Raw genomic sequence first — 115,343 nt, 5'->3', positions numbered from 1 at the left:
GTTATCCGGAAACGTGTAGACATAACGGGGCATATTCCATTAGTTACTGGAGTAAAGGCAGTTACGTTTACATTTGATGGCATGACTATAACTGCTCATGTGACAATGTTAAATGATTCCGTTAAAGTAAGGGGTTTTGCAGTTGGATTATATCCGAAATGAACATGGCGCCATGCTTGCGGCCGCAATTATTTTATTATTTTTCGTTAGTCTCTTTCTTTTCTCCCTCGTTTCATGGCATGATAGTATTCAACGGACTTACGATTCGCTTGAAACGTATTATGAAAACGAAACGGTGAGAACAATGAAACGGAACGGATAAAGCTATTCGTTCTGCCAAGTGGGTGATGACATGAAAAAAGTGTATTTGATTGGTTATATGGGGTGCGGTAAAAGTGCAATCGGAAAACGGCTCAGTTTTGCGACGAAAATGCCATATTATGATATGGATACTGAAATCGTGAGGATGACTGGTTTGACGATACCTCAAATATTTGAAATGTATGGTGAAGAACGTTTCCGTGAAATGGAAACAGAGTTCCTTCGCACGTTCCGTGATGAATTTTGTATAATTGCGACAGGTGGTGGTGTTGCGATGCGTAAAGAAAATAGGGAGATTATGCGAAAGACAGGTCTTGTCTTTTTTCTAAATGCCCCGTTTCGCGACATATGGCGACGGATTTCCACGGATCGAAATCGTCCGATTGTACAAAGGTCGACACATTCCGATCTTGAACAATTGTTTAATAATCGGAAACCTCACTATCTACATGGTGCTCATTTTAAAGTCGAAACGGAAAATCGATCTTTGCGTGACATTGTAGATTACATTGCATTCCAAATCGGGAGGCTTAAGGGGGAATATAAATGAAAAAAATTCAACCATCGATTGTCGTTTTCTCGTTCCGTTAATTAGATGAAAATTTAATTAATAGCCAAAAAGGCGAATGATTTTATGCTAATGACTGTTTACGTTCGTATAAACGACTATGAATTAAAAAGTATTGCGCTTACAGAGATGAAATGTTAAGATATAAGGCGAAAGGGCATTAGTTGTCTGAATCTTAATCATCTTCATTTCAATTGAATAACGCGAATGATTGTATGGGGAGAGCACGCAATGGCGTCGCCGAAGGAGCAAGTAACTTATGTTATGAATCTCTCAGGTAACAAGACTCATACATGACGCATCTCTGGAGAGCGCCGGTTAGGCTGGCCACCAACGAGGAAAGCCGTAAGGTCAAACTTTCAGGTACAAGGACAGAGGTTTCCTAATTAGGGGACCTCTGTCCTTTTTTATCAAACTTTTAAGGGGGAATAGAACTTGTCAGATTCTTTGAAACGCACTGTCCTTTTTGACAGCTACGCTGAATACGGTGGTAAAACGATTGATTTTGGTGGTTGGGAATTACCTGTTCAGTTTTCGAGCATTAAAGCTGAACACGAAGCTGTAAGGACAAAAGCAGGCCTTTTTGATGTTTCGCATATGGGCGAAGTGCTTGTCACTGGAGAAGGCGCATTATCTTATTTGCAAAAGATGGTTACGAACGATGTGTCGAAACTTAAAGACGGACAAGCTCAATACACGGCTATGTGTTATGAAAACGGCGGCACTGTGGATGATCTTTTAATCTACAAACGTGGGGATAATAACTATCTTTTGGTTGTCAATGCGTCAAATATCGACAAAGATCTTGAATGGATGAAGAGTCATGCTACAGTCGATGTCAAAATTGAAGACGCATCATCTTCTTATGCACTACTTGCTTTGCAAGGGCCCATTGCACAAGAAGTACTTCAAACATTGACGAACGAGCCTCTAGCAGATATTAAATTTTTCCGCTTTAAAGAAAATGTTGACATTTCGGGACACCAAGTACTAGTCTCGCGTACTGGATACACAGGAGAAGATGGATTCGAAATTTACGGTTCACCTGAAGCAATTGTCGCATTATGGTCTGTTATTCTGAAAGCAGGCGCAAGTGTAGGGGTTGTACCGGCAGGTCTTGGTGCACGTGATACGCTTCGTTTTGAGGCTGGTTTACCACTTTACGGACAAGAACTATCAAAAGATATTTCACCACTTGAAACGGGTCTTGGTTTCGTTGTGAAGGTGAATAAAGAAGAGGATTTCTTCGGTAAAGAAGTTCTGGCTTCCCAAAAAGAAAAGGGTGCACCGCGTAAACTTGTCGGAGTGGAAATGATTGACAAGGGAATTCCGCGTACAGGTTATAAAGTATTCCTTGGTGAAGAACAAATCGGTGAAGTCACAACGGGTACACAATCACCGACACTTAAAAAGAACATCGGTTTTGCGCTTTTGAACAGCGAACATACTTCTGAAGGAACTGAAATTGAAGTCGAAATTCGTGCTAAGCGTTTGAAAGCAGTGATTATTGCTACACCATTTTATAAACGCTAATCATATACCATTATGAAAAGGGGTTAAGTAGACATGCAGCATCGTTATATTCCAATGACTGAAACTGATCGCGATGAAATGATGAAAACAATCGGGATTACTTCCGTAGATGAACTTTTTGAAGATATTCCTGAAAAGGTTAGATTTAAAGGCGAATACAATATTAAAAAAGCGAAATCCGAGACTTCATTGACAAAAGAACTTTCAAAACTTGCAGCGAAAAATGCGGATGCGCGTACATATGCATCATTCCTTGGCGCGGGCGTCTATGATCATTACAAGCCGATCATCGTCGACCATGTCATTTCACGGTCAGAATTTTATACGGCTTATACGCCTTACCAACCGGAAATCTCCCAAGGTGAATTGCAAGCAATCTTTGAATTCCAGACAATGATCTGTGAACTGACTGGTATGGACCTTGCAAACTCATCTATGTACGACGGCGGGACGGCACTTGCTGAAGCTGGGACACTTGCATCAGGCCATACACGCCGTAAGAAACTTCTTGTTTCTGAAACCGTTAACCCTGAATCCCGTGATGTAGTCCTTTCCTATGCGACTGGACAGTATATCGAAGTTGTCACAATTCCACAAAAAGATGGCGTTACTGATATGGCTAAGTTGGAAGAAATGATGGACGAGGATACAGCTGCAGTTCTTGTGCAATATCCAAACTTCTTCGGTCAGATTGAAGACATTCAAACAATCGGAGAAATTGCACACGCGAAAGGTGGACTATTCGTTGTTTCATCAAATCCTCTTGCACTTGGCATATTAACACCTCCAGGTAAGCTTGGCGCTGACATTACAGTTGGTGATGCACAACCGTTCGGTATTCCTGAATCATTTGGCGGACCGCATTGCGGTTATTTCGCGGTAACGAAAAAGTTGATGCGTAAAGTTCCAGGTCGACTTGTCGGTGAAACTACAGACGATGAAGGCCGTCGCGGATACGTTTTGACACTTCAAGCACGTGAACAGCATATCCGTCGTGATAAAGCGACGTCCAACATCTGTTCGAACCAAGCTTTAAATGCACTTGCTGCTTCAGTAGCAATGACTGCACTTGGTAAAGTGGGCGCACAAGAAATCGCCTACCAGAATATTGTCAAAACGCGCTATGCGAAAGAAACCTTTGAAAAAGCTGGTTTCAACGTTAAATTTAGTGGATCACATTTCAACGAAATCGTCGTTGATTGCAAACAGTCTGTAAAAGAAGTAAATACAAGGTTATTTGCAAAAGGGATAATAGGTGGTTATGACCTAGGTCTGACGTATCCTGAATTTGCTAACCATGCACTAATCGCTGTTACAGAACAGCGTACGAAAGAAGAAATCGATGCACTAGTGCAGGAAATGGAGGCCCTTCATGCATAAAGATAACCAGGCGTTAATTTTTGAAATTACGAGAGAAGGACGGATAGGCTACAGTCTCCCTGAGTTGGATGTACCTGAACTTGACCTTTCTGATCTATTGCCAAAGGGGTTTGTACGCGAGGAAGTTGCTGAACTTCCGGAAGTTTCTGAACTTGATATTATGCGTCATTACACTGCACTTTCAAATCGTAACCATGGTATCGATTCAGGATTTTATCCACTTGGATCATGTACGATGAAATATAATCCTAAAATCAACGAATCTGTTGCACGTTATCCTGGGTTTGCGAATATTCACCCATTACAAGATGAGTCGACTGTTCAAGGTGCATTGGAAGTTTTGTATGACCTACAAGAGCATCTTGTAGAAATTACAGGAATGGACGAAGTAACACTTCAGCCGGCGGCAGGAGCGCACGGCGAGTGGACAGCTTTGATGATGATTCGGGCTTTCCATGAAGCAAACGGTGACTTCAAACGTACGAAAGTACTTGTTCCCGATTCTGCACATGGTACAAACCCGGCTTCAGCTACAGTTGCTGGTTTCGATACGATTACAGTCAAATCAGGTGAAGACGGTCTTGTTGATCTTGAGGATTTGAAACGACATGTAGGGGATGACACGGCGGCGCTTATGCTGACGAATCCGAACACACTTGGCCTTTTCGAAGAAGAAATTCTCGAAATGGCCGAAATCGTTCACGCTGCTGGCGGAAAGCTTTATTATGACGGCGCAAACTTGAACGCTGTTATGTCTAAAGCACGTCCTGGCGATATGGGCTTCGATGCAGTTCACTTGAACTTGCATAAAACATTCACAGGACCACACGGCGGCGGCGGACCTGGTTCGGGCCCTGTAGGCGTGAAGAAGGACCTTATTCCATTCCTTCCGAAACCAGTCCTTGTGAAAAAAGATGAAGTTTACACCTTTGAATACAATCTGCCACAGTCGATTGGCCGTGTTAAACCGTTCTACGGTAACTTCGGCATCTATCTGCGTGCATACACGTATATTCGTTCAATGGGTCCAGACGGCTTGAAAGCTGTTACGGAATATGCTGTATTGAATGCGAACTACATGATGCGCAGATTGGAGCCACATTTCGATTTGCCATATAACCGTCATTGTAAACATGAATTCGTTCTGTCTGGTCGCCGTCAGAAGAAACTTGGCGTGCGTACGCTGGATATGGCGAAGCGACTGCTTGACTTTGGCTATCACCCGCCTACAATTTACTTCCCGCTTAACGTGGAGGAGGGCATGATGATTGAGCCTACAGAAACAGAATCCAAAGAAACACTCGATGCATTCTGTGACGCGCTTATCCAAATTGCAAAAGAAGTAGAAGAAAACCCAGAAATCGTACAAAATGCACCGCATACAACCGTCATTAATCGTCTTGATGAAACGAAGGCGGCACGTTTCCCTGTACTTCGTTATACAAAAGCATAAGAAAAATGCCGTAATAATCATAAAGAGCCTACACTCCACTGGATGTAGGCTCTTTGTGTTTGTCTTTTTTGAGAAGTTAAAGTGATTTTGCCCTCCTTGACTACATATGATTAATAGAAGGGAGCGGAAAATGTGAAACGTTCAAGAAGTTCTTTATTCATACTGTGCATAGTCGGTATTTTTCTTACAGTCTATGGAGCAGCCGTTATCTTGCGTCTTATATTTGGGGGTCTTTTATTAGATGGTGGCCTAACTAATCCGAATTATTCATTGCTTGCTTTATTATGCGTAGTGCCGTTTCTGTTCTATTTACTAGTTAGTAGAAATGATGTTAAAAAAATAAATGAAGTGATTTTGACAAGCGGGCTCTTTTTTATACTCCTTTTTCTTTATACTAACTTTATCCTTGTACTTGCTTTGACTGAAAACTCAACGGAAATAGCTAACAGATTATTGATTATCTTTCCGATTGTTGCTTTGTTACTAGTAATCGTTATCCATTTTTTTCAAAGCAAAAATAGTCGGTGGAAAGAGATGAAGTGAACATGCTGTGCGGAATGAAAATATAAATTGAAATAGAAAAGGAGAAGCCGCCTGGGCTTCTCCTTTTACAATCTGAATTTCTACGTTATTGGTATTAATAATGTTATTTCAAAGTGGTAATTTATTTACTTTTCACTTTACCTGTCCATTGACGGAAACCGCCCTGCAGGTGAAACAGTTGCTGATAGTCTTTTTTCTTTAAGAATAATGCTCCACGAGCACTTTTTCCGCCGTTTTGATCGTACAAATAAACGGGTTTGTCCGAACGGATTTCTTTAAACCGCTGACGGAACTGAGAATAAGGGATATTACGCGCTCCTAAAATATGGCCGGCATCAAAATCTTTTGCCTCACGTACGTCGATTAGCTGCGCTTTCCGATAGCCTTCGATAAATTGCTCCTGCGTCAAGTTTGTAACGGCTTTACGAAGGCGTAGCATCGTCACAACGAAATAAATGATTACGGCGAGAGCAACGGCTCCTAAAAAATAATAATTCAAAACAACTTTCCCCTTTCTCTCTACCTTTTCATTATAAAGATTGAGCGGCACATGTTCAATGGGCAAGCATCTTTTTGATGCTTATTAAAAAGATGTCATGATTTAGGGCTTAACCTTTCGCTGGTTAATCATCCCTTTTATAAGTTGGTTTCTGGCGATATGATGTAACCAATATGCCCCGCTATCCAGAACATATCATTGCATCTACTATAGAATAAATGTCATCTTTGTTTCTGGTTTTGATCTGTTGCTTCAAGAGAAAATTGCACTTTATGCTAATTATAAACGTATTTATACACGTTTAGTTGGCTATTGTGACAAGGTATATAACATGACGGACGGTATACTGATCTTATAAGATGAAAATAGATAGCTAAATTGTTGATGGGAATGCTAAAATGATAGTCGTTGTGAAGGGGGAATACGGATGGGGAAAAAGGTCTGGCATTTCATTAATTCAGGAAAATGTCGCGCTTCGTTCAACATGGCGCTTGATGAGGCATTACTGGAATGGCATAGCGTAGGGGAAATCGGTCCAGTGCTTCGGTTTTATGAATGGGAGCCGGCGACACTGTCGATTGGTTATTTTCAAAGTGTCGAAAAAGAAATTAATTTAGATGAAGTGAAAAAAAATGGACTTGGTTTCGTCAGACGGCCAACTGGAGGAAGAGGCGTTCTCCATGAGCACGAACTTACATACAGCGTAATTGTTAGTGAAAAATATCCGGATATGCCTGAAACGGTTACCGAAGCGTACCGCGTCATTTCGGGCGGACTGCTCGAAGGGTTCCGTAACCTAGGGCTTGATGCAACTTTTTCAGTACCTCAAACGGTGCAACAGAGCAATGATTTAAGAAAACCAAAAAGCGCGGTATGTTTTGACACGCCGAGTTGGTATGAGCTCGTCGTTGAAGGGAAGAAAGTGGCTGGCAGTGCACAGACGAGACAAAAAGGTGTCATTTTACAGCACGGTGCGATACTTTTAAGTCTTGATGTGGACAAGCTCGTTTCTCTTTTTACATTTAAATCGGAAGTGCAGCGTGAACAAATGCGGAAAAGCTTGCCTGAAAAAGCGGTAGCAATTGATAAATTGGTTGACCGTCCAGTGACGGTTAGCGAATGTGTCGACGCGTTTTCAAAAGGATTTGCATTAGCGCTCGATATGGAACTGGAACCTATGGAATTAACCGAGCAACAGCTCAACTATGTCTTGGAAATAGAACGTAAGAAATATGCAAATGACGACTGGACATTTAAAAAATAACGCCTATAATTTTGGTACTATTTTTTAAAAGAGGACGTTTAAAAGTGCGATAATAGTGCACTTTGATTTTTGTGTAAAACAATTTAATTGAAGCTCGTTTCAATATGTAGTATATTATATAGCATCAGGAACACAACATGTTGTGTTGTGTTAAAAATATCCCATAAGGAGGGATGCGTTAATGGTCATAGTTTCAAAGCGCCAGGAACCAATTCTGGACAAAGCACAACTGAATGCAGATATAGCAAAATTCCCGCAAGTGCATCCGATTACAAAAGACATGCATATCGAGCACAAAGGGGTATCCCGACTTGTCATGATTGACAGATATTCGTTTAAGGATACTGAAAAGAAAACACTTAAAGTTGGTGATTTCGTCGTCCTAACAGTGAAGGAAGATCCGAAGTTCCCGGCACGCGGACTCGGATTTGTTACCGCTCTTGATACTGAAAATGGAAAAGCAGATATTTGGATTGAAAAAGATTACCGTTCTGCGATTGATAATCCTGCAGAGCAGGAGAGAGGCATCGTTACAAGACCGATTGAAGTCCTCGAAAAGCCGCTTGAAGTGTTTTATGAGCAGATTGCAAGACGTAATGCGACTGGACTTGCTTCGGTTGAAACGACAGAAGCAAAACGTCAGGAATCGTTCGATCAGTTCTACGATCAGTTGTCAAAACTGAATTTCATCCCAGCAGGCCGTGTTTTGTACGGAGCGGGTTCGGATACTGAAGTGACATTCTTCAATTGTTACGTCATGCCTTTTGTAGCTGACTCCCGTGAAGGCATTTCTGATCACCGCAAACAAGTGATGGAAATCATGAGCCGAGGCGGCGGTGTCGGGACAAACGGTTCTACACTACGACCACGTAATACGCTCGCACGCGGCGTTAACGGTAAATCATCGGGGTCGGTATCATGGCTTGATGATATAGCTAAATTGACACATCTTGTTGAACAGGGTGGAAGTCGAAGAGGCGCGCAAATGATCATGTTGGCGGATTGAATAAAATTGATAATTGCTTTAACTTTCCAAAAGTTTAAGCACCTTCTATTATGAGAGCGAATGTTCTTGTGGAGGTAGACATGGAACCTATAAAAGAGTATCTCTACCAGCGTTATATTATCGACGGTTTATCAGTGAAACAAATTTCACAGGAGACACAACTTACAGAAAATCAGATTAAAGGAAGACTAAGAAGACTCGGTATACGTAGGAAAGTCATTAAATTGTCTAATCAGATTTATGATGATAAGGACTGGCTTTACCACCAATATGTTGAACTTGAAAATGGATACACGGTTATTGCAAATGAATTAGGGGTAAGTTACACCACTATTCTAGACCGCATTCTATTTTTTGGGTGGCAAGTTAGAGGGCACAACGATATTGATAAAGGCTTCCCACGTAGAGGGAAAAAGCATAAAGAAAGCTCTTTGGTAAAAATTAAAGAAACACGTCAAAGGAAAAGAGTAATTACCGAGTGTACTTATTGTCTTAAGAAAATTGAATTGGTTTTATCCTCGTTCGAAAGAAGCAAAACCAATTTGTGTGACCAAATTTTTTTAGAAAATTTCTGATTGAAAATAGGGTTACTCCTAATGATATTACTGATCCCGCTGAGTATAAAGCTTGTAGGTTAAAAGTTTACAAACGAGATGGGTATAGATGTAAGATGCCGAAATGTCATTCTCAGTCCAGAGATATAGCAGCTCATCATATTTTCACGAAGAAAATGTACCCAGATATTCAATTTGTAACTACCAATGGAATTACTCTGTGCAGGCCATGTCATGAAAAAACTTATGGAAGAGAAGAGCAGTTTATAACAATGCTAGTCCGCGTCGTTCAGACAATGGACGACTAGAAAATCGGGTGAATTGCGAAGAACTCCTTAGAGGCCATTAAGCTACAACGCGACTGGAAACGGTGAACGTGAATGCTTAAAAATTGATGGCATTGGACAATCCGCAGCCAAGCACCGTGTAAGGTGAAGGTTCAACGACTATCGAAAACATTCGAAATGAATGGAAGTAGAGTAGGGAAGATACAGTTCTTTCCGAAGCGCCCGGCCCCTAACAGATAATGCTGAGGGTGATGATATAGTCTACTCCGTCTGCTACTATTTGCAGAGAAATATCCTGAAAAGGACGGTATTTAGGTGGCATCCTGATATTTATGAATTCATCATCTCGAAAATGCAGAATCCAAGAATTCTACGTTATCTTATGGAACATACCGAAGATGAGATGATCAAAAAGCTCGCAAATGAAAAACTGAAATTCAAACCGCTGACAGCCCAGGAAGAAGCGATGTACCAAGGAATTATCAACTACCGAACGATTCCTGGTTTGGGTGGATTCAATGAGGCAATCATGAAAGAAGCTGACACGAAATTGCGAGATGGCGGGACATATTCCGTACATAATGCGGAATTCCTCACAGGCGCAAATATTTCCGTCACATTGACGGATGATTTCATGAAAGCTGTCGAACAAAATGCGGACTATGACCTTCGTTTCCCAGCTGTCGAAAAGTATTCGCCAGAAGAAATGGTGACATACAATGAACAATGGCATAAAGTAGGCGATGTCCGTGAATGGGAACGTCAAGGATTTGCAGTCCGTATTTACCGGACAATCAAAGCACGCGCACTTTGGGATCTTATCAATATTTGCGCAACATACGCTGCAGAACCGGGCATTTTCTTTATCGATAACGCCAATAATGAAACGAACGCCAAAGCTTACGGCCAGCAAGTCGTAGCGACAAACCCGTGTGGGGAACAACCACTTGCTCCTTACTCGGTTTGTAATTTAGCTGCTGTAAACCTAGCTGAAGTAGCGGATAAAGAAACAAAAACTGTAGACCATGAAAAATTACAGGAAATCGTTCGTATCGGTGTCCGTATGCAAGACAACGTTATCGATGCAACGCCATATTTCCTTGCAGAAAATAAAGTACAAGCTCTCGGCGAACGTCGTGTTGGACTCGGTGTCATGGGTCTTGCTGATCTCTTGATTTATTGTGAAAAAGAATACGGTTCTCCTGCAGGCAACGACCTTGTCGAAAAAGTATTTGAAACGATAGCTACGTCAGCTTACCGTGAATCAATTGAGCTTGCGAAAGAAAAAGGGAGCTTCCCGTTCCTCATTGGTAAGACAGATGAAGACACGAAAGCCCTGCGCAATGCATTCATCAATACAGGTTTCATGAAAAAGATGCCGGAAGATATCCGTGAGTCTATTTTGGAACATGGCATCAGAAATTCCCATTTATTAACGGTTGCTCCGACGGGATCCACTGGAACAATGGTTGGTGTTAGTACTGGTTTAGAACCATATTTCTCCTTTTCTTATTACCGCAGTGGACGCCTCGGTAAGTTCATCGAAGTGAAAGCTGAGATTGTAGAAGAATATTTAGATCGCAATCCTGACGCAGATTCGGAAAACTTGCCGCAATGGTTTATTTCATCGATGGCGCTGGCACCTGAAGCGCATGCGGATGTACAATGTATTATTCAACGCTGGATTGACAGTTCGATTTCGAAAACGGTCAATGCGCCGAAAGGCTATACGGTCAAGCAAGTAGAAAGCGTCTATGAGCGTCTTTATAAAGGCGGAGCAAAAGGTGGTACAGTCTATGTAGACGGAAGCCGTGATTCGCAAGTGCTGACGCTAAAAGCTGAAGAAAACGAGATGGATTCAGGTTATGTTGAAGAAGTCGTCGAAAACCGTAAAGTTGTTCTTGTCAATACGATTCAGGATTTACGCTCGACAAATGTCACAATCGGATCCGAAGTTGGGGATACATGCCCAGTGTGTAGAACAGGTACCGTCGAAGAAATGGGTGGCTGTAACACATGTACGAACTGCAATGCTCAATTGAAATGCGGTTTATAATCAAAACGAAAAAGCGGAAGCAGCCATAATTGGCAGCTTCCGCTTTTTTGTTGTCTAGCTTCAGGCGCAAACTCCTCGGGTCATAAGTCGTTTTACTGCGAGGGCTGAAGAACGCCCTCTTCGTAAACCGTCTTATGCCTGTCGGAGCTGAGCGGCGCCTTCCGCTTTTCTTAAGTTACAGGAACTGTTTCCGTTTCAGAACCACTCTTCATTACAACTTCCATAGCTACAGCGCCATGCTCTTCAATCTCAAGCAACCTCTCGAATGAAGCAATCGCAACTTCGACTTGCTTATCATCCGGATCTTTTGTCGTCAACAATTGAAGCCACAGTCCAGGATAACCTAGATATTTCAATACTGGCACGTTACGGAGTGAGTTTGTTAATTGTAAAACCTCGAAAGAAATACCAAGCACGACCGGAATTAGAAGTATCCGGTTCACAATGCGGAACCAAAATGGATCGGTCGGCACGAGGAAGTAGACAAACATCCCAACAATTACAGTAAATAGCATGAAACTACTGCCGCAACGGAAATGAAGTCTCGATTGCGCTTGAACATTTTCGACTGTCATCGGTAAGTTATTCTCATATGCATTGATTACTTTATGCTCAGCCCCGTGATATTGGAATACACGTTTTATAAGGGGAGTCATCGAAATGAGCGAGACATATGTTAGTAACAAAATAAGTTTGAACAAACTTTCAAGTAAAATTTGGGCGGTTTTCCCTGGTGCAACAAACTGCAATGCTTGTGCTAGAAAAACAGGGATAAGCGTGAAAACAAATTTCCCGAAAAGTAAAGATAATACTCCGACCGCAGCGACACCAAGAACCATCGCCAATTTTGAAGTCTCTTCTTCCTTTTCTACTTCTTCTCCAGGCATCACATCGTACCGTTCGCTCGAAAATGTTAAATGACGTGATCCGACGCCAGCTGATTCGATTAACGCAACTATGCCCCGAACGAATGGGATCTTTTTCAGTTTCATTCGGACACTATTCTTTTCTTTTGGAAGATGGAAGTAATCGATTGTATCGTCCTTCCGTCTAATTGCCGCCACAGTATGATTTTTACCGCCGAACATTACCCCTTCGACAAGTGCTTGACCCCCGTAAGCAGGAGGTTGTTGTTCTTTTCCCATACATTTACCCACGCTTTCTATTATATCAACTAAATCCTATAATTCATTATACTAAAAAACGGCGATACACTCCACAATGATGTTTAAAATGTTCTGAACCTCCCGACACTTTGTACAGGAGGGATTTTTATGATTAATAAAACATTACTATGGACCGCGCTAGTTGGTGCTTTTTTCACGACAATAGCGCTTAAGTTTCTGCAGTTATTTAATTTCATAAACTGGTCGCCTGTCGGCTGGGCAAAAAAGTGGCATTTGTTTCCGTCCGCACATGTCACAATCAAATGGGCTGTACTTTTTGTGGCGCTGGTATTGTTATATGCTATTGTTTATTTTGCGGTTTCATTCACAACATCAATTCCGCCATCCATTACAGCCTTAATCATTGGAATTATCGTTGTTTTTGCGGTGGAATGGACGATTGGCTCACCGAAAACGCCCTTAGCCGCTATAAAATCCATATCACTCCCATATTTCGCTTTAATGGCCGTGGTTTTCAGGTTTATTACCGGAACGGCCGTTTTTATGAAGAAACTTTCGGATGAAAGTGTAAAATGAGTTGCTACAAAAGAACGATATGATAAAATGGGATAGACAACGGTGAGGGGAATGGTGTGGCGATGAAGTTACTAATTCTGAACGGACCCAATCTTAACAGGCTCGGAAAGAGAGAGCCGGGTATTTATGGTGCAGAAACATTGCAAGACGTTGAACGTAAACTAGACAAAGTCGCTCTGTTACATGGTGTTGAATTATCATTCTTCCAATCTAATTGGGAGGGTGCCTTGATCGACAAGATCCATGAAGCAGAAGACGTTGGCCTGGATGGTATTGTCTTCAATCCAGGCGCGTTTACGCATTATAGTATCGCATTGCGTGATGCTGTTGCGTCTGTAAATGTGCCTGTCATCGAAATCCATATTTCGAACATACATAGCCGTGAACCGTTCAGAGAGACATCCGTTATTGCGCCAGTCTGTATCGGTCAGTTAACTGGATTCGGCACGGACGGATATGAACTCGCCTTCCACGCTTTCCTTCTCCGGGGAAAAGGGGTATGAAACTGTGAAATTGACCAAACTACGTGATCTGTTAACAGAACATGGCATCGACGCACTACTCGTTACGAACTCGTACAACCGTCGTTATATGACTGGCTTCACGGGGACAGCAGGGCTTGCTCTTATCTCGTCTGACGATGCAGTGTTCATTACAGATTTCCGTTATACTGAACAGGCGGAAAGAGAAATTAATGGCTTCCGTATCGTTCAGCATACGACAACCATCATCGAAGAAGTGGCCGAGCAAGCGAAAAACATGAAGCTTCGGACAGTCGGTTTCGAAAAAGATGATATGTCATTCGGTCTTTATGAACTATATAATGGAAAAGTCGAAGCGGAGCTAAAACCTGTATCGGGCCTCGTTGAAAAATTACGCATGGTGAAAACGGAAGATGAGCTAGCTATTTTGAAAAAAGCGGCTAAAATTGCAGATGATGCATTCACGCATATTTGTACATTCATCAAACCGGGTGTGACGGAACTAGAAGTATCGAATGAACTCGAGTTTGCAATGCGCAAACAAGGGGCAACCTCATCTTCCTTCTCAATTATCGTGGCGTCTGGCTTACGCGGTGCACTTCCGCACGGAGTTGCATCGGACAAAGTAATCGAATCGGGGGATCTTGTTACGCTCGATTTCGGTGCATTGTATGAAGGATATATTTCAGATATCACGCGCACGGTCGCTGTTGGTGAACCTTCTGATAAACTCAAAGAAATTTACTCAGTGACCCTTGCGGCACAAGAACTTGCTTTAAAAGAGATTAAACCGGGTATGACTGGAATAGAAGCGGATGCAATTGCACGCGACTATATTAAGTCTAAAGGATACGGTGAAGCATTTGGTCATTCAACGGGGCACGGCATAGGTCTTGAAGTGCATGAAGGACCTGGATTATCTTTCCGTTCTACGACGGTACTTGAGCCGAATATGGTTGTCACAGTTGAGCCAGGTATTTATCTGCCTGGAATTGGCGGCGTCCGTATAGAGGACGATATCGTAATGACGCCAAATGGTAACGAGCGTTTGACACATTCAACAAAAGAACTACTTATCTTATAATCTATTATTAATTGGAGGAATCATCTTGATTTCAGTAAACGAGTTTAAAACAGGATTAACAATCGAATTTGACGGGGATATTTGGCGCGTAATGGATTTCCAACACGTTAAACCAGGTAAAGGTGCGGCGTTCGTTCGCTCGAAATTACGTAACCTTCGTTCAGGTAACGTCAATGAAAAAACGTTCCGTGCTGGTGAAAAAGTAGCAAAAGCACAAATTGATAACCGCCGTATGCAATACTTGTATGCAAACGGAGACGAGCATGTCTTCATGGATAACGAATCGTACGAGCAGATTGAACTTCCTGAGAAGCAGATTGAAGACGAATTGAAGTTCCTAAAAGAGAATATGGAAGTTCATGTTATCATGTTTAAAGAAGAAGTACTTGGCGTTGAACTGCCTGTAACAGTAGTTCTTGAAGTTGCTGAAACTGAACCAGGTATTAAAGGCGATACAGCAAGCGGTGGCTCTAAGCCCGCTAAGATGGAAACAGGCGTTGTTGTACAAGTACCATTCTTCGTCAACATTGGAGATAAACTTATCATTAACACCGTGGAATCCGAATACGTTTCACGCGCATAAGGAAGAGTAATACGCTATGTTGCATAGCTTTTATGAGTTTAAGTATTGAATCCGGTGAATAAATTGAGCGTTGGTGCCTTACAATGGGTAGTCGAAGCGGATTTGAAGGGAATCTTTATTTCAACTTGTATAGTATAAATCCAAAAACACCTTGCGTCCCAAATTGGGACGCAAGGTGTTTTTTCATATGAGCGGACCCTAGCACATAGGATAGTGCAATGGGGGGAATACCGGATGGAACTAAATGATTTGCTACGCGTTGCCGGTATCGGATTAGTCATCGGTTTTCTGCATATCTTTTTTGAGCAGACGGATAGGAAAGAGTTTTCCTTTTTTCTTTTTTTCATCGCCTATATTTATATCACTGCTGAAATGCTCCGCTTTCTGAAGATTTTCTTCACTGAAATCATGGAGTTTTTCCAGTGGTTGTCGATGTCAGTCTGATGTTAACCTTAATACAGTTAATTGTTGTCTTCCTTATTCTCCTCCTCATTTCATTTGCTGTGCCTAAATTGCAACCACTTTTGTATGCATCTATTTTTTTCTATTTTGTATTTCACCTGCTCAATACAATTGTCTTTCCGTTCGGGAAATATTTTGTCGCCTTGTTTGAACCATTACCGGATCCATTTGCAAAATTGTTGATAGGCAGTGCTATTCTATTTTATGTCTCTGAGCTCATCGCAAAACATATCGAAGAGGCAGGATACGGTTCGCTTGCAGCAGTAGCTCATTTCGCTGTAAAAATTTCCATACTAACTTTGTGGATGCAGCAGACGTCCGCATTAATCGAAATCCTTTCAAAACTCATTATAAAATGAACAGGCGGGGCATCCATGATTTCTTTTATAGAATCGATACTCGGAACCGTATTGTCAAGCTTTGTCATCATTATTATTGCAACGTTCATGGCATTGTTGGTGGATTTTTTATTCCCTTCGTTTGTAAAATGGACGAGGATGATTTTGATTTTTATTGTTGTAACGGTCGTATTGCAACCTGCATTTGAACATCTAACTCTCATCCGTGATATTGCAAACTCGATATCGATGATGTTTATTTCTATTTATCCGATATTGACCGCCAGCATGGTTACTGCGGGCGGGGCATTCAGTATGCTGAACTTTCAGCCGGCTATGTTGTTATTTGCAAATGGCGCAATTGTTCTCACGGAAAAAGTACTTATACCACTTTTAACTGCTGCACTTATCTTAGATCTTGTATCTAGGATACTTCCAGCCGTACCGTTTACAAAAATGGCGGATTTAATTCGGACGACCCTTCTGGGAACGGTTTCAGCCGTCGTAGCGGCTTATTCCATTTTTATAACTGTGGGAGGCACGATGTCTTGGGCGCTAACTGGGCTAGCGAGCGAACCCATTAAAGAGCTAATACGTCAAAATGTCCCTCTTATTGGTTCATTTATGACTGAAAGCATGGGAACGATTGGCCGCTATTCGTCGGGGGCGAGTGTTTTCGCGGGAGGTTGGCTTATATCGGCAATTTGGACTGTCGCACTTATTCCGTCTTTCAAAACGCTGCTCACCGCGTTTTTCTACAGATGGACTGCGGCTCTCATTGAACCATTTGCGAATGAAGATATCACTGGGATTTTGGATGATATTGGAAGAACGTTATTTGTGTTATGTGCGGTTTCTTTTTTAATAGCTTTTGCGTTTATCTATACTGCGCTTTTTTCAATAATCCTTGTGAAGTTGATTACTACAATGAAATGAGGCGGGGAATGGAGTCTTTTTAACAGGTGTCCTGCTTATCACCCTTTTTGCTTCAACAATTATGTTGTTATTTCCAAATGAAACAGAAGAAAACTTCCTGCCAATTATTAAACTCGCGATGGGCATTTGGATGATTCAATCATTCTTCAAGATTTTTGGTCATAGCCTTCTATGAAACTGCATAAAATGATTCATTGATGACAGGTCGTACAAGCGGCACAATGAGTGGAAATGGTGATAATATGCACAAACCAACAAGGAAAACCCACACGATCCTCCTCGGGGCGATTGTTGTCCTGGTCATCATTTTCATCAATTCTAGTCTTGGTGTCATCGGGGGGGAGAAGGGAAAGAGGGAGGAGAGCGGGGAATTTGCAGCACTACAAGAGGCGCTGATGAAAATTGAAGGGATCGGGGAAATTTCGTTATATTTCCATTATGAAAATAGGGAGTCCACTAATCCGTTATCCAATTACTTTTCAACGTCCACTGCATCGACTAACAAGGGAAGTGAGCTACAAGGCGTACTTGTCGTTGCGGAAGGCGCGGAAGACTTGAAAATTCAAAGCAAATTATCGAAGATCTTGTCAACCGTCCTCCAGCTGCCCGAACATCGTATTGTCATCGCAAAAATGAATAATAGGGGGAACACTAATGAGAACGAATAAAAGAACAGTATGGTTTTTAACATTGCTCAGCCTAGTTGCAGTTATCTCCATCTATTACATCAAGGAAAAATCACCAATGCCGTTCGATGGAATTAACATTTTTAAAGACTCAGATAGTGCTGTACAACTGGTAGAAAAAACGAGTGATACAGAAAAAACAGCACCCGTCTTCGCTGAGGCCGTTGTATTCGAAGAAATGCGGATGACGGTACGTGATGAACGAAGCAAAGAAGGGGAACAATTGTTGTCTAAAATATTATCTACTGATCTTACAGCCGAACAAAAAAACGAGGTGTACGAAGAGATGGGTCAGCTGAATAAACGTGCATCAGCTGAGGCACTGATGGAATTACAAATAAAAGCAATGGGATATCCTGAAGCATTTGTCTACAATGAAGACGGTGAAGTGAAAATCACTGTCCTCTCCAATGAAGGTCATTCAGCTAAAATGGCGGATGAAATTAGTCATTACGTCAAGACAAGCTGGAAGGACGCAAAAGTAGTGAATATTACTTTTACTGGCGATGCGGAATGAATACGGAAAATGAAGGCCCTAAATAGGGCCTTTTTTTTTACTCATAAAATTATCGGACTTCGGACAAACCTAGGAAAGGACCCGTTTTATGTCTAGACTTCAGGCAACAAATGCCCGAAGGTTGTGGGTATATATATGATTGGATGGCATGTTGTTATTGGTTGGTCATGCGTATGCATTTTGTTCTTTTACAGCAAACTTTAATGTAAATAACCATTATCTATTTCAATATGGGACGAAAACAGCTAAAATAGTTAAAGAACCTAATTATAATGGAGTCAGGAGAATCGATCATGCTAAAAATTCAAGAAATCCGTGAAATTATTAAACTAATTGATCAATCTTCAATTGAAAAATTTACTTATGAATCTGATGGTGCAAAGCTCGTATTAAAAAAAGGTAGCGGTGCACAAGCGGCAGTAGCTACAACAGTTGTCGAACAAGAACAACTTGTTCAACAAGGGATTTCTGCTGTACAAGTTCAAAGAACAGAAGATGTAATTGCACCTCAACAGGTAACACCAGTTGCACCTGTTGCTGTAACACAAGTGGAAGATCCATCACTGCATAAAATTACATCACCGATGGTTGGAACGTTCTATTCAGCATCTTCACCTGATATTCCAGCTTATGTGCAAAAAGGCGATAGTGTAAAACCTGAAGCCATCGTGTGCATCGTAGAAGCAATGAAGCTATTCAATGAAATTGAAGCGGAAGTTTCAGGGGAAATCGTCGAAGTTCTCGTAAAAGACGGACAGCTCGTTGAGTACGGACAGCCTCTCTTCCTTGTAAGAGCTAATTAAGGAGGAATGAAAAATGAAAAAAGTTTTAATAGCTAACCGTGGTGAAATTGCCGTACGTATCATCAGGGCTTGTAAAGAACTGGGCATGAAGACGGTTGCGGTTTATTCAGAAGCTGATCAGGATGCTCTTCACGTGGAATTAGCAGATGAAGCTTATTGCGTCGGTCCAAAACTATCTAAAGACAGCTACCTAAACTTTTCCAATATCATCAGTGTTGCAAAACTAACTGGTTGCGATGGAATTCATCCGGGATATGGTTTTCTAGCCGAAAATGCGAGTTTCGCCGAACTGTGTGAAGAGGTCAACATCGAATTTATCGGACCTACTGCGGACAATATTTCACGGATGGGAACGAAAGACGTCGCACGTGAAACAATGCGATTAGCAGGTGTGCCAATTGTTCCAGGTTCTACTGGAATCGTTGCAGATGAACAAGATGGCCTTCGAATCGCTGAAGAAATTGGTTTTCCAGTTATCATCAAAGCAACTGCAGGTGGTGGCGGAAAAGGGATTCGTGTTGCAAGGGATGCTGAAGAGTTAATCAATGGCATCAAAATCACTCAAAAAGAGGCTGCTGCTGCTTTTGGTAATCCTGGTGTCTATCTAGAGAAGTTTATTGAAGTGTTCCGTCATATCGAGGTTCAAATACTTGCCGACAAATACGGTAATACAATCCATCTAGGCGAACGTGACTGTTCAATTCAGCGTAGAATGCAAAAGCTTGTTGAAGAAGGGCCGTCACCTGCGCTTACACCTAAACTGAGATTGGAAGTAGGCGAAGCAGCGGTCAAAGCGGCAGAAGCCGTCAATTACGAAGGTGCTGGAACAGTTGAATTCATATTCGATCATATCAATCAAAAATTCTACTTTATGGAAATGAATACGCGAATCCAAGTAGAACATACGATTACAGAAATGATTACCGGAATTGATTTGGTCCAACAGCAACTGAAAATCGCATCGGGTGAAAAATTGGCTTATCGCCAAGAAGATATCAAAATCAATGGCTGGTCAATCGAATGTCGCATCAATGCAGAAAATCCATCGAAAAACTTTATGCCTTCACCGGGGAAAGTAACCATGTATATGCCTCCAGGCGGCTTTGGTGTTCGGGTAGATTCGGCCATGTATACGGGCTATACAATCCCACCGTTTTACGATTCAATGGTTGCGAAACTAATTGTACATGCAGATACAAGGGAAGAAGCGGTAGCTAGGATGAAACGTGCGCTCGATGAATTTATCATCGAGGGTGTCGAAACAACTATCCCGTTCCACTTGAAGCTTATGGACAATGAAGTCTTCAAATCAGGAGATTTCGATACGAAGTTTCTTGAAAGATACACGATTATGAACTGAAAGGGAGGGGACTTGGAATGACTGACAAAACAATTCCAACATACGTCGGGATGGCTCCGGCGGGGGATGGTGAGCTCGGACGTGTCCAGCTTGCTCCCGAGGTTCTTGAAGTGATTATCGGAATTGCGACGACGGAAATAAAAGGCGTCGCGAATACTAGAGGAAACTTTGCCACAGGAGTTGCGGAAAAGTTCGGTAAAGTGAACCATGGTAAAGGGGTCAAAACGGAATGGTCTGAAGAGGGCTTGACGATTGACGTATATTGCGTTGTCGAATACGGCTATTCTGTACCTGCCATTGCCGTGGATATCCAAAAGCAAATTCGTCATGCAATTTTCCACATGACTTCCCTTGAAACGAAAGAAGTCAATGTCCATATTACAGGGATCCAGTTCGAGGCTGGAACGGAAACGGTATGATCTGAAAAGCATCGTCCAGCCGGATGATGCTTTTCAACTTGTCTTACTGTATCCGGCAACCTGTTTATGCTATGATAATGCCCTAGAGATACGGTAGTGGAGGAGAATAAGAAGATGAAGCGAAGAGAAGCACGTGAAAAAGCAGTACAAACCCTTTTTCAACTTGATAATACAGAATTGAGTGTAGATGAAGCAATTAACTACATTGTTGAAGAACCAGCGAACCGCTTCTACGAACAGCTCGTACGGGGAACTGTGCAAAATAAAGAAGCAATCGATGAGGTCCTCACAGGAAAGCTGGAACACTGGTCATTAGATCGTCTTCCGAAAATTGAACGGACCGTTTTGAGAATTGCAGTTTATGAATTGCTCTTTAATGAAGAAGTACCACACAGAGTGGTCTTGAATGAGGCAATCGAGCTAAGTAAAACATTCGGCGATGAAAAATCAGGCCGTTTTGTGAACGGTGTACTATCGAAATTCGAAGAAAAATAATTAAAATCATTTTGGGGGTATCAGGATGACTGGAAAACTGATTGATGGAAAAGCAATCGGACAAGAAATCAGAGACGGAATTAAAGATAGAGTAACTGCTTTGAAAGAGCGCGGTTGTCAGCCGGGCCTTGCAGTCGTCCTTGTAGGTGAAAATCAGGCTTCCCGTACATATGTAAGGAACAAACAGAAATCAAGTTCAGAAGTGGGCATGAAATCTGAACTGATTGAACTTCCAGTCACGGTATCAGAAAAGGAGTTACTCGATCATGTTACACGGTTGAATAATGATGATTCAATTCATGGTATTCTGGTTCAGCTTCCGTTACCTGGGCATATCGACGAAAACCTTGTCATCAGTGCGATTGATCCGACAAAAGACGTAGATGGTTTCCATCCTGTAAATGTTGGGAAAATGATCATTGGTCAAAAAGCATTTTTATCATGCACGCCATACGGTATCATCAAACTTCTCGAACGAACAGGTACTGAAATAAGCGGTAAGCATGCTGTTATCGTTGGACGCAGTAACATTGTCGGAAAACCGATGGGCCAACTGCTTTTGCAGCGCGATGCCACAGTCACATACTGCCATTCTAAAACGAAGGATTTAGCCTCATTTACGAAACAGGCTGATATTCTAATTGTGGCAATAGGCAAGACAAAGTTCATTACAGATGAGCATATTAAAGAAGGTGCTGTCGTCATAGATGTCGGCATGAACCGTGATGAGAATGGAAAATTATGTGGGGACGTCGATTTCGAATCGGCAAAAACGAAAGCTTCAGCTATTACACCGGTTCCAGGTGGGGTAGGTCCGATGACGATTACGATGTTATTGAAAAATACACTTCATAGTGCAGAACAAGCTTCTGCAGAGGGAAGATGTTCACAACAACTATAAAAAACCGGACGGACGCTGTTTTTCATTGGAAAGACAGCGTTTCTATACGTCAAGAAACGGGAGGCGGGACTGTTGGCCGGACACCCACACTTATCTGTACAAGCATTAACGAAATATATTAAACGGAAGTTCGATGCAGATCCCCATTTGCGCAATGTATTTGTCAAAGGGGAACTGTCGAACGTTAAAAGTCATCCAAGCGGACATATTTATTTCACCTTGAAAGATGAAAAAAGCAGGATCCAGTCAGCGATGTTCCGTTCTAGCGCATCAAGTCTCAAATTTAAGCCTGAAAATGGCATGAATGTGCTGATTACAGGCGATGTAACAGTTTTTGAAACGAGCGGAAACTATCAATTATATGTCCAATCAATGCAACCTGATGGTATCGGTGCGCTTTATCTCGCATTTGAACAATTGAAAGAAAGTCTAGGGAAAGAAGGATTATTCGATGCACGCTTTAAAAGACCGCTGCCTTCGTTTCCGACTAAAATCGGTGTAGTCACGGCGCAATCAGGTGCCGCAATTCAAGATATCTGTTCAACAATTGAAAGACGTTACCCACTTGCAGAAATCATTTTGTTTCCCGCGATTGTACAGGGACCGCAAGCCGTACCTTCCATTGTCAAATCGATCGAACAGGCTGATACATATGGCTCCATCGATGTTCTCATCGTAGGACGCGGTGGGGGCTCCATAGAAGACTTGTGGGCGTTCAATGAAGAGTCGGTAGCACGAGCAATTTTTTCCTGCCGAATTCCGGTTATCAGCGCTGTCGGGCATGAAACCGACACGACAATTGCAGATTTTGTCTCGGACAGAAGGGCTCCTACGCCGACAGCTGCTGCTGAAATGGCAGTTCCAGCTCGGGACGAATTGTTTGAAAGACTATTGGATCGTAAACGTGCAATTTATAATTCACTTTCCAATCAGATAAAAAATGAACGTAAACATCTAACAAGCTTACAAACATCCTATCCACTTCAATTTCCAGAGCGCCTTTATCGTCCGTTCATTGATAGATTGGTTGGGTTTGAAGGTAGGCTCTTACGAGGTGGGCAAGATATTACTGGCTATCGACTATCCCAGTACCAAAGATTAAGCAGCATGCTGTCCTCTTTCTCGCCTGAACAGCGAATCAAAGAAGGGCACAGGAATATAGCGGTACTCTCGGAACGTTTGACTAGGGGAGTTCATCAAGATGTCCGCATACAAAGTGATCGTTTCCACGCATCTGTTCGTATGCTGAAGGCACTTAACCCACTTACTATTATGGAGCGCGGGTATTCGATTGTTTATCAGAACAACGAAGTTGCTAATTCTGCCAAATCACTAGAGGTTGGTGGAAACATTCAAATACGTTTGCAAGATGGAACCGCAGAAGCAACGGTCCAAAAGATCACATTGCATGAAGGGGAGGAAATTTAATTGGGAAAAGAGCCAATCCGCTTTGAAGAAGCGATGCTTAGCTTAGAGGAAGTCGTCCAAAAGCTTGAAACAGGGGACGTACCACTTGAGGATGCAATCACACTTTACAAAAAAGGGATGGAACTATCCGCTTATTGCCACGGGAAATTACAGGATGCTGAAAAACAGCTTATTTCCATTATTGACAAAGATGGCAATAAGGCAGAGTTTGATCCAGCAAAAGGTTCCGAATCGAATGCATAAGGAATTACAACGATTTATCACAAAAAAACTACCTATTATCGATGCCAAATTGAATAGCTTGCTTGCGGCCACGACTGTATCTGAAACATTGAAATCCTCGATGTCCTATTCAATCAATGCCGGCGGGAAAAGGATCCGGCCACTCCTCGTTTTAGCAACGCTCGAAGATCTTGGCGTGGAATCAGAAGATGCCTTGACGGTAGCTTGTGTTGCAGAATTGCTGCATACGTATTCCCTCATCCACGATGATTTGCCATGTATGGATGATGATGATTTTAGGCGCGGTAAACCGACGAACCATATTGTTTATGGGGAAGGGGTTGCTGTACTGGCAGGTGATGCACTACAGACGCTGGCATTCGGGAGTTTAACACATTTATCAGATACATCCGCACAAGATACTCTTCGGATCATCCGTTTGCTATCGGACGCTTCTGGTGCAACCGGGATGGTCGGCGGACAAATGCTTGATATTGAAGGCGAGACGCAAAAGTTGTCGTTACCAGAACTCGAAACGATACATGTTAATAAAACAGGAGCTCTCTTGTCATTTTGTATCAGTGCCGGTGCAATACTAGCAGGTGTAAATGAAGATAAGGCTGCAAAGTTGAAGGAATATTCTTACCATATCGGGCTGGCATTTCAAATACAGGACGATATTCTAGATATAACGTCTACGACTGAAGAACTTGGAAAGACTGCAGGGAGCGATGCGTTAAGTGAGAAGTCCACGTACCCATCACTGCTTGGTCTAAAGGGTGCAATGGCACGTCTAGCAGCGCATCACCAATCCGCAAGAGATTCTCTTGCTTTTTTGGAAAGTGAGCATTCGCTTCTCGGGTTATTCGCGGATTACATCGTCGAACGAAAGTCATAAAACGAACCAAATTGTTGTGCTGGTCGTCCTTATTGATATAATGTAGGCAGTTCAGTATTATCCGTGGCAATTAATATGTGAAGGTGTGTGATAATGATGGAACTCACAGAAATTACTAATCCATCTTTTATTAAAAAACTTGATAGGGAACAGATGGTGGAATTAGCAGAAGAAATACGGAAATTTCTTATTGGGAAGTTATCTGTTACTGGTGGCCATATAGGGCCTAATCTTGGAGTAGTTGAATTGACAATTGCTTTGCATCGGCAATTTGAAAGTCCTGCTGATAAAATAATATGGGACGTTGGCCATCAGGCATATGTCCATAAAATACTAACAGGACGTGCAGGTGATTTCGATACGCTTAGGCAATTTAAGGGTTTATGTGGATTTCCGAAACGGATTGAGAGCGATCATGATGTATGGGAAACAGGCCACAGTTCTACCTCCCTTTCTGCGGCTATGGGAATGGCGGCTGCACGGGACATCAAGGGTGATACGAACTATGTAATACCAGTCATCGGAGACGGTGCTCTAACAGGTGGTATGGCACTTGAAGCACTTAATCATATCGGTCATGCAAAAACGAACATGATTGTCATTTTGAATGACAATGAAATGTCAATCGCTCCAAATGTCGGTGCGCTTCATGCAATCCTTGGAAAGTTAAGAACTGCCGGTAAATATAATAGTGCAAAAGATGAACTTGAATATATTTTAAAGAAAATTCCGGCGGTTGGCGGTAAACTTGCTGCTGCTGCGGAGCGCGTGAAAGACAGTTTGAAATATCTTCTCGTTTCGGGTGTCTTTTTTGAAGAACTAGGCTTCACATACCTTGGGCCAATTGATGGTCATGATTTCAATGATCTTGAACGTAATATACAATACGCGAAGAAAATGGATGGGCCTGTCCTGCTTCACGTTATTACGAAAAAAGGCAAGGGATATAGCCCTGCTGAAGACGATAAAATCGGTACATGGCATGGCACAGGACCTTATAAAATCGAGACAGGTGATTTCGTCAAGTCTTCCTCTGTAGCACCATCGTGGAGTGGTCTTGTCGCAGACACGGTTCAAAAAATTGCACGTGATGATAGACGCATCGTCGCAATAACGCCGGCAATGCCTGTCGGTTCGAAACTGGAATCATTTGCGGCAGAATTCCCCGATCGTTTCTTTGATGTCGGTATTGCTGAGCAACATGCAACGACGATGGCAGCAGGTCTTGCGACGCAAGGGATGAAACCGTTCTTGGCAATCTATTCGACATTTATGCAACGGGCTTACGACCAGATGCTTCATGATGTTTCCAGACAAAACTTAAATGTCTTTATCGGTATTGACCGCGCTGGCCTAGTAGGGGCAGACGGTGAGACGCATCAAGGTGTCTTCGATATTGCATTCTTAAGGCATATGCCGAATATGGTTATTATGATGCCGAAAGATGAAAATGAAGGTCAGCATATGGTGAAAACGGCGATAGATTATGATGAAGGCCCAATAGTGATGCGTTATCCGAGAGGAAATGGGCTCGGTGTACCTATGGATGAAACATTGCGTCCAATCCCAATCGGTTCATGGGAAGTACTACGTGAAGGTCATGATGGTGTCATTTTGACGTTCGGAACGACAATCCCGATGGCGCTAGAAGCCGCAAACCTATTATTTACTAAAGGGATTCAAGTGAAAGTTGTCAATGCAAGATTCATCAAACCACTTGATACTGCAATGTTAGACATGATTTTCGCAACTGGAATGCCGATTATTACAGTTGAAGAGGCAGTTCTCGCCGGTGGTTTCGGAAGTGCTGTCCTTGAGTATGCACATGATACAATTCAGACTACTGTGCCGATTAGACGGATGGGCATTCCAGATCATTTCATTGAACATGGAAATGTTGATGAGCTGCTTGCAGAAATTGGTATGACTGCAGGTCATCTAGTTGAGAGTATGGAATCATTTATTAAAATGCAAGTAGTGGAAAGGGAACAAGTATGACAAATCGTATACCGAAAGAGCGGGTAGATGTTCTCCTGGTCGCGCGTGGTTTCTTTGAAACAAGGGAACAAGCAAAGCGCTCCATTATGGCGGGGATCATCTTTACTGCTGAAACAAGGCTAGATAAACCAGGTGAAAAAATTTTTGCAGATGCACCACTTGTGGTCAAAGGGTCGAAACTGAAATATGTCAGTCGGGGTGGCTTGAAGCTTGAAAAAGCTCTTGAGCAGTTTGATGCTGACGTTAATGGCAAAATTGTGCTGGATATCGGTTCATCGACGGGTGGTTTCACAGATTGTGCACTTCAAAATGGCGCGTCTCATTGCTACGCACTTGATGTTGGGTACAATCAGCTGGCATGGAAAATACGTCAGGATCCACGCGTAACAGTAATGGAAAGAACAAACTTTAGACACGCGACGCCAGAAATATTCACCGAAGGTATACCGCAATTTGCAACAATCGATGTTTCCTTTATCTCATTGACGCTTATCCTACCTGCTTTAAAACGCATTATTGCGGACAGCGGCGATGTCATGGTCCTTGTAAAGCCGCAATTTGAGGCTGGAAAAGGAAAAGTAGGGAAAAAAGGTGTTGTAAGAGAAAAGTCTATTCACCTTGAAGTTTTACGAAAAATCGCTGATGCATCCATAAAAGAAGGTTTCAGTCTTCGCGGAATTTCATATTCTCCCGTTACGGGCGGGGAAGGGAATATTGAGTTTCTATTCCACCTCACTTCTGAAGAAAATGCTTTGACATTATTTGACGATGTTTCATTCGACAACCTTGTCGAAGAAGCGTACAAGGAACTGCAATAGCACGCATTAATTTGCGTGCTATTCTTGTTGGATGAAATAATGGGTGGTAGAGTATGAAGTAAGATATTATTATGGTATGGGAGTGATTGGTATGAATAAAGGTCATAGGCAAATTCGTATTCGGGATATTATCTCGAATTTTGAAATAGAAACACAAGACCAACTCGTAGATAGCTTAAAAGAAGCGGGTGTAGATGTGACGCAAGCCACCGTTTCGCGCGATATAAAAGAAATGCATCTCATTAAGGTTCCTTTGTCTGATGGTAGTTATAAATACAGCCTACCACCCGTACATAAGTACAACACAGAACAAAAACTTCACCGTATGCTAACTGATGCCTTTGTCAGTATTGATGCAGCAGGTCATTTTATTGTTTTGAAAACGCTTCCTGGAAATGCACAAGCTGTCGGTTCTTTAATGGATCATCTCGGATGGGATGAAATTCTTGGAACGATTTGTGGCGATGATACGAGTCTGATTATTTGTCGCGATGAATCACTGACAGTAATAGTGAAAGAAAAACTGTTGGCGATGCTCTGAAAGAGGTGAAAGCAATTGTTACGTGAAATCTCCATAAAAAACTTTGCAATCATTGAAAACCTTGAAATAACATTTGACGAAGGCCTAACCGTATTAACTGGAGAAACTGGCGCGGGAAAATCTATTATTATCGATGCTGTCCAACTGCTGGCGGGTGGAAGAGGATCACAGGAATTTATCCGTCATGGGGCAACAAAAGCTGAACTAGAAGGGCTTTTCACTATTGAAGAAGAAGCGCATCCGATTATTGCTCAATTAGCTGAATTCGGCATTGATGCACAAGACGGCGTCGTTATTTTGCGACGCGATTTGAATTCGAATGGTAAAACGGTTTGCCGTGTCAATGGGAAGCTCGTGACAATTGCGATCTTGAGAGAAATTGGTTCTCAGTTGATTGACATTCATGGTCAACATGAGAACCAGGAATTAATGCATGAAAGAAGTCATATTCATTTACTCGATCATTTTGCGGGTGAGAAACTGGTACATGCTACTGAAAATTATTCCGAGCTGTTTGAGAGTTACCGGAAATTGAAACGGAAGCTTGAAAAGGCAGATGATAATGAGCAGCAAGTTGCACAACGTATTGATTTGTATTCATTCCAGCTGAAAGAAATAAATGCGGCCGCCCTTGTCATTGGTGAAGAGGACCAACTCGAAGCAGAAAAACAGAAACTTCAAAACTTCAATCGATTATTTGAGCGATTGAATACTGCATATGTGTCGATCAGTGGGGATACACATGCGCTTGACTGGGTAGGTTCCGCGATGAGTGATATGGAGGATGCAGCTTCGGTCGATAAAACCTTGAAATTGCACGCTGAAACGATTGCAACTAGTTTTTATACCTTGCAAGATACTGCACACGACCTCAAAAGTATACTTGATGATATGGAATTTGATCCTGCAAGACTCGAAGTAGTTGAAGAGCGCCTAGCCCTCCACATTTCCTTGAAAAGGAAGTACGGCAAAACAATTGAAGACATTCTTATGCATCGTGATAAAATCACAGAGGAACTTGAAAACTTAGTAAGCAGGGACGAACGTCTTTTTGCTGAGCAGGAAAAACTTGCGCAACTACTTCAGGACTTAGAAATCGAAGCAGAAGAGTTATCAATTATTCGCCAAAAGTCGTCTATTCAATTAGAAGATGCAATTATGGAACAGCTGGAGCAACTTCATATGGGTAAAGCATCATTTAAAGTGGATATTACTCGAAAAGCTGCGGGTACTTTCGATTCAAACGGATATGATGATGTGAACTTCTTGATCTCGACGAACGTTGGGGAACCGTTGAAACCACTTGTAAAAGTAGCTTCGGGCGGTGAAATTTCCCGCATAATGTTAGCGATAAAGACAATATTCTCTAAACATCAAGGTGTTACTTCACTTATTTTTGACGAAGTGGATACGGGTGTGAGCGGAAGAGTTGCACAAGCAATTGCGGAAAAAATAGCTATTATAGCAACGAATTCCCAAGTGCTTTGTATTTCTCATTTACCGCAAGTTGCCGCAATGGCCGATCACCATTACCTCATTAAAAAAAATGTAATAAGTGATAGGACAATGACGGAAATTCGTGATGTCATTGAATCAGATAGGACTGAAGAATTGTCAAGGATGTTGTCTGGAGCTGAAACTACGCCATTAACATTAAAACATGCGGAAGAGTTGTTGACCTTGGCTGCAGAACGTAAGAAATCGTTTAGATAATGACTTAACGTGCATACTGTATTATGCACGTTTTTTTATTTTTTTACTCGTCGATCACTAAATGCTGATATTTATGTACGTTCCTCTATTGCTTTATTTACCCTTTCATAACATTCCCCTGAACGGACATACCAACAGTATCTTATTAAGGGAGGTGGAATATGGGATGGAGTAGACAGTTTAAGTTGGCCGTTTCGTTTTCTGTGCTTTTACTTGTCATGCCATTCGCAACAAATGCAGCATTTGCAAAAGACGGAACGCTGATACCAATGGGACAGTCGATTGGTATTAAGATGGATTTGTCTGGGGTCTACATCACAAATGATGTCATGATCAGTAAGGATAACTGGTTAAAGGCAGGTGATCTAATCGGACAATTAGACGGTGTAGCAGTCAGCACCCTTTATGAGTACGAAAAAGTTTCATCGTCAATGCGTGACAAGAAAGAAATCGTATTGCACGTCATCCGAAACGGGGAAAATAGTCAGATCCTCGCAGATGGCGAAGCGATGAAACGTCTCCTTCCATTCCTGAAAGATCGAACAGAAGGGACAGGTACTTTGACGTATGTCGATCCGGACAAAGGGACATACGGTGCACTCGGTCATCAGATTATTGACAGCGCACTGAAATCACCACCTTCGTTTAAAACAGGAGCAATTTATCTGTCAGAAATCGATCAAATTAAGAAAAGTGTACCCGGAATTCCAGGTTATAAAATTTCAACGATTGTCGATGACGATGATTTTTTAGGGACGATTCGAATAAATGGACTGTATGGTATTTTCGGATCGTGGAACAGTGATTATAAACAAGTGTTAGCCGAACCTCTAACGATTATGCAGCCAGCAGAAGTAAAAGTAGGCGCTGCTGAAATTTACACAACGATTAAAGGGACGGAAGTTGAATCATTTTCCATTCGAATTACGGAAGTAGAACAAGACCAGTTCCATTTTGTTTTAACTGATCCCAAGTTGCTCGAAGCAACCGGCGGGATTTTGCAAGGAATGAGCGGAAGTCCAGTTATCCAAAATGGACAATTTGCAGGCGCAGTAACGCATATGTTTGTCGATAATCCCAAAAAAGGTGCAGCCCTATTTTTGGAAAAAATGCGTAGCGGGGAAAATTAATAAGAAAAGCGGAAGCGCCTTGGTCAGGAGCGACAGGCATAAGACGGACCGTCGACGTGGCGTTCTTTGCCACATAGCCGGGCTGGCTTATGACCCGAGCTCCTAGGTGCTGGAGCTAGACATTATTCCCTGTTGAAAACTTATACTTTCGTATCTGTAAAAAAGGGCCAACTCGTACAATGAGTTGGCCCTTTTGTCATGTCGTGTTAAACTTATTGAGAACGATTCGACAAACGTTGAGAAATGAATGGAATTAGTCGAAGTTTAGGGAAACCATATGTCAGAAGTTTCATTTTTACTAAATAAAAGAGGGTTACTCCACTATTCGTCGAAATTTCCCTTGTGTAGTTAAGAGATTGTTGCTAATGTTTAGGGAAAGAAGTCGTCATAAACGTACAAGGGGGAAATGGGAAATGGATAAACTGAAAGTCGCGATTGCTGACGATAACAAGGAACTTGTGAGGACTATGATGACATATTTTGAAAGGCATCCTGAAATCGAGGTCATCTGGACGGCGCATAACGGGAAAGTATGTCTGTCGATGTTGGAAGAAAAAAAGCCGGATGTCTTATTACTTGATATCATAATGCCACATCTTGATGGAATTGCGGTTTTGGAAACGTTAAGTGGAAATGCACAAACTGCCGATGTGCATATAATTATGTTGACAGCATTTGGACAGGAAGATGTAATGACACAAGCTGCGAGTCTAGGGGCTTCCTATTTCATGCTTAAACCGTTTGAATTCGACCGACTTGCAAACCAGATATTCCAGGTCGCAGGAACGAGGAAACCGATAGTACCGATAGCACAAGCTAGCGGAGAGTATGCGCCAGGAACAGTAAGCCAAAAAGTGCTGGATACTACAATTACTGCAATTATTAAAGAGATTGGTGTACCTGCTCATATTAAAGGTTATGCGTTCATTCGTGAAGCGATTCAAATGGTTTACACGGACGTCGATTTGCTTGGTTCGGTGACGAAAGTACTTTACCCAGAAATCGCAAAAAAATACAATACGACAGCTTCTCGTGTCGAGCGTGCAATTCGTCATGCAATCGAAGTCGCATGGAACCGTGGCAATTACGATGTTATTTCTAAAATGTTCGGCTACACTGTGCACCATTTGAAAAGCAAACCCACGAATTCAGAATTCATCGCAATGATCGCTGATAAAATTCGTCTTGAGCATATGGCGAGCTGATTGTTGATATAAAAGCGTTTTAACTTGTGGGTGTGGTGAAAGTTGCAGAACTATCACCGACAAACTATGGGTATGAAGCTATTAAGTTAAATAGGCAAAGGGGATATAAAAACGCATTCTTTACGGAAATTAATCCGTATGAGGAGGCGTTTTTTTGTGTCTGATTTTGATATTGAAATAGATAGATACATGCTGGATTGTGCTGCAAAGGGGCTTTCTCCAAAAACAATGAAGTCATTTGAACAGACGTTAAAACTATTTGCTAGGTATATGGATGACACATTTAAAGTTTTGTCACATAAGGAAGTGACTGCGGAACATTTGCGAGCATACATGAGAAGTTTATCGGAACGAGGAAAGTATGAAGAGACAGCAGCATTAAAGCCTGTCAATTATCCCGAACGTAGGCAAGACTTTGGGAAACCTGTCACACAGACAACCATTGCGAACTATACACGGAATATAAAAGCGTTTTATAGCCATCTGCACAAAGAAAAGGTTGTTAGGAAGAATCCAATGAAGACGGTTCAGAATGTGAAACCAGAGCGTAAAGCGAAAATTATGCTTGAAGATAACGAGTTGAAACAGTTCTTCCGTTCATTTGATGTTACCAAGTTTGACCAATATAGGGACTGGATTATTGCTAGGTTGATTTTTGACACTGGATGCCGAATATCTGAGCTACTTGCAATTGTTCCTACAGATATTGATTTACGAGCAAACGCCATTTTACTCAGAGAAACAAAAAATAACAAGCAACGCTTTGTCTATTTCTCAGATAAGACTAGTAGACATCTAAAATCTTAGATAGATTACAAGGATCGTTATTCTGATACTGATTTTGTATTTCCAACCCTACATGGAAACAGACACAAACTTGAAGGGGTTGAGCGTTCATTCAGATTGAGAAGTAAGGATGTGGGTTTACAGGTAACAACGCACCTTCTTAGGAATAGATTTGCTAAACGCTATCTCATGAACGGTGGCGACCTAGCGACCCTTTCCCGTTTGCTTGGACATGTCAGTCTAGAAATAACTTCCCAAATTAATCTCGATTTTGCGGATAAGGAAATTATGCAAAAGTATAGGAAGCATTCACCGTTGCAAAATCTCGATATTTAAAAATGAACATAAAAAAGAGCCTATAGGTGTTAGCCCACCCTAAGCTCGTGTAAAACTTATCAGTCTCTCACAACTGAAACCAATTGAAAACTAAAAAAGCTCTCAAAGGTTATTACTGCTATTCTATCAAAAAAATATGATACAACAAGCTTATTTAACTATGCCTACAAACAGGCGAGAGCTTCCAAAAAAATGGAGGCTTTTTATTATGACAATCTATCTATCAAATTACGCACACTTTAAGGGGAAATATGAAATGGACAACGCATCTAATCAACATATCACTGCTAATTGGAATCTACTTAACAAAACTGATCGGGCAGTATTGGATATGATAAGCAGATACTCAGTCAAGCATGGAGCTGCTCATTTGAAGCATGAGACTATCTCTAAGGTATTGGAGAAGTCGGTATCTACTATTAGACGTTCCATTGTTAAACTAACTCAGCTCAATGTCATAGAACGTGTATCTACTATCAGAAGCGTTTTGAAAGGGTTCGGAGCTAATATCTATACCAGTTGAATATAAGGAAGAAGAGACCGTTAAAGTCGACAAAACGAAGGATAGTAGTGGTCTAGATCACTTCCAGACTGGATTAGATATTGCAGGACTTATACCAGGATTTGGAGAAATAGCGGATGGTATAAACGGTGTTATCTATACGGCGAGAGGGGATGAATTAAATGCAGCACTTTCTTTTGGAGCGATGATTCCCTTTGTAGGCTGGGCAAGTACGGGTGGGAAATTCGCCGTGAGAGGAAATGATTTATATCAAGTAAGAAATGTGGTAAGTACAGAGAAGATGGAGTCCGTCTATTCGCCAACTTACCAGGATGTCCTCAATAGTCCACTAGGTAAAACTCAAAATCAACTAGATCTGTTATCTAACACTCCTTACCAATTGGGTACGCCAAATGCACTTACATTCAACATGCCACCAGCAAAAACAGAGATCCCGAGTATAGGTGCGGCTAAAGGTAGTAGAATTGAAGTCCCTTATGGAGCGCACATAGGTAAAGTTGGTAATAGAAAGGTATTAGAAACGAATGTAAAGTACGAAACAACAGAAGGATACACTTATGAAACAAATGAATTTGGTCGTATTGATAGTGTCGATGCTGAATTACAACTTGGCAAAGGAACGAGAAATCGTTATGCTCAAAGTAATGTGGGGGAAACAGACCGAATCCGAGGTAATTATCCAGAGAGAGATGATGGCGTTCATTTAATTGGTAGTCAATTTAAAGGTACCGGAGATATTGATAATTTGGTGCCTATGAATTCCCAAATAAATGAAGCAGGTGGGAAATGGCATCAGATGGAACAAGAGTGGGCATCAGCTCTAGGTAAAGAAGGAGGTAGCGCGAAAGTAAAAATAAAACCTCAATACACTGGTAGTTCCGCTAGACCAGATAATTTTATAGTCGAGTATTCAATTGATGATGGTAGGGTAAAAAAGGTAACAGTCCAAAATCAGAATGGGGGTTAGTAAACTTATGGAACAACAGATGAATCAGATGTACCCCGTGATAGCAGAGGGTATCCTTGGTATGATACCTGATGGTAATTGGTATGAGATTTACTTATATGCTGAAATTTTGGATGGTTCTAGAGAAGTGTTCTTTTATTTCAATACTTACGAGAATGAAGATTTTATATATTCTCATGATATTCCTGCAAAATATAATGTAAGTGAAAAAACCTATGATAGCTTGTTAGTAGAATTACAAACTAAATTTCATGATTTAAGACAAATATTTATTGATAATGATCAAGAGCCTTGGACGAATTTAACACTAATATTGAAGTATCCTGGAAAGATAAAAATTAATTATGATTATGAAGACGTAATAAATTCGGTTATATCTCCAACGCAGCGACAAATGGTTTTTGAATATCAACATTTAGGGTTGTTACCTCAAAGCGAGATGAACAGACAGTTTGTGCTAAATTATGTAAATAATGAAAATGGGAAGAGATAAAATCCAAATATCTAAAATTCTGACTAGATGTATGAATTACAAGGCTTATATAAGTATCGGGTACCAGGTACTCAAACAATTCGCTACTCTGGTAATTTAAATGTAGGTATGTACTGTTATTTTGCATTACACAAGATGAGCTAAGTAACGAAAGACAGGATAAAGAAGAACCACGCTAAGGCTAATTCAAAGGAAGATCTTCTATATAAAGAGGATATTCTCCTAAAGAGATTAAAGAGCACCAGAAAGGTTGGTCATTATGCTGCTGGAAAAGGATTATGTTCTTTTGATATGAAAGGGTTTTCATGTTGGATACAACGGTGAATAGGCATCTTTATAGTAATAAAGTCCGGTCATCATTCCGATAAATAGTGCGGAACCCAAGCAACAAATTATCCCACCGCATACGCCCGTAGTGCGGCACATATTTCTGCGAAATGAAAAATTGACCTATCGTCGTAAATGCGGACAGGTCGATTTTTTGTGTTTATAGACATGTATGATGCTGTACTGACGGCAGTGCTCGGTTTTCGATACTTATGGGTGAAGCTTCCTGAACAGTCGCAATATCGGGAAATCATCCAATCTGTGGGTTCCTATTTGCTGACTCGAGTGATAAACTGAAGCTAGAAAAGACGATGCACCTGCATTCATAAATTAATATAGCGTTGTTAGTAATAGAATGAGAAAGCTTATACAATTCAACTTGAGCATATGGCTAGCTGATTGAAAAATACCTAGTTATGATAATCGCTACGCCTACTCTTCGAATCTATTTTCGTGTGATAGGCTTTTTTAAACTGGAGATTAATTAATCTGACAAATTGGTTGAGGATGCTATATAATGGGTAATAGAGAAAGGGTGAAGCGTCAGTGTTAGTTCAAAATGAGTTTTTCGATCTTTTAGTACACGAGGAAAAAGTGATATTGCGCAGCAAGAAGAATGGTTTTCCACTAAAATCGTTCGATGCAATAACATGCGAACATCCACGATTAAAAATCATTTCTTTTCCAGTTTTAAAGAAAGCACTTACAGAACTAGATGCAGAGCATATAATAGGCAATTGGATACCAGCTATAGAAGTAGCTATTGCTACTGATAAAATGATCGCTCAATTATACATAAACGTATCAACCAAGGAATTTGAAGAAAATAAACAATCAATCCTAAAACAGGCTGAGAAAATGCTTGATGATGCCGGGGTAATTTACGGCAGAACAACGTTGCAAGATAAACCGTTTAAACCGGGTGAATCGATTATTGCGGCTGTTGGAAAAAAGCCACAAAAAGGTGAAGATGCGGTCGTCTCATATATAGAAATTCCTGAAAGAAGGCCTATGATCCGTGAAGACGGTTCTGCTGATTATTTTGAAATGAATTTCGTTACGCCCATCAAGCAAGGTGATTGGCTTGGCGAGAAAGCATTGGCACAAAAAGGAATTGATGGTAAGGATGTTTTAGGTAACGATCTTGCTGCACAACGGGGGAATGATGCGAAGATTTACTTTGACAGGAAGTCAGTGACTGATGAACAAGAAGCGGACAAAGTAGTGCTGAAGGCGTCACATGGTGGGGCTTTGGAAAGCATTGACGGTCTCATAAGTGTAGGGAAACAGTTAATTATCAGCGGTGATGTGGGTCCTGAAACTGGCTCGATAAAATTTGATGGATCAGTTGCTGTATACGGAACAGTCCTAGCAGGATTCTCAGTAAATGCGACTGGAGATATTTCCATCGAAGGAAATGAAGGTATCACGAATGCGAAAGAGATTCAGTCGTCAGAAGGAGATGTTTACATAAAAGGAGGCGTTTTCGGCGGTGGATTGACGATTGTCGAAGCACAAGGGAATATTTTCATTAAACATGCAAATAATTGTAAATTGTACGGAAAAGAAGTACATGTCGGCTTATACCTACTTGGCTCGGAAGTTAGCGCAGAATCTGTATTTGTTGATAAAAACAAAGGGAAAATTATTGGTGGAGAAATTGATGCGCTTTATAAAATTGAATGTGCATTTGCGGGGAACAGCCACGAACGCAAGACAATCCTTAGTGCGAAAGGGATTGACAAGGAATTAATATATATGGAAATTCAAGAAATGGCTAAAAACTTGAAAGAACGACAAGAAATCATCGAAAAGCTTGAGCAACATGCTCTTCCATTTAGGAATAGTGGAAGTCTTCTGAAGGGGCCACAGGCAGAAGCATATGAAAAAATGTTGGAAACGATTGAATCGAACAGAGATACTATAATCGAACTAGATAAAGAAATTCAACTTGGGCTGCGTAAAATTAAGCAAGCAGTTCCCGCTCAAATCGAAGTGACGAGAGAAGCGTATCCGGGTACAGTCATTCAAATTGGATCCAAGTTGTCCATACTTCATAGTGGGGCAAAAGGCGTTTTTGAAATCGTCGATGGCGTCTTGAATGTCTAATCCGACCGTTTTTGCACATCGGGGCTCATCAGGAATCCGCTTTGAAAATACAATGAAAGCATTTGAGAAGGCCGTCGATCAGGGCGCTGGAGGCATCGAGCTAGATGTGCAATTGACAGAAGATGGAGTGCCATTTGTCATTCATGACCCAGGGCTTTCGAGGCTTGCTGGCACTCGGAAGATGATTTCATCAATGACAAGTATAGAACTCATGAGGGTTCGTGTGGGAAGAAGATATAGACGTTTATTCTGTGGATACTCCATACCGACATTAATAGAAGCGGTGTCATTTTGCGAAAAGCATCGTATAGCACTCAATGTTGAATTGAAAGAAACTGTCTCGGATCGCCCCGAATTGATCAAGATGATTGTTGACATTGTTTCTGTGATGGAGAATGTTCATATTTCCTCATTCGATTATCGCTTGCTTGAAGTGGTCAAACGGGAAAGCGAACGAATGGAAACAGCCTTTCTTATCGGAAAGAAAAGCGTAGATTGGACTAATCTTAATCAGTATTCATGTGCAGATGGATTACATTTTCACAAACGATTGTTGAAAGAGCCCTATTTAACGAATCTTCTTCAATCTGGAAAAAAGATTCGAGTTTATGGAATGACTGGAACAGAACCAATCACTCTTAATCCGCCTCCGTATATAGACGGCTGGATAACGGATTACCCTAATCGATTCTATAAATAAGCGAAAGGACCAAGACTGTTCATAGTCTTGGTCCTTTTGCTAGTCACCCTAATAGAATGTAGTGATTTGCCCTAAGCTACGAAGGTATGTCGCAAAGTTAGAGTAACCACTTACGCTGTTACTTTTGTTTAAACCGTTCTTGTACGCGTCCTTTTCGTCGATCGCGACGTAATAAAAATCCTGCAAAAAACCACAGGCCTCCCGCGAAAAATAAAAAGCCTACAACGAATTGAAGCCAAATGAACGGAAATGGGTTAAATAATATGCCAAATATCGAATCTCGCATTAATTTTATACCGCCGGCCGCAAAAAGGCCGGGGATTAGCAAGACCATAAATGCTGCTAGACGTGCCATATACAACAACTCCTTACTAAATCTAATTTTACCTACTCAAATTTGATTGTCAAGAACAGCGCTTTCATGTATGATTAAATTGTAATTGCAAAAGATTGCATGATTCAAAAAAGGAGAATGAACATCCTTGCAAAATGTTCTCATTGTCGGGGCAGGGACAGGCGGATCAATAATACTGGACCTTCTCCAAAATTTAGAATTCATGAATGTAAACGCAATCATTGATACTGATGAGCATGCACCAGGGATAATTCGTGCAAAAAAACAAGGCATCGCATATGGAATGGATTGGACAAGTTACCTGACCGACGATTTGCATATCATTTTCGATGTAACCGGTGACAAGTCTGTATTCTCAAAGCTATTAAAAGCGAGGCCTGCCCATACCGTACTTATACCTGGTTCCGTCGCAAATCTCCTTGTTAGGTTGCTTGAGGAAAACGATACATATATTAAGCGCATTCATACAGAGATGCATAAGCAGCGAATGATCTTTGATTCGATTGAAGAGGGCATGGTTGGAATTGACGAAGAAGGAACTGTTGATTTCTTCAATAAAAGTGCCTCTAAGATGATTGGTTTCCCGATTGAAGAGGCTGTTGGCCGGATGATTATGGACGTAATTCCGACGACAGAGCTTCCGAGGGTATTCGATTCAGGTAGGGCGGAACTAAATGAGGAACAGATTCTTGGAAATGGCTTGAAAATAGTTACTTCCCGTTATCCACTCTTCGATTCCACTGGGAAAATAGTTGGCGCTTTTGCAGTGTTTAAAGATATTACGGAAGTAGTTGCGCTAGCGGAGGAAATCACGGATCTGAAAAAAGTAAAAACAATGCTGGAAGCAATCATTCATTCGAGTGACGATGCCATTTCGGTTGTTGACGATATTGGAAATGGGATCCTCGTCAATCCAGCTTACACTAGGATAACGGGTCTTACGGAAGATGAAATAATAGGCAAGCCTGCAAATGCAGATATTATCGAAGGTGAAAGTATCCATATGAGGGTACTCAAGTCGAGAAAGCCAGTTCGTGGTGTCAATATGCGTATTGGCGAAAATAACCGAGAAGTAATTGTCAATGTGGCACCAATCATTGTAGATCATCAAGTGAAGGGAAGTGTTGGTGTCATTCATGACATAACCGAAATGCGCAACTTGATGAAAGAACTTGATCAGGCACGGACAATTATTAGGGAGCTTGAATCTACTTATACATTCGATGATATCTTTGGTGGTTCGTCTGATATTGAAATTTCAATCGAGCAGGCAAAGCTAGCTGCCAAGTCTGACATCGCGATCCTTCTCCGAGGAGAAGCGGGAACAGGAAAAGAATTGTTTGCACATGCCATTCATAGTAGCTCCGACCGGCGTTTCAATAAGTTTGTCCGTGTGAATTGTTCGGCGATTCATCCATCTAAATTGGAAGCGGAGTTATTCGGACAAGAATCGGGCGCTTCTCAAAATGGGAATGATAGCATGCCAGGACTTTTCCAAGCGTCTGAAAAGGGAACGCTATTCCTTGATGAAGTTGCTGATTTACCACTTGTAGTTCAAGCGAGACTGCTTAACTATTTAAAAAGCGGAACAATCTTTAAAAGTGGGGGCACTTATCCCGTTCATTTGTCGGTCCGTATCATTGCAGCGTCTACGAAAAATTTAGAAAAGGCAATGCATGAGGGAACTTTTATTGAAGAACTCTATTATGTGTTAAACCGACTCTCTATTCAAATTGCACCGCTGCGCTCTCGCAAAAAAGATATTCCATCTATTATTGGACACCTGCTAGTGAAATTGAATCAGGAATTCGGGATGAATATTGAGAAGATTACTGATGAAGCGCAGGAGCGGCTGGGGCAATATGATTGGCCAGGAAATGTACGAGAACTCGAAAACGTACTTAGTCGCGCTATGATCTATATGGAGTCGGGAGATGCCGTAATTGATTTGAAAGACGTGGTTAAATCATTGTCATCTAGGGAAAACACGGAAGAGGAACAGATTCTTCCTGATAAAAGCACCCTTACTTCAATTATGGATGAATACGAGAAAACCATTCTTGAAACGGCCCTCCGTGAAAATAATGGTAACAAATCATTAACAGCCAATAGGCTTGGTATTTCACTGCGATCACTTTATTATAAACTGGAGAAATTCAGCCTCATTTAATCAACATTTAGTCAAAGGAGGAGAGACAATGGTTAAACTCGACTCACTCATCAGTCAGGCGGCATCGAAGAAAGGCACAGTAGTTGCTGTTGCATCAGCTGCAAATCGAGAAGTACTTGAAGCCGTTAGTATTGCTAGTGAAAAGGGTATTGCTTCGTTCATGCTTTTCGCTGATGAAAGGCATATCAGCGGGTTGATTCAAACAGATTTCCCGTGGTTACTAGATAACGAAAAAATCAGCATTCACCACGTTGAAGATGATAGTCAAGCTGCGACGCTTTCAGTGAAAGCGGTTTCAACTGGACAGGCACATGTGCTGATGAAAGGGAACTTAGCAACGTCAACCATCCTCAAGGCTGTGTTGAATAGCGAGTACGGTTTGCGGACAGGGAAAATACTGTCGCATGTCGCGGTATTTGAAGTTTCCGGCTATGACCGCTTACTTTTCGTTACAGATGCAGCAATGAATATTGCACCTGACCTTGAAGCGAAAGCACAAATCATTCGTAATGCAGTTGCTACTGCGCATGCATGTGGTGTCTCTATACCAATCGTCGCTCCGCTGGCCGCTGTCGAAACAGTGAATCCAGCGATGATACCAACGACAGACGCTGCGTCATTAGTTGTCATGAACAGACGCGGTCAAATCACCGGTTGCATCGTTGACGGGCCACTTGCACTTGATAACGCGGTGTCAGTTAAGGCTGCCGCGCAAAAAGGGATTACGGGGGAAACAGCTGGAAAAGCTGATATTCTTGTCGTTCCGAATATCGAAGCAGGCAATATTCTCTACAAATCTCTTATGTACTTCGCCAACGCGAAAGTCGGTGCGATTATCCAGGGCGCCAAAGCACCAATTGTCCTTACATCGAGGGCGGATAGTGCCGAAAGTAAGCTGTATTCATTAGCACTAGCAATTCTTTCAATTAAATAAAAAAATGATCGATACCCTTAGGAGGAATTTACAATGGAAATTTTTAAATATATGGAACATCAGGATTATGAACAACTTGTTATTTGTCAGGATAAAGCTTCAGGGCTAAAAGCGATCATCGCTATCCATGATACGACACTCGGCCCAGCGCTTGGTGGAACACGTATGTGGACGTATGCAAGTGAAGAAGAAGCAATTGAAGACGCACTTCGCCTTGCGCGCGGCATGACTTACAAAAACGCGGCTGCTGGATTGAATCTTGGTGGCGGAAAAACAGTTATTATAGGAAATCCAAAAACAGACAAAAACGATGAAATGTTCCGTGCTTTCGGTCGTTATATTGAAGGTTTGAACGGTCGATATATAACTGCAGAAGATGTGGGAACAACTGAAGCGGATATGGATTTAATTAATCTTGAGACAGATTATGTTACAGGTACTTCTGCTGGATCAGGTTCATCCGGCAATCCTTCGCCTGTTACTGCTTATGGTATTTATCATGGCATGAAGGCGGCAGCAAAAGAAGCATTTGGCGACGACTCGCTAGCGGGTAAAACAGTAGCAGTACAAGGTGTCGGAAACGTTGCTTATGCACTTTGTGAATACTTGCACGAAGAAGGTGCAAAACTAATCATCACTGATATCAACGAAGAAGCAGTTCAGCGTGCAGTTGATGCGTTCGGTGCAACAGCAGTTGGTATTAATGAAATCTACTCTCAAGAAGCAGACATATTCGCACCATGTGCACTAGGTGCAATCATTAATGATGAGACGATTCCACAATTGAAAGCAAAAGTTATTGCAGGATCTGCTAACAATCAATTGAAAGAGCCTCGTCACGGCGATTTAATTCACGAAATGGGAATTGTTTATGCACCCGATTACGTTATCAACTCAGGCGGCGTAATCAATGTTGCAGATGAACTTGATGGTTATAACCGTGAACGTGCACTTAAACGTGTCGAAGGTATCTATGACGTAATCGGGAAAATTTTCGCTATCTCAAAACGCGATAATATTCCAACATATGTTGCAGCTGACCGCATGGCTGAAGAGCGAATTGCACGTGTTGCGAATACAAGAAGTACTTTCTTACAAAACGAAAAAAGCGTACTTTCAAGACGCTGATAAAGATAGGCTACAGCGGTCTGCTAAGTCTGATCGCTGTAGCTATACAGTTAGAAAAGTAGAAGTTGCATTGATATGGAAGGAGGACCTATTGTGCGTGAGAATCACCATAGGATCCTAGTTATTAACCCAGGATCTACATCAACAAAAATAGGTGTCTTTGATGGCGAAAGTCAACTGATGGAAAGTACGTTGAGGCATAGTTCAGAAGAAATTGCACGGTACCCTTCCATCATCGATCAATACAGCTTTCGTAAAAAGGTAATCCTTGAATCACTTGAAAAAGAAGGCATCAATATTTCTACATTATCTGCCATTTGCGGTCGGGGCGGGCTACTCCGCCCGATCGAAGGTGGTACGTATTCTGTTAACGAAGCAATGATTCAAGACTTGAAAACAGGTTATTCAGGTCAACATGCATCAAACCTCGGAGGCATTATTGCGCATGAAATCGCATCCAGCCTAAACCTTCCCGCTTTCATCGTCGATCCCGTCGTCGTCGATGAACTTGCACCAATTGCGCGGATTTCCGGATTATCGGTCATTAATCGAAAATCCATATTCCATGCGCTGAACCAAAAAGCGGTTGCAAGACGCTACGCAAAACAAGTCGGTAAAAAATACGACACCCTCCGGTTGATTGTCACCCATATGGGCGGGGGTATAACTGTCGGTGTGCACGAATTCGGCAAAGTAATTGATGTAAACAATGGACTTCACGGAGATGGACCATTTAGCCCTGAACGTGCGGGAACTGTTCCTGCGGGGGATCTCGTCGAACTCTGTTTTTCCGGTGAGTACTTCCGTCACGAAGTAATGAAAAAACTAGTCGGTCAAGGCGGTCTCGTTGGTTATCTCGGGACGAACGACGCTGTTCGCGTGGAACAACGAATTGAAGATGGCGATGAAAAAGCAAAACTAGTTTACGAGGCAATGGCCTATCAAGTTGCTAAGGAAATTGGCAGTGCGGCTGCTGTCCTTCACGGCCAAGTAGATGCGATTATCCTTACAGGTGGTCTCGCTTATGGCAAAGGGTTTGTGAAGGATATTACATCCAGGATCGACTGGATATCGGATATAGTTGTGTTTGCTGGAGAAGACGAACTACAAGCACTTGCAGAAGGCGCACTACGCGTTCTAACTGGTGAAGAAATAGCTAAAATCTACCCGTCTTGACGGGTCGTTGTGAGGGAGGCCATCTATTATGGCGAGGGAATATGATGTAGTTATTTTAGGGGGCGGAACGGGTGGCTATGTCGCTGCGATTCGCGCCGCTCAATTGGGACTGAAAACAGCACTTGTTGAAAAAGGGAAACTAGGCGGCACATGCTTGCACAAAGGGTGTATCCCGAGTAAAGCATTATTAAAAAGTGCTGAAATATTCGATACTGCAAAAAACCAGGCTGCATATTTTGGTGTTAATACAAAAGACGTATCACTGGATTTCAGCCGGGTACAAGCCCGAAAGGACGGTATTGTGAAACAGCTACATGCTGGCGTGACTGCGTTAATGAAAAAAGGGAAAATCGATGTATTCGATGGATTAGGTAGAATGCTTGGGCCATCAATTTTCTCACCGATGCCGGGTACAATTTCGGTCGAAATGAATAACGGTGACGAAAATGAAATGCTTATTCTGAAAAACCTGATTATCGCAACAGGATCTAGACCACGTACATTACCTGGTTTAGAAATTGATGAAAATCAAGTCATGTCTTCCGATGGGGCACTTTCTATGGAAGCACTTCCTAAGTCGATTATCATCGTTGGTGGTGGAGTCATCGGTATCGAATGGGCATCTATGCTCAATGATTTCGGTGTTGAAGTCACGGTTCTCGAGTATGCAGACCGAATCATACCGACTGAGGACGACGACATCTCGAAAGAAATGAAGAAATTATTGACGAAAAAAGGAATCACGTTTGCGACAAGTGCAAAAGTACTCCCAGAAACCCTCGTTAAAAAAGAAGGATCTGTCACAATTTCTGCGGAAATGAATGGCGAAACGACGGCGTTCACAGCTGAAAAAATGCTTGTTTCTGTCGGTCGTCAAGCTAATGTCGAGGGAATTGGCCTTGATAATACAGAAATTGAAATCGTCAATGGCTTTATTAAAACAAGACCAACATTCCAAACAAAAGAACATCATATCTATGCAATTGGTGATGTTATTGGCGGGCTGCAACTGGCGCATGTTGCTTCTCACGAAGGGATTGCAGCTGTTGAACATATTGCAGGTCTGAAAAACGAAGCGATTGATTATACGAAGATTTCACGCTGTATTTACTCTAGTCCGGAAGCGTCAAGCGTTGGCATAACGGAGAAACAAGCGAAAGAACAAGGGTATGATGTCAAAGTCGGAAAATTTCCATTTATGGCAATTGGAAAAGCACTTGTCAATGGCAATTCGGATGGCTTTGTAAAAATCATTGCTGACAAAAAGACAGACGATATTCTAGGCGTTCATATGATAGGTGCACACGTGACCGATTTGATCTCAGAAGCGGGGCTTGCTATGGTTCTTGATGCGACGCCGTGGGAAGTAGCAAGCACGATTCATCCACATCCATCGCTTTCTGAAGTAATGGGCGAGGCCGCTTTAGCTGTCGATGGCAAAGCAATCCATATGTGAAAAAAGTATCAATTAGTCTTAGATAAAAGACTGCGAACCAATAGAAGGGGGATTTTAGAAATGGCAAAAACGCGTCATGAGGAACTTGGTTTAACACATGAAGATGCACTACAAATTTATGAAACAATGTTGATGGCCCGCCGTATTGATGAGCGTATGTGGCTCCTTAACCGTGCCGGAAAGATTCCATTCGTTATTTCATGTCAGGGGCAGGAAGCAGCACAAGTTGGAGCAGCTTTCGCACTTGATAAAGATAAAGACTGGATTGCACCCTATTACCGGGATATGGGCGTTGTTCTGCATTTCGGAATGACTCCGAAAGATTTGATGCTGTCCGCATTTGCAAAAGCTGAAGATCCGAACTCGGGTGGTCGTCAGATGCCTGGTCACTTCGGTCAGCGCAAAAACCGTATCTTGACAGGTTCATCTCCTGTTACGACGCAATTACCACACGCAGTTGGTGTGGCTCTTGCAGCGAAGATGAAGAAAGAAGATTTCATCACTTTCGTTACACTTGGTGAAGGTTCATCCAACCAAGGAGATTTCCACGAAGGCATGAACTTTGCAGGTGTCCATAAACTGCCGACTGTTATCATGGTTGAAAATAATAAATATGCAATTTCAGTTCCAGTTGAAATGCAACTTGCCTGTGTTAACGTTTCGGACCGTGCAATCGGTTACGGAATGCCAGGTGTTACAGTTGATGGAACGGATCCGCTTGAAGTCTATAAAGTGGTCAAAGAAGCAGCAGATCGTGCACGTCGTGGAGAAGGTCCAAGTCTTGTAGAGACCATCTGTTACCGATTGACGGCTCACTCTTCAGACGATGATCAACGCCAATACCGTGATGCTGAAGAGCTTGCAAATGAGAAAAAACTGGATCCGATTCCTATGTTCGCCGTTTATTTAAAAGAAGTTGGTGTACTAACGGAAGAACTAGAAAAAGAAATGGAAGAACGCATCATGAAAGAAGTGAACGAAGCGACCGATTATGCGGAAAACGCTGCGTACGCCGAACCTGAATCTGCGATGCTCCATGTGTATGCTGAAGTTGGGGGGAACGAATAATGGCTGTTATGTCTTATATCGATGCAATCACACTTGCAATGAAAGAAGAAATGGAACGAGACGACCGCGTTTTCGTTCTCGGAGAAGACGTTGGACGTAAAGGCGGCGTATTTAAAGCGACGGCGGGTCTTTACGATCAATTCGGAGAATACCGTGCACTCGATGCTCCGCTTGCTGAATCTGCAATTGCAGGTGTTGGAATAGGTGCGGCAATGTACGGCTTACGTCCGATTGCTGAAATGCAATTTGCCGACTTCATCATGCCAGCCGTTAACCAAATAGTTTCTGAAGCAGCAAAAATCCGTTACCGTTCAAACAACGACTGGTCGTGTCCGATTGTTATTCGTGCGCCATTCGGAGGAGGTATTCACGGAGCGCTTTATCACTCACAATCTGTTGAGGCAATGTTCGCAAGCACACCTGGTTTGAAAATCGTTATCCCGTCAACGCCGTATGATGCAAAAGGACTTCTCAAAGCGGCAATCCGCGATGAAGATCCAGTATTGTTCTTTGAACATAAACGTGCTTATCGTTTGATTAAAGGCGAAGTGCCTTTAGACGACTACGTATTGCCAATCGGCAAAGCGGATGTCAAACGAGAAGGCGATGATATTACAATCATCACGTACGGACTATGTGTCCACTTTGCATTGCAAGCTGCGGAACGTCTTGCAGAAGATGGGATTTCTACACATATCCTTGACCTTCGCACAGTCTATCCACTTGACCAAGAAGCAATCATTGAAGCAGCTTCAAAAACAGGGAAAGTCCTGTTAGTTACTGAAGATAACAAAGAAGGAAGCATTATGGGAGAAGTTGCAGCTATCATTGCTGAAAACTGCCTGTTTGAATTAGATGCGCCAATTAAACGTCTTGCTGGACCAGATATTCCGGCAATGCCATATGCACCGACAATGGAGAAATTCTTCATGGTGAATCCGGACAAAGTGGAGAAGGCAGCACGTGAGCTTGCAGAATTTTAAGCAGAATTTTAATCGGGACGGAGGTCAATCAATTGGCTATTGAAAATATTTTAATGCCACAACTCGGTGAAAGTGTGACAGAGGGCACAATCGAGAAATGGCTTGTCAAACCGGGCGATACTGTTAACAAATATGATTCGCTTGCAGAAGTTAATACAGACAAAGTAACAGCTGAAGTACCATCTTTATTCGCAGGTGTCATTAAGGAATTGATCGCACAAGAGGGAGAAACGCTTGAAGTTGGAGCGCTCATTTGTATGATTGAAACTGAGGGTGGCGGGACTGCGGAAGTTGCAGTAGAAGCGGTACCAGCTAAAGTAGAACCTGCAAACGAAATGCCAGCTGCAGGTTCTGGGAAACCGGCTTCATCTTTGAATCGTGAAAAAGGAGCAGCAGCAGGACGCTATTCTCCTGCAGTACTTCGTCTATCACAAGATAACGGCATTGATTTGTCACTTGTGGAAGGTTCAGGGAAAGAAGGGCGCATTACGCGTAAAGATTTGCTCGCTATTATCGAGAGTGGCAACATTCCGACAGCAGCAGTAACTTCTGAAGCACCTGTCGTGGAAACAGCAGCTTCAGCACCGGTTAAACAGGTAGCATCTGTACCGGCACCGAAAGCAGCGGAGCAAGTCAATGTACCGGTTGCAGTAGGCGATATCGAAATCCCTGTTACAGGCGTGCGACGTGCAATCGCTAGCAATATGCTGCGTTCGAAACACGAAGCTCCACACGCGTGGATGATGATTGAAGTCGATGTTACGAGTCTTGTTCAATACCGTGATTCCCTGAAAAATGATTTCAAAAAGAAGGAAGGCTTCAACCTGACTTACTTCGCATTCTTCGTGAAAGCAGTATCTCAAGCATTGAAAGAATTCCCTATGATGAACTCGATGTGGGCCGGCGACAAAATCATTCAGAAAAAAGACATCAATATATCCATTGCAGTGGCGACGGAAGATTCCCTTTACGTTCCTGTCATCAACAATGCTGATGAAAAAACAATCAAAGGCATTGGCCGTGATATTCAGGAACTTGCGGGTAAAGTGCGTTCAGGTAAACTGAAATCATCCGAAATGCAAGGCGGTACATTCACTGTGAATAATACCGGTTCTTTCGGTTCTGTTCAGTCAATGGGCATCATTAATCACCCGCAAGCGGCAATACTGCAAGTTGAATCAATCGTTAAACGTCCTGTTGTGATGGCGGGTGGCATGATTGGTGTGCGTGATATGGTCAACTTATGTCTGTCACTCGATCACCGTGTTCTTGACGGTCTCGTGTGCGGTCAATTCCTTGCACGCGTAAAAGCGATTCTTGAAAATGTAACTGCAGAAAATACATCCATCTACTAATCAAAATTGTAAACCCCAGTGCCTTAAAATATAGCACTGGGGTTTATTTTATCTATCAACAAATGTACAAGTCGGGTAAACTAGTAATAGATTGATTATTTTGAGGAGGGAAGCGCAAAATATGACCATACATAATATGCAAACAACAACATTCGATAAATTCGGATTCGAACAATGGAAAGAAGCCGCTGTCCAGTCATTGAAAGGCAAGCCATTTGATTCGCTTATCACGAAAACGATTGAAGGGATTGACCTTCAACCACTATATACACAGGAAAGCCTTGCGAAACGTGGACAGCCAATTCGTGCGGCAAAAAAAGAGACAGGCTGGATCGTTGCACAGCAACCATACGCTACCGATGGACAACAGTTCATCGTTGAATTAAAGAATTCGATTGAACGTGGCAATGAAGCGATTGTTTGCGATGGTACAAAACCACTTCACTGGGACGCGTCTTCACTCGCTGAAATCGCCCGACTTATAGAGAAATATCCGATTTTCATTACAAATATGAAGCACGATAACTCATTTCTGAAAGTGTTTTCCCTTGTTCCAGAAATGAATCGTTCCTCCGTTAACGGCGCAATTTCGGTATCCGGTTGGACCATTCCAGCAGGATACACAAACGTACGGACGGCCAGCGCTGATATGTGGGATGCCCATCACAAAGGTGCGGACGCAGTGACTGAACTTGCATTAGTCCTCGCAGATGCAGCAAATCAAGCATCACAAGCGGACAATATTAGTGATTTTGCCGATGACTTTTTTGTTCGATTTGCAGTTGATACGCATTTCTTTATGGAAATTTCAAAATTCCGTGCGTTTCGAGTTCTTTGGCAAGCATTTAGTTCTGCATATGGGATAGCTGAAGCACCCTATGTTCCAATCATTGCAACGACATCGTTGCGTTCTTACTCGAAACTGGATCCGTATGTCAACGTATTGCGTGCTGGCAACGAAACCTTTGCCGCGGTTCTTGGCGGTGCTGACGTCATTACAGTTCACCCACACAATATCATTACTGGCCCTACAAGCAGCTCTGTTCGTATGGCACGTAATATTCAACTTGTTATTAAAGAAGAAAGCCATGCCGATAAAATTATTGACCCTGCAGGCGGATCTTATTTCATGGAAACGTTAACGTCTGAACTTGTTGATAAAGCATGGACACTTTTTTTAGACATCCAATCTATAGGTGGCTATGATGCGTTCATTAACCGTGGCCAGTTCGGGAAATTGCTTGAGCAACGTAGGAGCGATGTTGCGATAGGGAAACAACCGTTGATTGGTACAAATGTTTACGCTGAATTGACAGATACGAACTTTACTAATTGGGAAGGCGTTCAGATTGAAGGACGTCTGGCAGAACCTTTCGAAAAATTAGCTGCACTGCAAAAAAATCGCACGACACGAATTGCATTGTTGACGTTCGGAGAGTTGAAAGATTTTAAACCACGTGCTGATTTCGTCAGCGGATTTTTAGCGACAGGCGGTATGCGTGCTGAATGGAGTCCTACATTTGATAATGCACAACAAGCGGTTTCATGGCTTGCGGTTGAAAAGCCTAATTATGCAATTGTCTGTGCAACAGATACACTAACTGAAACGGTAATGGAACAATTGTTGGTAGGACGTCCTGATGAACTTATCATAGATGCAGCAGGTAAGTACGATTCAGAACTGTCGGGAAAATGGCTTAATGCTGGGTTAAATGGCTTCATTTTCGCGGGTCAAGATAAAGTTGGAAAACTGATAGCTATTAACAATAAATTGAAAGGGGGACAGACTAATGAACAAGCCTGATTTCAACAAAGTAGACTTGCAGCAGATTGCCGGAAATACGATAGAAACAGCAAACCTGTCAGGAAAACTTTTTAGAACAAATGAAGGTATCGACGTTAAAACGATTTATACAGATAAAGACACTGAGAAACTTGATCATTTGACTGATTTACCTGGTATCGCGCCAAATACTAGGGGTCCCTATCCTACTATGTTCGTTTCTAGACCGTGGACAGTCCGTCAATATGCCGGATTTTCAACAGCTGAGGAAAGTAACGCATTTTATCGCCGTAATTTGGCAATGGGGCAAAAAGGATTATCTGTCGCATTCGATCTAGCGACTCACCGCGGCTATGACTCCGATCATCCACGTGTGACTGGGGATGTTGGAAAAGCAGGCGTTGCTATTGATTCAGTAGAAGATATGAAAATCCTGTTTGACGGTATTCCACTCGATCAGATGTCTGTTTCTATGACAATGAATGGTGCAGTTCTACCGATTATGGCGTTTTATATCGTTGCGGCGGAAGAACAGGGTGTGTCACCTGAAAAGCTTGCAGGTACAATTCAAAATGATATTTTGAAAGAGTATATGGTAAGAAATACGTATATTTTCCCTCCTGAAATGTCAATGAAAATCATTGCGGATATTTTTGATTATACGTCTACTAAAATGCCGAAATTTAACTCAATTTCTATTTCTGGCTATCATATGCAAGAAGCGGGCGCAACGGCAGATATCGAGCTTGCCTATACACTTGCGGATGGCCTTGAATATGTACGGACAGGTTTGAAAGCGGGCATTGATATCGATTCATTCGCGCCTAGACTATCGTTTTTCTGGGCAGTTGGCATGAATTACTTCATGGAAGTAGCTAAAATGCGTGCGGCGCGGAAAATGTGGGCGCAAATGATGCAGACGTTTGAACCGAAAAATCCGAAGTCGCTTGCGCTTCGTACGCATTCGCAAACGTCAGGCTGGAGTTTGACGGAACAAGATCCGTTTAACAATATAACGCGAACATTAATTGAAGCAAACGCTGCTGCGATGGGGCATACGCAATCACTCCATACAAATGCGCTTGACGAAGCAATAGCATTGCCGACAGATTTCTCCGCACGTATTGCGAGGAATACGCAATTGTTCTTGCAAGAAGAGACGATGATGACAAAGGTGATCGATCCATGGGGTGGTTCATACTACGTTGAAAAATTGACTGATGAGTTGATGGATAAAGCTTGGGAATTAATCACAGAAATCGAAGAACTCGGCGGCATGGCGAAAGCGATTGAAACTGGCCTGCCGAAAATGAAAATCGAAGAAGCGGCAGCAAAACGTCAGGCTCAAATCGACTCACGTGCAGAATCAATTATCGGCGTGAATAAATACCGTTTAGATACTGAAGATCCAATCGATATTTTAGACATCGACAATACGCTGGTGCGCCAGAAACAAATCGATCGCATCAATCAGATGAAAACAGACCGAGACGAAGCGATAGTAATGACTATCCTCGCAGAGTTGACGGAAATCGCACGTAGTGGCGACGGTAATCTTTTAACATGTGCCGTTAATGCAGCACGTGCACGCGCAACAATCGGTGAAATTTCAGACGCGATTGAAAATGTATCAGGTAGACATAAGGCGGTGATACGTTCGGTGAGTGGCGTATACAGTTCGAATTTCTCGAACTCTGAAGAAATTGACGAAGTAAAAATGATGGCAGAAGATTTTCTGGAAAATGAAGGGCGTCGTCCACGTATCCTTATCGCGAAAATGGGACAAGACGGTCACGACCGGGGTGCGAAAGTAATCGCTTCCTCATTTGCAGATCTTGGTTTTGATGTAGACATCGGACCATTATTCCAAACGCCCGAAGAAACGGCTCTACAAGCAGCTGAAAATGATGTCCATGTTATCGGTGTAAGTTCACTTGCTGCGGGTCATAAAACACTTGTACCGACACTTCGTGAAGAGCTTGCCCAAATTGGTCGAGAAGATATTCTTATCGTCGTCGGTGGGGTTATACCTGCGCAAGATTATGCATTTCTACGTGAAAATGGTGCGGCGGCAATTTTCGGCCCCGGAACCGTCATTCCGGTTGCTGCACAAAAAGTCATTGAAGAAATCTATCGCAGGCTTGGCTACGAGGAAGTGGCGGATTGAATGACAACAACAACAACAACAACAACGGTTCAACTGATGACAGTGCGTTGAATGTGATGGATGGGATTACTTCCTCACATGATGGCATGGCAGCAACGGCGCGGAAACGTTTTGTGAAAAAGGACCGCGAAATCCCGGTTGAAGAGTTGTCGGAAAAGATAGCAAATGGCTCCCGGCTTCATCTGGCAAAGGGGATTACGCTACTCGAAAGTATTATACTAGATGATAAAGTCGCCGGCCAGCAGCTTTTGCTCAACCTGCTTTCGAAAACGGGCAATAGCATCCGGATAGGCATCACGGGTGTTCCAGGTGCTGGAAAAAGCACGTTCATCGAAGCATTCGGCTTAATGTTAGCAAATGCTGGCCACAAAGTTGCGGTGCTCGCTATAGATCCGAGCTCCACTGTAACAGGCGGCAGTATCCTTGGTGATAAAACCCGTATGGAAGAACTTGCAAGGCATCCGAACGCGTTCATTCGCCCTTCACCATCGGCAGGTACACTTGGCGGTGTTCACAAAAAATCGCGCGAGACAATGTTGCTTTGTGAAGCGGCTGGTTATGACGTTATTTTAATTGAAACGGTCGGAGTCGGACAAAGTGAAACGGTTGTCCGCGGAATGGTCGATTATTTCATGCTGCTCGTGCTAACTGGTGCCGGGGATGAACTGCAAGGGATGAAAAAAGGGATTATGGAGTTGACAGATGGTGTTGTTGTTCACAAAGCTGACGGTGACAATTTGAGGCTGGCTAAGAAGACGGTACGAGAATACCGCCAGCTTCTTCACTTCCTACAGCCTGCATCACCCGGTTGGACTTCGACTGCACTTCCTGTTTCATCGATTAAAAATACAGGTCTCAAAGAAGTTTGGGAAATGATAGTATCCTTCAAAGAAACAATGGATAGTGGCGGATTCTGGGACGGACGCAGGCAATCACAGACGAAAGATTGGTTCCGTTCCATGATTAATGATCGGCTTATCGATACCTTTTATGCTGAGCCTGGTAAGAAACAAGAAGTTACAGTACTCGAGAAAGCGTTAGTCGAAGGAAGTCTCACGGTGACGAGTGCAGTGGATCGCTTGTTTAGGTAAAATTACCATGCATAGAAATGGCACTAAATAGCATGGACAATTTTCTATTGTTCCATGAAGAAACGAATGACCGTTCATGAAGCTATTTAGTGAAAATACAAGTATAGAGATATACAAAAAAGGTCAGACATCTGCTTGAATGTCTGATTTTTTTTGTATATTTACTGGGACGTATGAGAGCATTGTTTTAAAAGATAAGAAGGTATAATTTTTCTTAATGAAGCAGTGTCTGGCAGGCACGAGTTGATCGGGTCATAAGCAGTCCGGCTTGAAGAGATTGAACTGCATCCTTCCGGGCTGCCTGTCGCATCTTAGACGGCATCTCTTACTAAAGTATGGCCAATGCAGGACGTATCTACATATGTTTCACATCTCGATTAAGGTCAACTAATGTACTACCGCAAAAACTCATCCACTATTTCATGAATTTTTTCGGGTTTTAAAAGTGTAGAGACAGACTCTTCAGTTTGCTGGGTAAGGGCAGAACCAGCAAGTCCCAATTGACAAGCCCGCAATAGTGATTCTTCGTTCATAAGCCCATATATTGCGCATGAAGAAAATGCATCACTAGCCCCTGTGACATCAATAACCTCAGTCTTGAAAGGGGAGATATGCCCAGATTCTTCTGGAGAAGAATAATATACTCCTTGATCATGAAGCGTGATAATAACTTTTTGAACACCGCGTTGTCTAATTTTATCACAGACAGTTTGGCAATCTTCAAACGAAGAGATTTTCGCTTCAGCAAGCATTTCCGCTTCTTCTTGATTGAGTAGCAATAGTTCTACTCCTTCAAGTTGAAAAGGAAGTTTTTGCGCCTTGGCAGAAGAAATTGGGTCAATGTATAAGGGGATATTTTCATCTTTGCAACGATTAATTAAATAACTTATGCAATCCTTAGAGACATTTGTATCCAAAAAAACGGCTTGTGAGGCAACTATATAGGACCATTTCTCTTCAATCATAGGAATAGTTATTTTTTCGTAGATGCTCATATCAGCCATGGAGACAATCATTTCGCCATTAACATCCAATAAAGTGGTATAAGTTCCTGTCCGTTCTGTCTGCAATACCCATACTTGACTGACATCAACTCCTTGGCTCTTCGTTTCCCTCAGTATCCAGTTACCTTCCTTGTCGTCTCCGACACAAGTCATAAGAGAAGTGTTATAGCCAAGTCGACTTAAATTTTCGGCAAAGTTTCGTGCTACACCTCCACAAACTTCAGTTGTTTCTACAGGATTAGATGAATACAAACGGACTTTTTGATTCGATCGCGCTTTCCGGTCTGTGTTTGCTCCCCCGATACACACGATTGACGATTCTTCTTGAAGAATATAGGCACGCCCTTTGATTTCGCCGCGTTTTGTCAGGGTAGCAATATAGTTAGCAACGGCCGAGCGTGATAAACCAACCTTATTTGATAGTTCTTGCTGTGAAATGAAAGGGTTTATTCTAATATGATGTAATATTTGATGTTCTTTATTCATTGAATCAACCTCGCTTTTTGTTGAACAATAGCCTACAATGTAAACTATTGTTTGAAATGCTTTATTGGAATAACTAAAAAAACAATTCATGGATATTGAGAATCTCGTTAATAACCCGGAAATTAGGCTTTCGGGTAAAAAAAAATCCTTTATTCAAGGATTGGTAATCGTATCCAAATCCGGTATAAAGGAAACCTAATACGATAATCATACACCATTATTATCGATTGGCAAATGCTCTTCATCCATAAATATACAAAACCATTGGAGGAAATAGAACAATGAAAATCTGGTTATACCCTTTGTTAGTAGTTTTAGCAGCTAGTAGTTATGGATTAGTGTCGACTATCATTAAACTCGCAATACAAAGTGGTTTTACGGTCTCAGAAGCAATTACAAGCCAATTTTTTATAGGATTTTGTATAGCAGTATGTATTTTCCTACTAACAAATAGATCAAAAATAAGCTTTAAAGGAGTTAGAATTCTTATTTTGGCAGGAGTATTAACAGGATTGACGAATATTTTTTATGGTCGTTCTTTAATCTATTTACCAGCTTCTTTAGCGGTGGTACTTCTGTTTCAATTTACGTGGATTGGCATGGTGATTTCTTGTATATCAAAACGACAACTCCCAAGTCGAATCGAGTTTATTTCGTTAATCATCTTGTTCGCAGGAACAATACCAGCTGCAGGTTTGATTGATGTAGATTTATCTCAAATTCCTATTCAAGGTTGGTTATGGGGATTAACTGCGGCTCTTTGTTTTTCTTTGTTTTTGTTTGTTAATAGCAAGCCAATTAAGAGTATGAACACCTCTAACCGGTTACTATTTGTTTCCTTTTTTGCTTTTATGACAACAGCTGTTTTTCAGTCCCCAGAAATCATTTGGAATGGAACGCTGTTTGGTGAGGGTCTCTGGGTATATGGTTTGGCGTTAGGATTATTCGGAATGATCATTCCGGTTTATTTATTTACTATCGCAGTTCCTAAAGTTGGATTGGGTATGTCCTCAATATTGAGTGCCTTTGAATTGCCGATTGCGGTGTTGGTATCAGTTATATTATTAAGTGAAATCGTTACTCCAATACAAATAGTAGGTATAGTAATCATTATTATGGGTATAATTTTACCTACAGTCCTAAAAAGGGATAAATCATAGTTTGAAAATGAAAATGAAAATTTAAAGTATTTGAAATGTAATCGTTATAGAAAATACCTCATCCAATATGATAAAAAGGGTGAGGTATTTTTATGTTGACAATTTTTAAATAAGTCGTATACTAAACATATGTTCATTAAGTAAACTTTTGTTTCTAAGGAGATAAAGGAGGTGTAATAAAATCGCTAATGAAAATGAGGATTTAATTTTAGGGATGATTAAAGAAAATCCATTTATTTCCCAATGTGAATTATCGGGATTAACGGATTTATCAAAGTCTTCAATTGCCGAAATTATATCCGGATTAATCCAGAATGAGCATATTCCCAGTAACGCTTATGTTATAAATGAAAACCCACCTATTATTTGCGTAGGAGGGGCTAATGTAGACAGAAAACTTTATGCGAAATTTGAACTTACTAATGAAACGTCTAATCCAGTAATATCTTCTCGAACGATTGGGGGAGTAGCAAGAAATATTGCTGAAAATCTAGGTAGACTAGGTGAGCAAGTTGCATTAATTTCAGCAAGTGGTAATGATTTAGAATGGAAAGAGATATATGACATATCGTCTCCTTTTATGAATTTAGAGCATGTTGCCCAAATTGAAAATTCATCAACTGGTTCCTATACAGCGGTGTTAGATAGGAATGGTGATTTATCAATTGCATATGCGGATATGGATATTTTTGAAGAGATTACCCCTGAGTTATTGGAAAAAAACAGTAGTATCCTTAGGTGTGCTAAATGTATTGTAGTCGATTTGAATTGTCCTGTTGAATCGGTCGAATTTCTTTGTTCTTTCTCATCAAAACATAATATTCCACTTGTTATCATCCCTGTTTCGTCTCCAAAAATGAACCGACTTCCCAAAACATTGAGTGCGGTAAGTTGGCTAATCGTAAATAAAGATGAAACGGAAACTTTTATGAATATAAAAATTAATGATGAAGAAGATTGGAGAAGTTCAGTTGATAAATGGTTAGAGCTTGGAGTTAAAAATGTAATTGTAACTAACGGATCAAAAGGTGTATTTACAGGTAGTGAAAGTGGCGAAATTTGTTACTTCCCAGCTATCGAAGAATCAATGGTTGTAGATGTTACAGGTGCAGGTGATTCATTTTGTTCGGGAGTTATATATTCCTGGTTACAAAAGAAAGACTTTGATTACACTATTAAATCCGGTTTGGTCAATGCCCAGAAAACAATTTTGTCAAAGCATACAGTCAGACAAGAATTATCACAAAATCAATTTAAAATAGATATGGAGGAAATTTAAAATGAAAAATTATATTGTATTATCAAAAGAAGTACAACAGGCAAAAGCGGAAGGGAAAGCAATTGTGGCATTAGAATCTACAATTATATCTCACGGTATGCCTTATCCACAAAACGTGAAAATGGCACGTGAGGTTGAACAAATTGTTCGTGATAACGGAGCTGTCCCAGCAACAATTGCTATTATTGATGGGAAAATCAAAATTGGTTTAACAGATGAAGAGCTGGAGTTATTTGGTAAGAGTTCAGACGTTGCTAAAGTGTCAAGACGCGACTTACCACAAATTATTGCTACGAAAAAACTTGGTGCAACGACTGTTGCAACAACAATGATCTGCGCAGAATTAGTAGATATCAAAATCTTTGTAACAGGCGGTATTGGTGGAGTTCATAAAGGTGCAGAAACTACAATGGATATTTCGGCTGACCTTGAAGAATTAGCTCAAACTGACGTAGCTGTAATTTGTGCAGGAGCTAAATCAATTCTAGATCTAGCGCTAACTTTAGAATACCTTGAAACAAAAGGGGTCCCTGTGCTGGGCTACGAAACAGAGTGCCTACCAGCATTCTATACAAGAAATAGTGAATATAAATTAAACTTCTCTACTGATTCAATTGATGTAATTGCTGATGTGTTGAAAACTAAATGGGAATTAAATCTTAAAGGTGGGGTAGTAGTTGCTAACCCAATCCCTAAAGAATTCGCCATGGATGAAGCATATATCAATGGAATTATTGACCAAGCGATTAAAGAAGCAGCAGAAAATAATATTATAGGTAAAGATACTACTCCATTCTTGCTCGGGAAAATTAAAGAATTAACAGATGGTAAAAGCCTAGATGTAAATATTGAATTAGTAAAACATAATGCTAAAGTTGGAGCCCAAATTGCAGTTAATTTAAACAGTAAAACTAACGAACAATAAAATTAATTCACTCATATAGTTCCTTTTCATATTTATATTTACAAAAATATGAAAAGGAACTATTACTTTTAGGGGATTGAAAGCGCTAACATTTAAGGGGTGGTTTACATGAAGTTTTTATTCTTGATAACAGGGATCTTACTTGCTTTTTTTATTGCGTATATATTTAGTAATGATAGAAAAAAGATAAAATATAAACGTATTCTGATTATGTTAGCTATGCAAATCATTTTAGTATATTTCATGATGAATACTAGTATAGGTCTTATTGTTATTACCAGTATTGGCAAGTTTTTCGAAAAACTGTTGGCTATTGCTAATACAGGAATTCAATTTGTATTTGGTGGTCTTGTGAATGAAGGTGAAATATCATTTATATTTGTAGCACTGTTACCGCTTGTTTTCTTATCGGTCCTAATAGGAATACTAAATTATATCAAAGTATTACCTTTCGTTATCAAATACTTAGGTTTAATTTTAAGTAAAATAACTGGAATGGGTAAACTTGAAAGCTATTTTGCAGTATCTACTGCTATCCTTGGACAACCTGAAGTGTTTTTGACAATTATTAAGCAAATCCCACTTTTAACTCCAAAAAGACTTTACACAATTTGTACCTCGGCAATGAGTGCAGTAAGTATGGCAATGGTAGGCGCTTATATGACGATGCTAGAGCCTAAATATGTTGTAACAGCTGTTGTTTTGAATATTTTTAGTGCACTCATAATTGCTAATATTATTAATCCCTATGATTTAGATAATGATGAGGATTTAATTCAAATTGATGAAAATGAGAGAGTTCCTTTCTTCCAAATGGTTGGAGATAGCATAATGGATGGTTTTAAACTTGTTGTTACTGTCGCTGCTATGCTTTTAGGATTTATTGCTTTGATGGAATTGGTTAATGTGATTTTTCAAGGCGTATTTCAAATTTCATTCCAAACAGTTATTGGCTATATCTTTGCACCAATCGCTTTCTTAATGGGTGTCCCATGGGCAGAAGCTATACTAGCCGGTGGAATTATGGCTACAAAACTTGTTACTAATGAATTTGTTGCAATGTTGAGTTTTGGTGAAATTTCAACAAAACTTTCAGATAAAACAGTAGCAATTGTATCGGTTTATTTGGTTAGCTTTGCAAATTTTGGAACTGTTGGTATTATTGCAGGTTCAATTAAGTCAATTAGTGAAAAACAAGGTCATTATGTTTCGAAATTTGCTTTAAAACTGTTGTTAGGTGCAACACTAGCCTCTGTAATTTCAGCAACTATCATTGGTATTGCAATGTAGGTTTATAGCAAATAACACGTTTGCAAAGATGGATTTCTATAGTTCTGAAACCCCGTAACTATTGTATTCCTTTTCTATAAATTGGTTTTTATAACTAGTGGTAATTGACTGATTTGCTTGAATATTAATACCCTCAAAAACATCGATTTCAAATTTGGGGGATAGATTAGACAAATTTACGGACAACCTGACCAAACCTCATTTCCTATCCGCTTTCGCAAGCGTTTCTTTTAGAGCAAATTTTATGTTTCTATTTATGCTCTTTGCCTTTTAAAGAGAGAATTCTGTTACAGAATAATCCTTAACTAGATGAGCCTAAGGTACCTAATAGCTATCAAAAAGACGACTGTACATTCAAAATTAGAATGTACAGTCGTCTTTTTTCGGAGATCATTAAAAAACATAGATTGTTTCCATGACCTGAAAAAATCTAGCCGTGTATTTTCTCGTTAATAATTTCATTCACAGTGGATTCTACTTCGGCACGTGACATTTTTTCATTGCCGCTTTTTAAGGTTGTTAGTGTCCTCTTCGCTAAGGCTAGTGGGATTTTACAGAATAACTGAATATTTTTAGTATCAATCGATTTTAAATATTCATCCGCTTTATTCAAATTCGTTGTTGCATACGCAAACATATCGTTTCGGTCCCAACCATCGGGGATAAAACGAACGCCGCGATCAGCATCTTCATCCTGATTTCGTAGCATATTGACTGCTTGCAAACCTCGACCGTAACCAATCGCTAAGTCCCGATCCGTTACCGTCCCGTCATACAATTCCCATATATCAGATAACATAATACCCACTAAGCCGGCGACATAGTATGTATACTCATCTAAATCTTCTTTCGTTTTTACTACCCAGTCTTTTTCTACCCAACGGGCCATACCATCTGCCATAATACTTGTTGACTCTTTAACTTTGTTACTAATACTTTCCGGACATACTGAAAGCCAGTCACCAAGTCTTAACGTAACCTCTGGTAAAATATTCACGTATGGTTTTAAGAGTTGTTGATAGGCTACGTTATCAAAATCGGATTGTAAAAGTTTGCTGGTCGAACGTAACAAGTGCTGCTTAGTCTCAGGTTGTAATTCCTCATGATCTTCAATTTCATCAATTGCACGCATACATAAATAGGCGGAGCCAACAGTCTTTCTTAATGTCGGATTGAGCAGTTTAATTGGAATATAAAAGGTTCTACTCGTCAGTTTTAGTACATTCATTGCTTCTTTTTGTAATTTAGTTTCATTAAACATTGAGATTCGCCCCCTTCAACCTATAGTAGTCTGAGTAGATTAATTAGGATGTATACGCTTTTTGTTGACTTGTCATAATAACTTTGCACACAGGCACTGGCACTATATCCTGAAAATCGAGGTACCTACAGTGTTAACTAGAAAGAAGTAAACTAGTTTTAAAGGGAAAAGAGAAGTAACAATAACAGAACTTCTGAAATCTACTCCTATTACAAGGAGAAGCTGAAAATAATGATTATACTCTCATTTAATCATATTTAGGTGAAAAACGGAAGTCACAAAGGCAACTTAATACATGAAGATAGGCAAAAAGATATTGTATTGTAGCGATTGATGTTGATAACTTTCTGTGGATTCTGATTACTGGTAGAGGTTTAATTACCAGAACAGTACGCAAAAGACTAAGAAGTGGTTTGACACATACTGGAGTTATTTAAGATGCCCTTAGATGGAGAAGATAGGAATGATATTCCTGAGGCAGTCATATAGTCTAATGATTTGTTTGAAATCGGCAATAGAAAGGAGGGAGTGCAACATTGAAATACAAGCCGTGTATAGGGAGAGATTTTGATGAAAAGTAAATGAGGGTTAAGAAATCTTTTGTATACAATTGGTGGAATTTGGTGTTCGATTTAGGGACTAGTAAATTTAGGGGGAATATTTTGATTATTTTAAAGAAAATTGGTATTGTATTAAGCTCATCTGCTTTATCTTTTGGAATGTATGCGTCTGTTACCAGTGCTTCAATTACAGAGAATGGGCAGCCTGAAAAAGTGCAAATTCAAGTTGCTTCAACAGATACAGTTTTCTCGAAAAATGAATTAATTAAGAAGTTTCGGGAAGCGTTTCCTAAACGGTTTGACTTCTTGACGGATAGCGATTTTCAAGTGGGGGGGAGTCACTTTTTTCCTGATGATAAACAATTACGTCACGACTTATCTTTCACTAAGACAATTAATGGTAAACGCTTATACGGTAATGTTGGATTCGTTGGTGAGGATTTAGAAATTGAGCATTTTTACTATCAACCGTCCAACACAGCAGAAGCTTTATTTCCCGCTAAGACGTCAAAAGAACAGGCTAGAAAAATAGCAGTTGATTTTGTTAAGGAATTAGATGGTGGGAAGGAATATCAATTAGAATCAGACCCTTTCAACTACTTTCCAAAACAAATATTAACAGAACCAGTTCGTTACTCATTCTCATTTGCTCGTACGGAAAATCAAGTAACCATTTTGGATCAAAGAATAGAAGTATCTGTTCTTGGAAATGGTGAAATCATTACTCTTTATAGGAATCCTTCGAATTCGGACACGTCTACTTTTGATGATGTAAAAAAAATAAAGGATAAAAATGAAATGTTAGAAAAAGTGAAAGGGAATCTTTCTGCCGAATTGCGCTATCAAATTGATTATGATTATCAAACGGATGATCGCCAGGTTCAGCTCGTTTACCAACCAACAACAAAGTTGCGTGGAGTTCATGCATCTACTGGTAAGTGGTTAACTGCAAACGGTTACTCAGCAGATTTCCCTGTGAAAACAAAGATCGAAAAGATTACGGCTAATCCACTACCGCCAAAACAAGATGGAATTACTTTGGAAGATGCAAAGAAAATTGCAGAGCAATTCCTTGAAATTAATTCTGATAAGGTTAAGTTAAGCATTCAATCCGTAGATGAAATAGAAAACTATAATGGACAGGCAGTAATTAGTATTCAGTACATGTATAATTTTGCAAGTAGTGGACATGGAACAACTATGGAGATAAATAAAAATACCGGTGAGATTATTCAATATAATGATCTAAAAAGCCAAATTGCAGAGCAAATTGGTGAGAAACCTTATATAGAGAATACTCTTTCTAATAGGGAAGCTCTCGCTAAGGCAGTAAAATATGCGAAAGAATGGGCTCCGTCCTATCTCCACAACTTTGCGATGCCTATAGATGAAGCCTACATTGAAGAGAGACAAGGCATTTATCATTTCACTTTTCCAAGAATTGAGAATGATATTGTTGTAATGGGAGATCAAATTAGCGTTGGTGTAGCCGCTGATGGTTCGTTAAACAGCTTTAATGTCAATTATCAAGAAATCGAACAATGGCCATCAACGGATAAAGTAGTTTCTGAAGAAGACGCAAAATCTGCCTTGAAAAAGGCACTAAGCCTAAAACTAACTTATATGAAACAAGAGAAAAATGAAGACAAAAATCACTATGACCTAGTATATTTACCTGAATTTTACGAAGAACCGTTTAGTTATTTAAATGCCAACACGGGAGAATGGAATAGCTCGTTTCAAGGAGGAAAATTAGCTGTTATTTCACATCCTTGGGCAGAAAAGGAACTTAACTATTTTATTAGCGCTAAAGTCTTAGACATTAAAGACGGTAAAGACTTTAATGGAGATGCCTCTGTATCAAAAGGAGAAGCCATTAAAATTATCATGAATTCACTCACTTATATTTATGACGGCCGTTATTATTCTGGAAATGAAAACAAAAACCAAACTTTTGACAATATTGATCCTAAACACCCATTATACCAAGCGATTGAACGTGCCGTTGAAATGGATATTATTCAACCGGATGGTCAGACCTTTGATGTCGATTCTCCAATCAAAAGAGAAGAATTAGCGGTTTGGTATATACGCGTCCTAGGCCTTGAACAGGCAGCTAAAGATAGTAGTATCTATAAAATTGACTTTGCGGATGCAAATAAAGTTCGAACAGAATACATTGGTCATGTTGCTTTGGCAAACTCAATGGGATTATTAAAGACTGAACAAAATCATTTTAATCCTGATCGAGAGGCGACATACGCAGAATTGGCAGTTTCAATTATTCGTCTTGCTCATAAAATGACTGAAAAAGCACCGGGCTTGGGTTATTAAATTATAGACAACAAGGCCTCTTAGTGAGTGGTCATTTAAAAACCCTTCACCGTTTTTACTGAACGGCGAAGGGTTATATTTGTTTCAATTGAATCCGGTAGCAGCGCAGGCAAACCTTAAGCGCTGAAACAATTTCAAATGGATCTAACTCAACTAGCTAACAGTAATCGAACAAGCATCTCATTATCAAGACTGAAAATCACACCTCGGGCATAGTTATCCAAAATAACAATGTCGGAGGTGTGCTTTTTTATTATGATAGCTAGATCATATTTGATATACTAAATACTAACGCAAGGAGGCTTTTTAATGAAACAGTATTTAGAATTATGTAAACATGTTCTGGAAACAGGTGAAAAAAAAGAAGACCGCACAGGAACAGGGACAATCAGCGTCTTCGGTTATCAGATGCGCTTCGATTTAAATGAAGGATTTCCCCTCATGACAACAAAAAAAACGGCTTTCCGTCTTATTTCATCTGAATTATTATGGTTTTTAAAAGGCGATACAAATGTCAAAACGCTTATTGAAGACCGAAATCCAATCTGGGATCAATGGGCTTTTGAACAATGGGTGACGAGTTCCGAATACAGTGGTCCAGATATGACGGACTTCGGACGTCGCGCTTCAAAAGACACGGAGTTTGCTACTATCTACAAAGTTGAAATGGATGCATTCAAAAAGCGTGTAGTAGAAGATGTAGAATTTGCTGCCAAATACGCCGATCTTGGACCGGTATATGGTAAGCAGTGGCGATCATGGTCAGACGGAGAACAAACGATTGATCAAATTGCCAATTTAATTGAAGGTATCAAAAATAATCCGGATTCCCGTAGGCATATTGTTACTGCATGGAACCCTTCTGAAGTGGAAGATATGGCTTTGCCGCCGTGTCATGCATTATTCCAATTTTATGTAGCAGACAGGAAGCTATCATGCCAGCTTTACCAGCGAAGTGCGGACATATTCCTAGGCGTACCATTCAATATTGCATCCTATGCGCTTCTGGTTCATTTGATTGCGCATGAATGCGATCTTGGTGTTGGAGAATTCGTCCATACGCTAGGGGATGCGCATATTTACTCCAATCATGTCAATCAAGTAAATGAACAATTGGCTCGGGAACCGCGAACGCTACCGACATTAAAGTTGAATATCGAAGGCAAAACGATTTTCGAATTAGAAACGCAAGACATCGAACTTGAAAATTATGAACCACATCCAAAAATAAAAGCACCAATTGCTGTCTAAAGAAAGGCGGGTATCCATGATTTCACTGCTTGTAGCTCATGATCCGAACCGGGTCATTGGTATGAATAACGATTTGCCCTGGCATATTCCAGCTGACCTTGCTTATTTCAAAAAGATGTCGATGGGAAAAGCAATGGTAATGGGACGTAAAACGTTTGAGTCAATTGGTAGACCCTTACCTGGCCGGCTCAACATTATTGTTACACGAAATGAAGCGTATACAGCTGAAGGCGCTGTTGTCGTACACAATCTATCTGATGCGATTACAAGAGCTGAAGAGTATGCAGAAGAAGTGATGATTATCGGTGGTGCGGAAATATTCCGTGCGGCACTTGGAATAGCGGATCGCCTCTACATTACGTATATTCAAAAACAGTACGAAGGGGATACCTTTTTCCCTTCATACGGCCCTGAATGGAAGCTCATATCAACGTCGCAAGATCACTTTACAGAAGATGAAATTCCATATTCATTTCTTGTGTACGAAAAGGAATAACTAAAGCGGAAAGGCCTGTTTAAAGCAATGCACCCTAAGAGTGCCAAGTCCTGTGGCAACAAGGGGGGATGTAGTTTAATCCCGCCCCGCTACTGAGCTGCATCCTGCAGGACTACCTTAAGTCTAGATGATTAAAAAACGTCCTCATGTATATAATAGGACACAGAAATACATTGAGGCACTGCCAGCCATAACAAATACATGCCAAATCGCATGATTATAGGGGATTTTTCTCCACGCGTAGAAGATTGAACCGAACGTATAAAATAGACCGCCTATAACGAGTAGGGCGAATCCTGTTAGTGTTAAATGGGTGTACAATGGTTTAATGGCGATTAAAATAAGCCAACCCATTACAATGTAAAAGATAAGCGAAACAAATTCAAAACGATGAATGAAATACACTTTGAACATAATACCTGCAATGGCCAAACCCCAGACGATACTGAGCAGTGTCCAGCCTAGTACACCTTTTACAGTTACAAGGAGAAACGGTGTATAGGTTCCAGCAATCAAGATATAGATGGCCGAGTGATCCAGTATAGAAAACAAGTGTTTGAATTTTATTGGCATACTATGCAACAGTGTACTCATGAGGAATAAGAGAACCATAGAAAAACCGAAAACGGTGTAGCTGACGACATGTACAGCAGTGCCATGTCGAATAGCATCAAGTACTAAAAACAAAAGGGCGGGTAAACTGAGAAGTAGTGCGATACCGTGTGTAATCGCATTCCACATCTCTTCTCGTCCATTTTTAAAATCAAATGCAACTGACATATTTTTCAACCTCCTTACCTTTTACTATACTAAATTATATTGAAAACAGCTACTACTCGAGGGGAGTTCGCATTGTGAAAAAAGTCCATATCGTCACAGATTCAACAGCTGATTTAAAAGAAGAGGATATTCTAAAATATGGCTTACATGTTGTTCCACTAACCATCCAAATTGATGGAGAAACGTATATCGATGGTGTAGATATACAACCTGAAGAATTTCTAACTATGATGAGAAGTTCTGAAAAATTGCCTAAAAGCTCCCAACCGGCAGCAGGTATTTTCAAGGAGTTGTATGACAAACTAGGTGAGGATGGCAGTGAAATCATCTCCATACATATGACTGGCGGCATGAGCGGTACTGTGAAATCTGCCCAGGCTGCCGCCGAAATGACAGATTCTAAAGTGACTGTCATAGATTCGATGTTCATCTCACATGCGTTGACATTTCAAGTAATGGAAGCGGGGGAATTGGCCGGCCAAGGAAAGTCAGTTACTGAAATTGTTGAACGGTTGAACGCAATCCGTAAAAATACAACACTTTTCGTTGTCGTCGATTCACTTGATAATCTGGTGAAAGGCGGCCGTATCGGAAAAGGGAAAGCAATGATTGGTTCCTTGTTGAATATAAAGCCGATTGCAACTTTACAGGATGGTGTTTATACACCTGTCGCAAAAGCGCGCAGTCACAAACAAGTAGTAGCTCATTTATTCAAAGTTTTCAAAGAAGAGACTGCTGGAAAGATTATTCGAGGGGTCGGTATTTCACACGCTAATGGTTTGAAAATGGGAGATCCCTTGAAGAAAATGATACAAGAGTCGGGCATCAAAGGTGTGAAACTTACATTTACTGCTCCGATCATCAGTACACACACTGGAGAAGGAGCGATAGGCTTCATGTATTATGCGGAATAATAAATGATTCTTTATTGAAGAAAAGGGGAACTCTGCGTATGAGAAGAGTATATTTGATTGTGATCGCCTTCTCATTGTTTTTGTCCGGCTGTCAACAAACACAAATCGAAAAAACAGGTGCATTTTCTGGTCGAAAAGAAATCGCATTTACTGAGTGGATTATCCCAGGGTATTTCATTCCGAGAAATATCCATGTGATTGGTTTAGGGGATTCACTAACCCAAGGTGTCGGGGATGAACTAAAAAAAGAAGGTTATTTTGGCCGTGTAACCGACAAGATGGATGAATGGAAAGGGGTTAAGGATGTCGATGCTGCCAATTTGGCAAAGCGTGGTCGAAGAAGTGATCAGCTCATCGTCAAACTGGAAGAATCCGAAGTTCAATCGTCTGTGAAAACAGCGGATCTAATATTTTTAACAATTGGTGGAAACGATATTATGAAAGTCGTTAAGTCTAACCTGTTTAATCTGAAGACGGAACCCTTTTACGTTGAACTAGGTAAGTTTGAAAATAGGCTCGATGAATTATTCAGTATTATCCGAGACTTAAACGGCGATGCGATCATTATTGTAGCAGGTCTTTATAATCCATTTTCAATTGTCACAGATGAAACAAATGAATTTGAAGATATTATTGCTGACTGGAATGAAGCGATTGAAGTTCGTGCCATGATGGACGGAAGGTCATGCTTTGTCCCAGTTGTAGACCTGTTCGATTCAAATACGGAAATGGTGTACCACACTGATTTCTTTCATCCGAATGCAAAGGGCTATGATACAATGGCGGAACGTTACCTTGAAAAGCTGAAAGAATGCGGCTTGCAAAAATTATCGGACGGGGAATTGGATATGTAGGAGCTGATCGCATGAATCGATGGAAAATTAGTTTTTTTGTACTTGCAGGACTTGTCGCGGCAGCATTTGCGTCAGTTATAGTACTGATTGGATCTTCCGCCGAGTCGGTCCCGCTACCTGAAATGAAAGTTTCAAATCCGGCGGACCATATTTTAACAGTAAGGGCGACGAAAGAAGATTTTGAAGGCATTGCAAATACGTTTATACGAAAAGCGGTAAAAGGTGAGCCGCTTCCAGTAACGATGAAAGTTGAAGATGATGTGGTCTTGTTTTCAGAAATGACGGTGTTTTCCTATACATTGCCGGTTATTATGCATTTTGACCCAATTGTTAAGGAAGACGGTAATCTAATATTAAAACAATCGTCTATGGAAATTGGACAATTAAACATCCCGCCTTCGACTGTTTTAAAGGTATTAAGAGATTCTGTGAAGCTTCCCCCTTGGATGATTGTTCGTCCTAAGGAAGAAGAACTGTTCATCGATCTCTCAGCAATCCCGTTATCGGGTGATTTACAAGTAAAAGCAAAAACATTTAACTTGGCGGATGATGAGATTATTTTGGAAATTATTATTCCAAAAGAATAGGGAGGTTTTACAATGGCGAAATCATTGGCCACATTTGCAGGAGGTTGTTTTTGGTGCATGGTGAAACCGTTCGACCGATATGATGGGGTCCATTCAGTCATTTCTGGCTATACGGGCGGCGATGTCGAAAATCCGTCTTATGAATTGGTCTGTACGAATGCGACCGGTCATCGTGAAGCAATACAAATTACATTTGATGATGAAGTCATTTCGTATCGCGAATTAATTGACATCTTTTGGAGACAGATTGACCCAACCGATTCGGGAGGTCAGTTTTTTGACCGGGGTGAATCCTATCAGACAGCCATTTTTCATCATACACCTGAACAACTACAACTCGCTGAGGATACAAAGGCTGAACTAAACGCCTCAGGGAAATTCGACAAACCCATCGCAACAGACATTCTACCTGCGAAGCCATTTTACGCAGCTGAAGATGGGCATCAAGATTATTACATGAAAAACCCAACACATTATAATAGATATGCAACTGGCTCAGGCCGTGAACGGTTCAAATCTGATAACTGGGGTGAAGAAATATGACAGAAGAATTGAAAAGAAAATTAACTGAAATACAGTACCACGTCACACAGGAAAATGGGACTGAACCACCGTTTCGAAATGAATTTGACAGCCATTATGAAAATGGGATTTATGTCGATATTATTTCAGGGAAACCTCTATTTAGTTCAAATGATAAATATGATGCTGGTTGCGGATGGCCAAGCTTTACGAAACCGATTGAATCAATGGAAGTAGTAGAGAAAACAGACATAACCCACGGAATGAAACGAGTAGAAGTACGCAGTAAAACGGCGAATTCGCATCTTGGTCATGTATTTCCAGATGGACCTGGGGAAGACGGATTGCGTTATTGCATCAATTCCGCTGCACTTCGCTTTGTTTCTGTAGAGCGTCTTGATGAAGAGGGTTACGGAGAATATTCGAAACTATTTTAAAAAATAAATATAAGTTTTTCAACATTGTACAGTGTCAAGCTCCATGCGCCATCCCCTTGGCTCATAAGCCGTAATGCTGTTAGAGGGATTGAAATACATCCCTCCTTGTTGCGACAGGACGTTGAAATCCTAGACTGCCTTCCCATTGTTTCTTATGCATGTCGGGGCTGGAAGGCGACTTGCGCATTTCTAATTGATGAAAGCTGAGAAGGGAGACGAACGGATGGATCGATCTTTTTATCGATTCGCCCTATCCTTCCGCGGTGGGGCGATAGATGATTTAAAATCAATATTTGCGGAATATATGTTTAAAGATTCTAGTTTTCCAAAAGAAGAAAAAAATTTCGACCCTTTATCGCGTTATGTCGAAGAAAAGGCTGATTCAAAAATGCCGTCTGTTATTTTCGACGAGTTGTTCTTATTATACGAAGAGCGATTTTTGTAAGCAGCACCTGCATCTTCTTTGCATAATGGATTAGTTGAATGTATGATAAAAAAGAAAATTTGAAAGCGAGGCTATACAATATGAGTATACATATCAATGCAAAAAAAGGTGACATCGCGGATACGATTTTGCTTCCGGGAGATCCACTTCGTGCAAAATACATTGCCGAAACGTTTTTAGAAGATGTAACACTATACAACGAAGTCCGTAATATGTTTGGCTATACTGGAACATATAAAGGAAAGCGTATTTCAGTTCAGGGGACAGGAATGGGTGTTCCATCTATTTCTATTTATGTAACGGAATTAATGCAAGAATACGACGTTCAGAAACTGATCCGCGTCGGTACTTGTGGTGCGATTCAGAAAGACGTTCATGTACGTGACGTTATTCTTGCACAAAGTGCTTCGACAGATTCTAAAATGAACGAAATCATATTCAATGGCATCAGCTACGCACCAACCGCAGACTTCGATCTTCTTTTGAAATCGTATAATGCGGGACTAAAAAAAGGGCTTGATTTGAAAGTCGGAAATGTATTTACAGAAGACGTTTTCTATAATGAATATGCACAACATGAAAAATGGGCTCAGTATGGCGTCCTAGCAGTTGAAATGGAGGCAGCTGCATTGTATACGCTAGCTGCGAAATTTGGCCGCCAAGCACTGGCAATTCTAACTGTGAGCGATCACCTCCTAACAGGTGAGGCGACATCATCAGAAGAACGCCAAACAACATTCAACGACATGATTGAAGTTGCACTCGAAGCAGCCATCCAAGAATAATTGTGAAGTAGGACCGCCCGCTTTATAGCGGTCCTTTTTTAGTATTGTACAAGTGTCTGGCCACTGGCTGCTGGACAGAATTGGCTTTTGTAATAATTGTAGAGAGTGGGGAATGGGATGGAAGAGAATAATGGCAACGGACAAGAAATTGAGCCGAATCGTCAACCGCCAGCAAAACGATATATTAAATTAAAACCGTTCTCTTTTGTCATGCTTGTATTCGGACTTGTACTGGCTACTGCTGGCATAACGTTTTTCGTGTTAACAACAGGTGATGATAAAGTTGTCGAAGTTGTGAGTCCACAAAAGCAATCACTAAAGAACCGAAAAGAATTTGAAAAGTTATATAATGCCTATGATGAAATGAAAGGGAATTACTTCGAAGATATCGACGAAACAGCAGTCATCGATGGTGCCATCAATGGGATGATTGATGCACTCGGAGACCCGTATTCCGATTATTTAAATCTGAAGGAAGCTCGACAATTAAACGAGAGTATTTCTTCGAGTTTCGAAGGAATTGGTGCTGAAATTCAAGAGAAAAACGGCTATATCAACGTCGTTTCTCCTATAAAAAATTCACCAGCAGAACGAGCAGGGATATTACCAAACGATACAATCATTGCGGTCGATGGTGAAAGTATCCAGGGAATGTCATCATCAGAAGCAGTTCTTCTAATCCGTGGAGAAAAAGGGACGACTGTTACTTTAAGCATAAAACGTGGTGAAGCAGCCGAGCCGGTAGACATAAAAATCAAACGCGACGTTATTCCGATTGAGACAGTCTATGCTGAGATGCTTGAAGATGGAATTGCACATATTCACCTTACAAGCTTCTCAGAAGGAACGTACGACGAGCTGCTTGTTGCCCTTGATGAGATGGAAGCTAAAGGGATGAAAGGGTTAGTTGTCGATGTACGCCAAAATCCTGGCGGTAGACTTGACATAGCCATCAAAATATCCGATTTGTTTTTGGAAAATGGAAAGAATATTTTCCAGTATAAAGAAAAAGGGTTACAACCAGAAATAACTAAAGCCTCTGGAAAAAGAAAAATAGGAGTTCCAGTTACGCTGGTCATGGATGACGGCAGTGCCTCGGCATCAGAAATACTGGCAGCTGCGTTAAAAGAGTCTGCCAATGTGCCACTTATCGGTGTGAAAACATTTGGTAAAGGAACCGTTCAATCACCTAAAAATCTTCCAGACGGCTCGAATTTAAAACTAACTACAGCAAAATGGCTGACGCCTAATGGCAATTGGATTCATAAGGAAGGTATTAAGCCGGATATTGAAGTGCCGTATCCATCTTATGCAATGCTTCCGTTTCTTGATCCAACAATTGAAATGAAAGTTGGGATGCTTTCACCATCCATTAAAGCTGCAGAAGAAATGCTTAAAGCCGTAGGTTATGAACCAGGTGAAATTGATGGCATGTTTGATGAAAAAACAACACAGGCTGTCAAAAAGCTTCAAAAAGATCTAACTCTGGATACGAACGGTATTCTTTTAGGAGAAACAACTTACGGGCTGATGGAAAAACTTCGGACGAAAATACAAGTAGACGATCCACAGCTTATGAAAGCAAAAGAAGTCTTGCTTGAAAAAGTAGGGAAATAACTAAAAAGCGTCCAGTCCTAATCCGGCCGGACGCTTTTTTAAATGTCTATATATGTTGAACAAATGAATAACAATATAAACTGAGCGAATTCAATGGATTTCTTTATCTCAACCTATTTAGTCTATCGTGTCCTAATCCGATAGCGTGCTTGGATTATTTCTACTAAAATGAAAAGAGGCGTACATATGATTGATGTTTACTTGTTTAGTGGTTTTCTAGGAAGCGGAAAAACGTCACTATTACTTCATACAATTGCACAATTGAAAGAACAAGGAAAAAAACCTGCTGTATTGATGAATGAATTTGGAGCATTGCCTTTCGATTCAGATGCTGTAGAAGGAGAAGGAGGAGTTCCGCTTAAAGAACTGCTAGACGGATGTATCTGTTGTACAGGTTCAGAGAAAACAGAGGCGCAGCTTCAGGGGCTGCTTGAGGAAAACGATGATATCGATGTCATCTTAATTGAAACAACGGGTGCTGCACACCCCGTGGAAGCACTGGACGCTATCTACTCTCCTTTATTCGCAGACCGGCTTAACATAAAAGGAATTATAACAGTTGCCGATTCGAAGCGCTGGCTGGAACGTGATAAGCTATCTCCGCAAGTACGTGCTTTATTCATGGAGCAAATTCGTCATGCTCATTTACTACTGGCGAATAAAGTCGATCTTCTAACTGAAGAAGAAGTAGCGAAAGTGACATTTGAACTAGCTAGTTTCAATGAATCTGCTCCAATTATACAAACGGTGGGCGCAAAAGTTGGGTTCTCCTTCATTGAAAAAACTCTTAGTTCATCGGAAAAAGGGACTGATAAACAAATCATATCAGGAAAAGGCCTTCCTCTATCTTCAAAACTACTTACATTTACTGATAGTGTTACGAAAGAAGAATTCGAGAATTGGGTGAAATCACTTCCTGATACAGTGTATCGGATGAAAGGTTATGTGCCAATTAGCGGTTATAAAAATCCATTTATGTTTCAATATGCGTATGGAATGGTCAACTGGCTACCTGAATATGTAAAGATGGAAGCCTGCCTAGTTATCATTGGTGAAGGCATCGAATCGATAAATTATGAGGTCGTCAACCCCTTTTCAGATGAAAATTAAAGATAGTTAACCAGACTTACCCATTTTCATAGAATTTCAGAACCTTTGCTAGGGTATTTGTTTAAGAACTGGGTTTACTGGTAAAAAACCCCGATATTCTAAATCTCCCACGCGTTATGATAGATTGCGAAGGGAGGAGTAATGAGATGAAAAAATCGATTGCAGTACTCATGCTCGGTTCGGCGCTCTTACTGCCGAACAACAATAATGTAGAAGCTTCACAATTGGACAATAATGTACAGGTGCACAAGTACATTCAAAGCTACATAGGGGGGGACAAACAACCCGACATGTACAACGTCTTGCTTGGAAAGAATATTGATTTTGAGCAACTTTATAGTTTAGCGAAGTCTTATTCAAAAAATACAGGCGTTGTTGACAAACAGGTAATTAAGCCAGTTATAGTCAAGCCAATCAAGAAACCGGTGAATAAGCCAGTTATAGTCAAGCCGGTAGAAAAACCAGCTCCAGCTAAACCGGTACCGGCACCTAAACCGGAAGCAACTCCACCGGCTAAGCCAGCTCCGGAAAAACCGTCTGAAGTAACACCGGAAAAACCAGCTGAAACAACACCAGATGCATCTGTTTCTGCGATTGAAAAAGCTGTACTTGACCTTACAAATGTTGAAAGACAAAAAGCAGGTCTTAAACCTTTATTAACAGATGCGAAGTTGATGAATTCTGCACGACAAAAATCAACAGACATGGCTTCAAAAGGATACTTTTCACATACAAGCCCGACATATGGCTCACCGTTTGATCAAATGAAGTCTAATGGTATAACGTATAAATCGGCAGCGGAAAATATTGCTATGGGGCAGCGTTCAGCTGAAGAAGTTGTAAAAGGATGGATGGAATCACCAGGGCATAGACAAAATATCTTAACGCCTGGATTCACACACATTGGCATTGGCTATGACAAAAATGGCAACTACTGGACACAACAGTTCATTCAAAAATAAGAGCAGTTAAAAGCTATCCTCCAGACCCATACTAATTGGGCTTGGAGGTTAGCTCTTTTTTTTGTTTTTTTGTCTACATACTGTGTAAAACCGCGTACTTATAAGCGGAATTCTCCAAGTAAATGTTTAAAATTTTTCTGGCATGCTCAAACTCAGCCTAGGAGGTGAGCATGATGGATGACGCGGTTTCGACTGACAGTTTGATTTTATACATAAAAAAAACATTCCATAACTCCTCTGATTTATTCGTCGAAGAGATGGAATGGCAGAATGGTCCAGCTGTCGTCTGTTATTTCACTACAATGACTGAAGGGGCAGAAGTAAACCTACAGCTCGAGTTAATTAGAAAAAGGGCAGCAGACGGGCTTACCGATTGGGGAAGGACCGCAATCTCGTCTGTTCATGCTTTTTCAATTTCTGTACTTACCGAAAGTATCAGTATAGGTTTCGTAGCAGTTATTTTTCCTGAATCAAATTTGTTATTGCAAATCATGATGCCTAAATTTGTTTTGCGTAGCCCTAACGAGCCAGAAAATGAACATGTTATCCGCGGTCCGCATGAAGGATTCGTCGAAGGATTTGATGCGAATATGTCCTTGATTCGCAAACGGCTTGCTATTCCAAATCTCGTCGTCCAGACACTGCGGCTCGGGAATGATACCCAAACCCTTGTTAATTATATATATATTGAGTCGATTGCGGATGAAGATGTTGTCGCCAATGTGAAAAGAAGGCTAGAGAGCATCAAGTCGAACAAAGTAATCAGTGCAGGTCAAGTGGAGGATTACTTAGAGGATTCCGTATGGTCGCCTTTTCCACAATTTCTGAATACGGAACGACCTGATCGTGTTGTTGCGAATTTGCTGGAAGGGAAAATAGCGATTTTCACGAACAATTCCCCAACCGCACTAATAGCGCCAGTCAATTTTTTTTCATTTTATGAATCTCCCGATGATTATAACGCACGGGTACTTGTAGGTTCATTTTATCGAATTCTTCGCATATTAAGTTTTATGACAGCCATTTTTTTGCCTGCATTTTATATAGCGGTCGTAGGTTTTCATTCTGAAATCCTTCCGATTGAATTAAGTAAACAAGTAAAGCTAGGTGTGAATGAAATTCCGTATCGACCGATATTTGAAGCGCTTCTTTTGGAATTATTTATCGAGCTCATACGGGAGTCAGCCATCCGTCTTCCGACGCCGATTGGACAAACGGTAGGCATCGTGGGTGGTCTTGTTATTGGTAATGCAATCGTTGATGCCGGTCTCGTATCGAATTTCATGGTGATTGTCGTAGCGATGACAGCCATTTCGAGCTTTGTCATTCCCTCCTGGGAAATGAATATGACCATCCGAATTATTCGATTTCCATTTATGCTTGCTGCTTCGATGTTCGGCTTCTTTGGAATAGCAATTGGAACACTTGTACTTTTCATCCATTTGATGAATGTATCATCATTGAAACAGCCCTATTTTACGCCTATTGTTCCTTTTGATCCGGCGAAATTCAAAGATGTTTTCTTCAGATCACCGTACGTTCGACTTAAAAAACAACAGAAAACGTTTACGCATGGTGCGGATAAAGAAGGTGGGGACCATTGACGTTTAAATTGTCACGAAACCAGTTTTTTTTATTTCTATTTATTGCACAGACAGGTACAGTTTTTCTCTCCTTTCAAACACCATTGGTAAGTGCAACAGGGCCTGACGCATGGCTCGTTTTCAGCGGAGTAGGAATTTTTCATTATATTCTGTTGCTTCTTTATGAAAGGAATTATGAATACTTTAAGCCCGGTCCATTTGTATCCTGGATGTACAAGGGGTATTGGCTGCTTATTATCGTCTCTTTCATTTCTTATATCGATTATACACTCGCAGTATGGGCATTTCCTGAAACGCCCCAGATTATCGTCATTTCAATTATGGTAGGCATCTCACTATATGCAAACTTAAGCCGTGCCGAAACAGTCATAAATTTAAGTGTAATCCTACTTCCTTTGATCCCAATATTTTATATCATTTTATTTCTTGCATGGCCTGATTTTGTATGGACGAACTTGTTTCCAATAGCTAAGATAGACGGTTCAGATTTGTTGAAAGGGATAATTGCTTCACAGTTCACATTTATTGGGATTGAATTATTTTTGTTTTTCAGGAAGCATGTAGACAGCAAGCAAAAAGTTAGTGGTATACCACTTTTCATATACCAAATGCTTTGGATGTTCTTTTTTTTAAGTTCGGTCTTGTTCTCTTTACTCTTTTTCTCATTAGAGGAATTAAAAATGATCCCAGAGCCAATCATGTATATTTTGAAATCACAGGCTGTCGCGCTTGTAGAGCGCCTTGATTTGTTTTTTATTTTTTTGTGGATGATGTGGAGTGTCATCACGATTTCCCTTTTTGCCTTTACAACGATCTATGTCCATCAACTTCATGCAAAAGGTCACCGTAAGAGAAATACAATTATTTTTCATATCTTGCTTGTCATCTTTCCGCTTTTCTTACGTTCGAAAGAACATGTTGATATGATCCAAAATTCGCTCGTCTATTTCCATCTGTTCTTTGTAATTGTTGTCCCAACTGTCGTTATACTTATGAACAGGAGGAAAAAGAAATGAAAAGAAGTGTAGCTATTCTTCTGGTCTGTTCATTGCTCCTAGGTGGCTGTTGGGACGAAAAACAATATAAGGATGTTACTGTCGTTTCACTCGTCGGTATCGAAGGCCAGCTAGGGGATATCAAGGCACAATTTGCGTTTCCAATTTTTGAAGATGGGTCCATAAGCTATTCAACATCCTTAGGAAGTGGTACTACTCTTCGGGAAGCGCGGAACGATGCGAATCACAGAACGAAGGAAGGGCTGGATATAGCCTCTCTCCAAGTAGTTCTTATTAGCGAAGAAACTGCGAAATCTGATTTGTATAATTACCTCGACATGTTATATAGAGACCCCCGAAATAGGCTCGGTGCTCACATGGCAATCGTTCAAGGGGAACTGGCTCCATATTTCAAACCCTCAGCTGATGTAGGGAATGATATTTCTAGTCATTATACGGAACTTATAGACACCGCCATAAAATATACATTTATCCCGGATATCAACCTGCAAAAAACGTGTTCGACTCTTTTTGCAAAAGATCTTTCTCTATCGCTTCCATATATTAAAATCGATAAAGAGAGTGGTATTCCTGAAATTGCTGGTACTGCGTTATTTAGTGAGAAAAAATTTACCGGGAAAACTCTAGATAAAAAAGAATCGATAATATTCAATCTGCTAAGAACAAAACAGGGCAGATATACACGCTTTTCCTATATGTGGAAAAGTGGTGGAAAAGTGAGTCCGCTTACAGTTGAGGTGAATAGTATTCACAAGGACTGGGATATTTCAAATAACAAGATCAATACGTTCTATAAATTAAAATTTAGCGTCGAGGAATTTCCGCATGACAGTCTAGATGAAAAGAAAACAGTAAAGGAAGTTGAGGATTTCCTTTCAAAGGAACTAACGAAGGATTTCACGAAAGTGATTCACAAACTACAAGATGCAAAAAGTGATGCAGTAGGGTTCGGGCGACCAGTACGTGCATTCCATCCCGCACTTTGGGAAAAAGGGGATTGGACTGACACATTTTCCGAGTTGGATATTAACGTCGAAGTGAAAGCGGAAATAACACGGAATGGTATCTTGAACTGAAAAGTAAAAACCCGCAATGCATATTGCTGCATTGCGGGTTTTCGCGTTTATACAAATTTCTTTTTCTGGATATAGATCAAGCGTCCTGTAAGTGTAATCGCACCAACCGTCAATCCAGCAATAAGGCCGATCCAATAGCCATATGGTCCGAGTTCAGTAAACGTCGCCACCATATAACCAATAGGTAAACCGAGGACCCAATAGGAGACAATCGCCATGATGAACGTCATATTGACGTCCTTATAGCCTCGTAAAGCACCTTGGACCGGTGCTTGAATTGCATCAGATAATTGAAACAGCGCAGCGTAGATGAAGAACTGTGTCGCCAATCCGATAATCTGTCCGTCTGTTGTATAAAGGGAAGCAATTGGCGCCCTGAAAACGAGAAGAATCGCAATTGACACAAAGCTAAACGCAACTGCAAGCCCGACACTGAGATAACTGTATTGTTTAGCATCGCGCATCTGTCCCGCGCCGACAGCTTGGCCGACAAGTATTGTTGCGCCCATCGAAATGCTCAGCGGCAACATATATAACAGCGAAGTGAAATTAAGCGCAATCTGGTGTGCGGAAATAACTGATGTCGAATAGTTGCTCATCATCAGTGTGACGGCGGAAAAGATACTTGTCTCCACAAATATTGAAATCCCGATTGGCACACCAATGACTAAAATCACTTTCCATTTTTTAAATGAAATCTTTTCCCATCCGTTGAAAAGTGCGTAGTCCTTAAAAGGCTTATGCTTCCACGCGACGGAACAAGCAATGAAAAACACGAGCCAATACGTTATAGCAGATGCATATCCAGCCCCAGCACCGCCAAGTTCAGGAAAGCCCCAATTTCCATAAATGAGCAAATAGTTTATGAAGATGTTAATAGGGGCAGATAATAAAATGATGAACATCGAAATACGTGTCGCTCCAAGTGCATCGAAAAATGAGCGTAACACTGTATAAGCAAAGAGGGGGAGTAGGCCGAAGCTCATTCCTGTCAAATAGTCCGCTGCGACAATGCGTACTTCAGCCTCGAGCGGCATTGCTTCTAGTATAGGTGCAACTGCGAATAGTATAATGGCAAAGACGATTGCAGCCAGTGCGACCGATACGTAAAGGCCTTGTTGAACGGAAGGCCGGACTTCCGCGTGGAGGCGTGCTCCGATGTATTGAGCAATGATTGGTGTAAGTCCAATTAAAATACCAGCAAGCCCTGTATAGACGGGTAGCCAAAAAGAAGACCCAATTGTAACGCCGGCAAGGTGGTATGTATCATATCGCCCTGTCATAAGAATATCGAAGAACGTCATCATATACAAAGCAACTTGCGTAACAAGGATTGGCAAGACAATAGTTGCCAATCTGAACGGCTTTTTCTTCAGTGGAACTGCAGTTTCCAAATAAATCACCCTTTAATCTACAATTAAACACCATTGTACCACGCTTCGTTTGCTATAATAGCAATGAAGTTAAGTAAAGTTACATTATATATCTAAATGTAGAAGAGGTGAATGGCTATGAAAAGGCCGGTTATATTATTGACAGGGGGCGGCACAGCAGGGCACGTATCTGTGAATGAAGCTCTTATCCCTGTATTCAGTGAAAAAGGATACGAAATTCATTACATTGGGTCGCATACCGGAATCGAAAATGAATTGATCCGTGATGGTCATCCCGAAGTAATTTATCATGCTATACAAAGTGGAAAACTAAGACGCTATTTCTCCATGAAAAACTTTACGGATCCATTCCGTGTTGGTGCGGGTGTTCTTCAAGCACTAGCGGTCATCAGGAAAGTCAAACCAGAAATTATTTTCTCCAAAGGTGGTTTCGTATCAGTACCTGTCGTATTGGCAGCGAAAATGGCGAAAGTACCTGTCGTCATCCATGAATCGGACGTAACACCAGGGCTTGCGAATAAAATGGCTTTACCTTTTTCCAATCATATCTTTACTGTGTTCGAACAGACACTTAATTATGTACCCGCAGGTAAGGCGACTTGCTCCGGTGCGATAATCAGACCCGAGTTGTTTAAGGGGGTACGAAAAGAAGGCTTGCGCATTGCGGGCTTGTCAGGTGAGAAACCCGTGCAAATTATCATGGGTGGTAGTCAGGGGTCGTCCATACTCAACGATGCCGTTCGAAAAGATTTACCTGCAATTTTGCGTACCTTTGATATTATCCATCTATGCGGGAAAGGGAATCTTGATGAAACCATCGAAGGCACTCCCGGCTATACACAATTTGAATACGTAACGGAAGGTCTGCCACATTTACTAGCGGCATCTGACTTTGCGGTTTCAAGAGCAGGGTCAAATGCAATCTTTGAATTACTGGCATTACGTAAACCGATGCTGCTTATTCCTCTTTCTGCAGCAAAAAGTAGAGGGGATCAGATTTTGAATGCCTCTCACTTTAAATCTCTCGGACTTGCACATGTATTGAAAGAGGAAGATGTGGGGCTACACCCATTGTCCGAAGAATTCGCTTCTTTTGTAGATGAGAAAGACAGTTTAATTGGGAATATGGAAAAAGTAGCAACTCCAAAAATACCGGAAGAAATGGTTGAAATGATCCTATCGTACCGGAAATAACTGGGAAAGGTATTTTACATTTTTTCGGAGGGTTAGTGAATGGTTGCAAGTAATGTGAATCCAGTGTATTCTAGTTGACGGTAATAAAGTTAAAGAGTTAACGCTAAACCCTTTAAGTTAAAGTGTTTGCGTGGTAAAATTATCGAGGATAAAAAAATATAAACACAATATGCCTTTTGGCAAATGTGGAGGTCATTTTACATGTCGAACAATGCTGACACTCATCGTTCCCCGTATGCTGCTTTTTCGGGTCCGAACCTTGGGTATATAATGGAAATGTACGAACTGTTCAAAACGTCACCTGAATCTGTAGATGCTGAACTTGCTGAGATGTTCAGCCGTTTTGGTGCGCCTACAATGAGTAACACAGAACAAGACAGAGCTGTCGGGGCAGTAGCTCCTGGCGATCTCGGCAAAGTATTGTCCGCCTATCAGTTGCAGACTGCCATCCGTACATACGGACATCTTGCAGCAGATATCTATCCGCTAAGTGATCGTCCAAAAGATTCAACACGTCTCGAACTTTCCACTTATGGGCTTACGGAAAGTGATTTACAAGCAATGCCAGCATCTCTTTTCTTTAAAAATGTTCCTGCAAGCGTAGAAAATGGGCTTGAAGCAGTAAATTATTTGAAGTCATTGTATACAGGTAAAATCGCTTATGAGTTCGATCATGTCATTGACGAAGATGAAAGAAACTGGATTCAATCCAAAATCGAAAACGGAAATGTTACGTCTACATTATCTGTAGATGAGAAAAAAGCACTTCTCGAACGATTGACGAAAATTGAAGGGTTTGAGAAATTCATTCACCGGACTTTCGTCGGAGCGAAACGGTTCTCTATTGAAGGTCTTGATACACTAGTTGTTTTCCTTGACGAACTTGTTCGACTATCTGAAGAACGAAAAACGAAAAAAGTATTAATTGGGATGGCTCACCGTGGTCGCCTAAACGTACTGACACATATTTTGAATAAACCTTATGAAACGATGTTCGCACAATTTGCAGGTGTTCCTGAAGATCCATTTCTTCCAACAGACGGTTCACTTGAAACAACACGCGGTTGGTTCGGCGATGTGAAATACCATATGGGTGCCTTATACAAAGGGGAAACAGGCATGCAGCGTTTCCTTGCTTATAATCCATCCCACTTGGAAGTCGTCAATCCTGTTGTTACAGGTCAAACAAGAGCCGCACAGGAAAACACAGACAATCCTGGAATTCCTGTATTAGAAACAGATGCTGCTTACGCAGTACTTATTCACGGAGATGCAGCATTCCCAGGACAAGGAATTGTGCCAGAATCATTTAACTATAGCCGTGTTCGCGGATTCAAAACAGGCGGTTCAATTCATGTCATCGCGAATAATATGATTGGTTTCACGACGGAATATTACGATTCTAGATCGACACATTATTCTTCGGATCCTGCAAAAGGCTATGAAGTTCCAGTATTGCATGTCAATGCAGATAGCCCCGAATCAGTAATCGCGGCAGCATCATTCGCATTCGAATACCGTCAAAAGTTCAGTAAAGATATTTTGATTGATCTTCTTGGCTACCGTCGTTATGGACACAACGAAATGGATGAACCACTCGTGACGAATCCAGTCATGTACCATTCAATCCATGAGCATCCAACAGTTCGTGCACTTTACGGAACTGAACTTGCATCTGCAAACATTTTGACAGAAGAAGATGTAACGAAACTGGACGCGGCTGTTTTTGCAACGATGCAGGCTGCATACGACAAAGTAAAAGAACATACGTCAGAAAAAACAGTGCTTTCAAACGCTACGCCTGAAGAAGTACTTGCAGGGTATCCAAGAGACCTTGAAACTGGCACGGATGAAGCTAATCTTCGCCGTATCAATGAAGAGCTACTCACATATCCTGAAAACTTCAATGTATTTGGGAAGCTTGAAAAAATCCTGAAACGCCGTGAAGATCCGTTCAACGGAAAAGGGAAAATCGATTGGGCACACGCTGAAACACTAGCATTCGGTGCAATCCTTCAAGACGGTAATCCAATCCGTATGACAGGTCAGGATGTCCAACGCGGAACATTTGCACACCGTCACGTAGTCCTTCATGATGAAAAAACGGGTGATGAACTTGTTCCACTCCACCATATTAGTGGTTCAAAAGCATCATTCGTTGCCTATAATAGTCCTTTGTCGGAAGCTGCAATTGTCGGTTATGAATTCGGCTATAACCTAGAAGACCAAAAAGTATTATCGATTTGGGAAGCGCAATACGGAGACTTTTCGAATATGGCACAAGTAATGTTCGATCAGTTCGTTTCTTCAAGCTACTCGAAGTGGGGTCAGCAATCCGGACTGGTATTGCTATTACCGCATGCGTATGAAGGGCAAGGACCTGAACACTCAAGCGCAAGACTTGAACGATATCTACAACTTTGTGCGGAAAATAACTGGACGGTAGCAAACCTTTCTAGCGCTGCAAACTATTTCCATATTCTTCGCAGACAAGCAAAAATGCTTGGGGATAAATCAATGCGTCCGCTTGTTATTGTGTCACCAAAATCGCTTCTTCGTCACCCGCTTGTCGGGGCTGATGTAGACGATTTGACAGAAGGTCATTTCCAAACGGTGCTTGAGCAACCAGGAACAGGCAAGAAAATAGACAAAGTCGAGAAAATCTTATTCGCAAGCGGTAAAGTGGCGATAGACCTTGCTGAGCGCGTAAAAGATGGCACAGACTTCGATCATTTGCATATCGTTCGTGTCGAACAGCTCTATCCGTTCCCAGCTGACAAAGTGAGCGATATCATTTCACGCTATCCGAATGCCAAAGACCTTGTTTGGGTACAAGAAGAACCGAAAAACATGGGGTCATGGCATTTTGCAAATTCTTATATCCGCGAAGTTGCGGATGGTAAGAAAGTATCTTATGTTGGACGAATTCATCGTTCAAGCCCATCAGAAGGCGACGGAGAATCCCATAAGATTGAACAGAATCGCATTCTTGATGAAGCATTGAAGAAGTAAGGTTAAGTGAAATTATACTACTAATTGATTGTTTAAGACCGTTGTAACGGTAGACTTGAGGAGGAATTTATTGTGGCAGAGATTATAGTACCAGAACTTGCAGAATCGATTACAGAAGGAACGGTTGCACAATGGTTGAAACAACCAGGTGAAAGCGTTGAGAAAGGTGAATTCATCGTTGAACTTGAAACAGACAAAGTAAACGTTGAAATCATCTCAGAAGAAGCAGGAATTGTCCAAGAACATCTTGCAGCAGAAGGCGATACAGTACAAGTTGGTCAAGTCATCGCAATCGTTGGTTCAGGTTCAGGCGCACCGGCTGCAGCTCCATCTGCACCAGTTACAGAAGCTGTTCAAAAAGTGGAAGCAGCACCAGTTACTCCAGCGGCTACTGAAGATGCAAGCGGATCAGACCGTACAATTGCAAGCCCAGCAGCGCGTAAACTAGCTCGTGAAAAAGGCATCGACCTTGCGGCAGTATCTCCAGTTGATCCAATGGGACGCGTTCGTGTTCAAGACGTTGAAGCACACGGTACAGCTCCTAAAGCACAACCAGCAGCTATTGCACCAAAAGCAGCTGCAGTAGTAGAAGATGGACGTGTTACACGCGAGAAGATGACACGTCGTCGTCAAACAATCGCAAAACGTCTTCTTGAAGTTAAACAATCAACAGCAATGCTTACAACGTTCAACGAAATCGACATGACTAACGTTATGGCACTTCGTTCACGTAAGAAAGACCAATTCTTCGAGCAAAACGATGTTCGTCTAGGATTTATGTCATTCTTCACGAAAGCAGTTGTCGCTGCACTTAAGAAATATCCTTATGTTAACGCTGAAATTGATGGCGATGAAATCATTCTTAAAAACTTCTACGATATCGGTGTTGCAATATCAACGGATGGCGGACTAGTTGTACCAAACGTAGTTGACGCTGATCGTAAAAACTTCGCAGAAATCGAAGGAACTATCGTTGAGCTCGCGAAAAAAGCACGCGATAACAAATTGACAATCGCAGATATGACAGGCGGTTCATTCACAATTACAAACGGTGGTGTTTTCGGATCACTTATGTCAACACCAATTATGAATGGTGCGCAAGTCGGAATTCTAGGCATGCACACAATCCAAAAGCGTCCAGTCGCAATTGGTAACAATGTTGAAATTCGTCCGATGATGTATGTCGCTCTTTCTTATGACCACCGTGTTATCGATGGTAAAGATTCAGTTGGCTTCTTGAAAATGGTAAAAGAATTGATTGAAAATCCGGAAGATCTACTTCTAGGATCTTAAAATAAAAAGCGAAGGGCGCCGGTTAACCCCGAAAAGCGCTGGTAGGCCTGATGGGAAAGGCGATGTTTGCCTTTATCAACAGGACTGAAGCGACTCGAGGGGATGGCGCACGAAGTCTAGACAAAAATAGGTAGATAATCGGCCCGTTATAGATAGCGGGTCGATTTTTCCTTATCCACCCCACAGAAAAGGCGTGATTTACAATGACATTCAAAGATTGGATGACTGCACCTGCAATCCGTACCGTCGTCTGTAAGCATGCAGACGCTGAAAAATATGTAGTGAACAATGTTCTGACACCAGGTAAAGAGTATGAAGTGAAAAACGAAACAGATGAATTTATTTTCATTCTCGACAATTCCGGTAAAGTCGGGGGCTATTATAAAACGTATTTTGAGTAAACAAAAGCGTAGGGTGCCCGCCCAGATGCGACAGGCATAAGGTGGACCGGCTAAGCGGCGGTTTTTGCCGCATAGCTGGGCTGGCTTATGACCCGAGCATTTGGCGCCCGGAGTCTAGACGTGAAATTGCTAAGTTGGAAATTCTCCAAAATACGAGATTTGATATTTAGTTAAACAAAAACTAAAAGCCCGCTACCCACTCGTTGGTGTGCGGGCTTTTTCATAAGGAGGTAATACTATGAACTCGCTAGTCGAAAAAGAACAGCAGCTTCGCACAACGAAAACACATGATGCCGTAGCAGTACGATTAATCCAACAAGGTGGTTACATTTCTCCTAGCCCTCATTTATGGAATGATATCCTTATCAGTATTGTATTGAAAAAACCAGTGTTATTGAAAGGTCCTTCTGGTTCAGGAAAGACGAAGTTAGCCCAAACCATTTCACATTATTTTAATCAGCCGATGCACAGCATAAACTGTTCAGTTGACTTGGATGCTGAAGCATTACTTGGTTTCAAAACGATAATTAGCAAAGACGGAGAGACTATTATTGAATTTGTCGAAGGTCCCGTAGTCCAAGCCATGAAAAAAGGACATATTTTATACATCGATGAAATCAATATGGCCAGACCTGAAACGTTGCCCATCCTTCATAGTGTTCTGGACCATCGCCGTATGCTGACAAATCCATTTACAGGTGAAGTGATATATGCTCATGAAGATTTTACGGTTATTTCAGCCATAAACGAAGGATACGTTGGAACATCTCCGATGAATGAAGCGTTGAAAAATCGTTTTGTATCGTTCACGGTACCCTACCTGACTGGAGAACAATTAGAATTGGTTATGAAGGATACTTGTCCATTTGCATCAAAGCAACTTGTTGAGACATTTCTTCATATCAGTAATGATTTGAAGAAACAAGTAACGAACGGATTATTATCCGATGAGGCAGCATCTGTGAGAAGTCTGCTCGACGCTATGATGCTGGCCGAACACATCCCTGTGAAACGTGCAGTCCAGTATGCGATCGCCGAGAAGCTTGACGATACAATTGAACGTAGACTTGTCATGGAATTAGTCGATACTTGGGTGAAATGAGGCGATCACTATGGTGAAGATGAATCGATTCATTCAATTTAATGATGAAACGGTCGATGCCAAGACGCTTTTATTGTATGAACGATTAGGGCGCGCATTAGCAGATGCACCTTTCATTGAATTAACTGAACGAAAGCTTCTTGAATTCCGTCCTCAAGAAGGGATAATCTCGATGAGTGTTTTTTGGCGTCACCGGACAGATGAAGTGATTCATGCGGGAAGGCTATCCGATATTTATTTGTTAACAGCAGGTTATTGGAAACATTTTAGTGTTAACTCATGGATGGCGTTCACGCGAAAAAATGGCCCACATCCACTGCGGAAATTTGCATCGGAACTATTGATGATGCTTGAAGAGTTTCGTCTAATCGATTTAATTGCAAAAGAAAGGCCAGGAACCACACATGCATTTGAGAACAGGAGGGAAGCGTATGTCCACTTCCACCAAGGTGTCCTATCTTCGAATCTGCAGAAACATCATCTTGCCGATGCACTGATGAATCAGCTGTTCTTATCGCTACACGAAGGGATTTTTGCAGAAACATCTATCGACTGGGGTGCCCACTCCATCGACTATGGTCTCATTCAATCCGTTCTGCAGCATGCCTACGATTCAAAAAGTACAGCGGACAATACATTTATCGCGGATAGAATTACTGGGATTGTAGAAAGGACAATTGAAAAAGACCTTGTCCATCAGTATTTTTCAGTTGGAGATTCCATTACCGAAGAAAATACGGTATTTCATTATCATAAAGGGATGTCTGACGCCGAAGAAGGCGAGGAAGGTCCAAAAGAGACAATCGAAGAAGTGTTTCGGTCTTGGCATCGTGAAAGCGAGAGTGAATCAGGTGTCCACCTTGAATTTGAACTCGAGCACGGCCGTTCTGGGAAGAGTGATGCGAACGACGCAACTCCGGGCAATGAAGACGTTGAAATCGAAGAGACGGGCTCTGGTGATTCAGAGGGGAATGATAGCGACCGCTGGACGGATGACACCAGTGACAAAACGGACAAGCGGGATCGAAAGATGAAGGCGGGCAAGATGTTTGGAAAAGAGCATGTCAACGTCGTGTACGAGGAACAACGAATAGAAGTCGTAGACGAGGTTGGAAATCGTCAACAATTGACTGTTTGGCGAGAAGAGCAAAAGCCATATGTCCGGTCCTTCGTCGAGGAGATGAAGAAAAGAATCGATTTGAAACAGGATTCGAAACGTGAGCGCCTTATGAAAGGGCGACTGTCGACGAAATTAACAACGATGGTTGTGGATGAACGACCGAAACCATTTTACAGGAAGAATGCGCCATCTGTTAATCTAGATGCAGTATTCGGTCTACTAGTTGATGGTTCTGCTTCGATGCTCGACAAATTGGACGAAACAAAACAGGCAGTTCTATTGTTTCATGATGTACTCCGTCAACTTGGCGTCAGTCATGAAATTTCGTCCTATTATGAGGATGCAAATAACGCTACAAAAGAAGTGCAACCAAACGTATTTGAGCTTATGCATACGTTTACAGATCGTAATAAGGATAACGGTTTATCAATTTTGTCGTTTGATGCTAATGAAGACAACCGCGACGGATTCGCGATTAGATGGATGGCCAATCAACTAGGGGCGAGACAGGAGAAGCACAAGTTTTTGCTGGTATTCTCAGACGGAGAACCATCCGCATTTGGCTATGATCGCAACGGTATCCTGGATACAGCAGAAGCGGTAATGGAAACTGAAAAGAAAGGTATCTCCATCATTCATTTATTCCTTTCGACGGAGGAACCGACTGTTGATCAAAAAGCACTTTTTTCAATGATGTTTGGCAATAAAACCGCATCATCCAACTCAGTGGATAGTTTCACAGATCAGACCTTGCGGATACTGAGGAAGCTACTTGCGATTGTAATTAGAACTACGTGAAGGCCGGGAATCACGGATAAACCCGCGGAATTACGGAATAAAAACACAAAACCGCCCCTAGATAGGGCGGTTTTGTGTTTTTTCATGGACAGCGAGGAGGCGCTGTTTCAATTCATCTTCCATTCGTCCGATTTCTATTTCAGCGGCTTTACGTTTTGCACGACCGTCTGCTTGGATAATCAGTGTCTCTTCAATAGTTTGAATCAAGTTTTCTTGCGTCTTTTTCAACGTATCAATTTCGATGATGCCACGCTCATTCTCTTTTGCTGTTTCAATTGAATTGATTTTCAGCATTTCTGAGTTTTTCAAAAGCAAGTCATTTGTCGTTTTCGTAACAAGTTTCTGGGACTCTACTGCTTTCATTTGACGGTTTAAGGTCAAGGCAATTGCAATTTGATTTTTCCATAGTGGAATGGATGTCATAATGGATGACTGGATTTTTTCCGCAAGTGTTTGGTTTGTCTGTTGAATCATCCGGATTTGAGGTGCACTTTGAATAGTAATTTGACGTGATAATTGCAAATCGTACAACCTTTTTTCCAACCTGTCTAGGAATTGTGCCATGTCATTCACTTCTTGGAATGCCATTTGATCATTCGATAACTCAGCTTTTCTGCGCATTTCAGGGATGATTTCGTTGGCGAGTTCATCCTGTTTTAATTCTGCAGCAGCTATGTAGATATTCAATGCTTGGAAATAGGTTTTATTTTGATCGTACAAATTATCGAGCATTCTAACATCCTCTAAAAGTCCACGTTTTGAATGCTCAAGTTGAATACCAATCCGGTCAATTTGAGTACTAAGTTTCTGATATTTTGTCATCATCTCTTGAACGGATCTCGTTGCTTTAGTAAATAACCTGCTTAGCCCAGATTTCTTCTTGTCTGATAAATCGTCAGGATCTATTTCAGATAGCTTATTCATCAGATCCTTCAATACATCTCCAACCGGTCCAATATCTTTGCCTTGAACATGATCGAGCATTTGGGTAGAGAACTTCGAAAGCTCGCTTTGAGCACTTGCACCGTACGTAATAATCGCTTCATAGTTGCCGACAGGAATTTGCTGTGCAAGCACTTTTGCCTTTTCTCTTTCCTCAGGATTTAGACGGTCGATTAGTTTAATGCTCGTTTCATCCTCTTTTTTTTCCGTTTGCATTTCCTTTGGGAGAAGGGGTTCTTGAAAATCAAAAGGACTATCAAGTAAATCATCAATTGTTTTTATAGGGTTATTTTCAGTCATTATGTGGATCTCCTTTCATTTCAAGAAGCGGCTTTTTATTATTCATGGATACATCAACAAAGTCAATTTCCATTTGAAGCTGGTTGATATCAGATGCCAAAACGCTACGTAGGTCTTGTTCCAATTGCTTGCTAACATCGCCAAGCGTTTCACGCGTATTTTGTAATGCCATGCGAAGTTCTTTATCCTTCAATGGCTGGTTGATAAGCAACGCATATTTCGAAGTCAATTCGACTGCAGAATCAAGATGGGCATAGAAAAACTTTTCTACATCGTAAAACTTTTTAGGATTCGATCGAACAAGATTAAGAATCCTTTTAGATAGGCTACTCATTTCATGAAGTTGCCTAAATGCCTGAATTGACCTAACTTGTCCATAAAGACCATTCAATCGTTTGATTTTCATTTTCGCACCAGTAATTTGACCTTTTATATGACTGTATTCAGAACGGGACATCCCGAGTTTTTTTAAGTTGGATGAAAGTTGAATCTGCTTCAGGGTAAACGTTCCGCCAAAGTAAATCGCTACCAAAAGACCAGTAGCCGCAAAAATATTCATACCTGCACCCATAACAAAGAAGAGCCAGGACCCAAAACTGATTGGAGCTGTTATAAAGTGTCTAATGAAAAATTGTTTGACTTCCTTCATGAATTATTCATACCTCCTTTGACCCTATACTTTATACGTTTCAAAATGAATAAAGTTTCATGTCAGTAGTTCAATTATACCCGATAAAGGCAATCGACACCTACCATTTGAATTCTGAGCGGAAGCAATAAATTGGACTTCAGGAGGGAGTTTGTTAAAATGAAGGGCATTCAACTAAGAGTTACATAGGGGGTATGGAAAATGTATGAAGTGATTTATATGAAAGCAGATTATGAGCCGTGGTGGATGTTTGAGGAGTGGGAAGAAACTATCCGTTCACGCCATTCATTCGATGATAGAGCACTTGCTGAGGTGCACTTTAATAAATTGACTAGTGAATTACGAGAAAAGCATAAACGTGAAGCTATGAGAAAAGATTGTTTTTTTGTGTTTTGGACTGAAGACGAAATAAATTTTTGTGAAGGCTGTGATGAAGATCTCCAACTGTATCATGGTGTTATCTTAATGAAAGACGGAAAGCCCTATGCTTTCTGCTAAGATAAGCCTTGGAAATAAAAACGCATTCGCATCTTCCAAAAGGTAATCGTCATTCTCGGTACCTTTTGGAAGATGTGAATTTATATGCAATTTAAAGGGGCGTCCTTACTAGGGACACCTCTTTAATTCGCACTATTTGTCGACAGTTTTCAACATAGAGGTAACAATAAATTCACCATCATCAGTCTGCATGATTGATTCTCGTTTGACTTCACCAAACCCTTCGACGAAATATTTACGGTTGACGAAGTCATCCGTCTTCATTTCGATAACAAAAGCATGATCAAACTTCTTGTACGGTGTATCGACAGTTGTATCCATTTCAACAATTGTCCACGTATTAAATGTTGTTCCTACTTTTAGGGGTTTCTTAAGATAAACGCCAGTCGGAATCATTGCATCCAGTTCTGCCTGGGAAGGGAAATCTTTCACTAATTCGACCGTCTTCTCGTCCAAGATACTTATTTTATCAGGTTCGATTTTATAAATATGGCGGACTAGGGAACCGCCATTATTCTCATGGATGACGACATAATTTTCAAACGGACGTGTTACTTCAACATCAAGTTCGGCAAATTCATTTCCTTCACCTATATAATGTGCCTTTGAACCATCCGGTAGAAAAAGATCGGTTAAAGAAATTTCCCCATCTTTCTCACTTTCACTTTCTTTGACAACATCTTCACCAATTGTGCCATTAGTTGACCCTGAGTTATCAAGGGTAGTCGGTTGTTTTTTCGAACATCCTGAAAAGACTAGGACCGCTATTAACAGAAAGATGAAAAGATTAATTTTCCTCATGAAAACACTCCTTTCTATTGGTTATACCCATTTCGGCGGATATCATACGAATGTGTATGAATTCCAATCGCAAATTCAACATCATTTATCGATAAAAATAGCCGTTTCCCAATCAAGGGAAACGGCTAAACATTATTTCTTTTTATTTTGTTTTTCTTGTTGTGCTTTCCACTCTAGGTAATCATCATAATTCATCAATTTATCGAAGATTGTACCATCATCATGGATTTCAATGATTCGGTTCGCTACCGTCTGGATGAATTGTTGGTCATGTGATGTGAAAATCATTGCGCCTTTGAATGAAATCAGTCCGTTGTTAAGTGCTTGAATTGATTCAAGGTCCAAGTGGTTCATCGGTTCATCCAGAAGAAGAACGTTTGAACTTGTCAGCATCATTTTTGAAAGCATACAGCGAACTTTTTCTCCACCGGATAAAACGGATGGTTTCTTGTTCACTTCATCACCTGAAAACAGCATACGGCCAAGGAATCCACGCAGGAATGTCTCGGTTTGGTCGTCCGGTGAATACTGACGTAACCAATCAACAAGTGAGTTTTCCGATCCTTGGAAGTACTTACTGTTATCGATAGGGAGGTATGCATGTGTTGTCGTAACTCCCCATTTGATAGCTCCAGAATCAGGCTCTGACTCTCCAGCAAGCAGTTGAAGGAGTGCTGTTTTTGCAAGAGGATCTCCAAGAAGAATGACTTTGTCTTCTTTGTCAATTGTAAATGAAGCATCTTTAAGCATTACTCTGCCATCTTGTGTTTTGTTAACATCTTGGATACTTAGAACATCATTTCCGATTTCACGGCCCATTTGGAAGTTGACGAAAGGATAACGTCTTGAAGATGGTTTAATATCATCCAATTCGATTTTTTCCAACGTTTTCTTACGTGAAGTAGCTTGCTTAGATTTCGAAGCATTGGCACTAAAGCGGGCTACGAATGCTTGAAGCTCTTTAATTTTTTCTTCTTTTTTCTTATTTTGGTCTTGTGACATTCTCAGTGCAAGTTGGCTTGACTCGTACCAGAAATCATAGTTACCTGGATAGATCTGGATTTTAGAGAAGTCGACATCCGCAATTTGCGTACAAACTTTGTTTAAGAAGTGACGGTCATGGGATACAACAATAAGAGTATTTTCGAAGTTCATAAGGAATTCTTCTAGCCATTGAATTGCTTTCAAATCAAGTGAGTTTGTAGGCTCATCCAGAAGAAGAACGTCAGGCTTGCCAAACAAAGCTTGTGCAAGAAGCACTTTCACTTTATCAGAACCGTTTAGTTCAGACATTTTCAGTTGGTGATATTCATCTGCAAGACCAAGTCCTTGTAAAAGGATTGCTGATTCAGATTCAGCTTCCCAACCGTTCAAGTCGCCAAATTCACCTTCAAGTTCAGCTGCGCGCATGCCGTCCTCATCTGAGAAGTCCTCTTTTGCATAGATGGCGTTTTTCTCCATCATAATGTCATATAGGCGTTTGTGGCCCATTATAACTGTGTCAAGTACGACACTTTCTTCGTATTCGAAATGGTTCTGTTTCAAAATAGCAAGACGTTCGTCTTTGTTCATGATGACATTTCCTGATTGTGGTTCAAGTTCACCTGACAATATTTTAAGGAATGTCGATTTTCCCGCACCGTTTGCACCAATTAGACCATAACAATGACCCGGATTAAACTGTATATTCACATCTTCAAATAGCTTGCGGTCGCCGAATTGAAGACTTACATTACTGACTGCTATCATTCAAAATCCTCCTAAATTCACAATGCTCCCATTATAGCACGGAATTATTCATAGTAGCAACAATGCTTATACCACATGGCTTTTGAGTCGTTTAAATAAAAATATCCTCCAAATATTCCACCAATTTAAAAGGTGACTGCACTGCTATGGACTTTGACTAATTTGATTTCAAGGTTTCTAAATGAGTGGTCATACATACTTAAAATCGTCTTTGAGTATTCCCTAAACGATTTTGGATAGTTTTTAGTGGAATATATGTACTCAACATAATTTTTGCGTGGATATGTCTTAAGTCATGTGGGGGATAGACTTTATCCCTATTTTCTTACTGATGCGTCCAATCGGTTTCGGTCCATCGTTTCTCATAACTGAGCATGATCTTTTCACACCATTTTCTATACATCTTCAATTGATTTAATAGGGAGTCGAAGACAAAGTTTGTTATATTCTAATTTAGCGTACTGGTTTCGTGGTGGTTACGAGTTCGCTCGATTGTAATTGTCAGGGTATTTTCTTGGCAGATTTAGTAGGTAAGGAGTCGACACATTATGCGAAATGAAAAAAAACCATTAAAAAATGGAAATAGACTTAAACGTCTATTTCCTTCTACATCGCTTCCAATTGTGCTTTATGTTTCTTGGAATGTCATGATACTGCTCATAGCGGCACATTCTACAAGAACAATGGACTTTACCTTTGCTTAATGTCCCACGCACGGGCATGGACTAGCCGTCTCGTTGCAGAACAACTTTTAGAATCGCCCATTTACTTTGAATGATTCTCTCTCGCTGATGTCGAGGATAGGCTTTGGAACAATTTTTCATTTAGATCAGCTCCCTTGGGAAACCCGAGCTTGCAAGGCGCGTCGCAGCACGCCCTACAAGCTCGCTATTGAGCTGGTCAACTGTATTAATTTAATCTTGGTTTATACAAATGAATTAGAATAAATCCTCTTGGCCAGCCAGAGAACAACGATTGATTACAGCATTGCTCTGTGTCATTTGTAGTTCTCTTTTCATTTCAGAAGGAGTGAGGGAAATGAAGTCGTTTCAAAGTGAACTGGTTGAATTAGGACTCCTAGCTGCTCGTACAGACGAAGTAGAAAAGAAGAGTACCAAGGCAAGGTGGAATCTGGTAGAACGTTCGTTCTGTGTGGAGTGGCAAGAATTGATGGGACAAAATCGACAGACCTATAAACAGGTGAATGGGGCAATTCGTAACCGATAAATAGGGGGCGGGCTTATGATGGAGAAGCAGATTAAGCAATTGTTGAAGGATTATCACTAGATGATTAATAGCGTGTAGATCATGCGCGAGGGATTGAATGATGTTGGCGGTAACTTCACGGCTCAATTCGGATTGGAGGCAGCTATGCCGAAAGCGGCTGTGGGTCATAGTGATCCTATTTATCAAGAGTTTTCGAGACGTGAAAAGCGGTGGAAGAAGATTAGTGATTATGAGAAAAAGATAAAGGTGGTGCAGGATAAAATTCATTAGTGAAAACTTTGAAACTGACACTCTTTATGAGTTTAGTAAGATATATAATATGGCTCTTGAAAGCGAATTGGGCATTTCGCGCGCTCAAATTAAAAATGAGCTTAAAAAATGATGTCGTCCGGAGCAGCAGAATTAGTTAACGGCAGATACTATCGATTTCTTTACTAATGAACAATTTTATTCATTTCAGGGGGGATGTGCAGGTGTCCTTTTATTCGGAAATAGGTATAATGGACTAAAAGAGTATTGGGGGATTTAAGTTGAAAAGATTATTATGTTTATTCATAGCTATTCTACTATTGACGGCGTGTGGCAATGATTCCACGAAAGAGGAACCAGGACTGATTCCAAAGGTGGATGACGTCGAAGAAATACAAACACAAGTTAATACAGAAGATAAAGAAGTTGAAACGGAGATCGACGAACCTGAAAAAGAACTGAATGAATATATAACGCCTGAGGAAGTTAAAGAAATCCTAGAAGACGCTGGGATGGGAGAAGAGGACAAGTTAGTTAGTGCATCTGTAGAGGATGTCGAAATTAAAGCAGTCATCGAAACGGCACCGGATGATTTATTCTCAGCTGACGTTCTAGCTGTAACTAGATATAGCCAAGCTTCTGACGAATTACTAGACCATGAAGGATGGCAAGTGCTGACAATTGAATATGTCGATATCGGAACTATCAGTATGAATCGTTCTGAAAAGGAAACAAACGAATATGATATGGATTATTTTCCGACAGAAGAAATCGAGAAACGATTGAAATAAATATCAACTAGATCATTTTTGATTGTGGGTAGGTCGCTTTTTTATTTTATCATCTACTTCGAGTTTGTGGCATTAGCCACATTTTTTCTGAATCTGTTCCGCGAAAAAACAAGAAAGGCCGCGAGCATAATAGAAAAACCATAGTTTGTCGGTATGGTTAAAATAACTAAAATAATAAACCACCCTCGTTGATACCATCTATAGTTAACGGTACTTAGAAGGCTAGGATTTATGACATTTAACTTTTTCAATGGAACCCTCCTAATGGGTAATAATACCATGTTACAATAATTATAATGAATTAGCAAAAATTGGCTGTATCTGGATTAAATGAAAAGCGACCATTCCGCTGAATTGTGGAGTGGAAAGATTTGTCCGCATAGAATCATTGAAGAAGGTCGTACTCGGTCGGTCAAAGAATGGATTGGAAGCTAAATTGAAAGAGCTGAATAACCAAGTTCAGCAACGATTAAAACGGCTTAAGAGCAGTTCTTATCCAGCGCAATTTAAGATGGTGCGATTGCAACTAAATGGGTAACGAATTTAAAGGCTGACAAGCGTTTGCGCTAAAAATTATTGTTGATAAACGTGAATAGTAAATATGAACAAAGAAAAAGCAACCTGTCCACATTTTCTGTGTAGGTTGCTTTATCTATTATATAGACAGTCACCATTTATTGTTGCATACATAAGATTCACTTAAACATATAGAAATAAACTGAAAGAACTATTTACCATTACGAACCTTTACGCATTGATTTCATAATAAGGCTCAAAATGAACACAAGTATAATCGCACCAATGAAAGCAGGGATTATGTAGAAATCAGAAATTTTAGGACCCCAACTTCCAAGTAACATTCCACCAATCCACGCACCTATAATACCAGCAATAATATTACCAATAATTCCACCTGGGATATCTTTACCTAAAATCATACCTGCAAGCCAACCGATAATCCCGCCAATAATTAAAAACCAAATGAAACTCATACTGTCCATCTCCTATTTAGTAGTTTAATTTTTTGCTATAGTCTTTACAATAACCTATATTACACTTTATCAAACATCAAGGAGGAAAAAATTAACGGAAATTTCAATGGGGTAGCGGACAACAGAAACACTTAACGTATTTTGAGAAATGTAGAAGTGGTCATCCGTGACCTTCAGGGGCAAAGCTTATTTGGTAATAGTTAATAATTTCTACTATCCACTTGCAATGAGAACGATAGTTCTATATGCTAATGAAGTGTAGGGAACAAGTGTGCTTAGTGGATTAATTACGTCTGTTGAATATAATGTATATAGCAAAGGACGATACAATCTGCAAGCAAAGAATTAATGTACTCCAAGTAGGTGAGGTATCATTCCGTGCATACTGTTTACTGCGCCAATCCAAATGTACTTATACAATTGATAACATACTCGTGCTCGTTCCCGTCAAATCTTAAGAAAACATGGTGATCTAAGTCGTGTTTCAAATTTCAGAAGCAGCCCTTTCATATTTCGAGAACGCGATTTACTTGCCGATAATCATCGGTGTTTTAGAGCGGGATCTTGAAGCAATAAAAAATGGCCCGTTCAAATTAAAGGGACCAAACATCAATTTTATAAAAGGTACATTAAAGACCCCTCGCCTCGAACTATAACAAACGAATAACTATGTAAAAAGTAACAACATGCGAGTTATTAAAGGCGGAAATGACGGCACATTTACTGAATACAAATTCATCCACAATGGTCACGAAGACACAAGGCGCTATATGAACGTAAGATTGCGCAATCTAAAAGAAGAATTAATTCATGTGAAATTCGCTAAGATAGAAAATCCAAATCTGAAAGGAAGATGAAAATGACGGCAATTCCGAAACCACCAAAATCAAAGGTTGTGGCAGGGCCAAAATTAACAGAAACCGACTTTCTTGAGATAGGCGAAAGAATCGGCGAATCTAAAGAATTCGGCGTTGAAGTTGAAATTACGATATATGCTCACAAGAGGTATGAGTCAGTTAGAGGAGTCGTTAAAGAAATCGAAGGCCAACGAGGATTTTTGTCGATGCATGTAGGTTATGATAATATAAAAATCAATATGAATAATATTGTGAGCGTCAAATGAGGTGTTAGAAAAAAAACGTGATCGCGGAACAAAAAAGTGGACTGCTTTGATGCTCCCTGTACACATTGTGGAGCTCCGGAAATGGTTGAAAGAAGATAATTACGAAGAACATCCTAAACTAAGCGATTTTGATCTGCAATCCATACAAGAGGAAGTAGAAGTGGCATATAAAAGGAAATGCCTAACATTCGTAAAGTCCTGGGATAAAGGTAAAATCATTTTGCATAGCGGGGTCATAAAAGAAATTAATGTGCAGTCAATGTGTGTCATGATTGACGGACCGTTCGGAACGGATCGCATGCCTGTATCGAATATTATCCGTGTCCAATGCGCAGAATAACGCATAGAAGCCCTTTCCTGTCTTGGATTGGGCTTTTAATCCGTCGAAACATTATAAACAGACTTACTTCCCACTCGTAGAATAGCGATAAATGGAAGGAAGTCTAAGTACGCCACGTCCTGCGGCAATAAGGAGGGATGCAGTTCAATCGCTCACGCCTGCATGACCCACATCCTGTGGGCTTCCGAGCCTCTAGGCACTTGAGTCTGGACGTGAAATGTCTAAGTTACAACTTATCCACAGTAAGAGGTTTTATAATTATCTATGCAATAAAAAAACCCTCTTTTTTAGAGGGACGATGACATTAATATAATGGTCCTTGGTTCTGACAAGATGGAAATCCATTTATATCCTGAATCATATGAAAATCGTATTTTTTTAAAGCGAATTGTGCTTGATATAAGTATTCAACTACAAGAAGTTTCCCGTTAGATGTTCCGCACAAAACCCCCGAAGCTCCTTGCCCATTTGTTAATGAAATTCCAACAGGTTGACCGATTAAATATCCGATTTTTTGATGCCATGGCATAGTCATCACTCCTTCAATACATCATATTAACTATGGAGTTTTCAAGTGCCTGTCTGGCTTTAAAGAGAAGAAAATTAGTTCGCAATAAGAAAAAAAGACCACTGATTACAAATAATCAGCAGTCTTTATCACAGTCATCGTTTGATATAGCTAGTGTTTGCGAACTAGACAATCTATAAACGTAGAAGTATTTGGCAGTAGACGCATCATGCGTAACCATCGCAAATAAATACCGAAATGAAAATCCTACACTATCCCTTTTGAAGAATAAGCTCTTTTAATATGTTGACATGTTTTTGATCGTGATTCAAAATATCATTAACAAGTTCTAAGCTTTTGGGGTCTAAGTCGCCTTTTACAAGTTCCTTAGATATTTCTATGCCTTTATCTTCTCCCTTTAGGGCATCTTTCAAAATAAAGGTGGAATCGTTGGACGAGCCCTTGAGATTGTTTACAATTTCAGCAATAGTACCCTTAAAACCTACATCATCAACAGGTATACCCCCAAGATTTTGTATTCTCTCTGCAATCACCATTGCATGTTGTTTATGATCTTTCTGGATTTTTTGGAGGGTCTGTTTAATAATTGGATCTTCGATGTGATGAATGTATCTTTCGTAGGCTTGTATGGCCATATAGTTTCCTCCAAGGAAGGTATTCAATTCTTTGATCACACTAGTTTTCATATTAAAACTCCTTAATCATTTTAATCATATGGTTCACTAGTTCAAGAAAAATTATACGGGATAAACAATCAACATGATTGACGGCTACCACCCAATTTAACTAGTTTTAAGGCATATTTCGACCATCAAGCGAAGGTGTGAATCACGTGCCAGCATATCAGAAAATAATCAAGGCTTATACCTTAATTACCGTTTGAGGTATTGAAAGACGTCGAGAGATGCACTGGCGATTGGCTGATGTCCAGCGGTAATGAGGATGATCCGTATATTCACCAGCAATTGCGGTACACACAGAATTTTGAAAAGGAGTGATAACTGTGGTGAAGCAACCTACTATTTTTGAAATGCTGCCAAAGAAAGGAACGTTTGCTAGTAGGGATATAGTTGAAGTGGTTGTCAATGTGGAGGAGAAAATTGACGAGGTTTATTGAAGTTCGTTGTACTGTGGAAAAGTCAATGGTATGGGCGATAACGTTTACTATATGAACCATTTCAATCGATTGGACGAACTACCAAGTGACGATGATATCCTTCCTATTGACATAGCAACGGACACAAGGAACCAAGTATCTGCGACTACTCACTTGGCGCTAGCATTTACCAAGAAGCAGAATGTGAACCGGCTTGATATATTCTATTAATGACCCGCTAACAAAGTAGTCAAGAAGGAACCGAGTGACATATAGAAATCTCTAATCGAAATGGGACACATCACGATTGAGGATGTGTGTGTGCCATATCGGATGGCAATTGAACCGTATTCTGAGCATTAAAGGCGAACCCTACCCTTTCTTTATGTAAAATGGATAATAGATTGAGAAAGGGTGAGGGATTAGTTATGATTAATGAAGAAAGAAATAAACTATCGGATATACTATTACGAAGTCTTTACGATTATCATTTTGCTAATAATGGCGGAAGTTATAAATTGCCCAAAGCAATGATAAATGCTGACGTAAATAGCAAAATGGCTATTGAATACCTTATCGAAAAAGAATACGCCGTAGATAGCGGGCAAGGGTCAGATAATCTTGTTTTAGCAATAACAACGCAAGGTATGGACTATATAAAAAATAAATAACTGTATGCATTAAGCGATTAACAGGAACGTCCATACCAGGGCGTTCTTTTTGTTTATCCATTAACGGAAAAAGGTGAATTTAATCAGTAACTATTAGACCAAATTGAGAAGCAAATTGAATTGCCTGGAAAGAATTCACTTTGCAGCCTTTAAGATCTTCCGGTGATACTGTAATTGATTCAAAAGTAGAATTACTAATATCAATCCCCTTTAGTGGTGTTTTTTCAAAGTTTGTACTGTTTATGTTGCATAATTTAAATTCAACGTTCTTAAATATACAATCATAAAAATCAGAACTTACTAATGATGTGTCTTGAAATTTAACTTTTTCTAGTTTTGAATTTCCGAATGATGCCAAGTTCAGTGAAGAATTATCAAACTCAACATTGCCAAAGCGAGACTCTGTAAAATCCACACCTAATAATTTGCAATTCTTAAATACAGCCCTATGTATAGAAGAACTATTCAAATTAGCATTTGAAAAATCGCAGTTATCAAAAATGACATCAGTAATGTCGATATTACTGAAATTAGTATTGTTAAACCTACAATTTTTTAAGGACATTTTAGATAATCGCACTCTATGCAACACTTCATTAGAAAAAAAGGAATCATTAATTATGCACATTTCAAGTTCTGGATCTTCTTGATAAAAAATATCTTGGAAATTGATTGTAGGTAATTCGTTTGGTATTTTTGGTGAATCGATTTTCATTTAACTACCTCTCTCAAACATGAATTTTTTGCATTTGTTCAAGGAATGAACTTCATCATGCCTTGATTAGTAACTCTAAGCTATTATTGATTATTATAAAAGACTATATTTTTATGGAAAACTGTGTGCAATGTTAGGCGCATTTCTTAAATTATACGTGAAACTCAGTTAAAGATTTACAATGTCACAACCGCAAACTTATATATATCAAGAAAACAAAGTATTGTCGGACGACTTCTTACATATGTTTGGAATTATTCGGATGCCAGGTGAATGATGAACTTTGAATATTCTCTAAATGGGCGCTGTATTTGTTGAATTAAAGAGGTATTCAAATTAAGAGAGCCGAATAATAGAATAAAGTACTTGGCTCTGTTCTTATTCAACTAACAGGATTAGTTAGTTTTTTAAAATGAAAATAAAACAGATAGTGAAAGGTGTTTTTTATGAGCTGGTGGGGGAAATAGATTACTAGCATGAGGCTCGAAAGATCACGTGCTTACTAAATAAATAGGAGGGTAGTATGAAAAAAATGTATAAAGTAAATCACGTAGAGAATATGAATAACGTGAATATGGGTGGCATTTTAGTTACATCAACTTTTATTTTGTTCGTTAGCTTGGCGGTATCGATTAGAAAGTGGTCAAATAATGAAAAGAAAAAAACTCAATACTGCATAAATATTAATCGAAAATTAGATAAGATAATAGTTTTGTTGGAGACAAAAGATAGTGGTAGATAACGGGAAATCCCTAGAAAAATAGGGGCTTTTTATTTGCTTGAAATACTCATGCTTGTTCTGAGCACTGAACCGAAAGGAGGAATCGAGTGTTCGTAATCAATTAATGAGGTCGATGGAATATAAAGAGTCACTAGATATGCTACACACGGCAAGAGGCGGAACCGTTAGCGAACCGAGAATCGATGTACTGCAGGTGGGTGAGGTATCGTTCCGCGCATATTATCATCACAGAGGATCCGAGCTGACTTTTACAATCGACAACGTGCTCGGCCTTGTTCCCATTGCATCGACAGAAATTTATCTTAGAACACAATCGTGATCGAGGTACGAAGAAATGGGTAGAATCATTAGCTGGTTGATGGGCAGTCCAAACAAAAAAATCACTAATTACAAATAATCAGCAGTCTATAGCACAGTCATCTGGTGATATAGCAACAGTATTGGAGGACAAGGAAATCATTAAACATAGAAGTATTTGATAGCAGCCAAGTAATGCGAAATAAAAAAAGCCATTAAAAAAGAAATAGACTTAGTCGTCTATTTCCTTCTTCATCGCTTCCCATTGTGATTTATGTTTAGACTTTGGAATGCCATGATACTGCTCAAAGCGGCACATTCTACAAGAACAATGGACTTTTCCTTTGCTTAATGTCCCACGCACCGGCATTGAGTCGCCCTCTCGTTGAAGAGCATCTTTTAGAATCGCCCATTTTCTTTGAATGATTCTCTCTCGCTGATGACGAGTATAGGCTTTGGAACGGTTTTTCATATGGATTAGCTCCCTTGAAAAACCGAGCTTGCAAGGCGCGTCAAGGGGTGTCGCTGCACGCCCTACAAGCTCGGTATTGACCTGATCAACTGTATTAATTTGATCATGGCTTAGTTCCTTTCATCACGTATTAAATGATAGTACCACAGACGCAAACGGAAAACAGTATAAAAACTATTAATTATGCTGTACGACCATAAAGCGATGAGATAACTGTGATAAAGACCACTGAAATTAATCAGCAATCTTTATCACAGTTATTTTTTGTGGCGAGAGGTCGGTAAGTTTTGATAAGTATATGGATACAGTTGGTCGCTGTATGGGTCTATATAATTTGAATCTTCATATGAGGTGCTAACATTTTCCTTGTTGCAGTCTATAGGCGGTCCAATAAATGTAGCTGATTTTACGGGGGCAATTGCTATTTTCCATTGACTCTCATCCATGCAATAGGTGTGCGCCATGATATTTGCCGGAGTTAATTTTAAGAGGTCCGAGCCTAGAATTACTTCCGGGGTTGGTGCATCAAAGATTCCTAAAAAGTGAGTGTTATCAGCTGTAGCCACTATATAATGCCACCATCCTTGAGGCACATTAGCAACTCGCCCAGGTGTGATGGGGTAATTTTGAATTTCTTTTGTAAAAGGATTCAAAAATGATACAGTACAAGCTCCAGAAATACAATAAACTAGCTCTGCAGCATGTTGGTGGTAATGTGGTTCGACGACATTGCCGTCGCTAAGAAAAATATCAAGTAAGGACACATTTTCTAGTGTGTTTAATTGGTTGATACCTAACACATTAATAAAGTTTTGATTGTCTTTTTGGAAATTCAAACTGTCATTCACGTCAAAAGTGAACTGCGTAGTTGGTGAAGTGTAATCAATATTTGAACTCATAACTACATCCTTCCATAGATGATGTCAAATATGCTTTGTTGGCACATGTTTATAGAATATGTATGAATTCATTTTAGTGTGATGAACCATTTATTTTCTTGGACTGAAACTCGGGCGGTCAAATAAACAGTGAATCAATAATACGAAACAAATGAAATTGGGCATATTATAGGAATAACTAGACGTGATTTTGAATGCACTTTCCGTTGATTGATCTATCGAGTGAATTGTTTGTGAATTGAAAAAGACCTCTTTCATAAACACAGAGGTCCCCCTTATAACTCAGTCTACAACTACGCTATCCGAATAGCTTGAATGCTTCGGCAATCTACAATGACAACTGTACCAGGTACTGCTGGATCGCTAAAGAGCGCACAGCAAGTCTCCTCGTCAAGGCTAAGAAAAACTAATGCTCCTAACTCATTAAAACCTGCCAAGTATACATTCACTGTAGTATTCATTTGTAAGTGTCGTAATTGATCACAAATGCACCCCTTACAGTGATTGACAACTTCCTTTTGTTTCTCATCCTTTTTATTCTGCTCACACTTATCACATGAGCAATGCTTTTTATTTGAATAATTCTCCATCTTCAAGACCTCCTTTCTGGTTTTGTTAAGCTTGGCTTACATTTATAACATATGAATTTTAAGTGAAAAGCGATTGGACAACTGTGGGGAGTAAAGGGAGAAAATTTTAAAATACCTGTAGGAGCGGTTATATAAACCCGACTTTTGAAATATCCAAGATTGCTGATCATTTATTAATCGAAAACTTGCAGGACATCCATGCGCGTATTAATGAGAAAGGATAATACGGAAATCATACCTAAATTGATTGAAACAATAATAATAAGTGAATAATAAAACTACATTATTGTTGTTCTAAGAAATGAGGGCATGGTATGAGTGAGAAATCGACGGGAGAGGAAGAAAGTGTGAATATAACATATTATTTTACAGTGCTATTCACAGCAATTGGAACCGTTTTAGTGTTCTATTTTTTGTATCAAAAAGTAGGAAAGATAGATCTTTTTATTACCTTACTTTCAACATCGGCAGGCGGAATACCGTTTGGATTCATTGGTGCATTTATTGATTATAAGGTTTCAGCATATAAGTTTGAAAAGCGAAGTTTCGAGCAATGAAATAAGTTGGAATTCCTCCTGTATAACACTGAGAGGGGATTGGTAACGGTAATGGCGGAATTCATACTAGATTTTTCAATATTGGATAAATAATCCGGTTAGCTATACATACATGGCACTATTTGAAACACTACTCTCATAAAGTGATAGAATGAAAACCAGACACCCTGGTGATAGTTTTTGTTTTCATTCGGATATGTGATGTGATTGAGCACCACACACTAATTTATTTTGAAGTCGCTGTTTCCCTCACAAATGAACGCCCAGAGCCATTTTTTTACTGAAAGAAAGGAACGAGTAAATGTCTAAAAAAGTAACTAATCAAAACGCATTTCTTATTATTTTTGCGATATTTGCGATATCCATTAATATGAGGCCAGCCATTACATCGATTGGCCCCATGCTTGAAACGATCCGTGAGCAGTTAACGCTTTCTAATGCACAGGTGAGTCTCTTAACGGCGGTTCCGGTCATTTGTATGGGTATTTTTGCCTCAATGGCTCCAGTATTGAACCGGAAATTTGGATTAAAGCGTACAATCTATACGATGCTAATTCTAATCGGACTAATGACCGCATTACGGGGATTCATTTCCAGTTTTCTACTTCTAATCGGGACGGCATTGCTTATAGGTATAGCTATCGCAGTAATCGGGCCGCTTCTCTCTGCAATGATCAAGCAGTATTTCCCGGAGCGTGCGGCATCCGTCATCGGAATTTATTCATTCGGGATGGGGGTCGGGTCTGCAGCTAGTGCAGGATTGACCGCCGTATTTTTTGATAGAACAGGTTCATACTTGTTTGCACTTAGTATTTGGTCGGTGCTGGCATTACTTGGTCTAGTTGCATGGTTTTTTGCGATGAAAGGGAATATGGAGGTACGGCAACTCGATTCTGTTGTCGTGAAGGGTAAACAGAAAAAGATGAGGTCCCCATGGCAAACACGGAAGGCATGGCTATTCTTACTATTCTTCGGTTTGCAGTCATCTGCATTTTTTTCAATTATTACATGGCTCGCTCCCATTGCGATTTCCGCGGGAATGACATTGCTGCAGGCGGGAACGCTCCTTAGTATCATGACGACTGTCCAAATTTTTTTAAACATACTCCTTCCGTTGCTGATGGAGCGTTTTCCAGCACGAAAGTTTTGGCTATTGCTAATGCTCATTGCTGGTATGCTCGCAGTCGTGCTGTTCTGGACGGGGATCCATCCACTTATGTGGGTAGGTGCATTCATCATGGGCATACCACTTGGCGGTTTATTCCCCATAGCACTTCTTTTACCACTTGACGAGACAAAGACTGCTGAGGAGGCTAGTTCATGGACTGCAATGATGCAAACAGGCGGTTTCATTATTGGGGGATTATTGCCACTTGCGATTGCAGTTGTTTACGACGGTACCACGAACCATCATTATACGTTTGGCATAATAATGTCGCTGTATGTGATGATGATCATCCTGACGTTTATGATTGGGGATAAAAAAATAAGTGAAATTTAATGAAGTACACGTCTGTTCATTAACCATTCACTTGCATAAGATACTGAGAAGGTAGGCGCAAAAGTCTTCATTTGGACGAGTAATTTTCCCGCTCGCTTTCGGCTAAACTGATCACGACAGGTTTGGGGAGGAATTCCAGTACATTCCTCCTCGAGCCACCCTTGTCGATAATCCTGTCGCGTGCATATAGATCAAAATATCTCGGACCCGGTGTAGGGGTCGTTCAATTTAAGCAACTGTACTCGGAACGCCTAGTCTTTTCTAGTTGCTTTGGTTGATCTGTTACTTCGAATTATCGAAGAATACAGGAAATGTCATAAAACTAACGGTTTATCTTTGTACGCCGTAAAAGATAAAGAATCTACTGAAATTATAGATGGTGCCGGATTTACTTTTAAAGTCATGAAATTGTTTGAAGATATAGAGCAAGAAGGGCCTAATTATGAATACAGGATATAGAATTTATAACTAATCCGCAAACTGTAAATAATTTACAAAAAAACTCTATAATCCCTATTCTTTTTCACCTATCTGGCGACAGAATAGTACCATATTGCTCACGCCCAGCTTTGATTTCACTCTTTATATTCCCGTCTAGCGTATCATCTGATAAAATACTTTTATTTATAAAACATTGTGGCAATCATCCCAAGGGGGTAATTATTTCTGGACCTACTTGCTATCTGAACATGGAAGCTTTATTCGGTATATTTAGGAAAGGACTTCTACCCTTTTTTTACTATATTAAAATCTTCAAAAGATAGGAATTTTAGCAAGTTTTATCGAATATGGTTACATAGGATTCATCGTAGACAGAAGATAGACGAGTGTCATTAAAGAATTCCTGAAAAAGGTTTTCAGAAAATAAGGGGGTGCTACATGTTAGATTTGAATCCAGAACAATATATTTTGAAACAGGTATTTGCCACTATTCAATGTGAGCCGACCTGGCAATGGAAAAAACGGGATAAACCGTTCCCTAATTATGATTTATTTTATGTTTGGAGCGGGGAAGGAACACTATTATTAAACGGAAAGCCGTACGATGTACAAAAAGGTCACTGTTTTCTTTTTAAACATGGAGACATGACAACAGCCACGCATAATCCCCAAAACCCCCTAGTATTGACCTATATTCATTTTGACTTAACTGAAACACCACAATTAGTCCCTACCGCTCATCGGCTAGTCGAAAATACTATGAGCTTTGAATCACTCTTAACTAGGTACGTTCGCTTGTTATTAGTAAAATCATTTGGAATGGAAATAGAGGCAAAGCTCATCTTAAAGCAATTAATGATTCATCTTTTGAGAGAAGCAGAAGAAAAGACAGAGCAAATGGCAAATACGAGCAACAGCTTGCTGGAAACTGTTCGGGAAATAGCTAACTATATTCAGCAACATCCCAGTGAACACCATTCAATTGAAAGTTTAGCAGCCCGAGCCAATCTTTCTTCAAGATATTTTTCCCTGAAGTTTAAACAAATAATTGGCCATACGGTTAGATCATATATCATTCGTTCGCGCATTGAACGAGCCGAACATTTACTCCGTTATTCAGGGTTGACGGTGACAGAAGCTGCGTGTGTCCTTGGATATAGCGATCTCCATTTTTTCAGCAGGCAATTTAAAAAGTACACAGGTAAAAACCCTTCAGAAATTCGTTAAACTCGCCAGGCTCTTATGCTTGGCTTTTTTTATTGTGAATTTCTGGTATTACCAATAAAAAGTGCAAATGTTTAATCAATGAGTCTAAATCAATTCCGTTTTAAAATCGATATTATAAAAGTAGAAAATGATTTCAAGCAGTGAAGGAAGGTTGCAAATGGCAAGGATCTAGATAACAAAAATCGGTGTAAGTTCGAACACACTGCTATTGGAATTGCGACGCTGACGAATACAAAAGGCACTAAATCATATAAAGTTGTCGATTAAACCTTAACCGTACTCGAAAAATTCTCCAATCGTAGTTAGAGAAGAGCGGGTACAGTGTTAGGTTGGGCGATTCTAGATGGTAAGGAGGGGTTCATGGAATTCAATGAGTCCACGATGAGCAAGATGGCCTAAATGTTTGGGAGGAATGGATATGTCAACTGAATATATACAACAGTTGTTCGCAGACCGTTTAGGTGGTCCGGAGTTTGGCTTAAAAGAGGAAATCTATAAATTCGAAAAAATAAAGAGAATAAAAAAAGAGGCATCGCTAGAAAACCCTCACATGGAATTGATTGATCTAGGCGTAGGTGAGCCTGATGGAATGGCAGATGAAGCAGTTGTGAAAATACTAGCAGAAGAAGCAAGGAAGCCTGAAAATCGCATGTATGCGGATAATGGGGTAGTTGAGCTGAAGTATGCTGCTGCGAAATATATGAAACAAGTATTTGGAGTGGATGATCTTGACCCAGAAACAGAAATCAACCATTTGATTGGGGCAAAGTCGGCCTTGGCGATGCTTCCTGCAGCCTTCATCAATCCTGGCGATATTACACTTATGCCATCGCCCTGTTATCCTATTTTAGGCACTCACACAGAATACTACGGAGGAGAAGTTGTCCATCTGCCGCTTTTGGAGGGAAATTCATATCTGCCAAAACTACATTCATTGAACGAAGGTATTCTGAAGAAAGCGAAGCTACTTTACTTGAATTATCCCAACAACCCAACAGGAGCTGTAGCAAATGCGGAATTCTTCGAGGAAGTAGTTCAATTTGCAAAGAATAACCAATTGATCGTTGTGCACGATGCCTCTTATGCTGCTCTCGTTTTCGAGGATGAAAAGCCACTAAGCTTCCTTTCTGTACCCGGGGCAAAGGAGGTTGGAATAGAGCTTCATTCTTTATCAAAATCATTCAATATGACAGGGTGGCGCATTGGATTTATGGCAGGAAATTTGAAGATTGTCAAAGCGTTTAAGACAGTGAAGGATACTGTTGATTCTGGTCAATTTATCGCCATACAAAAAGCAGCGGCATTCGCCCTTTCTCACCCAAAAATTACAGAACTTACTGCTGCGAAATATTCACGGCGTCATGATCTTTTGGCGATAGCACTAAGTGAGTGCGGCTTTACTGTTAAAAAACCGAACGGATCATTTTTCTTATATACGAAGATACCAAAAGCGGTTGCAAGCGGTCCTCAATTTCAGTCTGCGGAAGAGTTTAGCCACTATTTATTACGTGAACATTTAATATCTAGTGTTCCATGGGATGATGCCGGACACTATGTGCGATTTTCAGTTACGTTTCAAGCTATAGGAGTGGAGGAAGAACTACAAGTAATCACTGAAATCAAAGCAAGGTTGAGTACATCTAAGTTCATCTTTTAAGGGGGGGTAAAGTTGTTGTTTACAAAAATGCATGGATTGGGGAACTCCTATGTTATTTTCAATCAATTAGAAGCTGAAATGGACTATCAAGACTATAATCAGCTGGCTCAACTAGTTTCTGATGTCAACTTCGGAATCGGATCTGACGGCATGATCCTAATCTGTTCTTCAGATGTAGCAGATTTCCAAATGAGAATTTTTAACGTGGATGGATCGGAGGCGAAGAATTGTGGCAATGGATTGCGTTGTGTAGCAAAGATTCTTTTTGATCAAAAGTACGCTACAAAATCCCCGTTTACAATTGAAACGCTGGGAGGGGTTATGAGTGTGGAACTAGATGTAGACAATGAAAAACACGTGCAGTATATAACTGTCGATATGGGAGAACCCAAACTATTGAAAAATAAGATACCGATGCGAGGAGATCCATTTACGTTTGCGATAGATGAACCGCATTCATTTGAAGGTGAAGTGTATCGCATAACTTGTGTATCGATGGGGAATCCACATGCGATCATGTTTGTCGATGATGTGAATGAAGTTTTGTTAGAAAAAATAGGTCCTGAGATAGAAAATTCCGATTTATTTCCAAATCGAATAAACGTCGGCATTGTTCATGTCAAAAATAGCCGAGAAATTGATTATCGAGTGTGGGAACGAGGATCGGGCATTACAATGGCTTGTGGAACAGGGGCTTGCGCTGCGGTAGTGGCTGCCACATTAAACCATATGATTGACAGACATCTTCCAATTACCGTTCATCTTCCTGGGGGGGACTTGACGGTAAGTTGGGATGAACATGGACGCGTATGGAAAAGAGGAAAAGCGACATATATCTGCCAAGGGGAATTGGATAGAGACATCTATATTATTGGGTCCATGATAGATGATGGTAATGATTTTAGACAAAATGGAAGGGGATAAGTATGAACAAAGAATCTGTATTAAAATTGGCAAAGGAACAAAATGTAAGGTATATTCGCCTGCAATTCACAGACTTATTCGGAGCAATTAAAAATGTTGAAATTCCGATTAGTCAGTTGCCAAAAGCATTGGATAATAAAATGATGTTTGATGGCTCATCAATTGAAGGATTTGTACGTATTGAAGAATCGGATATGTATTTATATCCAGATTTAGATACGTTTATGATCTTTCCTTTTTCAACAGAAAAAGGAAAGATCGCGCGCCTTATCTGTGATATATATCATCCAGATGGAACACCATTTGAAGGTGACCCTCGAAATAATCTTAAGAGAGTTTTGGACGAAATGAAAGAACTTGGGTTTACTGATTTCAATGTTGGTCCTGAGCCTGAATTTTTCTTATTTAAACTCAATGACAAGGGTGAACCATTACTGGAATTGAATGATCATGGCGGTTATTTTGATCTTGCACCAACTGACTTAGGAGAAACTTGTCGTCGTGATATCGTATTTGAACTGGAAGAAATGGGATTTGAAATCGAAGCTTCCCATCATGAAGTAGCACCTGGCCAGCATGAAATTGATTTTAAGTATCAAAGTGCAATTAGAGCCTGTGATGATATACAAACCTTTAAGCTTATCGTTAAAACAATTGCTCGCAAACATAGGCTGCACGCGACATTTATGCCTAAACCATTATTCGGCATTAATGGATCTGGCATGCATTGTAACTTGAGCTTATTCACAAATGGCGAAAATACTTTTTATGATCCAAACGGTTCGCTAGAAATAAGTGATATTGCAAGAAATTTTGTAGCAGGAATTCTGAAACATGCTCCGGGTTTTACTGCTATAACAAACCCTACTGTAAATTCCTATAAAAGGTTAGTCCCCGGATATGAGGCGCCATGCTATGTGGCTTGGTCGGCAAGAAACAGAAGTGCACTTATTCGAATCCCGGCATCACGTGGGATGAGTACACGTGTAGAAGTTCGTAGTGTTGACCCTGCTGCAAATCCGTATTTAGCCATGGCTGTCCTGCTAGCTGCGGGATTAGATGGGATTAAAAATAAATTAACACCACCTGAAACAATTAATCAAAATATCTATGTAATGTCAACAGAAGAGCGGGAAACAAATGGAATCATTGATTTACCGGCTACTTTGGCTGAGGCACTAAAAAATCTAAAAGCAGACAAAGTGATTACTCTAGCGCTAGGAAACCACTTGTTGGACCGGTTTGTAGAAGCAAAAGAGTTTGAATGGGATATGTATAGGATACAAGTACACTCATGGGAACGCGATCAATATATGTCGCAATATTAATGAAGTGGTGAATGGTGAAAAAAGAGAATTGGGGAATTTCTAATAAGAAGGAGTGATCGCTAGTGTGTGGAATAACAGGATGGATTGATTGGCATCAAGATTTGACACAACAAGTATTCATTGTGGAAAAGATGGTAAATACATTGGCGAAGAGAGGTCCGGATGCTTCAAATGTATGGAGTTCGCGCCATCTTTTGCTAGGTCATACACGGCTAATAGTTGTTGATCCTGCCGGAGGTATACAGCCGATGTCAAAAGAAAAAAACAGTCATACTTTTACTGTCGTATATAACGGAGAGCTTTATAATACAGAAGAAATTAGAATGGCATTAATAAAAAGAGGGCACTCTTTTCAGTCTTATTCCGATACGGAAGTGTTACTAACGGCATATATCGAGTGGGGAGAAGATTGTGTAAAGCATCTAAATGGAATATTTGCATTTACAGTTTGGGATCAACATAGGGAACAGCTTTTTATGGCACGAGATCGTCTTGGTGTTAAACCTCTATTTTACCGTGAAGAAAATGGAACACTATTGTTTGGTTCAGAGATTAAGGCGATACTAGCACATCCTAAAGTGAAAAGTGAAGTGGACAGAGAGGGGTTTCAGGAAGTGTTTGGATTAGGGCCATCCCGGACTCCTGGTCATGGTGTCTTTCGCGGTATTAATGAACTTCGTCCAGCGCATGCAATGACTTATACTAGAAATGGGTTGAAAATTTGGCGTTATTGGAATGTAGAAAGTAAAAAGCATCATCATACGTTAGATGAGACGGCTGAACAAGTAAAAATTCTTGTGCAGGATGCTGTTGAGCGGCAGTTAGTTGCTGATGTGCCTGTTTGTACATTCTTATCTGGAGGCATTGATTCGAGCGCAATAAGTTCATTTGCTTCAGATTTTTTTAAAAAAGAGGGACGCGGAACCCTTCATACGTACTCCATTGACTACGAGCAGAACAATCAATATTTCAAAGCGAGTTCCTTTCAGCCTGATCAAGATGCACCATGGATACAGAAAATGCAACACTATTTGGGCTCTATTCACCACTCAGCCATTATAACTAATAATCAGCTGGCAAACCTGCTAGAAGAAGCAGTAATGATGAGAGATTTACCTGGTATGGCAGACGTAGACTCATCATTGTTATGGTTTTGCGATCAGATAAAACAAGATTATACTGTAGCTTTGTCTGGTGAGTGTGCAGACGAAATCTTCGGAGGATATCCATGGTTTTATAAAGAAGAATTGATGAATGGAAATGAGTTTCCGTGGATGAGGTCTCAAGCGGAAAGACAGCAGCTATTGCTTCCTCATTGGCAAAAGAAACTCGATTTAGAAGGGTATGTGAGGGATCGTTATAACGAAACGATTAGTGAAGTGCCTCGACTAGGAGGGGAAACCCAACTTGAAGTGCGGCACCGGGAAATGTCTTATCTAAATATGATTTGGTTTATGTCAACGCTTTTGGAGCGAAAAGATCGTATGAGTATGGGAGCGAGTTTAGAAGTGCGTGTTCCATTCGCGGATCACCGCATTGTTGAATATGCTTGGAACATACCATGGGAAATGAAAATGCTGAACGGCCATGAGAAAGGGATATTACGAAAGGCTTTAGAAGGAGAACTTCCTAATGAAATTCTTTACCGGAAAAAGAGTCCGTATCCTAAAACACATCATCAAATATATATGAACCTAGTTAAGACTAAGTTAAACAACATTTTAGATAATAAAACATCTCCACTACTAGAGCTCGTCTCAAAACAAAGAGTCAAGGACATCATCGATTCAGACGGATCCTCATTCAAAGTTCCTTGGTTCGGTCAGCTTATGACAGGCCCGCAACTTATAGCCCACTTAGTCCAAATTAACATGTGGCTAGAAAATTACAATATAAACATCATTGATAACTAATTACGTTCGATCTTTATTGATTTTGGGTGGCGGCAAGCGGTACAGGGTTTATTTCGGTGACTCTGTTCTTTTATATAGCTTGTTTGACATGTAAATGAAGTAACCCCAAGGGCAATAGCTTAATCCCTGGGGTTATTATTCCCACATTATGCCGTTCAAAAGGTCTTTTCATTTACCTAAAGAAAGAGAAGAAATGCCGAGAGTATAACCACAAAATGAACATGGATTTCAGGATATATTCATAGACAAGTATTCGGTCATTGGCTATAAACAATGAGGGAAATCACGTCATATCTAATTGAGGATTATGAGGCTGTACATTTTAAAAATGAAACAAGAATAGATAGAATGACTCAAATAAAAGAGCATGAGAACTAACTAATACGTGACTGTCCTTCACAATATTCAGCATTTCACAAACAGATATTTCAAGCGAAGTAGAAAACTAATCCTCATTAATTACTCTTTTAACGGGAACTACTAACCAATTTGGTGTTCCTTTATTTGTTCGTCAAAATCAACAATAACATTTGACATAGCTAATGAAATTATAGATATTGCTAGATTTAGTTGTATGAATTCATTAAGTGATGGAAAATAATTTTTCATTTCAGTAAAAAGTCTTGGGGCAAAGGTTTCGCAACAGAAGCGGCGTATCCTTGCTTAGAAATTGCCGGAAATCATGTGGAAGTACAAATGCTCACAGCATCTGCAAGTCCTGATAATCAAGGGTCTTTAAAGGTATTGGAAAAGGTCTGCTTTACTATTGTAGGTATGAAATGGTCTGAGGATACGAAGCACGATGAACCTTGTTATGAATATCACTTTTAACTAATCGTGCATATACTGTTTGGATTCAATAGGAGAGTGTAAAATATCTTGTGTAAATGAATAAATGCAAAAAGGAAGACCTTTTCTTGGTAGAATTAAGTCACCACAACCAATCCTAGAAAAGAGGCCT

General features: G+C 40.6%; 108 protein-coding genes, 5 pseudogenes and 1 riboswitch (1 of these 114 running past the window's edge). Of the genes and pseudogenes, 95 read left to right on the top strand and 18 right to left on the bottom strand.

The annotated features are described in order from the left end of the window. The 7 genes from comGF to I2484_RS03835 all read left to right on the top strand — a co-directional run. Positions 1-162, top strand: the end of a protein-coding gene (comGF, locus tag I2484_RS03865) for a competence type IV pilus minor pilin ComGF (protein ID WP_207149723.1). It extends 288 nt beyond the left edge of the window; 162 of the gene's 450 nt are visible here — the last part of the coding sequence; its start codon lies off the left edge, out of view; the stop codon is at positions 160-162. After that, positions 143-322, top strand: a complete 180-nt coding sequence (locus I2484_RS03860) for a hypothetical protein (RefSeq protein ID WP_207149722.1) — start codon at positions 143-145, stop codon at positions 320-322. Before comGF ends, I2484_RS03860 begins: the two co-directional genes overlap by 20 nt. 30 nt (positions 323-352) lie before the next feature. Continuing rightward, entirely contained in the window at positions 353-871 is a 519-nt protein-coding gene (locus I2484_RS03855; RefSeq protein ID WP_207149721.1) for a shikimate kinase, read from the top strand. Between the two features lie 225 nt (positions 872-1,096). Further along, positions 1,097-1,188: riboswitch (glycine riboswitch) on the top strand. A 136-nt stretch (positions 1,189-1,324) separates the two neighbouring features. Next, positions 1,325-2,422: a glycine cleavage system aminomethyltransferase GcvT gene (gcvT, locus tag I2484_RS03850; protein ID WP_207149720.1), complete on the top strand. Its 1,098-nt coding sequence runs from the start codon at positions 1,325-1,327 to the stop codon at positions 2,420-2,422. 33 nt (positions 2,423-2,455) lie between these two features. Next, positions 2,456-3,802, top strand: a complete 1,347-nt coding sequence (gene gcvPA, locus I2484_RS03845; protein ID WP_207149719.1) for an aminomethyl-transferring glycine dehydrogenase subunit GcvPA — start codon at positions 2,456-2,458, stop codon at positions 3,800-3,802. Continuing rightward, entirely contained in the window at positions 3,795-5,255 is a 1,461-nt protein-coding gene (gcvPB, locus tag I2484_RS03840) for an aminomethyl-transferring glycine dehydrogenase subunit GcvPB (RefSeq protein WP_207149718.1), read from the top strand. The genes gcvPA and gcvPB overlap by 8 nt, the downstream gene beginning before the upstream one ends. Positions 5,256-5,387: 132 nt before the next feature. Next, entirely contained in the window at positions 5,388-5,798 is a 411-nt protein-coding gene (locus I2484_RS03835) for a hypothetical protein (protein ID WP_207149717.1), read from the top strand. Between the two features lie 121 nt (positions 5,799-5,919). Here I2484_RS03835 and I2484_RS03830 read toward each other — a convergent pair whose 3' ends face one another. Then, positions 5,920-6,237, bottom strand: coding sequence for a rhodanese-like domain-containing protein (locus I2484_RS03830; protein WP_186670653.1), 318 nt, complete (start codon positions 6,235-6,237; stop codon positions 5,920-5,922). Positions 6,238-6,724: 487 nt separating this feature from the next. Here I2484_RS03830 and I2484_RS03825 point away from each other — a divergent pair, with 487 nt between their 5' ends. The 4 genes and pseudogenes from I2484_RS03825 to I2484_RS03810 all read left to right on the top strand — a co-directional run. Further along, complete coding sequence (locus tag I2484_RS03825) at positions 6,725-7,561, top strand: lipoate--protein ligase family protein (protein WP_207149716.1); 837 nt, start codon at positions 6,725-6,727, stop codon at positions 7,559-7,561. Positions 7,562-7,742: 181 nt separating this feature from the next. Continuing rightward, a pseudogene (locus tag I2484_RS03820) lies at positions 7,743-8,564 on the top strand (ribonucleotide reductase N-terminal alpha domain-containing protein); the annotation flags it as partial. Between the two features lie 83 nt (positions 8,565-8,647). Continuing rightward, positions 8,648-9,142 carry a hypothetical protein gene (locus I2484_RS03815; RefSeq protein ID WP_207149714.1) on the top strand — a complete coding sequence of 165 codons (495 nt, stop codon included), beginning with the start codon at positions 8,648-8,650 and terminating at the stop codon, positions 9,140-9,142. Positions 9,143-9,724: 582 nt separating this feature from the next. Then, positions 9,725-11,464: pseudogene (locus I2484_RS03810) on the top strand (vitamin B12-dependent ribonucleotide reductase); the annotation flags it as partial. A gap of 170 nt (positions 11,465-11,634) precedes the next feature. Here the strand turns inward: I2484_RS03810 and I2484_RS03805 are convergent. Then, positions 11,635-12,609: a DUF1385 domain-containing protein gene (locus I2484_RS03805; protein WP_207149712.1), complete on the bottom strand. Its 975-nt coding sequence runs from the start codon at positions 12,607-12,609 to the stop codon at positions 11,635-11,637. 129 nt (positions 12,610-12,738) lie between these two features. Here I2484_RS03805 and I2484_RS03800 point away from each other — a divergent pair, with 129 nt between their 5' ends. The 29 genes and pseudogenes from I2484_RS03800 to I2484_RS03660 all read left to right on the top strand — a co-directional run bounded on the left by I2484_RS03800 (position 12,739) and on the right by I2484_RS03660 (position 38,427). Further along, the gene (locus I2484_RS03800) at positions 12,739-13,167 is read left to right on the top strand and encodes a hypothetical protein (protein ID WP_207149711.1); all 429 of its coding nucleotides are present in this window, start codon (positions 12,739-12,741) and stop codon (positions 13,165-13,167) included. 62 nt (positions 13,168-13,229) lie between these two features. Then, on the top strand, positions 13,230-13,670 hold the full coding sequence (aroQ, locus tag I2484_RS03795) for a type II 3-dehydroquinate dehydratase (RefSeq protein WP_207149710.1): 441 nt from the start codon (positions 13,230-13,232) through the stop codon (positions 13,668-13,670). Continuing rightward, positions 13,624-14,733: a M24 family metallopeptidase gene (locus tag I2484_RS03790; protein ID WP_218627914.1), complete on the top strand. Its 1,110-nt coding sequence runs from the start codon at positions 13,624-13,626 to the stop codon at positions 14,731-14,733. Before aroQ ends, I2484_RS03790 begins: the two co-directional genes overlap by 47 nt. Positions 14,734-14,758: 25 nt before the next feature. Then, entirely contained in the window at positions 14,759-15,316 is a 558-nt protein-coding gene (gene efp, locus I2484_RS03785; RefSeq protein ID WP_207149708.1) for an elongation factor P, read from the top strand. Positions 15,317-15,550: 234 nt separating this feature from the next. Continuing rightward, the gene (locus I2484_RS03780) at positions 15,551-15,760 is read left to right on the top strand and encodes a SpoIIIAC/SpoIIIAD family protein (RefSeq protein ID WP_207149707.1); all 210 of its coding nucleotides are present in this window, start codon (positions 15,551-15,553) and stop codon (positions 15,758-15,760) included. Further along, positions 15,739-16,137: a hypothetical protein gene (locus tag I2484_RS03775; protein ID WP_207149706.1), complete on the top strand. Its 399-nt coding sequence runs from the start codon at positions 15,739-15,741 to the stop codon at positions 16,135-16,137. The genes I2484_RS03780 and I2484_RS03775 overlap by 22 nt, the downstream gene beginning before the upstream one ends. 15 nt (positions 16,138-16,152) lie before the next feature. Further along, positions 16,153-17,052: a stage III sporulation protein AE gene (locus I2484_RS03770; RefSeq protein ID WP_207149705.1), complete on the top strand. Its 900-nt coding sequence runs from the start codon at positions 16,153-16,155 to the stop codon at positions 17,050-17,052. 197 nt (positions 17,053-17,249) lie between these two features. Beyond that, positions 17,250-17,720, top strand: coding sequence for a hypothetical protein (locus I2484_RS03765; protein WP_207149704.1), 471 nt, complete (start codon positions 17,250-17,252; stop codon positions 17,718-17,720). Continuing rightward, positions 17,707-18,255, top strand: coding sequence for a SpoIIIAH-like family protein (locus I2484_RS03760; protein ID WP_207149703.1), 549 nt, complete (start codon positions 17,707-17,709; stop codon positions 18,253-18,255). Before I2484_RS03765 ends, I2484_RS03760 begins: the two co-directional genes overlap by 14 nt. 293 nt (positions 18,256-18,548) lie before the next feature. Beyond that, positions 18,549-19,058, top strand: a complete 510-nt coding sequence (accB, locus tag I2484_RS03755) for an acetyl-CoA carboxylase biotin carboxyl carrier protein (RefSeq protein ID WP_207149702.1) — start codon at positions 18,549-18,551, stop codon at positions 19,056-19,058. A gap of 13 nt (positions 19,059-19,071) precedes the next feature. Beyond that, positions 19,072-20,418: an acetyl-CoA carboxylase biotin carboxylase subunit gene (gene accC, locus I2484_RS03750; protein ID WP_207149701.1), complete on the top strand. Its 1,347-nt coding sequence runs from the start codon at positions 19,072-19,074 to the stop codon at positions 20,416-20,418. A gap of 17 nt (positions 20,419-20,435) precedes the next feature. Further along, positions 20,436-20,837, top strand: a complete 402-nt coding sequence (locus I2484_RS03745; protein ID WP_207149700.1) for an Asp23/Gls24 family envelope stress response protein — start codon at positions 20,436-20,438, stop codon at positions 20,835-20,837. 114 nt (positions 20,838-20,951) lie between these two features. Then, entirely contained in the window at positions 20,952-21,332 is a 381-nt protein-coding gene (gene nusB / locus I2484_RS03740) for a transcription antitermination factor NusB (RefSeq protein ID WP_207149699.1), read from the top strand. A 25-nt stretch (positions 21,333-21,357) separates the two neighbouring features. Then, positions 21,358-22,233 (top strand): bifunctional methylenetetrahydrofolate dehydrogenase/methenyltetrahydrofolate cyclohydrolase FolD, encoded by an 876-nt coding sequence (gene folD, locus I2484_RS03735; RefSeq protein ID WP_207149698.1) that lies wholly within the window; start codon positions 21,358-21,360, stop codon positions 22,231-22,233. A 72-nt stretch (positions 22,234-22,305) separates the two neighbouring features. Continuing rightward, positions 22,306-23,661 carry an exodeoxyribonuclease VII large subunit gene (gene xseA / locus I2484_RS03730; protein WP_207149697.1) on the top strand — a complete coding sequence of 452 codons (1,356 nt, stop codon included), beginning with the start codon at positions 22,306-22,308 and terminating at the stop codon, positions 23,659-23,661. Continuing rightward, positions 23,662-23,904: an exodeoxyribonuclease VII small subunit gene (locus I2484_RS03725; protein ID WP_207149696.1), complete on the top strand. Its 243-nt coding sequence runs from the start codon at positions 23,662-23,664 to the stop codon at positions 23,902-23,904. It begins immediately after the preceding gene. Beyond that, on the top strand, positions 23,897-24,781 hold the full coding sequence (locus tag I2484_RS03720; RefSeq protein ID WP_207149695.1) for a polyprenyl synthetase family protein: 885 nt from the start codon (positions 23,897-23,899) through the stop codon (positions 24,779-24,781). Before I2484_RS03725 ends, I2484_RS03720 begins: the two co-directional genes overlap by 8 nt. A 96-nt stretch (positions 24,782-24,877) precedes the next feature. Beyond that, a complete protein-coding gene (gene dxs, locus I2484_RS03715) occupies positions 24,878-26,779 on the top strand; it encodes a 1-deoxy-D-xylulose-5-phosphate synthase (RefSeq protein WP_207149888.1) in 1,902 nt (633 codons plus the stop codon). Next, positions 26,776-27,597 (top strand): TlyA family RNA methyltransferase, encoded by an 822-nt coding sequence (locus I2484_RS03710; protein ID WP_207149694.1) that lies wholly within the window; start codon positions 26,776-26,778, stop codon positions 27,595-27,597. Before dxs ends, I2484_RS03710 begins: the two co-directional genes overlap by 4 nt. Positions 27,598-27,688: 91 nt before the next feature. Next, on the top strand, positions 27,689-28,138 hold the full coding sequence (ahrC, locus tag I2484_RS03705; protein WP_207149693.1) for a transcriptional regulator AhrC/ArgR: 450 nt from the start codon (positions 27,689-27,691) through the stop codon (positions 28,136-28,138). A 15-nt stretch (positions 28,139-28,153) separates the two neighbouring features. Continuing rightward, positions 28,154-29,851 carry a DNA repair protein RecN gene (gene recN, locus I2484_RS03700; RefSeq protein WP_207149692.1) on the top strand — a complete coding sequence of 566 codons (1,698 nt, stop codon included), beginning with the start codon at positions 28,154-28,156 and terminating at the stop codon, positions 29,849-29,851. 161 nt (positions 29,852-30,012) lie between these two features. Further along, positions 30,013-30,981 carry a SpoIVB peptidase S55 domain-containing protein gene (locus tag I2484_RS03695; RefSeq protein WP_207149691.1) on the top strand — a complete coding sequence of 323 codons (969 nt, stop codon included), beginning with the start codon at positions 30,013-30,015 and terminating at the stop codon, positions 30,979-30,981. 413 nt (positions 30,982-31,394) lie between these two features. After that, positions 31,395-32,186 (top strand): sporulation transcription factor Spo0A, encoded by a 792-nt coding sequence (gene spo0A, locus I2484_RS03690; protein WP_067209873.1) that lies wholly within the window; start codon positions 31,395-31,397, stop codon positions 32,184-32,186. Positions 32,187-32,324: 138 nt separating this feature from the next. Further along, positions 32,325-33,308, top strand: a pseudogene (locus I2484_RS03685) (tyrosine-type recombinase/integrase). Between the two features lie 136 nt (positions 33,309-33,444). Beyond that, positions 33,445-33,831 (top strand): helix-turn-helix domain-containing protein, encoded by a 387-nt coding sequence (locus I2484_RS21935; protein ID WP_481886373.1) that lies wholly within the window; start codon positions 33,445-33,447, stop codon positions 33,829-33,831. 229 nt (positions 33,832-34,060) lie between these two features. Continuing rightward, entirely contained in the window at positions 34,061-34,798 is a 738-nt protein-coding gene (locus I2484_RS03675) for a DNA/RNA non-specific endonuclease (protein WP_346014149.1), read from the top strand. 7 nt (positions 34,799-34,805) lie between these two features. Then, on the top strand, positions 34,806-35,291 hold the full coding sequence (locus tag I2484_RS03670; protein WP_207149688.1) for an antitoxin YezG family protein: 486 nt from the start codon (positions 34,806-34,808) through the stop codon (positions 35,289-35,291). An 873-nt stretch (positions 35,292-36,164) separates the two neighbouring features. Continuing rightward, the gene (locus I2484_RS03665; protein ID WP_207149687.1) at positions 36,165-37,727 is read left to right on the top strand and encodes a FapA family protein; all 1,563 of its coding nucleotides are present in this window, start codon (positions 36,165-36,167) and stop codon (positions 37,725-37,727) included. Continuing rightward, the gene (locus I2484_RS03660) at positions 37,720-38,427 is read left to right on the top strand and encodes a glycerophosphodiester phosphodiesterase (RefSeq protein ID WP_207149686.1); all 708 of its coding nucleotides are present in this window, start codon (positions 37,720-37,722) and stop codon (positions 38,425-38,427) included. The genes I2484_RS03665 and I2484_RS03660 overlap by 8 nt, the downstream gene beginning before the upstream one ends. Before the next feature lie 118 nt (positions 38,428-38,545). On the opposite strand, the gene I2484_RS03655 is transcribed toward I2484_RS03660, so the two are convergent. Continuing rightward, positions 38,546-38,782 (bottom strand): DUF2627 domain-containing protein, encoded by a 237-nt coding sequence (locus I2484_RS03655; protein WP_207149685.1) that lies wholly within the window; start codon positions 38,780-38,782, stop codon positions 38,546-38,548. Between the two features lie 127 nt (positions 38,783-38,909). Here I2484_RS03655 and I2484_RS03650 point away from each other — a divergent pair, with 127 nt between their 5' ends. The 11 genes from I2484_RS03650 (at position 38,910) to meaB (ending at position 54,093) form a co-directional block, all read left to right on the top strand. Further along, positions 38,910-40,952, top strand: a complete 2,043-nt coding sequence (locus tag I2484_RS03650; RefSeq protein ID WP_207149684.1) for a sigma-54 interaction domain-containing protein — start codon at positions 38,910-38,912, stop codon at positions 40,950-40,952. A gap of 28 nt (positions 40,953-40,980) precedes the next feature. Then, entirely contained in the window at positions 40,981-41,886 is a 906-nt protein-coding gene (gene yqiS, locus I2484_RS03645; RefSeq protein ID WP_207149683.1) for a phosphate butyryltransferase, read from the top strand. 33 nt (positions 41,887-41,919) lie between these two features. Beyond that, positions 41,920-43,014 (top strand): Leu/Phe/Val dehydrogenase, encoded by a 1,095-nt coding sequence (locus tag I2484_RS03640; RefSeq protein WP_207149682.1) that lies wholly within the window; start codon positions 41,920-41,922, stop codon positions 43,012-43,014. Between the two features lie 75 nt (positions 43,015-43,089). Beyond that, positions 43,090-44,190, top strand: a complete 1,101-nt coding sequence (gene buk, locus I2484_RS03635) for a butyrate kinase (RefSeq protein WP_218627913.1) — start codon at positions 43,090-43,092, stop codon at positions 44,188-44,190. Between the two features lie 28 nt (positions 44,191-44,218). Further along, positions 44,219-45,646, top strand: a complete 1,428-nt coding sequence (gene lpdA / locus I2484_RS03630; protein ID WP_207149680.1) for a dihydrolipoyl dehydrogenase — start codon at positions 44,219-44,221, stop codon at positions 45,644-45,646. A 60-nt stretch (positions 45,647-45,706) separates the two neighbouring features. After that, complete coding sequence (locus I2484_RS03625; protein ID WP_207149679.1) at positions 45,707-46,714, top strand: thiamine pyrophosphate-dependent dehydrogenase E1 component subunit alpha; 1,008 nt, start codon at positions 45,707-45,709, stop codon at positions 46,712-46,714. Further along, positions 46,714-47,697, top strand: coding sequence for an alpha-ketoacid dehydrogenase subunit beta (locus I2484_RS03620; protein ID WP_207149678.1), 984 nt, complete (start codon positions 46,714-46,716; stop codon positions 47,695-47,697). Before I2484_RS03625 ends, I2484_RS03620 begins: the two co-directional genes overlap by 1 nt. A gap of 32 nt (positions 47,698-47,729) precedes the next feature. Beyond that, the gene (locus tag I2484_RS03615; protein ID WP_207149677.1) at positions 47,730-49,052 is read left to right on the top strand and encodes a dihydrolipoamide acetyltransferase family protein; all 1,323 of its coding nucleotides are present in this window, start codon (positions 47,730-47,732) and stop codon (positions 49,050-49,052) included. 121 nt (positions 49,053-49,173) lie between these two features. After that, on the top strand, positions 49,174-50,856 hold the full coding sequence (locus I2484_RS03610; RefSeq protein WP_207149676.1) for a methylmalonyl-CoA mutase family protein: 1,683 nt from the start codon (positions 49,174-49,176) through the stop codon (positions 50,854-50,856). Then, positions 50,843-53,002 carry a methylmalonyl-CoA mutase gene (gene scpA, locus I2484_RS03605; RefSeq protein ID WP_207149675.1) on the top strand — a complete coding sequence of 720 codons (2,160 nt, stop codon included), beginning with the start codon at positions 50,843-50,845 and terminating at the stop codon, positions 53,000-53,002. Before I2484_RS03610 ends, scpA begins: the two co-directional genes overlap by 14 nt. 56 nt (positions 53,003-53,058) lie before the next feature. Next, positions 53,059-54,093: a methylmalonyl Co-A mutase-associated GTPase MeaB gene (meaB, locus tag I2484_RS03600; RefSeq protein WP_207149886.1), complete on the top strand. Its 1,035-nt coding sequence runs from the start codon at positions 53,059-53,061 to the stop codon at positions 54,091-54,093. 395 nt (positions 54,094-54,488) lie between these two features. Here the strand turns inward: meaB and I2484_RS03595 are convergent, their stop codons facing one another. Then, positions 54,489-55,583, bottom strand: coding sequence for a carbohydrate kinase (locus I2484_RS03595; protein WP_207149674.1), 1,095 nt, complete (start codon positions 55,581-55,583; stop codon positions 54,489-54,491). A 287-nt stretch (positions 55,584-55,870) separates the two neighbouring features. On the opposite strand from I2484_RS03595, the gene I2484_RS03590 reads away from it, so the two are divergent. From I2484_RS03590 to I2484_RS03575, 4 genes are all read left to right on the top strand, one after another. Then, complete coding sequence (locus I2484_RS03590) at positions 55,871-56,743, top strand: EamA family transporter (RefSeq protein WP_346014153.1); 873 nt, start codon at positions 55,871-55,873, stop codon at positions 56,741-56,743. Positions 56,744-56,957: 214 nt separating this feature from the next. Then, the gene (locus tag I2484_RS03585) at positions 56,958-58,022 is read left to right on the top strand and encodes a carbohydrate kinase family protein (protein ID WP_207149672.1); all 1,065 of its coding nucleotides are present in this window, start codon (positions 56,958-56,960) and stop codon (positions 58,020-58,022) included. 1 nt (position 58,023) lies between these two features. Then, a complete protein-coding gene (locus tag I2484_RS03580; protein WP_207149671.1) occupies positions 58,024-58,947 on the top strand; it encodes a pseudouridine-5'-phosphate glycosidase in 924 nt (307 codons plus the stop codon). Positions 58,948-59,055: 108 nt separating this feature from the next. Further along, positions 59,056-60,237, top strand: a complete 1,182-nt coding sequence (locus I2484_RS03575; protein ID WP_207149670.1) for a NupC/NupG family nucleoside CNT transporter — start codon at positions 59,056-59,058, stop codon at positions 60,235-60,237. 430 nt (positions 60,238-60,667) lie between these two features. Here I2484_RS03575 and I2484_RS03570 read toward each other — a convergent pair whose 3' ends face one another. Continuing rightward, positions 60,668-61,498: a squalene/phytoene synthase family protein gene (locus I2484_RS03570; RefSeq protein WP_207149669.1), complete on the bottom strand. Its 831-nt coding sequence runs from the start codon at positions 61,496-61,498 to the stop codon at positions 60,668-60,670. A gap of 662 nt (positions 61,499-62,160) precedes the next feature. On the opposite strand from I2484_RS03570, the gene I2484_RS03565 reads away from it, so the two are divergent. From I2484_RS03565 to I2484_RS03555, 3 genes are all read left to right on the top strand, one after another. Continuing rightward, positions 62,161-64,392, top strand: a complete 2,232-nt coding sequence (locus I2484_RS03565) for a YcdB/YcdC domain-containing protein (protein ID WP_207149668.1) — start codon at positions 62,161-62,163, stop codon at positions 64,390-64,392. Positions 64,393-64,701: 309 nt separating this feature from the next. Continuing rightward, positions 64,702-65,643 carry a thymidylate synthase gene (locus tag I2484_RS03560; RefSeq protein ID WP_207149667.1) on the top strand — a complete coding sequence of 314 codons (942 nt, stop codon included), beginning with the start codon at positions 64,702-64,704 and terminating at the stop codon, positions 65,641-65,643. Between the two features lie 16 nt (positions 65,644-65,659). After that, a complete protein-coding gene (locus I2484_RS03555; protein WP_207149666.1) occupies positions 65,660-66,139 on the top strand; it encodes a dihydrofolate reductase in 480 nt (159 codons plus the stop codon). Positions 66,140-66,283: 144 nt separating this feature from the next. Here I2484_RS03555 and trhA read toward each other — a convergent pair whose 3' ends face one another. Continuing rightward, a complete protein-coding gene (gene trhA, locus I2484_RS03550; RefSeq protein ID WP_207149665.1) occupies positions 66,284-66,919 on the bottom strand; it encodes a PAQR family membrane homeostasis protein TrhA in 636 nt (211 codons plus the stop codon). A gap of 74 nt (positions 66,920-66,993) precedes the next feature. Here trhA and I2484_RS03545 point away from each other — a divergent pair, with 74 nt between their 5' ends. The 13 genes from I2484_RS03545 to I2484_RS03485 all read left to right on the top strand — a co-directional run bounded on the left by I2484_RS03545 (position 66,994) and on the right by I2484_RS03485 (position 78,848). Beyond that, positions 66,994-67,833 carry a DegV family protein gene (locus tag I2484_RS03545; RefSeq protein WP_207149664.1) on the top strand — a complete coding sequence of 280 codons (840 nt, stop codon included), beginning with the start codon at positions 66,994-66,996 and terminating at the stop codon, positions 67,831-67,833. A gap of 38 nt (positions 67,834-67,871) precedes the next feature. Then, entirely contained in the window at positions 67,872-68,687 is an 816-nt protein-coding gene (locus I2484_RS03540) for a GDSL-type esterase/lipase family protein (RefSeq protein ID WP_207149663.1), read from the top strand. An 11-nt stretch (positions 68,688-68,698) separates the two neighbouring features. Continuing rightward, complete coding sequence (locus tag I2484_RS03535; RefSeq protein WP_207149661.1) at positions 68,699-69,274, top strand: YpmS family protein; 576 nt, start codon at positions 68,699-68,701, stop codon at positions 69,272-69,274. Positions 69,275-69,286: 12 nt separating this feature from the next. Beyond that, entirely contained in the window at positions 69,287-69,817 is a 531-nt protein-coding gene (msrA, locus tag I2484_RS03530) for a peptide-methionine (S)-S-oxide reductase MsrA (RefSeq protein WP_207149660.1), read from the top strand. Beyond that, a complete protein-coding gene (gene msrB / locus I2484_RS03525; protein ID WP_207149658.1) occupies positions 69,814-70,233 on the top strand; it encodes a peptide-methionine (R)-S-oxide reductase MsrB in 420 nt (139 codons plus the stop codon). Before msrA ends, msrB begins: the two co-directional genes overlap by 4 nt. Before the next feature lie 223 nt (positions 70,234-70,456). Next, on the top strand, positions 70,457-70,678 hold the full coding sequence (locus tag I2484_RS03520; RefSeq protein ID WP_207149653.1) for a YozE family protein: 222 nt from the start codon (positions 70,457-70,459) through the stop codon (positions 70,676-70,678). An 80-nt stretch (positions 70,679-70,758) separates the two neighbouring features. Beyond that, a complete protein-coding gene (gene deoD / locus I2484_RS03515) occupies positions 70,759-71,463 on the top strand; it encodes a purine-nucleoside phosphorylase (RefSeq protein WP_187044964.1) in 705 nt (234 codons plus the stop codon). A gap of 117 nt (positions 71,464-71,580) precedes the next feature. Then, positions 71,581-73,080: a lmo1851 family serine protease gene (locus I2484_RS03510; protein ID WP_207149651.1), complete on the top strand. Its 1,500-nt coding sequence runs from the start codon at positions 71,581-71,583 to the stop codon at positions 73,078-73,080. 186 nt (positions 73,081-73,266) lie between these two features. Then, a complete protein-coding gene (locus tag I2484_RS03505) occupies positions 73,267-74,190 on the top strand; it encodes a CobW family GTP-binding protein (RefSeq protein ID WP_207149649.1) in 924 nt (307 codons plus the stop codon). Between the two features lie 146 nt (positions 74,191-74,336). Continuing rightward, positions 74,337-75,152, top strand: coding sequence for a CAP domain-containing protein (locus I2484_RS03500; protein WP_255551052.1), 816 nt, complete (start codon positions 74,337-74,339; stop codon positions 75,150-75,152). 173 nt (positions 75,153-75,325) lie between these two features. Next, positions 75,326-76,756 carry a spore germination protein gene (locus I2484_RS03495; RefSeq protein ID WP_255551051.1) on the top strand — a complete coding sequence of 477 codons (1,431 nt, stop codon included), beginning with the start codon at positions 75,326-75,328 and terminating at the stop codon, positions 76,754-76,756. Next, positions 76,753-77,772 carry a GerAB/ArcD/ProY family transporter gene (locus tag I2484_RS03490; protein ID WP_207149646.1) on the top strand — a complete coding sequence of 340 codons (1,020 nt, stop codon included), beginning with the start codon at positions 76,753-76,755 and terminating at the stop codon, positions 77,770-77,772. The genes I2484_RS03495 and I2484_RS03490 overlap by 4 nt, the downstream gene beginning before the upstream one ends. Next, complete coding sequence (locus I2484_RS03485) at positions 77,769-78,848, top strand: Ger(x)C family spore germination protein (protein ID WP_207149644.1); 1,080 nt, start codon at positions 77,769-77,771, stop codon at positions 78,846-78,848. The genes I2484_RS03490 and I2484_RS03485 overlap by 4 nt, the downstream gene beginning before the upstream one ends. Positions 78,849-78,895: 47 nt before the next feature. On the opposite strand, the gene I2484_RS03480 is transcribed toward I2484_RS03485, so the two are convergent. Beyond that, on the bottom strand, positions 78,896-80,242 hold the full coding sequence (locus I2484_RS03480; protein WP_207149642.1) for an MATE family efflux transporter: 1,347 nt from the start codon (positions 80,240-80,242) through the stop codon (positions 78,896-78,898). Between the two features lie 117 nt (positions 80,243-80,359). On the opposite strand from I2484_RS03480, the gene I2484_RS03475 reads away from it, so the two are divergent. The 6 genes from I2484_RS03475 (at position 80,360) to I2484_RS03450 (ending at position 89,162) form a co-directional block, all read left to right on the top strand. After that, a complete protein-coding gene (locus tag I2484_RS03475; protein ID WP_207149641.1) occupies positions 80,360-81,436 on the top strand; it encodes an undecaprenyldiphospho-muramoylpentapeptide beta-N-acetylglucosaminyltransferase in 1,077 nt (358 codons plus the stop codon). Positions 81,437-81,637: 201 nt separating this feature from the next. Beyond that, entirely contained in the window at positions 81,638-84,448 is a 2,811-nt protein-coding gene (locus I2484_RS03470) for a 2-oxoglutarate dehydrogenase E1 component (RefSeq protein WP_207149639.1), read from the top strand. Between the two features lie 72 nt (positions 84,449-84,520). Then, a complete protein-coding gene (gene odhB / locus I2484_RS03465; RefSeq protein ID WP_207149638.1) occupies positions 84,521-85,741 on the top strand; it encodes a 2-oxoglutarate dehydrogenase complex dihydrolipoyllysine-residue succinyltransferase in 1,221 nt (406 codons plus the stop codon). 203 nt (positions 85,742-85,944) lie between these two features. Beyond that, the gene (locus tag I2484_RS03460) at positions 85,945-86,142 is read left to right on the top strand and encodes a DUF6501 family protein (protein WP_186670502.1); all 198 of its coding nucleotides are present in this window, start codon (positions 85,945-85,947) and stop codon (positions 86,140-86,142) included. Positions 86,143-86,380: 238 nt separating this feature from the next. Further along, on the top strand, positions 86,381-87,244 hold the full coding sequence (locus I2484_RS03455) for an AAA family ATPase (protein WP_207149637.1): 864 nt from the start codon (positions 86,381-86,383) through the stop codon (positions 87,242-87,244). Between the two features lie 10 nt (positions 87,245-87,254). Continuing rightward, entirely contained in the window at positions 87,255-89,162 is a 1,908-nt protein-coding gene (locus I2484_RS03450; protein ID WP_207149636.1) for a hypothetical protein, read from the top strand. A 57-nt stretch (positions 89,163-89,219) separates the two neighbouring features. On the opposite strand, the gene I2484_RS03445 is transcribed toward I2484_RS03450, so the two are convergent. Both I2484_RS03445 and I2484_RS03440 read right to left on the bottom strand, forming a co-directional pair. Continuing rightward, positions 89,220-90,404, bottom strand: a complete 1,185-nt coding sequence (locus I2484_RS03445) for a toxic anion resistance protein (protein ID WP_207149634.1) — start codon at positions 90,402-90,404, stop codon at positions 89,220-89,222. Continuing rightward, entirely contained in the window at positions 90,397-91,053 is a 657-nt protein-coding gene (locus I2484_RS03440) for a 5-bromo-4-chloroindolyl phosphate hydrolysis family protein (protein ID WP_207149633.1), read from the bottom strand. Before I2484_RS03440 ends, I2484_RS03445 begins: the two co-directional genes overlap by 8 nt. Before the next feature lie 201 nt (positions 91,054-91,254). On the opposite strand from I2484_RS03440, the gene I2484_RS03435 reads away from it, so the two are divergent. Continuing rightward, positions 91,255-91,551, top strand: coding sequence for a DUF1033 family protein (locus tag I2484_RS03435; protein WP_207149631.1), 297 nt, complete (start codon positions 91,255-91,257; stop codon positions 91,549-91,551). 132 nt (positions 91,552-91,683) lie between these two features. On the opposite strand, the gene I2484_RS03430 is transcribed toward I2484_RS03435, so the two are convergent. Beyond that, complete coding sequence (locus tag I2484_RS03430; RefSeq protein WP_207149629.1) at positions 91,684-92,352, bottom strand: hypothetical protein; 669 nt, start codon at positions 92,350-92,352, stop codon at positions 91,684-91,686. Between the two features lie 132 nt (positions 92,353-92,484). Then, positions 92,485-94,101 carry an ABC-F family ATP-binding cassette domain-containing protein gene (locus tag I2484_RS03425; RefSeq protein ID WP_207149627.1) on the bottom strand — a complete coding sequence of 539 codons (1,617 nt, stop codon included), beginning with the start codon at positions 94,099-94,101 and terminating at the stop codon, positions 92,485-92,487. A 1,038-nt stretch (positions 94,102-95,139) separates the two neighbouring features. On the opposite strand from I2484_RS03425, the gene I2484_RS03420 reads away from it, so the two are divergent. The 3 genes from I2484_RS03420 (at position 95,140) to I2484_RS03410 (ending at position 96,368) form a co-directional block, all read left to right on the top strand. Continuing rightward, positions 95,140-95,328: a hypothetical protein gene (locus I2484_RS03420; protein WP_207149626.1), complete on the top strand. Its 189-nt coding sequence runs from the start codon at positions 95,140-95,142 to the stop codon at positions 95,326-95,328. An 81-nt stretch (positions 95,329-95,409) separates the two neighbouring features. Beyond that, on the top strand, positions 95,410-95,598 hold the full coding sequence (locus I2484_RS03415; protein WP_207149625.1) for a hypothetical protein: 189 nt from the start codon (positions 95,410-95,412) through the stop codon (positions 95,596-95,598). A gap of 260 nt (positions 95,599-95,858) precedes the next feature. Continuing rightward, on the top strand, positions 95,859-96,368 hold the full coding sequence (locus tag I2484_RS03410) for a membrane lipoprotein lipid attachment site-containing protein (protein WP_207149624.1): 510 nt from the start codon (positions 95,859-95,861) through the stop codon (positions 96,366-96,368). Between the two features lie 737 nt (positions 96,369-97,105). Here I2484_RS03410 and I2484_RS03405 read toward each other — a convergent pair. Next, positions 97,106-97,360 carry a GlsB/YeaQ/YmgE family stress response membrane protein gene (locus I2484_RS03405; RefSeq protein WP_207149623.1) on the bottom strand — a complete coding sequence of 85 codons (255 nt, stop codon included), beginning with the start codon at positions 97,358-97,360 and terminating at the stop codon, positions 97,106-97,108. A gap of 479 nt (positions 97,361-97,839) precedes the next feature. Between I2484_RS03405 and I2484_RS21930 the strand changes: the two are divergent. The 3 genes and pseudogenes from I2484_RS21930 (at position 97,840) to I2484_RS03390 (ending at position 98,823) form a co-directional block, all read left to right on the top strand. Beyond that, positions 97,840-98,217, top strand: a pseudogene (locus I2484_RS21930) (YhjD family protein). A gap of 2 nt (positions 98,218-98,219) precedes the next feature. Next, entirely contained in the window at positions 98,220-98,483 is a 264-nt protein-coding gene (locus tag I2484_RS03395; protein WP_207149622.1) for a YolD-like family protein, read from the top strand. A 1-nt stretch (position 98,484) separates the two neighbouring features. Beyond that, on the top strand, positions 98,485-98,823 hold the full coding sequence (locus I2484_RS03390; protein ID WP_207149621.1) for a YolD-like family protein: 339 nt from the start codon (positions 98,485-98,487) through the stop codon (positions 98,821-98,823). Positions 98,824-99,127: 304 nt separating this feature from the next. On the opposite strand, the gene I2484_RS03385 is transcribed toward I2484_RS03390, so the two are convergent. Together I2484_RS03385 and I2484_RS03380 are read right to left on the bottom strand one after the other, a co-directional pair. Next, positions 99,128-99,352, bottom strand: a complete 225-nt coding sequence (locus I2484_RS03385) for a hypothetical protein (protein WP_207149620.1) — start codon at positions 99,350-99,352, stop codon at positions 99,128-99,130. Positions 99,353-99,603: 251 nt separating this feature from the next. Further along, positions 99,604-100,038 (bottom strand): ferritin-like domain-containing protein, encoded by a 435-nt coding sequence (locus tag I2484_RS03380; RefSeq protein WP_207149619.1) that lies wholly within the window; start codon positions 100,036-100,038, stop codon positions 99,604-99,606. A gap of 198 nt (positions 100,039-100,236) precedes the next feature. Here I2484_RS03380 and I2484_RS21795 point away from each other — a divergent pair. Together I2484_RS21795 and I2484_RS03375 are read left to right on the top strand one after the other, a co-directional pair. Next, positions 100,237-100,350 (top strand): annotated as a pseudogene (locus tag I2484_RS21795) (DUF6877 family protein); the annotation flags it as partial. A 526-nt stretch (positions 100,351-100,876) separates the two neighbouring features. Further along, positions 100,877-101,119, top strand: a complete 243-nt coding sequence (locus I2484_RS03375) for a hypothetical protein (protein WP_207149618.1) — start codon at positions 100,877-100,879, stop codon at positions 101,117-101,119. A 79-nt stretch (positions 101,120-101,198) separates the two neighbouring features. On the opposite strand, the gene I2484_RS03370 is transcribed toward I2484_RS03375, so the two are convergent. After that, on the bottom strand, positions 101,199-101,834 hold the full coding sequence (locus I2484_RS03370; protein ID WP_207149617.1) for a pentapeptide repeat-containing protein: 636 nt from the start codon (positions 101,832-101,834) through the stop codon (positions 101,199-101,201). A gap of 523 nt (positions 101,835-102,357) precedes the next feature. Here I2484_RS03370 and I2484_RS03365 point away from each other — a divergent pair. After that, positions 102,358-102,576 carry a DUF4083 family protein gene (locus I2484_RS03365; protein WP_207149616.1) on the top strand — a complete coding sequence of 73 codons (219 nt, stop codon included), beginning with the start codon at positions 102,358-102,360 and terminating at the stop codon, positions 102,574-102,576. Positions 102,577-103,105: 529 nt separating this feature from the next. Here the strand turns inward: I2484_RS03365 and I2484_RS03360 are convergent. The 3 genes from I2484_RS03360 to I2484_RS03350 form a co-directional block, all read right to left on the bottom strand. Continuing rightward, on the bottom strand, positions 103,106-103,345 hold the full coding sequence (locus I2484_RS03360; RefSeq protein ID WP_207149615.1) for a hypothetical protein: 240 nt from the start codon (positions 103,343-103,345) through the stop codon (positions 103,106-103,108). Positions 103,346-103,602: 257 nt separating this feature from the next. Continuing rightward, the gene (locus I2484_RS03355) at positions 103,603-104,244 is read right to left on the bottom strand and encodes a cupin domain-containing protein (protein WP_207149614.1); all 642 of its coding nucleotides are present in this window, start codon (positions 104,242-104,244) and stop codon (positions 103,603-103,605) included. Between the two features lie 293 nt (positions 104,245-104,537). Beyond that, the gene (locus tag I2484_RS03350; protein ID WP_207149613.1) at positions 104,538-104,834 is read right to left on the bottom strand and encodes a hydrolase; all 297 of its coding nucleotides are present in this window, start codon (positions 104,832-104,834) and stop codon (positions 104,538-104,540) included. A 314-nt stretch (positions 104,835-105,148) separates the two neighbouring features. Here I2484_RS03350 and I2484_RS03345 point away from each other — a divergent pair, with 314 nt between their 5' ends. From I2484_RS03345 to I2484_RS21925, 8 genes are all read left to right on the top strand, one after another. Next, complete coding sequence (locus I2484_RS03345; RefSeq protein WP_207149612.1) at positions 105,149-105,391, top strand: hypothetical protein; 243 nt, start codon at positions 105,149-105,151, stop codon at positions 105,389-105,391. A 301-nt stretch (positions 105,392-105,692) separates the two neighbouring features. After that, the gene (locus I2484_RS03340; protein ID WP_207149611.1) at positions 105,693-106,892 is read left to right on the top strand and encodes an MFS transporter; all 1,200 of its coding nucleotides are present in this window, start codon (positions 105,693-105,695) and stop codon (positions 106,890-106,892) included. A gap of 879 nt (positions 106,893-107,771) precedes the next feature. Continuing rightward, on the top strand, positions 107,772-108,560 hold the full coding sequence (locus I2484_RS03335) for an AraC family transcriptional regulator (protein WP_207149610.1): 789 nt from the start codon (positions 107,772-107,774) through the stop codon (positions 108,558-108,560). A 418-nt stretch (positions 108,561-108,978) separates the two neighbouring features. After that, positions 108,979-110,217 carry an LL-diaminopimelate aminotransferase gene (locus I2484_RS03330; RefSeq protein WP_207149609.1) on the top strand — a complete coding sequence of 413 codons (1,239 nt, stop codon included), beginning with the start codon at positions 108,979-108,981 and terminating at the stop codon, positions 110,215-110,217. A gap of 12 nt (positions 110,218-110,229) precedes the next feature. Then, entirely contained in the window at positions 110,230-111,141 is a 912-nt protein-coding gene (gene dapF, locus I2484_RS03325; RefSeq protein ID WP_275956870.1) for a diaminopimelate epimerase, read from the top strand. Positions 111,142-111,143: 2 nt separating this feature from the next. Continuing rightward, positions 111,144-112,469, top strand: a complete 1,326-nt coding sequence (gene glnA, locus I2484_RS03320; RefSeq protein WP_207149608.1) for a type I glutamate--ammonia ligase — start codon at positions 111,144-111,146, stop codon at positions 112,467-112,469. Between the two features lie 62 nt (positions 112,470-112,531). Further along, positions 112,532-114,382 (top strand): asparagine synthase (glutamine-hydrolyzing), encoded by a 1,851-nt coding sequence (asnB, locus tag I2484_RS03315; RefSeq protein WP_207149607.1) that lies wholly within the window; start codon positions 112,532-112,534, stop codon positions 114,380-114,382. A 597-nt stretch (positions 114,383-114,979) separates the two neighbouring features. After that, positions 114,980-115,213, top strand: a complete 234-nt coding sequence (locus I2484_RS21925) for a GNAT family N-acetyltransferase (RefSeq protein ID WP_207149883.1) — start codon at positions 114,980-114,982, stop codon at positions 115,211-115,213. Positions 115,214-115,343 lie beyond the last annotated feature (130 nt).

The sequence above is a fragment of the Sporosarcina sp. E16_8 genome (assembly GCF_017347095.1).
In the GTDB taxonomy this organism is placed as follows: domain Bacteria; phylum Bacillota; class Bacilli; order Bacillales_A; family Planococcaceae; genus Sporosarcina.
Note: the sequence above shows the minus strand (reverse complement) of the source record. Positions and strands in the feature narration are given on the sequence as shown.

Bases quoted from the DNA above. Each gene is read 5' to 3' on its own strand.
- I2484_RS03855 (WP_207149721.1), top strand. From the start codon at position 353: ATGAAAAAAGTGTATTTGATTGGTTATATGGGGTGCGGTAAAAGTGCA.
- gcvPA (WP_207149719.1), top strand. From the start codon at position 2,456: ATGCAGCATCGTTATATTCCAATGACTGAAACTGATCGCGATGAAATG.
- gcvPB (WP_207149718.1), top strand. From the start codon at position 3,795: ATGCATAAAGATAACCAGGCGTTAATTTTTGAAATTACGAGAGAAGGA.
- I2484_RS03830 (WP_186670653.1), bottom strand. From the start codon at position 6,237: ATGCTACGCCTTCGTAAAGCCGTTACAAACTTGACGCAGGAGCAATTT.
- I2484_RS03825 (WP_207149716.1), top strand. From the start codon at position 6,725: ATGGGGAAAAAGGTCTGGCATTTCATTAATTCAGGAAAATGTCGCGCT.
- I2484_RS03815 (WP_207149714.1), top strand. From the start codon at position 8,648: ATGGAACCTATAAAAGAGTATCTCTACCAGCGTTATATTATCGACGGT.
- I2484_RS03805 (WP_207149712.1), bottom strand. From the start codon at position 12,609: ATGGGAAAAGAACAACAACCTCCTGCTTACGGGGGTCAAGCACTTGTC.
- I2484_RS03800 (WP_207149711.1), top strand. From the start codon at position 12,739: ATGATTAATAAAACATTACTATGGACCGCGCTAGTTGGTGCTTTTTTC.
- aroQ (WP_207149710.1), top strand. From the start codon at position 13,230: ATGAAGTTACTAATTCTGAACGGACCCAATCTTAACAGGCTCGGAAAG.
- I2484_RS03790 (WP_218627914.1), top strand. From the start codon at position 13,624: ATGAACTCGCCTTCCACGCTTTCCTTCTCCGGGGAAAAGGGGTATGAA.
- I2484_RS03780 (WP_207149707.1), top strand. From the start codon at position 15,551: ATGGAACTAAATGATTTGCTACGCGTTGCCGGTATCGGATTAGTCATC.
- I2484_RS03770 (WP_207149705.1), top strand. From the start codon at position 16,153: ATGATTTCTTTTATAGAATCGATACTCGGAACCGTATTGTCAAGCTTT.
- I2484_RS03765 (WP_207149704.1), top strand. From the start codon at position 17,250: ATGACAGGTCGTACAAGCGGCACAATGAGTGGAAATGGTGATAATATG.
- I2484_RS03760 (WP_207149703.1), top strand. From the start codon at position 17,707: ATGAGAACGAATAAAAGAACAGTATGGTTTTTAACATTGCTCAGCCTA.
- accB (WP_207149702.1), top strand. From the start codon at position 18,549: ATGCTAAAAATTCAAGAAATCCGTGAAATTATTAAACTAATTGATCAA.
- accC (WP_207149701.1), top strand. From the start codon at position 19,072: ATGAAAAAAGTTTTAATAGCTAACCGTGGTGAAATTGCCGTACGTATC.
- I2484_RS03745 (WP_207149700.1), top strand. From the start codon at position 20,436: ATGACTGACAAAACAATTCCAACATACGTCGGGATGGCTCCGGCGGGG.
- nusB (WP_207149699.1), top strand. From the start codon at position 20,952: ATGAAGCGAAGAGAAGCACGTGAAAAAGCAGTACAAACCCTTTTTCAA.
- folD (WP_207149698.1), top strand. From the start codon at position 21,358: ATGACTGGAAAACTGATTGATGGAAAAGCAATCGGACAAGAAATCAGA.
- I2484_RS03720 (WP_207149695.1), top strand. From the start codon at position 23,897: ATGCATAAGGAATTACAACGATTTATCACAAAAAAACTACCTATTATC.
- dxs (WP_207149888.1), top strand. From the start codon at position 24,878: ATGGAACTCACAGAAATTACTAATCCATCTTTTATTAAAAAACTTGAT.
- I2484_RS03710 (WP_207149694.1), top strand. From the start codon at position 26,776: ATGACAAATCGTATACCGAAAGAGCGGGTAGATGTTCTCCTGGTCGCG.
- ahrC (WP_207149693.1), top strand. From the start codon at position 27,689: ATGAATAAAGGTCATAGGCAAATTCGTATTCGGGATATTATCTCGAAT.
- I2484_RS03695 (WP_207149691.1), top strand. From the start codon at position 30,013: ATGGGATGGAGTAGACAGTTTAAGTTGGCCGTTTCGTTTTCTGTGCTT.
- spo0A (WP_067209873.1), top strand. From the start codon at position 31,395: ATGGATAAACTGAAAGTCGCGATTGCTGACGATAACAAGGAACTTGTG.
- I2484_RS21935 (WP_481886373.1), top strand. From the start codon at position 33,445: ATGATACAACAAGCTTATTTAACTATGCCTACAAACAGGCGAGAGCTT.
- I2484_RS03670 (WP_207149688.1), top strand. From the start codon at position 34,806: ATGGAACAACAGATGAATCAGATGTACCCCGTGATAGCAGAGGGTATC.
- I2484_RS03660 (WP_207149686.1), top strand. From the start codon at position 37,720: ATGTCTAATCCGACCGTTTTTGCACATCGGGGCTCATCAGGAATCCGC.
- I2484_RS03655 (WP_207149685.1), bottom strand. From the start codon at position 38,782: ATGGCACGTCTAGCAGCATTTATGGTCTTGCTAATCCCCGGCCTTTTT.
- yqiS (WP_207149683.1), top strand. From the start codon at position 40,981: ATGGTTAAACTCGACTCACTCATCAGTCAGGCGGCATCGAAGAAAGGC.
- I2484_RS03640 (WP_207149682.1), top strand. From the start codon at position 41,920: ATGGAAATTTTTAAATATATGGAACATCAGGATTATGAACAACTTGTT.
- buk (WP_218627913.1), top strand. From the start codon at position 43,090: ATGGAAGGAGGACCTATTGTGCGTGAGAATCACCATAGGATCCTAGTT.
- lpdA (WP_207149680.1), top strand. From the start codon at position 44,219: ATGGCGAGGGAATATGATGTAGTTATTTTAGGGGGCGGAACGGGTGGC.
- I2484_RS03625 (WP_207149679.1), top strand. From the start codon at position 45,707: ATGGCAAAAACGCGTCATGAGGAACTTGGTTTAACACATGAAGATGCA.
- I2484_RS03620 (WP_207149678.1), top strand. From the start codon at position 46,714: ATGGCTGTTATGTCTTATATCGATGCAATCACACTTGCAATGAAAGAA.
- I2484_RS03610 (WP_207149676.1), top strand. From the start codon at position 49,174: ATGACCATACATAATATGCAAACAACAACATTCGATAAATTCGGATTC.
- scpA (WP_207149675.1), top strand. From the start codon at position 50,843: ATGAACAAGCCTGATTTCAACAAAGTAGACTTGCAGCAGATTGCCGGA.
- meaB (WP_207149886.1), top strand. From the start codon at position 53,059: ATGGATGGGATTACTTCCTCACATGATGGCATGGCAGCAACGGCGCGG.
- I2484_RS03595 (WP_207149674.1), bottom strand. From the start codon at position 55,583: ATGAATAAAGAACATCAAATATTACATCATATTAGAATAAACCCTTTC.
- I2484_RS03585 (WP_207149672.1), top strand. From the start codon at position 56,958: ATGATTAAAGAAAATCCATTTATTTCCCAATGTGAATTATCGGGATTA.
- I2484_RS03580 (WP_207149671.1), top strand. From the start codon at position 58,024: ATGAAAAATTATATTGTATTATCAAAAGAAGTACAACAGGCAAAAGCG.
- I2484_RS03575 (WP_207149670.1), top strand. From the start codon at position 59,056: ATGAAGTTTTTATTCTTGATAACAGGGATCTTACTTGCTTTTTTTATT.
- I2484_RS03570 (WP_207149669.1), bottom strand. From the start codon at position 61,498: ATGTTTAATGAAACTAAATTACAAAAAGAAGCAATGAATGTACTAAAA.
- I2484_RS03560 (WP_207149667.1), top strand. From the start codon at position 64,702: ATGAAACAGTATTTAGAATTATGTAAACATGTTCTGGAAACAGGTGAA.
- I2484_RS03555 (WP_207149666.1), top strand. From the start codon at position 65,660: ATGATTTCACTGCTTGTAGCTCATGATCCGAACCGGGTCATTGGTATG.
- trhA (WP_207149665.1), bottom strand. From the start codon at position 66,919: ATGTCAGTTGCATTTGATTTTAAAAATGGACGAGAAGAGATGTGGAAT.
- I2484_RS03540 (WP_207149663.1), top strand. From the start codon at position 67,872: ATGAGAAGAGTATATTTGATTGTGATCGCCTTCTCATTGTTTTTGTCC.
- I2484_RS03535 (WP_207149661.1), top strand. From the start codon at position 68,699: ATGAATCGATGGAAAATTAGTTTTTTTGTACTTGCAGGACTTGTCGCG.
- msrA (WP_207149660.1), top strand. From the start codon at position 69,287: ATGGCGAAATCATTGGCCACATTTGCAGGAGGTTGTTTTTGGTGCATG.
- msrB (WP_207149658.1), top strand. From the start codon at position 69,814: ATGACAGAAGAATTGAAAAGAAAATTAACTGAAATACAGTACCACGTC.
- I2484_RS03520 (WP_207149653.1), top strand. From the start codon at position 70,457: ATGGATCGATCTTTTTATCGATTCGCCCTATCCTTCCGCGGTGGGGCG.
- deoD (WP_187044964.1), top strand. From the start codon at position 70,759: ATGAGTATACATATCAATGCAAAAAAAGGTGACATCGCGGATACGATT.
- I2484_RS03510 (WP_207149651.1), top strand. From the start codon at position 71,581: ATGGAAGAGAATAATGGCAACGGACAAGAAATTGAGCCGAATCGTCAA.
- I2484_RS03505 (WP_207149649.1), top strand. From the start codon at position 73,267: ATGATTGATGTTTACTTGTTTAGTGGTTTTCTAGGAAGCGGAAAAACG.
- I2484_RS03500 (WP_255551052.1), top strand. From the start codon at position 74,337: ATGAAAAAATCGATTGCAGTACTCATGCTCGGTTCGGCGCTCTTACTG.
- I2484_RS03495 (WP_255551051.1), top strand. From the start codon at position 75,326: ATGGATGACGCGGTTTCGACTGACAGTTTGATTTTATACATAAAAAAA.
- I2484_RS03485 (WP_207149644.1), top strand. From the start codon at position 77,769: ATGAAAAGAAGTGTAGCTATTCTTCTGGTCTGTTCATTGCTCCTAGGT.
- I2484_RS03475 (WP_207149641.1), top strand. From the start codon at position 80,360: ATGAAAAGGCCGGTTATATTATTGACAGGGGGCGGCACAGCAGGGCAC.
- I2484_RS03470 (WP_207149639.1), top strand. From the start codon at position 81,638: ATGTCGAACAATGCTGACACTCATCGTTCCCCGTATGCTGCTTTTTCG.
- I2484_RS03460 (WP_186670502.1), top strand. From the start codon at position 85,945: ATGACATTCAAAGATTGGATGACTGCACCTGCAATCCGTACCGTCGTC.
- I2484_RS03455 (WP_207149637.1), top strand. From the start codon at position 86,381: ATGAACTCGCTAGTCGAAAAAGAACAGCAGCTTCGCACAACGAAAACA.
- I2484_RS03450 (WP_207149636.1), top strand. From the start codon at position 87,255: ATGGTGAAGATGAATCGATTCATTCAATTTAATGATGAAACGGTCGAT.
- I2484_RS03445 (WP_207149634.1), bottom strand. From the start codon at position 90,404: ATGACTGAAAATAACCCTATAAAAACAATTGATGATTTACTTGATAGT.
- I2484_RS03440 (WP_207149633.1), bottom strand. From the start codon at position 91,053: ATGAAGGAAGTCAAACAATTTTTCATTAGACACTTTATAACAGCTCCA.
- I2484_RS03435 (WP_207149631.1), top strand. From the start codon at position 91,255: ATGTATGAAGTGATTTATATGAAAGCAGATTATGAGCCGTGGTGGATG.
- I2484_RS03430 (WP_207149629.1), bottom strand. From the start codon at position 92,352: ATGAGGAAAATTAATCTTTTCATCTTTCTGTTAATAGCGGTCCTAGTC.
- I2484_RS03425 (WP_207149627.1), bottom strand. From the start codon at position 94,101: ATGATAGCAGTCAGTAATGTAAGTCTTCAATTCGGCGACCGCAAGCTA.
- I2484_RS03420 (WP_207149626.1), top strand. From the start codon at position 95,140: ATGAAGTCGTTTCAAAGTGAACTGGTTGAATTAGGACTCCTAGCTGCT.
- I2484_RS03415 (WP_207149625.1), top strand. From the start codon at position 95,410: ATGCGCGAGGGATTGAATGATGTTGGCGGTAACTTCACGGCTCAATTC.
- I2484_RS03405 (WP_207149623.1), bottom strand. From the start codon at position 97,360: ATGAGTTTCATTTGGTTTTTAATTATTGGCGGGATTATCGGTTGGCTT.
- I2484_RS03395 (WP_207149622.1), top strand. From the start codon at position 98,220: ATGACGGCAATTCCGAAACCACCAAAATCAAAGGTTGTGGCAGGGCCA.
- I2484_RS03385 (WP_207149620.1), bottom strand. From the start codon at position 99,352: ATGCCATGGCATCAAAAAATCGGATATTTAATCGGTCAACCTGTTGGA.
- I2484_RS03380 (WP_207149619.1), bottom strand. From the start codon at position 100,038: ATGAAAACTAGTGTGATCAAAGAATTGAATACCTTCCTTGGAGGAAAC.
- I2484_RS03375 (WP_207149618.1), top strand. From the start codon at position 100,877: ATGATTAATGAAGAAAGAAATAAACTATCGGATATACTATTACGAAGT.
- I2484_RS03370 (WP_207149617.1), bottom strand. From the start codon at position 101,834: ATGAAAATCGATTCACCAAAAATACCAAACGAATTACCTACAATCAAT.
- I2484_RS03365 (WP_207149616.1), top strand. From the start codon at position 102,358: ATGAAAAAAATGTATAAAGTAAATCACGTAGAGAATATGAATAACGTG.
- I2484_RS03360 (WP_207149615.1), bottom strand. From the start codon at position 103,345: ATGAAAAACCGTTCCAAAGCCTATACTCGTCATCAGCGAGAGAGAATC.
- I2484_RS03355 (WP_207149614.1), bottom strand. From the start codon at position 104,244: ATGAGTTCAAATATTGATTACACTTCACCAACTACGCAGTTCACTTTT.
- I2484_RS03350 (WP_207149613.1), bottom strand. From the start codon at position 104,834: ATGGAGAATTATTCAAATAAAAAGCATTGCTCATGTGATAAGTGTGAG.
- I2484_RS03345 (WP_207149612.1), top strand. From the start codon at position 105,149: ATGAGTGAGAAATCGACGGGAGAGGAAGAAAGTGTGAATATAACATAT.
- I2484_RS03340 (WP_207149611.1), top strand. From the start codon at position 105,693: ATGTCTAAAAAAGTAACTAATCAAAACGCATTTCTTATTATTTTTGCG.
- I2484_RS03335 (WP_207149610.1), top strand. From the start codon at position 107,772: ATGTTAGATTTGAATCCAGAACAATATATTTTGAAACAGGTATTTGCC.
- I2484_RS03330 (WP_207149609.1), top strand. From the start codon at position 108,979: ATGTCAACTGAATATATACAACAGTTGTTCGCAGACCGTTTAGGTGGT.
- glnA (WP_207149608.1), top strand. From the start codon at position 111,144: ATGAACAAAGAATCTGTATTAAAATTGGCAAAGGAACAAAATGTAAGG.